This window comes from Sorangium sp. So ce693 (genome assembly GCF_051521375.1).
Classification (GTDB): domain Bacteria; phylum Myxococcota_A; class Polyangia; order Polyangiales; family Polyangiaceae; genus Sorangium; species Sorangium atrum.
The window spans coordinates 12,057,885-12,173,227 of the sequence record NZ_CP150347.1 but is presented as its reverse complement, the minus strand read 5'-3'; the positions used below and the strand labels follow the sequence as shown (position 1 = coordinate 12,173,227).

The 115,343-nt window shown below is 70.2% G+C and carries 87 protein-coding genes and 2 pseudogenes (2 of these 89 cut by a window edge); 41 read left to right on the top strand and 48 right to left on the bottom strand.

Annotation, left to right across the window (positions count from 1 at the left end; genetic code table 11):
- On the bottom strand, positions 1 to 1,001 hold the 5' portion of the coding sequence (locus WMF14_RS45430) for an ATP-binding protein (protein WP_437796809.1). Its footprint begins 547 nt before the window's first position; the window shows 1,001 of its 1,548 coding nt (coding positions 1-1,001); the start codon lies at positions 999 to 1,001; its stop codon lies beyond the left edge, outside the window.
- Between the two features lie 251 nt (positions 1,002 to 1,252).
- Between WMF14_RS45430 and WMF14_RS45425 the strand changes: the two genes are divergently transcribed.
- The 4 genes from WMF14_RS45425 (at position 1,253) to WMF14_RS45410 (ending at position 4,650) form a co-directional block, all read left to right on the top strand.
- On the top strand, positions 1,253 to 1,435 hold the full coding sequence (locus tag WMF14_RS45425; protein ID WP_437796807.1) for a hypothetical protein: 183 nt from the start codon (positions 1,253 to 1,255) through the stop codon (positions 1,433 to 1,435).
- 30 nt (positions 1,436 to 1,465) lie between these two features.
- On the top strand, positions 1,466 to 2,323 hold the full coding sequence (locus WMF14_RS45420; RefSeq protein WP_437796805.1) for a CPBP family intramembrane glutamic endopeptidase: 858 nt from the start codon (positions 1,466 to 1,468) through the stop codon (positions 2,321 to 2,323).
- A 564-nt stretch (positions 2,324 to 2,887) separates the two neighbouring features.
- On the top strand, positions 2,888 to 3,793 hold the full coding sequence (locus WMF14_RS45415) for an FG-GAP repeat domain-containing protein (RefSeq protein ID WP_437796803.1): 906 nt from the start codon (positions 2,888 to 2,890) through the stop codon (positions 3,791 to 3,793).
- Between the two features lie 425 nt (positions 3,794 to 4,218).
- Complete coding sequence (locus WMF14_RS45410) at positions 4,219 to 4,650, top strand: hypothetical protein (protein WP_437796802.1); 432 nt, start codon at positions 4,219 to 4,221, stop codon at positions 4,648 to 4,650.
- 224 nt (positions 4,651 to 4,874) lie between these two features.
- On the opposite strand, the gene WMF14_RS45405 is transcribed toward WMF14_RS45410, so the two are convergent.
- On the bottom strand, positions 4,875 to 5,111 hold the full coding sequence (locus WMF14_RS45405) for a CPCC family cysteine-rich protein (RefSeq protein ID WP_437796800.1): 237 nt from the start codon (positions 5,109 to 5,111) through the stop codon (positions 4,875 to 4,877).
- Positions 5,108 to 7,528: an RHS repeat-associated core domain-containing protein gene (locus WMF14_RS45400; protein ID WP_437796798.1), complete on the bottom strand. Its 2,421-nt coding sequence runs from the start codon at positions 7,526 to 7,528 to the stop codon at positions 5,108 to 5,110. Before WMF14_RS45400 ends, WMF14_RS45405 begins: the two co-directional genes overlap by 4 nt.
- Before the next feature lies 1 nt (position 7,529).
- Between WMF14_RS45400 and WMF14_RS45395 the strand changes: the two genes are divergently transcribed.
- Together WMF14_RS45395 and WMF14_RS45390 are read left to right on the top strand one after the other, a co-directional pair.
- Positions 7,530 to 7,955 carry a hypothetical protein gene (locus WMF14_RS45395; protein ID WP_437796797.1) on the top strand — a complete coding sequence of 142 codons (426 nt, stop codon included), beginning with the start codon at positions 7,530 to 7,532 and terminating at the stop codon, positions 7,953 to 7,955.
- 118 nt (positions 7,956 to 8,073) lie between these two features.
- On the top strand, positions 8,074 to 8,277 hold the full coding sequence (locus tag WMF14_RS45390) for a hypothetical protein (RefSeq protein WP_437796795.1): 204 nt from the start codon (positions 8,074 to 8,076) through the stop codon (positions 8,275 to 8,277).
- A gap of 425 nt (positions 8,278 to 8,702) precedes the next feature.
- Here WMF14_RS45390 and WMF14_RS45385 read toward each other — a convergent pair whose 3' ends face one another.
- The 3 genes from WMF14_RS45385 to WMF14_RS45375 form a co-directional block, all read right to left on the bottom strand.
- Entirely contained in the window at positions 8,703 to 9,002 is a 300-nt protein-coding gene (locus WMF14_RS45385; RefSeq protein WP_437796793.1) for a hypothetical protein, read from the bottom strand.
- Between the two features lie 78 nt (positions 9,003 to 9,080).
- A complete protein-coding gene (locus WMF14_RS45380) occupies positions 9,081 to 15,539 on the bottom strand; it encodes an RHS repeat-associated core domain-containing protein (protein ID WP_437796791.1) in 6,459 nt (2,152 codons plus the stop codon).
- Between the two features lie 346 nt (positions 15,540 to 15,885).
- The gene (locus tag WMF14_RS45375) at positions 15,886 to 17,520 is read right to left on the bottom strand and encodes a sigma 54-interacting transcriptional regulator (RefSeq protein WP_437796789.1); all 1,635 of its coding nucleotides are present in this window, start codon (positions 17,518 to 17,520) and stop codon (positions 15,886 to 15,888) included.
- Between the two features lie 531 nt (positions 17,521 to 18,051).
- Here WMF14_RS45375 and WMF14_RS45370 point away from each other — a divergent pair.
- The 5 genes from WMF14_RS45370 to WMF14_RS45350 all read left to right on the top strand — a co-directional run bounded on the left by WMF14_RS45370 (position 18,052) and on the right by WMF14_RS45350 (position 23,087).
- On the top strand, positions 18,052 to 20,634 hold the full coding sequence (locus tag WMF14_RS45370; RefSeq protein WP_437796787.1) for a sensor domain-containing diguanylate cyclase: 2,583 nt from the start codon (positions 18,052 to 18,054) through the stop codon (positions 20,632 to 20,634).
- A gap of 70 nt (positions 20,635 to 20,704) precedes the next feature.
- A complete protein-coding gene (locus WMF14_RS45365; protein WP_437796785.1) occupies positions 20,705 to 21,064 on the top strand; it encodes a hypothetical protein in 360 nt (119 codons plus the stop codon).
- A gap of 234 nt (positions 21,065 to 21,298) precedes the next feature.
- A complete protein-coding gene (locus tag WMF14_RS45360; protein WP_437796783.1) occupies positions 21,299 to 21,481 on the top strand; it encodes a VF530 family DNA-binding protein in 183 nt (60 codons plus the stop codon).
- A complete protein-coding gene (locus tag WMF14_RS45355; protein ID WP_437713226.1) occupies positions 21,478 to 21,678 on the top strand; it encodes a hypothetical protein in 201 nt (66 codons plus the stop codon). The genes WMF14_RS45360 and WMF14_RS45355 overlap by 4 nt, the downstream gene beginning before the upstream one ends.
- A 470-nt stretch (positions 21,679 to 22,148) precedes the next feature.
- Positions 22,149 to 23,087, top strand: coding sequence for a hypothetical protein (locus tag WMF14_RS45350; RefSeq protein ID WP_437796781.1), 939 nt, complete (start codon positions 22,149 to 22,151; stop codon positions 23,085 to 23,087).
- A gap of 5 nt (positions 23,088 to 23,092) precedes the next feature.
- On the opposite strand, the pseudogene WMF14_RS45345 reads toward WMF14_RS45350, so the two are convergent.
- A pseudogene (locus WMF14_RS45345) lies at positions 23,093 to 23,272 on the bottom strand (helix-turn-helix domain-containing protein); the annotation flags it as partial.
- 77 nt (positions 23,273 to 23,349) lie between these two features.
- On the opposite strand from WMF14_RS45345, the gene WMF14_RS45340 reads away from it, so the two are divergent.
- Both WMF14_RS45340 and WMF14_RS45335 read left to right on the top strand, forming a co-directional pair.
- Positions 23,350 to 23,778, top strand: a complete 429-nt coding sequence (locus tag WMF14_RS45340; protein ID WP_437796779.1) for a DoxX family protein — start codon at positions 23,350 to 23,352, stop codon at positions 23,776 to 23,778.
- A 58-nt stretch (positions 23,779 to 23,836) separates the two neighbouring features.
- Entirely contained in the window at positions 23,837 to 24,082 is a 246-nt protein-coding gene (locus WMF14_RS45335) for a hypothetical protein (protein WP_437796777.1), read from the top strand.
- A gap of 70 nt (positions 24,083 to 24,152) precedes the next feature.
- Here WMF14_RS45335 and WMF14_RS45330 read toward each other — a convergent pair whose 3' ends face one another.
- The 3 genes from WMF14_RS45330 to WMF14_RS45320 all read right to left on the bottom strand — a co-directional run bounded on the left by WMF14_RS45330 (position 24,153) and on the right by WMF14_RS45320 (position 28,412).
- Entirely contained in the window at positions 24,153 to 25,322 is a 1,170-nt protein-coding gene (locus WMF14_RS45330; protein ID WP_437796775.1) for a protein-glutamine glutaminase family protein, read from the bottom strand.
- Between the two features lie 456 nt (positions 25,323 to 25,778).
- Positions 25,779 to 26,903 carry a pectate lyase family protein gene (locus WMF14_RS45325; protein WP_437796773.1) on the bottom strand — a complete coding sequence of 375 codons (1,125 nt, stop codon included), beginning with the start codon at positions 26,901 to 26,903 and terminating at the stop codon, positions 25,779 to 25,781.
- A gap of 225 nt (positions 26,904 to 27,128) precedes the next feature.
- Positions 27,129 to 28,412 (bottom strand): outer membrane protein assembly factor BamB family protein, encoded by a 1,284-nt coding sequence (locus WMF14_RS45320; protein ID WP_437796771.1) that lies wholly within the window; start codon positions 28,410 to 28,412, stop codon positions 27,129 to 27,131.
- A gap of 188 nt (positions 28,413 to 28,600) precedes the next feature.
- Between WMF14_RS45320 and WMF14_RS45315 the strand changes: the two genes are divergently transcribed.
- A complete protein-coding gene (locus WMF14_RS45315) occupies positions 28,601 to 29,479 on the top strand; it encodes a hypothetical protein (protein ID WP_437796770.1) in 879 nt (292 codons plus the stop codon).
- Between the two features lie 78 nt (positions 29,480 to 29,557).
- Here WMF14_RS45315 and WMF14_RS45310 read toward each other — a convergent pair whose 3' ends face one another.
- From WMF14_RS45310 to WMF14_RS45295, 4 genes are all read right to left on the bottom strand, one after another.
- Entirely contained in the window at positions 29,558 to 30,310 is a 753-nt protein-coding gene (locus tag WMF14_RS45310) for an SDR family oxidoreductase (RefSeq protein ID WP_437796768.1), read from the bottom strand.
- A 103-nt stretch (positions 30,311 to 30,413) separates the two neighbouring features.
- Positions 30,414 to 30,998 (bottom strand): TetR/AcrR family transcriptional regulator, encoded by a 585-nt coding sequence (locus WMF14_RS45305; RefSeq protein WP_437326078.1) that lies wholly within the window; start codon positions 30,996 to 30,998, stop codon positions 30,414 to 30,416.
- A gap of 260 nt (positions 30,999 to 31,258) precedes the next feature.
- Positions 31,259 to 32,764, bottom strand: a complete 1,506-nt coding sequence (locus WMF14_RS45300) for a carboxypeptidase regulatory-like domain-containing protein (protein ID WP_437796767.1) — start codon at positions 32,762 to 32,764, stop codon at positions 31,259 to 31,261.
- Positions 32,765 to 33,164: 400 nt separating this feature from the next.
- Positions 33,165 to 33,878: a TetR/AcrR family transcriptional regulator gene (locus tag WMF14_RS45295; RefSeq protein WP_437796765.1), complete on the bottom strand. Its 714-nt coding sequence runs from the start codon at positions 33,876 to 33,878 to the stop codon at positions 33,165 to 33,167.
- 83 nt (positions 33,879 to 33,961) lie between these two features.
- On the opposite strand from WMF14_RS45295, the gene WMF14_RS45290 reads away from it, so the two are divergent.
- Entirely contained in the window at positions 33,962 to 35,098 is a 1,137-nt protein-coding gene (locus tag WMF14_RS45290; RefSeq protein WP_437796763.1) for an FAD-dependent oxidoreductase, read from the top strand.
- 99 nt (positions 35,099 to 35,197) lie between these two features.
- Here the strand turns inward: WMF14_RS45290 and WMF14_RS45285 are convergent, their stop codons facing one another.
- Positions 35,198 to 35,878 (bottom strand): hypothetical protein, encoded by a 681-nt coding sequence (locus tag WMF14_RS45285; protein WP_437796761.1) that lies wholly within the window; start codon positions 35,876 to 35,878, stop codon positions 35,198 to 35,200.
- Between the two features lie 484 nt (positions 35,879 to 36,362).
- On the opposite strand from WMF14_RS45285, the gene WMF14_RS45280 reads away from it, so the two are divergent.
- The 3 genes from WMF14_RS45280 to WMF14_RS45270 all read left to right on the top strand — a co-directional run bounded on the left by WMF14_RS45280 (position 36,363) and on the right by WMF14_RS45270 (position 39,983).
- Positions 36,363 to 37,925, top strand: a complete 1,563-nt coding sequence (locus tag WMF14_RS45280; protein ID WP_437796759.1) for an MYXO-CTERM sorting domain-containing protein — start codon at positions 36,363 to 36,365, stop codon at positions 37,923 to 37,925.
- 87 nt (positions 37,926 to 38,012) lie between these two features.
- Positions 38,013 to 38,702: a helix-turn-helix transcriptional regulator gene (locus tag WMF14_RS45275; protein ID WP_437796757.1), complete on the top strand. Its 690-nt coding sequence runs from the start codon at positions 38,013 to 38,015 to the stop codon at positions 38,700 to 38,702.
- A 120-nt stretch (positions 38,703 to 38,822) separates the two neighbouring features.
- Positions 38,823 to 39,983, top strand: coding sequence for an epoxide hydrolase family protein (locus tag WMF14_RS45270; protein WP_437796755.1), 1,161 nt, complete (start codon positions 38,823 to 38,825; stop codon positions 39,981 to 39,983).
- A 116-nt stretch (positions 39,984 to 40,099) separates the two neighbouring features.
- Here the strand turns inward: WMF14_RS45270 and WMF14_RS45265 are convergent, their stop codons facing one another.
- The 4 genes from WMF14_RS45265 to WMF14_RS45250 all read right to left on the bottom strand — a co-directional run bounded on the left by WMF14_RS45265 (position 40,100) and on the right by WMF14_RS45250 (position 46,576).
- Entirely contained in the window at positions 40,100 to 40,627 is a 528-nt protein-coding gene (locus tag WMF14_RS45265; protein WP_437326073.1) for an RDD family protein, read from the bottom strand.
- A gap of 212 nt (positions 40,628 to 40,839) precedes the next feature.
- The gene (locus tag WMF14_RS45260; protein WP_437796753.1) at positions 40,840 to 44,010 is read right to left on the bottom strand and encodes a hypothetical protein; all 3,171 of its coding nucleotides are present in this window, start codon (positions 44,008 to 44,010) and stop codon (positions 40,840 to 40,842) included.
- A 255-nt stretch (positions 44,011 to 44,265) separates the two neighbouring features.
- The gene (locus WMF14_RS45255) at positions 44,266 to 46,203 is read right to left on the bottom strand and encodes an RICIN domain-containing protein (protein WP_437796751.1); all 1,938 of its coding nucleotides are present in this window, start codon (positions 46,201 to 46,203) and stop codon (positions 44,266 to 44,268) included.
- Positions 46,103 to 46,576, bottom strand: a complete 474-nt coding sequence (locus tag WMF14_RS45250; RefSeq protein ID WP_437796749.1) for a transglutaminase N-terminal domain-containing protein — start codon at positions 46,574 to 46,576, stop codon at positions 46,103 to 46,105. Before WMF14_RS45250 ends, WMF14_RS45255 begins: the two co-directional genes overlap by 101 nt.
- Between WMF14_RS45250 and WMF14_RS45245 the strand changes: the two genes are divergently transcribed.
- The 5 genes from WMF14_RS45245 (at position 46,556) to WMF14_RS45225 (ending at position 51,220) form a co-directional block, all read left to right on the top strand.
- On the top strand, positions 46,556 to 47,329 hold the full coding sequence (locus tag WMF14_RS45245) for a hypothetical protein (RefSeq protein ID WP_437796747.1): 774 nt from the start codon (positions 46,556 to 46,558) through the stop codon (positions 47,327 to 47,329). The two genes, WMF14_RS45250 and WMF14_RS45245, sit on opposite strands and share 21 nt — an antisense overlap.
- A 622-nt stretch (positions 47,330 to 47,951) precedes the next feature.
- A complete protein-coding gene (locus WMF14_RS45240; RefSeq protein ID WP_437804414.1) occupies positions 47,952 to 48,347 on the top strand; it encodes a GFA family protein in 396 nt (131 codons plus the stop codon).
- Positions 48,241 to 49,761: a hypothetical protein gene (locus WMF14_RS45235; protein ID WP_437796745.1), complete on the top strand. Its 1,521-nt coding sequence runs from the start codon at positions 48,241 to 48,243 to the stop codon at positions 49,759 to 49,761. The genes WMF14_RS45240 and WMF14_RS45235 overlap by 107 nt, the downstream gene beginning before the upstream one ends.
- Before the next feature lie 66 nt (positions 49,762 to 49,827).
- The gene (locus tag WMF14_RS45230; RefSeq protein ID WP_437796743.1) at positions 49,828 to 50,478 is read left to right on the top strand and encodes an NAD-dependent epimerase/dehydratase family protein; all 651 of its coding nucleotides are present in this window, start codon (positions 49,828 to 49,830) and stop codon (positions 50,476 to 50,478) included.
- A 154-nt stretch (positions 50,479 to 50,632) separates the two neighbouring features.
- On the top strand, positions 50,633 to 51,220 hold the full coding sequence (locus WMF14_RS45225; RefSeq protein ID WP_437796741.1) for a hypothetical protein: 588 nt from the start codon (positions 50,633 to 50,635) through the stop codon (positions 51,218 to 51,220).
- A gap of 32 nt (positions 51,221 to 51,252) precedes the next feature.
- Here WMF14_RS45225 and WMF14_RS45220 read toward each other — a convergent pair whose 3' ends face one another.
- Positions 51,253 to 51,702, bottom strand: a complete 450-nt coding sequence (locus WMF14_RS45220; protein ID WP_437796740.1) for a DUF6640 family protein — start codon at positions 51,700 to 51,702, stop codon at positions 51,253 to 51,255.
- Positions 51,703 to 52,191: 489 nt separating this feature from the next.
- On the opposite strand from WMF14_RS45220, the gene WMF14_RS45215 reads away from it, so the two are divergent.
- The 6 genes from WMF14_RS45215 (at position 52,192) to WMF14_RS45190 (ending at position 58,750) form a co-directional block, all read left to right on the top strand.
- Complete coding sequence (locus WMF14_RS45215) at positions 52,192 to 53,265, top strand: lipase family protein (protein ID WP_437796738.1); 1,074 nt, start codon at positions 52,192 to 52,194, stop codon at positions 53,263 to 53,265.
- 24 nt (positions 53,266 to 53,289) lie between these two features.
- Positions 53,290 to 54,516, top strand: a complete 1,227-nt coding sequence (locus WMF14_RS45210) for a lipase family protein (protein ID WP_437796736.1) — start codon at positions 53,290 to 53,292, stop codon at positions 54,514 to 54,516.
- 160 nt (positions 54,517 to 54,676) lie between these two features.
- On the top strand, positions 54,677 to 55,306 hold the full coding sequence (locus WMF14_RS45205) for a hypothetical protein (RefSeq protein WP_437796734.1): 630 nt from the start codon (positions 54,677 to 54,679) through the stop codon (positions 55,304 to 55,306).
- 406 nt (positions 55,307 to 55,712) lie between these two features.
- Positions 55,713 to 57,269: a CotH kinase family protein gene (locus tag WMF14_RS45200; RefSeq protein ID WP_437804412.1), complete on the top strand. Its 1,557-nt coding sequence runs from the start codon at positions 55,713 to 55,715 to the stop codon at positions 57,267 to 57,269.
- A 75-nt stretch (positions 57,270 to 57,344) separates the two neighbouring features.
- A complete protein-coding gene (locus tag WMF14_RS45195; RefSeq protein ID WP_437796732.1) occupies positions 57,345 to 57,908 on the top strand; it encodes a deaminase in 564 nt (187 codons plus the stop codon).
- Between the two features lie 20 nt (positions 57,909 to 57,928).
- Positions 57,929 to 58,750 carry a phosphodiester glycosidase family protein gene (locus WMF14_RS45190; RefSeq protein ID WP_437796731.1) on the top strand — a complete coding sequence of 274 codons (822 nt, stop codon included), beginning with the start codon at positions 57,929 to 57,931 and terminating at the stop codon, positions 58,748 to 58,750.
- 94 nt (positions 58,751 to 58,844) lie between these two features.
- Here the strand turns inward: WMF14_RS45190 and WMF14_RS45185 are convergent, their stop codons facing one another.
- The 3 genes from WMF14_RS45185 to WMF14_RS45175 form a co-directional block, all read right to left on the bottom strand.
- Positions 58,845 to 59,411, bottom strand: coding sequence for a YaeQ family protein (locus WMF14_RS45185; RefSeq protein ID WP_437796729.1), 567 nt, complete (start codon positions 59,409 to 59,411; stop codon positions 58,845 to 58,847).
- Positions 59,412 to 59,422: 11 nt separating this feature from the next.
- Positions 59,423 to 59,776, bottom strand: coding sequence for a DUF3817 domain-containing protein (locus WMF14_RS45180; protein WP_437796727.1), 354 nt, complete (start codon positions 59,774 to 59,776; stop codon positions 59,423 to 59,425).
- A 233-nt stretch (positions 59,777 to 60,009) separates the two neighbouring features.
- Complete coding sequence (locus WMF14_RS45175; protein WP_437796725.1) at positions 60,010 to 63,789, bottom strand: FG-GAP-like repeat-containing protein; 3,780 nt, start codon at positions 63,787 to 63,789, stop codon at positions 60,010 to 60,012.
- Positions 63,790 to 64,115: 326 nt separating this feature from the next.
- On the opposite strand from WMF14_RS45175, the pseudogene WMF14_RS45170 reads away from it, so the two are divergent.
- A pseudogene (locus WMF14_RS45170) lies at positions 64,116 to 64,260 on the top strand (fuconate dehydratase); the annotation flags it as partial.
- Positions 64,261 to 64,269: 9 nt separating this feature from the next.
- Here WMF14_RS45170 and WMF14_RS45165 read toward each other — a convergent pair.
- Both WMF14_RS45165 and WMF14_RS45160 read right to left on the bottom strand, forming a co-directional pair.
- Positions 64,270 to 64,833, bottom strand: coding sequence for a hypothetical protein (locus tag WMF14_RS45165; RefSeq protein WP_272096021.1), 564 nt, complete (start codon positions 64,831 to 64,833; stop codon positions 64,270 to 64,272).
- Positions 64,830 to 65,438: a hypothetical protein gene (locus WMF14_RS45160; RefSeq protein WP_272096020.1), complete on the bottom strand. Its 609-nt coding sequence runs from the start codon at positions 65,436 to 65,438 to the stop codon at positions 64,830 to 64,832. The genes WMF14_RS45165 and WMF14_RS45160 overlap by 4 nt, the downstream gene beginning before the upstream one ends.
- Before the next feature lie 1,262 nt (positions 65,439 to 66,700).
- Between WMF14_RS45160 and WMF14_RS45155 the strand changes: the two genes are divergently transcribed.
- Positions 66,701 to 69,013: a LysM peptidoglycan-binding domain-containing protein gene (locus tag WMF14_RS45155; protein WP_437804410.1), complete on the top strand. Its 2,313-nt coding sequence runs from the start codon at positions 66,701 to 66,703 to the stop codon at positions 69,011 to 69,013.
- A gap of 36 nt (positions 69,014 to 69,049) precedes the next feature.
- On the opposite strand, the gene WMF14_RS45150 is transcribed toward WMF14_RS45155, so the two are convergent.
- The 4 genes from WMF14_RS45150 to WMF14_RS45135 form a co-directional block, all read right to left on the bottom strand.
- The gene (locus WMF14_RS45150; RefSeq protein WP_437796723.1) at positions 69,050 to 69,895 is read right to left on the bottom strand and encodes a hypothetical protein; all 846 of its coding nucleotides are present in this window, start codon (positions 69,893 to 69,895) and stop codon (positions 69,050 to 69,052) included.
- Positions 69,896 to 70,265: 370 nt separating this feature from the next.
- Positions 70,266 to 71,630, bottom strand: a complete 1,365-nt coding sequence (locus tag WMF14_RS45145; protein WP_437796721.1) for a prolipoprotein diacylglyceryl transferase family protein — start codon at positions 71,628 to 71,630, stop codon at positions 70,266 to 70,268.
- A 16-nt stretch (positions 71,631 to 71,646) separates the two neighbouring features.
- Entirely contained in the window at positions 71,647 to 72,132 is a 486-nt protein-coding gene (locus tag WMF14_RS45140; protein ID WP_437796719.1) for a hypothetical protein, read from the bottom strand.
- Positions 72,133 to 72,134: 2 nt separating this feature from the next.
- Positions 72,135 to 75,767: an eCIS core domain-containing protein gene (locus WMF14_RS45135; protein ID WP_437796718.1), complete on the bottom strand. Its 3,633-nt coding sequence runs from the start codon at positions 75,765 to 75,767 to the stop codon at positions 72,135 to 72,137.
- Positions 75,768 to 76,183: 416 nt separating this feature from the next.
- Between WMF14_RS45135 and WMF14_RS45130 the strand changes: the two genes are divergently transcribed.
- The 3 genes from WMF14_RS45130 (at position 76,184) to WMF14_RS45120 (ending at position 81,263) form a co-directional block, all read left to right on the top strand.
- On the top strand, positions 76,184 to 76,888 hold the full coding sequence (locus WMF14_RS45130) for a hypothetical protein (RefSeq protein ID WP_437796716.1): 705 nt from the start codon (positions 76,184 to 76,186) through the stop codon (positions 76,886 to 76,888).
- A 375-nt stretch (positions 76,889 to 77,263) separates the two neighbouring features.
- A complete protein-coding gene (locus WMF14_RS45125) occupies positions 77,264 to 79,087 on the top strand; it encodes an eCIS core domain-containing protein (RefSeq protein ID WP_437796714.1) in 1,824 nt (607 codons plus the stop codon).
- A gap of 25 nt (positions 79,088 to 79,112) precedes the next feature.
- Positions 79,113 to 81,263 (top strand): ATP-binding protein, encoded by a 2,151-nt coding sequence (locus WMF14_RS45120; RefSeq protein WP_437796712.1) that lies wholly within the window; start codon positions 79,113 to 79,115, stop codon positions 81,261 to 81,263.
- Positions 81,264 to 81,460: 197 nt separating this feature from the next.
- Here WMF14_RS45120 and WMF14_RS45115 read toward each other — a convergent pair whose 3' ends face one another.
- The 11 genes from WMF14_RS45115 to WMF14_RS45065 all read right to left on the bottom strand — a co-directional run bounded on the left by WMF14_RS45115 (position 81,461) and on the right by WMF14_RS45065 (position 94,946).
- Positions 81,461 to 81,967, bottom strand: a complete 507-nt coding sequence (locus tag WMF14_RS45115) for a hypothetical protein (RefSeq protein WP_437796710.1) — start codon at positions 81,965 to 81,967, stop codon at positions 81,461 to 81,463.
- Complete coding sequence (locus tag WMF14_RS45110; RefSeq protein WP_437796708.1) at positions 81,957 to 84,320, bottom strand: glycosyltransferase; 2,364 nt, start codon at positions 84,318 to 84,320, stop codon at positions 81,957 to 81,959. Before WMF14_RS45110 ends, WMF14_RS45115 begins: the two co-directional genes overlap by 11 nt.
- Positions 84,317 to 84,733, bottom strand: a complete 417-nt coding sequence (locus WMF14_RS45105) for a hypothetical protein (protein WP_437796706.1) — start codon at positions 84,731 to 84,733, stop codon at positions 84,317 to 84,319. The genes WMF14_RS45110 and WMF14_RS45105 overlap by 4 nt, the downstream gene beginning before the upstream one ends.
- A gap of 14 nt (positions 84,734 to 84,747) precedes the next feature.
- Entirely contained in the window at positions 84,748 to 85,257 is a 510-nt protein-coding gene (locus WMF14_RS45100) for a hypothetical protein (protein ID WP_437796704.1), read from the bottom strand.
- A 71-nt stretch (positions 85,258 to 85,328) separates the two neighbouring features.
- Positions 85,329 to 86,738: a hypothetical protein gene (locus WMF14_RS45095; protein WP_437796702.1), complete on the bottom strand. Its 1,410-nt coding sequence runs from the start codon at positions 86,736 to 86,738 to the stop codon at positions 85,329 to 85,331.
- Between the two features lie 80 nt (positions 86,739 to 86,818).
- A complete protein-coding gene (locus WMF14_RS45090; RefSeq protein ID WP_272096004.1) occupies positions 86,819 to 87,304 on the bottom strand; it encodes a DUF4150 domain-containing protein in 486 nt (161 codons plus the stop codon).
- A 12-nt stretch (positions 87,305 to 87,316) separates the two neighbouring features.
- On the bottom strand, positions 87,317 to 88,378 hold the full coding sequence (locus WMF14_RS45085; RefSeq protein ID WP_437796700.1) for a hypothetical protein: 1,062 nt from the start codon (positions 88,376 to 88,378) through the stop codon (positions 87,317 to 87,319).
- A complete protein-coding gene (locus WMF14_RS45080) occupies positions 88,375 to 89,394 on the bottom strand; it encodes a DUF2169 family type VI secretion system accessory protein (RefSeq protein WP_437796698.1) in 1,020 nt (339 codons plus the stop codon). Before WMF14_RS45080 ends, WMF14_RS45085 begins: the two co-directional genes overlap by 4 nt.
- Before the next feature lie 2 nt (positions 89,395 to 89,396).
- Complete coding sequence (locus WMF14_RS45075; protein WP_437796696.1) at positions 89,397 to 91,499, bottom strand: DUF2169 family type VI secretion system accessory protein; 2,103 nt, start codon at positions 91,497 to 91,499, stop codon at positions 89,397 to 89,399.
- Positions 91,496 to 92,737, bottom strand: coding sequence for a TIGR02270 family protein (locus WMF14_RS45070; RefSeq protein ID WP_437796694.1), 1,242 nt, complete (start codon positions 92,735 to 92,737; stop codon positions 91,496 to 91,498). The genes WMF14_RS45075 and WMF14_RS45070 overlap by 4 nt, the downstream gene beginning before the upstream one ends.
- 31 nt (positions 92,738 to 92,768) lie before the next feature.
- Positions 92,769 to 94,946, bottom strand: a complete 2,178-nt coding sequence (locus WMF14_RS45065; protein WP_437796692.1) for a type VI secretion system Vgr family protein — start codon at positions 94,944 to 94,946, stop codon at positions 92,769 to 92,771.
- 218 nt (positions 94,947 to 95,164) lie between these two features.
- On the opposite strand from WMF14_RS45065, the gene WMF14_RS45060 reads away from it, so the two are divergent.
- The 7 genes from WMF14_RS45060 (at position 95,165) to ycaC (ending at position 104,213) form a co-directional block, all read left to right on the top strand.
- Entirely contained in the window at positions 95,165 to 96,637 is a 1,473-nt protein-coding gene (locus WMF14_RS45060) for a hypothetical protein (RefSeq protein WP_437796690.1), read from the top strand.
- A gap of 157 nt (positions 96,638 to 96,794) precedes the next feature.
- Positions 96,795 to 97,763: a hypothetical protein gene (locus WMF14_RS45055; RefSeq protein ID WP_437796688.1), complete on the top strand. Its 969-nt coding sequence runs from the start codon at positions 96,795 to 96,797 to the stop codon at positions 97,761 to 97,763.
- A 29-nt stretch (positions 97,764 to 97,792) separates the two neighbouring features.
- Positions 97,793 to 98,740 (top strand): glycosyltransferase family protein, encoded by a 948-nt coding sequence (locus tag WMF14_RS45050; protein WP_437796686.1) that lies wholly within the window; start codon positions 97,793 to 97,795, stop codon positions 98,738 to 98,740.
- Between the two features lie 202 nt (positions 98,741 to 98,942).
- The gene (locus tag WMF14_RS45045; RefSeq protein WP_437796684.1) at positions 98,943 to 101,363 is read left to right on the top strand and encodes a glycosyltransferase; all 2,421 of its coding nucleotides are present in this window, start codon (positions 98,943 to 98,945) and stop codon (positions 101,361 to 101,363) included.
- Between the two features lie 211 nt (positions 101,364 to 101,574).
- The gene (locus tag WMF14_RS45040; protein ID WP_272095992.1) at positions 101,575 to 102,495 is read left to right on the top strand and encodes a LysR family transcriptional regulator; all 921 of its coding nucleotides are present in this window, start codon (positions 101,575 to 101,577) and stop codon (positions 102,493 to 102,495) included.
- Positions 102,496 to 102,593: 98 nt separating this feature from the next.
- Positions 102,594 to 103,520, top strand: coding sequence for a pirin family protein (locus tag WMF14_RS45035; RefSeq protein ID WP_437804409.1), 927 nt, complete (start codon positions 102,594 to 102,596; stop codon positions 103,518 to 103,520).
- A 69-nt stretch (positions 103,521 to 103,589) separates the two neighbouring features.
- Positions 103,590 to 104,213 carry an isochorismate family cysteine hydrolase YcaC gene (gene ycaC, locus WMF14_RS45030; RefSeq protein ID WP_437296142.1) on the top strand — a complete coding sequence of 208 codons (624 nt, stop codon included), beginning with the start codon at positions 103,590 to 103,592 and terminating at the stop codon, positions 104,211 to 104,213.
- A 176-nt stretch (positions 104,214 to 104,389) separates the two neighbouring features.
- Here the strand turns inward: ycaC and WMF14_RS45025 are convergent, their stop codons facing one another.
- The 8 genes from WMF14_RS45025 to WMF14_RS44990 all read right to left on the bottom strand — a co-directional run.
- Positions 104,390 to 107,458, bottom strand: a complete 3,069-nt coding sequence (locus WMF14_RS45025; RefSeq protein WP_437796681.1) for a vWA domain-containing protein — start codon at positions 107,456 to 107,458, stop codon at positions 104,390 to 104,392.
- A gap of 64 nt (positions 107,459 to 107,522) precedes the next feature.
- A complete protein-coding gene (locus tag WMF14_RS45020; RefSeq protein ID WP_437796679.1) occupies positions 107,523 to 109,118 on the bottom strand; it encodes an IPT/TIG domain-containing protein in 1,596 nt (531 codons plus the stop codon).
- A 33-nt stretch (positions 109,119 to 109,151) separates the two neighbouring features.
- Positions 109,152 to 111,695, bottom strand: coding sequence for a hypothetical protein (locus WMF14_RS45015; protein WP_437796678.1), 2,544 nt, complete (start codon positions 111,693 to 111,695; stop codon positions 109,152 to 109,154).
- Positions 111,688 to 113,253, bottom strand: coding sequence for a baseplate J/gp47 family protein (locus tag WMF14_RS45010; RefSeq protein WP_437796676.1), 1,566 nt, complete (start codon positions 113,251 to 113,253; stop codon positions 111,688 to 111,690). The genes WMF14_RS45015 and WMF14_RS45010 overlap by 8 nt, the downstream gene beginning before the upstream one ends.
- Before the next feature lie 18 nt (positions 113,254 to 113,271).
- The gene (locus WMF14_RS45005) at positions 113,272 to 113,661 is read right to left on the bottom strand and encodes a GPW/gp25 family protein (protein WP_272095983.1); all 390 of its coding nucleotides are present in this window, start codon (positions 113,659 to 113,661) and stop codon (positions 113,272 to 113,274) included.
- Complete coding sequence (locus tag WMF14_RS45000; protein WP_437796674.1) at positions 113,658 to 114,086, bottom strand: hypothetical protein; 429 nt, start codon at positions 114,084 to 114,086, stop codon at positions 113,658 to 113,660. The genes WMF14_RS45005 and WMF14_RS45000 overlap by 4 nt, the downstream gene beginning before the upstream one ends.
- 16 nt (positions 114,087 to 114,102) lie before the next feature.
- Positions 114,103 to 114,966 carry a phage baseplate assembly protein V gene (locus tag WMF14_RS44995; protein WP_437796672.1) on the bottom strand — a complete coding sequence of 288 codons (864 nt, stop codon included), beginning with the start codon at positions 114,964 to 114,966 and terminating at the stop codon, positions 114,103 to 114,105.
- Between the two features lie 5 nt (positions 114,967 to 114,971).
- Positions 114,972 to 115,343: the 3' end of a phage late control D family protein gene (locus tag WMF14_RS44990; protein WP_437796670.1), read on the bottom strand. The gene runs 765 nt beyond the window's last position; 372 of the gene's 1,137 nt are visible here — the last part of the coding sequence; the start codon falls outside the window, past its right edge — the gene reads right to left on this strand; its stop codon occupies positions 114,972 to 114,974.

The window sequence follows — 115,343 nt, the reverse complement described above, 5'->3', positions numbered from 1 at the left end:
AGGTCGCGCAGGATCTTGTGGATCCGCTCCGTCTCCCGCTTCATCCGCTCGACGAAATCGCGCTCTTCGGCCGGCGTGAGGCCCCCGGCGAGCAGCAGATCCTGCAGGCCGAGGATCGCCGCGAGCGGGTTGCCGATCTCGTGCGCGAGCCCCGCCGCCAGGCGCCCCACGGACGCGAGCCGCTCCGAGCGGACCAGCCGCTCCTGCGCGCTCTTCAGGTCCGCCGCGTAGCGCTCGACCTCGGCGATCTTCGCCCGCAGCGACTCCTCGTCGGCGCGGAGGCGGCCCGTCATGAGCGCGAGGCTCGCGCCCAGCTCCGCGAGCTCCCGCGCGCCGGCCCGCGGCACCTCCAGGTCGCGCGCCCCGCCGGCCACGCGGCGCGCGGCCTGCGACACCGCGTCGATCGGCCGCACCACGAGGTGCGTCATGGAGATGTACGCGAACACGAGCAGCGCCAGCGCCACGATGCCCGTGTAGAGCGCCACGATCCGCACGAGCGGCGCGGCGGCCACCGTCGACGGGTCGGTCGGCACCAGCACGGCCACGGAGCCCGTCGACGCCGCGGGCGCCGGCTCCGCGAGAGGCGCCGCCTCGCGCGCAGGCTCCGGGACGACCACCAGGAGCGCATCGCCGCGCGCCGTCCGCACCGTCTTCAGCACCTCCGTGCCGGCCTCCACCGAGGCCGGCAGCGCCGCCGCGATCTCTGGCTCCCCGGCGCGGCCCGAGAGCGCCCCCGCCGCGTCGTAGACGCCGATCGCCGACGCCCCGTCCGGGCCGACCTGCGCCTCGAGCAGGAGCGAGAGCTCCGGGGCGGACCGCGTCGTCCGCGCCGCGGCCACGTGCCCGGCGATGGCGCGGCCGATCGCGCGGGCGCTCGACGCGCGCGCGCCGCTCATCGTGGCCCGCGTGAGGCTCGCCACGGCGAAGAAGAGCGGCACGAACGCCAGGAGGAGCAGCGCGCCGATCGCGAACAAGAGCTGAAGCCGGATCCCGAGCCGCACGGTGTTGTCTGCCCCCTGTCGTACCGCCCTCGCCCAGCTCGGCGCCCGCTCGTCCGTGGCAGCGCGCCGGGTTCGGAGGAACGACCTCTCTGATAGCGGCATGCGCGCCCATGGCAAAGCTCGCAGCTCGCGGAACGCGCAGAGCGCGCAGAGCGCGCGAAGCGTCGACCGACGGCTGGGCCTGCTGCTCCGCGCCTGCCGGGTGCCCGCCGCTGGGACCAGACGTAAGCGGCGTGAACGATCGGAACGGCGTGAACAACGTAAGCGACGTGAGCGGCGTGAGCGCCGTGAGCGGCGTGAGCGCCGTGAGCGGCGTGAGCGCCGTGAGCGGCGTGAGCGGCGTAAGCGGCGTAAACAGCGTGAACAACGCGAACCGCGCTGGCTGCTACAACGGCGGACCTCTTCCGCGCTTGATCGCTCGCCGAGAGACGTGACATCATGGCTGGTTCAATGGGGATACTCTTATGAGCTTGCTCGAATCCTCCTCCGACGTGATCGACCCCCACCATGTTCCTTTCCTCGCCGGCTCCGCCGCCCGCGACGCGCGCCCGTCGACCGGTCGGCGCGACCGCTCGACCGAGCGCGCTGGGCTGGCCGTGGCGAGCGGCGCCGATCACGACCTGCTCCGCCTCGAGATCGAGCTCCTCCGCCGCGGCGGCCGGGACGCCCTGGAGCTGCGCCGGGAGCTCGCGGCGTTCTTCTTCGTCGTCATCGCCCTCTTCGGCGTCGCGCAGCTCGTCCGGGATCTCATCCACCCCGATCTGCCGCCGCTGCTCCAGATGGGCTATTCGTGGGGTTTCTTGCTGCTGCTCCTCGTGCCGATCGGGTGGTTCGTCCGGCGGCAGCCGCTGCCGCTCGCGCGGCTCGGCGTGACGCTCTCGGGCGCGCGGCATAGCCTCCGCGAAGCGCTCGTCATCGCCGCCATGGCCTTCGCGGCGTGCCTCGCGCTCCGCGCGGGCCCCGCCCTGCGCGGCGAGCCGTTGCTCGACTGGGGCTCGGTCGCGGGGTACTCACACCTCGAGTTCGCGATCTTCCTCGCGAGCTACGGGCCGCACTGCCTGCTCCAGGAGTTCATCGCGCGCGGCGTGATCCAGACCTCGCTCGAGCGGCTCCTGCCCGACGCCGGACGCCTCGCGCCCATCGTGGTCACCTCGGTGCTCTTCGGCGTGTTCCACCTCTACGTCTCGCTGGCCTTCGCGGTCATCACCTTCGCCGCGAGCGTCCTCTTCGGCCTCTTCTACGCGCGCCACCGCACCCTCATCGGCGTCACCGCCGTCCATCTCACGGTCGGTCTCGCCAGCGTCGCCGCTGGCCTCAACTGACGCTCTCCGCGACAGCCATCCTTCCGCGAAGCGGCCCGAACGGATTGTCTCCCTCGACGTCACGGTGTCCCGAAAGGCCTCTTCTTCCGGAGGCGGCGACGAGCGGCCGGAAGCGAGATCGACCGACGTGGTATGCGCCCAGCGCCCTGGAGGGCGCCCTGCTCGATGAGCAGAGGAGACCTGTGACCCCCTCGATGCAAAAAGCGGGGAATGGCCCGATGAGGTAACATGTGGTGACTGCGCCGAGATCGGGCGCACGACATCGCCTCGGTGGCCTTGCGCTTGCTATCGGCCCGCGTACGTGCTCGGCGTGCTCAGGGCCACGGGCTGGATCGGATCTCCCGCGCCGGCGCCTGCGCCCGCGCCCGAGGCGCAAGCGAGGCGAGTATGAGAGGGTCTGCGGCTACAGGGGCTGCGCTGTGCGCTATCGCTGCGATTCCCCTCATGGCGACCTGCACGCCGGGCATCGATCCGGACCACGATCGCTGGTCCGACGAGCCCGCGGCGTCGTCCCTGGGACGCGCGACGCAGAGGGCGAGCGGGGGTGGGTGGAAGGCCGTTCGTATGAATGACTTCAATCGCGACGAGATGGTGGATGTGCTCTGGGAGCACCCCGAGAAGAGCCTGGCGGCGATCTGGCTGATGGAGGGGACCCAGCTGGTCGCACCGGGGCCGATCATCCCGGGGCCGCTCGGCCAGGGCTGGGAGGCGGCCAACGCGGGTGACTTCAACTCCGACGGCATGGCGGATGTGCTCTGGCGCAACATCGACCAGAACCTGGTGGCCATATGGCTGATGGAAGGGAGCCAGCTGCTCTCGCCGGGGCCGGTCATCCCCGGGCCGCTCGGACGGGGCTGGAAGGTGGTCGCGGTGGCCGATCTGAACCGCGACGGGATGGCGGACGTGATCTGGAACGACAAGGACCAGAACGTGATGACGACATGGATGATGGAGGGACCGCAGCTGCTCTCGCCGGGGCCGATCATCCCGGGGCCGCTCGGCCAGGGCTGGGTGGCGCGCGGCGCGAGGGACTTCAACCGCGACGGCATGGCAGACGTGCTCTGGGAGAACAAGGAGCAGAGCCTGATAGCCGTCTGGCTGATGGACGGCGTTCAGGTGCTCGCGCCGGGGCCGGTCATCCCCGGGCTCGGCCGCGGCTTTCACGTCGTCACCGCGCGGGACTACAACGCCGACGGCATGGCGGACGTGCTCTGGAACAACACGGCGCAGAACCTCATGGCCGTCTGGCTGATGGAGGGCGGCACCCTGGTGATCTCGGCAGGACCGGAGATCCCGGGGCCGCTCGGCCGCGGCTGGGTGGCGTGCCCCGCCGCCGACAGCAATTTCGACGGCATGGCGGACGTGCTCTGGTCCGCCACAGGAACGAACCAGGCGGCGGTCTGGTTGATGAACGGCACTCAGCTGCTCGCGCCGGGACCGGTGTTTCCGGGGCCCCACGACGGCGGGTGACAGGGCGCCGCCTCACGTCCGCGGCTCTGGCTCCGCGTCGGCGGCGCCAGCGTCGCCGCCGGTGCCACCGACGTGGAGGCAGAGAGGAGACGGAGGAGCGCCGAGCACAGCCGAGATTGGGCAATAATTCCGGGCACTTGCGTCCGCGTTCCGGCCATCGCGCGCGACGGCCCCTCCGGCGCGCAGAAATGATGGATACAGCGTAGCTGTCCAGAGAAGCGCGAGGCGTGCAGGAGATGTTCGTCACCTCGGGTCAGCGCCGTGATTTGTCGTTGACAGCCGCGGATCGCTTTGCTCTTCATTGGAATGCCGCCCTTCTGGGCCGACCGGGACGTACATGACCGCAGCATGCTCCGCGACCGCCCTCTCGTACGAACCCATCCGCGTTTCGGGCCAGCGTGGCGTTCGTCGGGACGGAGGCTGCGTTGGCTCGCGGAATTGAGCTGGATCGTTCGCGCTATCCGCTGGTCGTGATGCGGGCCGGCGAGCACTACACCCAGGACGATTGGGACGTGCTGATGCGCGGCATGATCCAGCTCATCGTCTCGGGGCCGTTCGGCCTGATCAACGACACGCGCGGCAGCAGCATGCCGAACGCCGTGCAGCGGCGAGCCGTCGCGCAGATGTACGTCGACTACGAGAAGCAGGCGCGCGCGCACCTGCTCGCGTCCGGCATCGTGGGCGATTCCAGCCTGGTGAACGGCATCCTGACCGCGCTCAACTGGCTGAAGCCGCCTCCGCATCCCGTCAGGGTCTTCTCGTCCATGACCGACGCGGAGCGCTGGGTGCTCCAGCATTTCACCTTCGAGCTCCGCCGGCAGGTCCAGGCGCCGAGCGTCGAGCACAGGGTCGGCTGACCCGCGCGCCGGATCGCCGGCGCGCCGGTCGGGATGAACGCAAACGGAATTACACCCCGGACGTCATCGTGCGGCGGGGCTCCGGTGGATAGATAGGCCGGCGAAAAGGTCGACCGCGTCCTGTAACGCCGGGCTTAGAGCCGAGACTACTCCCTCTCAACAACTCGAGCCCCGGAGGTAGAGGGCGGCCTTCACGGAGAGGAAGACGAGTGATGTGAGGGGCTTCAACGAGAGCGGGACTGACCCGAGCCGTCCTGCTCAGGATCGCTCGTCCCATGCAGCGCAAAGTTGCGGCGTGCCGTGTTGAGGCTAACCCGATTTGCTCCGCCTTCGTAATCGGGCTTCTCCTCCTGGAGCGGATCGTCCTCCCAATTGCACGTTGCGCAGATGTCGTAATGCCCTCGTCCGTCGAGAGTGCGTTGGCCGCAGCAAGGGCACTCGTAAAGCTCAGATTGCGTCATGGTCCATACCTCTCAACCTGGTCGGCCCAATAGCTCGCCCCATCGCGAGGGCGGAAAGGGGTCTCAATCGTCCCGTCCGGCTTCATCGTGGCGAATTCGTTCGTCTGGGAGTTGTATCTGGATGTCCAGCCCTGCTTCGAGGTAAAGCCTTGGACGTCACCTCCGACTGGTGAACGAAGCAGAGCCTCTGCCCGCTTCGCGTAGCCCATCTTCGTGATGTTGCCCGCCCCCCACTCCGAGGCATGCTTCGCAAAATGGCGCTCCAGATGCGCCTCAGATGCGAATCCGCGGACTCCTGACATCAGCTGAGGTGCCCCCCTTGCGGCCTGAGTTGCTCCCGCTATCCTGCCAGCCTTCCCAAGCTGTCCCGCACGCTTCACGCTGGAATAAAGCTTGCTGGCATCGCCGACTCCAGGCACGGCGGCGCCGAGGCTCAGTGTCGCGTTCACCGCGTCACCCTCCCCGGCGTAGATGCAGGCATTGGCGACGTCGCACACCGGGCCGACCGGCGGCGGCGCGAAGCCACAAGCATCGAGGCAGACGTGCGTGAGCTGGCGCATGTCCCCCGCCGTCATCGGACCGACGCTGAACCCAGATTCCCCTCTGTCCCACTCCGACGAGGGGCCGCCCTCCCCGCCTTCTCCGCCAGGACCCGCTCCGCCGTCGCCGCCGGAGCCCTCGATGGCGCCATCGTCTTCGGGAAGGAGCTCCTCACCGTCCTCGAAGACATCCACCTCCTTCGTGCCAGTGCCGTCGCCATCGATGATGACGCCCGGCGGCGGCGCGATCGTCTCGGGCGTGCAGTTCGTCCCGTCGCACGGCTGGAAGCCCGTCGGATCCCTCAGGTTGAGAGGATCATTCAAGACGTAGGCATAGGGATTGTACCCTTGTACCGTCAGCGGCGACGGGATGACGGGATCGGACGTGAGGAACCGGCGCAGGCTCGGATCGTAGACGCGCCCCTGCATGTCGATCCAGCCGAGCTCGTCATCATGCTCGTGCCCCGTGAACCCGGTCCGCACGTCGCCGATCCCGAGGGGCAGACCGGCGATCGGCCCTCCGTTCTCGTCGATGCGCCCACCGAAGGGCTCATGGAAGTTCCGGGAGAGCACGCTGCCATCCGGGCGCAGCACCACGCCCACGCTTCCGAGCGCGTCCTTCTGCACGAAGCGGTCCTGAGAGCTTCCGTCCGGTTGAACGAGGTGCTGCGCCACCTCCTCGCCGTCCGCGAAGACATGGAAGACGTGGGTTGTCTGCGCTCCCGCCGTCCGCCGCTCGTACAGCCGACCGAGCGTCAATACCGTCTCCGAAGGGCCCTCCTTCATCACACGGTTGCCGTCGGCGTCGTACTGGAACGAGGTCGTTCCGCCCCCGCGCACTACCAGCCTGGGCAGGTCGAACTCCGTGAACGTCACGCCCATCGGGGCGCGTGGCCCACCTCGGCTGAACAGGCGCCCGCGAACGTCGTACGAGAGCGTGTCCGCCACCGCGCCGCCGATCCGGACCTCGCTCGGCCTGTAAGGCGGCCCGAAGACGTATTCCTCCCGAAGCGCGCCGCCGACGAACACCTGCTTGGCGTTTCCCAGGGCGTCATACGAGTAATCCGTCCTCTTCGACGTCGTGCTGGTCTGCAGCTCCCACCACCTGAGCTGCTCGCGCGCGTCATACCCGAACGTCTCGTCCCGATTCGACTGCCTGTCGTAGCGTCGCTTGACGCGGCCATCCAGATAGTAGTCGTAGTCGAGATCGTACGCCCCAGGAGTCTGAACCCGATCCAGCCGCCCTGTGAGCGGCTCGTAGCTGTACGTCGTCTCGACCGTCTCGCCCAGCTGAACGGAGAGCGGCTGATCGTCGCTGTTGCGGCTGTTCATGCGCCAGATCGGAAGAAAGACCGCGCTGCTGATCGTCCCATTTCCGGCCACGAGGCGGCGGACGACCTCGTGAAGGTAGCCATGGGCGTTGTAGCGGTGCTTCACCTGAAACCCGGCCGCTCCCTCCACGGACGGGTACTCTAGCAGATCCACCCGCCCCAGCGCGTGGTGCGTCTGCCGAATGACGTACGCGTGACCGTCGATCGTCCACGTCGTCGCCTCAGGCCGCCCGTGCTCGTCGTAGGCGAAGCTCTTCTGGACCTCGTCCGGGCTGGTAGAGCTGGCCAGCCGGCCGACGCCGTGCGGGGCCGTATCCCAGACGAACTCGGTCTCGCCATCGTCGTCCACGATCCTCTCGACACGTCCCAGCGCGTCGCGCTCGAACGTGCGCGTGGACATCCAATCGGCGAGCGCGACCACCTCACCGAACGCGTTGTACGTGACGGTCGTCGCCGCCGACGCGGGCTCCTTGTACCACCTGCGCCGGCCGCGCTGATCATAACGTTGCTCCAGGAGCACCAGATTCCCGCTGGACTCGTTGATCACCTTGCCGATTGAGCTGGACCGCTCGCGCTATCCGCTGGTCGTGATGCGGGCCGGCGAGCACTACACCCAGGACGATTGGGACGTGCTGATGAGGGGCATGATCGAGCTCATCGTCTCGGGGCCGTTCAGCCTGATCAACGACACGCGCGGCAGCAGCATGCCGAACGCCGTGCAGCGGCGAGCCGTCGCGCAGATGTACGTCGACCACGTGAAGCAGGCGCGCGCGCACCTGCTCGCGTCCGGCATCGTGGGCGATTCCAGCCTGGTGAACGGCATCCTGACCGCGCTCAACTGGCTGAAGCCGCCTCCGCATCCCGTCAGGGTCTTCTCGTCCATGACCGACGCGGAGCGCTGGGTGCTCCAGCATTTCAACTTCGAGCTTCGCCAGAAGGCCCTGGCGCCGAGCGTCGAGCACAGGGTCGGCTGACCGGCGCACGAACGCACGCGAGTTGCCGGCGCGGGCGGCTCGACGCGGCCGACACGCTGGACGGCGCCGCGCCCGCGCGCGCCGCGGTCCGCCCGACGAGGAGCTCGCCGCGCGCCGGATGGCGGCCGCGGTCGAGCAGGTGCGCGAGGGGCTCCCGGCGCGCCAGGTCGAGGCGTGCCGGCGGGTGCACGAGGAGGGGTGCAGCCTCGACAAGGTCGCGGCGCGGCTCGGGTGTACCGAGATGGCGGCCCGCCTCTGCGCCCCCCCGGCGCGAGCGAGCATCCGCCGCCAACTCGGCGAGGCGTGGGGGGTCGCGGGGTAAATGAGGGGAGACGGGAAAACGGTGACGATCTCGCGAGGTGGGAGATCAGGAGAGCTGGACCGGCTCGAGGGCGAGATGGCCAGCGTGGGCGAAAAGGCCGCATGGCCAGGCGAGAGGTACCCGGTAGCCTGTCGGGCCAGTGAAGGTAGCCGGGCTTTTATGGCCGCATAGGGGCGTAGCTGGACCGGTGCCTCGCCTCCAGGATGCCGAGTGGTGCCCACGCGGGCGGCGGGCCGGCACCGCCCCGCATCCAGCGTCGTCAACCCGGGCGAAAACCGCAAGTGACCACGGCCAGGGCGATGCGTGGGCGGTGCCCCTTGTGACGCTCAGACCACACGCTTGACGCTACGTGTCCCTACCAAACGAACGAGGGAAGCGTCGATTATTGCTCCTCCCCTTGCGGCAGAGAATCAGCGCGGCCGGCGCTACGGCGGCCACGGGACCTCGGCAGAGCGTGACAAGCTATCGCCACGTTCCCGCAAAAACTCCTCAAACAGCAAGAAGAACGTCCGAACATTCCGCTCACCGGGATCCTGCGTGGCAACCAGCGTGGGCCACGCAACATCTCGCGCATCGTCAAGCTTGGCGGCTAGCCATTTCTCAAATTCATCCAATAGCGACGACTCTCTGGCGCCAAATTCCGGCATTCCGAGATCGATGCGGGCTTGGCGGTAGCCATGAATAAATGTCGCGAGCGTCTTCACATTCTCGTCGCCGAGAAACATGCCCGGACGCACGCTTACACGCTTCAAGAACGCGAGCAGCCAAGGGTCATTGGGGGAAAATGGCACAGTAGCCTCCTGTTAGAACGCGGTCTCGATAACCCTTACGTACGGGGTGCCGAAGAAGTCCGAACCGCCAAGATCCTTGACGAACTCCGAGTATGACACGCCACCGGGCCTGAAGTTGTCGAACACGGTGTCGTCGACTCGAATAACAGTGTGACCATGACCACGCTCGGCAAGCGCGCCGAGCTTGTCTGAATACGGTGTGATGCCATGGCCGACCTGGATCTCGATGCGCGTGCCGGACACGCCGTTCTTCTGTAGCCCCTTCTGAAGTACATTCGCGAAGTCGGCGCACCGTCCAAAACACTTGAGACTGCCAGAAATTTTTTCAGCGAGCCGCTGGGCGGTAGCCACTCTTCTTGCGGCGTGAGTTGCCCCCGTCATCCTGCCAGCCTTCCCAAGCTGTCCCGCACGCTTCACGCTGGAATAAAGCTTGCTGGCATCGCCGACTCCAGGCACGGCGGCGCCGAGGCTCAGTGTCGCGTTCACCGCGTCACCCTCCCCGGCGTAGATGCAGGCATTGGCGACGTCGCACACCGGGCCGACCGGCGGCGGCGCGAAGCCACAACCATCAAGGCAGACGTGCGTGAGCTCGCGCATGTCCCCCGCCGTCATCGGACCGACGCTGAACCCAGATTCCCCTCTGTCCCACTCCGACGAGGGGCCGCCCTCCCCGCCTTCTCCGCCAGGACCCGCTCCGCCGTCGCCGCCGGAGCCCTCGATGGCGCCATCGTCTTCGGGAAGGAGCTCCTCACCGTCCTCGAAGACATCCACCTCCTTCGTGCCAGTGCCGTCGCCATCGATGATGACGCCCGGCGGCGGCGCGATCGTCTCGGGCGTGCAGTTCGTCCCGTCGCACGGCTGGAAGCCCGTCGGATCCCTCAGGTTGAGAGGATCATTCAAGACGTAGGCATAGGGATTGTACCCTTGTACCGTCAGCGGCGACGGGATGACGGGATCGGACGTGAGGAACCGGCGCAGGCTCGGATCGTAGACGCGCCCCTGCATGTCGATCCAGCCGAGCTCGTCATCATGCTCGTGCCCCGTGAACCCGGTCCGCACGTCGCCGATCCCGAGGGGCAGACCGGCGATCGGCCCCCCGTTCTCGTCGATGCGCCCACCGAAGGGCTCATGGAAGCTCCGGGACAGCACGCTGCCATCCAGGCGCAGCACCACACCCACGCTTCCGAGCGCGTCCTTCTGCACGAAGCGATCCTGAGAGCTTCCGTCCGGTTGAACGAGGTGCTGCGCCACCTCCTCGCCGTCCGCGAAGACATGGAAGACGTGGGTTGTCTGCGCTCCCGCCGTCCGCCGCTCGTACAGCCGACCGAGCGTCAATACCGCCTCCGAAGGGCCCTCCTTCATCACACGGTTGCCGTCGGCGTCGTACCGGAACGAGGTCGTCCCGCCCGGGTGCGCTACCACCCGGGGCAGGTCGAACTCCGTGAACGTCACGCCCATCGGGGCGCGCGGCCCACCTCGGCTGAACAGGCGGCCGCGAACGTCGTACGAGAGCGTGTCCGCCACCGCGCCGCCGATCCGGACCTCGCTCGGCCTGTAAGGCGGCCCGAAGACGTATTCCTCCCGAAGCGCGCCGCCGACGAACACCTGCTTGACGTTTCCCAGGGCGTCATACGAGTAATCCGTCCTCTTCGACGTCGTGCTGGTCTGCAGCTCCCACCACCTGAGCTGCTCGCGCGCGTCATACCCGAACGTCTCGTCCCGATTCGACTGCCTGTCGTAGCGTCGCTTGACGCGGCCATCCAGATAGTAGTCGTAGTCGAGATCGTACGCCCCAGGAGTCTGAACCCGATCCAGCCGCCCTGTGAGCGGCTCGTAGCTGTACGTCGTCTCGACCGTCTCGCCCAGCTGAACGGAGAGCGGCTGATCGTCGCTGTTGCGGCTGTTCATGCGCCAGATCGGAAGAAAGACCGCGCTGCTGATCGTCCCATTTCCGGCCACGAGGCGGCGGACGACCTCGTGAAGGTAGCCATGGGCGTTGTAGCGGTGCTTCACCTGAAACCCGGCCGCTCCCTCCACGGACGGGTACTCTAGCAGATCCACCCGCCCCAGCGCATCGTACGTCTGCCGAATGACGTACGCGTGGCCGTCGATCGTCCACGTCGTCGCCTCAGGCCGCCCGTGCTGGTCGTAGGCAAAGCTCTTCTGGACCCCGTCCGGGCTGGTAGAGCTGGCCAGCCGGCCGACGCCGTGCGGGGCCGTATCCCAGACGAGCTCGGTCTCGCCATCGTCGTCCACGATCGTCTCGACACGTCCCAGCGCGTCGCGCCCGAACGTGCGCGTGGACAGCGAATCGGCGAGCGTGACCACCTCACCGAACGCGTTGTACGTGACGGTCGTCGCCGCCGACACAGGCTCCTTGTACCACCTGCGCCGGCCGCGCTGATCATAACGTTGCTCCAGGAGCACCAGATTCCCGCTGGACTCGTTGATCACCTTGCCGAGCAGGCCGAACGGCTCGTAGAAGTAGCGCAGCGTCTGGGTCCCCTCCGTCGCGACCCGGGTGCTGGACACCAGGCGCCCGTCCCAATCGATCTTGGTGCGGTGCTCGCGCCTCTCGGCGTCGAAGGAGGTGGTCTCAAGGAGCGAATGCTCGTAGTGATCGCGGCTCCCATCCGGGCGCCGCTCCTCGAGGAGCCTGTCGAGCGAGTCGTAGCTATAACGAGTGACCTGCACCGTCTCTCCGGACGTGGCCGGCCGCGTCGTCCGAACGACGCGCCCCAGCACGTCATAGCTCTGGCGGCTGCTCGCGAGCGCTCCGTCGAAGCGCTCGTGGGCCATCTCGATCGGGCGCGAGAGCTCATCCAGGGAGAGGATTTCCCGACCCGCCGCCACGGCGCCGCCGCGCGCAACCGTCGCTCTCGTCCCCGTCACCAGCGGACCCTCGCGAAGCGGTTCATAGGTCACGTTGGTGGGAGTGCCGCCCTCCCGAGTCTCCGCTCGCAAGCGGTGGAACTCGTCGTACTGCCGCGTCACGGTGACGCCGTCGCTGTCCATCTCAGCGACGAGATCTCCGGTCGCGGGATGGTAGACAGTCCAGCGCGAATGATCGATACCATTCACCTCCGTCCAGCTCTGCTTGGGGAAAACGCGCTCATCGCCGAGCGACGCGTCGCCCCAGTCGATGTACTGCCGCCGGTCCTCACCGCTGACCGGCGAGCGCACGATCATCCACGGGAGGCCGTCCGGGTTGCGGCTGTACGTGATCGAGATCGGAATCGACGCATTCGCGTCCCCTTTTTCGATATCCACGACGCGCACCAGGCCGCGATCGTCGTACGTCCACTCGACCTTGCGGGGCGCCGGGGGCGTGCTCCCGGTCTTGTACTCCGTCTCGAGCCGCTGCCGCGGGAGTCCGATGAGCCAGTCCTCCGTCAGGTTGTCGTACGTCGTCGAAACGATATGACGCTGCCCACCCGTCGTGAAGGTGGCCACCTCGGTGACGTTCGCGAACTCATCGAGGGCCTGCGACCCCACCTGCTGGCGCCGCGTGCTCGGCATGCTCGATCCTGCGTAGGTCACATGGGTCCACGCGAAGTCTTCCCGGTCGATGGTCGCCGCCTGCTCCCACTCGTTCTCGGTCCATGCGTACGGGTAGGCGAAGTACGTGAGGCCGGAATGCAGCAGCCTGACCGCATATTGCTTCACCGTCTCGACGATGCGCGTGGTGGGCGCGCTCGTCTCCGGAGGTACGCCTACGACCGATGGCCCGAGGACGGGGGTGATCACCACCGTCTTGGACGGCAACCCGGCGAGAGCATAGCGGGAGTCGATCCGGGTCGTGTGGTCGTAGGTGATCCGCGTCTCTCGAGGGCGCTCGGGCTCCCACATGCGAATCTCACCGAACCCCAGCGACTTCCGAGAGGACCAGTCGTACCGCAGATCACGGTAGCCGTAGATCGTCCGGCGGAAGGCGGCGACTTGACTTCCCTGGTTTTCCCAGAGCTGCTGCACGACCGGCACCCCGTGCTTCTGGCATACTTGCGGATAGGTGCATGTGTCGGGGGAGTCGGGCCGCACACGCGCGTAGAAGAAGCGGACCTGCGGCTGCTCCGCGGACTCGTCTCTCACGGCGACCACGCGATCGGTGTCAACACCGCGGTTCAGCAGCACCTCCCAGTCAGACGTCGTGGAGTTGACGTGGACCAGGTCCGTCTGCCCATCCCCGTTGAAGTCGCCGACGCGCGACGCGCCCCAAGGCATATCTCCGTTGTTGAAGAGCATCCCCGAGTCGAACGGCAACTTTATGATCGGTCGGTAGCCGCCCCTGCTCGTCGACAGCGACACCTCGATCTCTCTGGTCGGGTAGTTGCGGAAGACGACGAAATCAGTGCGGCCGTCACCGTTAAGTTCGGCCGTCCGCAAGCCCTCGTCGGTGTTCTGCAATGTATCAGGAATCGGTCCGTTCGGAACCGTTTCGACGGGTCCAAACCCTCTACCGGTATTCCAGCGCACACCGGTCGCGTCGTCTTCGAATATCGGATAGACCAGATCGTCGAGCCCGTCCGCGTTCATGTCGACGACGAGGTCGTCCCCGTCGCCGTAGAGGTCGTCGGCGTCCTCGATGATGATGGCTCCAGCGTCGGCGGCCGTCAGGAGCTGCTTTGATCCGCAGCCGAACAGAACGTCCCCACGCCCGTCGCCGGTCTTGTCCAGAACCCGCTGCGAGGTGGGGCATACCTCAACGGGTCCTTGGACGATCTGAGGTAGTGAGCTAAATGACGGCGCTCGGTTCCAGTGGATATTGAACTCCCCTGACTCATCCATAGCGTGATAAACGATATCTGCGCGACCATCGCCGTCGATGTCTGCCGCGACTGCGGGCAACGGTTTGTAGCCGCCGTCGCCATTGAGTCCTGGGAACGTCAGCCCCGCGGAGTCCAGTCGCTTGGTAGACGGGTTGAATCGGAGAAGCGGATAGCTCGGATGGTCTCCCCACCCCTGCGCTGTAAATGCCATCTTCCCGCTGGCATTCACATCCACCTTGATGGAAGCCCCCACGAAGAACATGAGCGTATCATCAACGCCAGCGCCGGCTAGCAGTCGAATGGGCGCTCCCAGGCCGTCGGCGGTCCCCAGGCGCAGCCAAAGCGAGTTTTCCGTAGGATCGTCGTAGCTGGGGGTGCCGAAGTCTCTGTTCGTGCCGAAGATACGGTAGATGAGGTCATCGCGCCCGTCCCCATCCGCGTCGATCACGAGCGGCTTCGGCTCATTGTCCAGCCAGTGCGGCTTCGGCGCGTCGTGCGCGGCGACGGGCTTCGCCTCGAACGCGAGGGGCGTATCGTCGTACTCCATCACCTTGGCGCGCAGGCACGACCCCTCGGCTCCGCACCGCTCAACCCGGCGGAGCCGCGAGCGTCCCGTCGTCGGGCTCTCCTCATACGATAGCCGGTACTCCCACGCCAGGGTTGTGTCAGGCGATCGCCAGCCCAGCGCGTACATCTCCAGCCTCTGCAGCCGCCAGGGCTGGCTCAGGCGCACGCCGCTGATATATCGAAACTGATCGTCCGGGTTCGACTCGTACACGAAGCGGACCTTCCTGCGCGGAGCCTCTCCCTGTCGGGACGTGTACTCGATGTTTCGTGGCGCATAGGCAAAATCGAACGGCGCCGAGCTATTCTGCCGCGTGTCGTACGAGACCGTCATCGCGTTGCCGGCGCGGTCCTCCACCCGCGCCAGGACCCACGCGACGCCGATCTCGTTCTCCTCCACGTAACCGGACGTCACCGTGGTCGGCTTGATACGCTTGGCTGCGAGGCGCTCGTAGGTAGAAATTCGCCCATCCTTGCCCCACACCTCGAAGCGCGTTGGGTCTGCCAGACCGCCATACAGGAGGACGCGCGCCATGGAGTCTCGCTCTGTCCGCATCTCGATCGCGTCCGGCAGGGCGGGGTTCGGAACAGAAAGCAATCTCTGTCCGTCCAGACAATACGCGTCCTTGTCGTCAAAATTGACTCCGCGCGGCCTTCCGTCGGTCGCTATTGTCCTCGCGCACCGCTTGATGGAGGACAACCCCGTCACGCTCCACCCCACGCCTTCCGGCCCGTTCCCATCGCCGCTTTCGTAGGAGAGCGCAAGGTCTGGCTGCATTCCTGCACGACCTTTCGGAATTTCAATGGGGATTCGATAGGTTGCGCGTCCTTGCTCTACGACCCAGGTCGCCGGAATCGCACCGACCCGGTCGCTCGTCGGCACGATCGGGTCGTCGGGCACCACGAGCGCCTCCGGCGGCGCCGGCGGATCCGGGGGCGGAGGGTTGAGCGGATCGAGCGGGTCATCGGCAGGATCGATCTCACTCTCCGGCGACGCGAGGTCGTCAAGATCTGCCTCAAGCGCCTCTTGCACGTTGGACAAGGGCACCAGGGCGTCCCCGCGCTCCGCCCCGTCTTGGTGGGTTCCGCACCCGGCGAGCAGCCAGGCGACCCCCCACGCTATATATCGAACCTTGTACATGGATCGCTCCTCAAGATGTTCCCGACGAAGGCGCACGGCGGCGTCGGGCTCGCAGCCTCGAGCTTTCGAGATCCGCGATCTTTGCCCTCGGCGAGCCCCGCGCGGCGCCCGTCGAGCGGCGGCGCAGCGCGCCCTCGTCGGCCGCCGTAAAGCAGCTCCAGTGCCGTGGGGCGAGGCGGCGCCAACCCCGGCCATTTCAGCCCGTCATTGCCCCCGGCGCGGTCCGCTCAACCGTCCGTGGAGCGTCCACGAACCGTCCGTGAACGCTGGCGGACGGTTTTTGGACGCTTGAGTCGCTCGACCGCCCATGAGCCGGACGGTCCGCGGACCGTCCGGCCCCCCGCGGTCAGTCCGGCGGCGCTTCGCGCAGCCGCCCGGAGCGACCGAGCTCCCGCAGGCGCAGCGTCAGCCCCCGCTTCGACACCTCGAGACGCGCCGACATGGCGTCGAGATCTCCGCCGCACGCGTGGTGGCAGCGCATCAGCTCGTCCTCCGGGATGTCCGCCGCCTTGCGGACGTGAGGGCTTCGCTCGATGAGACGGTAGAGGGCGGTGCGCGAGACGCCGAGCGCCGCCGCCGCGGGTCCGATCGACCAGTGGCTCTGCCGAAGCGCCCTGAGCAAGGCGTCCTCGTCGACCTCCCGGTCCATGGGGGGGTCCGCTGGATTGGCCGTGGAGGCGTCCGCATCTCGCCTCTCGGACAGGCGCGGCGCATCCGACGGGGGCCGCGCTGTATGACGCGCTTGCTCCAGCATCCGCTCCAGGCTCTCATCGATGACGATGGCGTCCGCGCCGCGGCTGGAGATCACGAGCTGCCGCGCGACGTTCCGGAGCTCACGCACATTGCCGGGCCAGCTGTGCTGGAGCAGCCGCACCATGAGGGATCGAGGAAACCACGGCAGTGCGCCGTCCGCGGGCGACTCCAGCCGGCCCAGGTCTCCGACGCGCGCGAGCTCCTCGCGCAGAAAATGGAGCAGCAGGCGGGGAATGTCCTCGCGGCTCTGGCGGAGCGGAGGAATGGTGATGGTATAGCCCTGTAGCCGATGGAGCAGCGGCGCGCGAAACCTGCCTTGCGCGACGGCCTGCTCCAGGTCGACGTCGGTCGCCGCGATGACCCTGACATCCACCGCGCGCTGCTCGGTGTCGCCGAGCGGCAGGATCGAGCCGGTCTCGAGCGCCCGGAGCAGCATCGCCTGGACATCCATCGACATGTCGCCGATCTCATCAAGGAAGAGCGTCCCACCGTGCGCGCGCTCGAAGAGGCCGGCATGGCGCTGGTGAGCGCCCGTGAAGGCCCCTTTCGCGTGCCCGAACAGCTCCGCGACCGCGGTGGTCGGGGCCAGCGCGGCCATGTTCACCGCGAGCCAGGGGCGACCTGCCCGCGGGCTCGCCTGATGGATGGCCTGCGCGACGCGCTCCTTGCCAGCGCCGGTCTCCCCCCGAAGAAGGACCGGGACTTGAAGGTCGGCGACACGCGCGATCGATCGGAGGACCACCTCGAGGGCGTCGCTGTCGCCGACGAGCCCGTATCTCGGCGCTGGGGGCGCGGTGGTCACCGCATGGACGAGGATCACGATCCTCCTGGAGAGCTGCAACAGCAGCCCTGCGCGCAGGGCCTCCGGAGAAAACCGGTGGGTTTCGTCGATGGGCTGTCCATCGACGGACAGCTGTCCCCGCCCCGCGGGCGTGATGGTCACCGACTCGTCTGCGCCCCACGTCACAAGGTGAGGTTTCCGGCTCACATGAGGGTCGCAGAGCGGCGCGCACTCGTGGCTGCGCGGCTGCGCGAACTCGGGCTCGAGGCGAGAAAGGGGTACCGCGTACCCAGGGATGGCCACCGTGGTTGCCCGCGCGCCGATCCGGCGCAGGTCCGGGTGGTAGAGCAACGTGAAGCGCAGGCCATGGGCCACCCCGGATGCGCGACGCTCCGGCCCCGTGTCGACGCCATTCAGCGTCTCCGTCTGGTGCCATGAGTCCCGCAAGGAGCATTCTGCCGAGCTCGGCGGCTCGCCTCGCGTTCCCTCGGTCGTCCTTGTCGTGAGAGCGGACGCCTGAGCGACAGCCTCGAAGCTGTCACCGCCCCCGATCTCGGTGCTGCACTGACGCTGAGACACGATCCGTTACTCTATCGCCGCTCTCCCGATGTTCGTCCAGCAGTTAGTTAGCTGCCACACAATTGCCACACTCCTGCGCTGTGCCTCCCCGAGGCCGACCAGCCCCAGTCGATCTCGCGCTCCGCTCGTTCCAACCGTCCACGGTCCCGTGGGGCAGCTCAGTCGCCCCTTCAAGGTCGTTCACGGTGCCCGCTGGCGATCGTCGAGCCGCGCACGTGGCGACAAGGATCGCTGCCCCGCCTCCGCGTATCCGAGCCAGGCCCCTCAACCTCTCCTCCGTCCACGACTCCAGGTCACACCCTCACCCCCTCTCTCGCCCCTTTCCCCCATCGCGCAGCCGCCTCTGCCGGCAGAGAACTGGGCCCGGGGGATCGACCTCTGGTACCGGCATCCGAGCCGATGGCCAACCTGGTGCTCGCCGTGCTCACCGCCCGCCGTATCGCGCGCAACGCGGCGCCGCTCGCCTGCGCGCTGGCCCTCGGGGGGCTCGTCGTCCTCGACGCGGGCGCGCCGCTCCCGCCGCTCGCGGCCGCGACCGCGCTGCTCGTGCTGCTCGCGGCGCTCGTCCAGCGGGCGCGGCGGCGCGCCGCCGCCATCGAGGCGAGCGCCCTGCTCGACCTCGAGGTCGGCGCCCTGCTCCTCGTCGCCACGTTCGCCGCGGTCCTCCGCCTCGACGGCTCGCTCGACGGCGACGCCCACGCCGCCCTCTACGTCGTCATCGCCCTCGTGAGCGCGTTCGCCCGCCCGGGCGCGTCGCTCCTCGTCGCGATCGCCGCCGCCGCCCTCGAGATCGCCGTCCGCTCGGCCGCGGCGCCGCGCGGCGCGCCGAGCCTCCTCGACGTCACGCGCGCGGCCGCGCCGCACATCGGCTTCATGGCCGTCTTCTCGCTGCTGAACGCCACCATCCTCCGCGCAGAGCTCGGCCGCGTCAGGAAGGCCTCGCACACCCGCCTCCAGGCCGAGATCGAGCGGCTCCGCGACGACGCGCGCAGCTACCGCCTGCTCTCGGCCCCGGCCCAGGCGCGCGGCGCGGGCGCGGGCCAGAAAGGCGACGACGAGCGGCTCGCCCGCTCCGGCGTCGAGGAGATCCACCAGTCGGTGCTCTTCGCCCTTCGCCTCCTGCGCGAGTCGCTGGAGCTCTACACCGCCGTGCTCCTCTGGCAGAACGACGCGGGCACCCACCTGCGCATCAGCGAGCTCGCGAGCGACGCCCCGAACCTCTCCGAGGGCCCGTTCCTCTCCGGCGACGGCGTCTTCGGCGCGGCGATCACCCAGCGCGCGCCGGTCGTCCTCGGGGGCCTCAAGCCGGGCTACAAGCTCCCCTACTACGTCGGCCCCTCCCCTGTGCGCGCCGTGTGCGCGCTGCCGGTGTTCGAGCACGGCCAGCTCCGCGGCGTGCTCGTCGTCGATCGCGTCGAGGACCGGCCGTTCTCGCCGCGCGAGCTCGAGCTCATCGACGAGGCCTGCCGCTACGCGGTGCGGGCCATCCAGAACGAGCGCGTCTTCGTCCAGCTCGAGCGCGCCAAGGTCGAGCAGGGCAAGCTCTACCGCGCCGCCGAGGGGCTCGGCGCCGCCACGACCGAGGCCGGCGTCATCGAGGCCGGCGTCACGAGCGCCCGCGAGATCACGTCCGTCGATTTCGCGGCCGTCACGCTGTACGACGAGGCGCAGAAGGTCCACGAGATCCGCGCCGTCAGCGGCGACGGCGTCGCCGAGCTCACCGGGCAGCGCTTCCGCCACAACGCGGGGCTCGTCTCGATGGTGCTGCAGAACCGGCACCCGCTGCCGTACCGCGGCGAGTACGACGAGAAGCGGCAGATCGTCTTCACCCGCCGCGTCACGCCGCCGTCGATGCCGTCGATCATCGTGCTCCCGCTCGTCGTGCACGACCGGCCGCTCGGCACGCTGGTCCTCGGCTCGCGGCGGCGCGCGGCCTTCACCGACTCGGTGCGCAGCACGCTGGAGGTCCTCGCCAGCCACATGGCCGTGTCGCTCTCGAACGCGCGCATGGTGCGGCGCCTCGAGGAGCTCGCGACGATGGACGGGCTCACCGGGCTGCTCAACAAGCGCGCGATGCTCGAGGTGGCGGACCAGAAGATCACCGCGGCGCGGCGGTTCTCGCGGCGGCTCTCGGTGCTCGTCACGGACATCGACCACTTCAAGAAGGTGAACGACACGTACGGCCACGACGTGGGCGACGTGATCATCAAGGGGCTCGGCGACGTCCTCCGGCGCGCGAAGCGGACGACCGACGCGGTCGCGCGCTTCGGCGGGGAGGAGTTCGTCGTGATCTGCGAGGAGACGGACGCGCGCGGCGCGATGCTGCTCGCGGAGCGCGTGCGCGAGGAGCTCGGCCGGACGACGTTCCACGCGGCCGGGAGCAACGGGCCTGTGCAGTGCCAGGTGACCTGCTCGATCGGGATCGCCACTTACCCCGAGGCGGGCAGCACGTGGGAGGAGCTCTTCAAGGCGGCGGACGAGTCGCTCTACGTGTCGAAGCGGTCGGGCCGGAACCGCTCCACGGCGTGGTCGCCGGCGGTGCGGTCGAACAGCGCGCACCCGCCCGCCGCCGAGGCGGGCGCTCCGGCGAAGCACGCGGCGGAGGCGGCCGGCGCGGCGAAGCAGGCGGCGGAGGCGGGCGCCACGGCCACGGCGAGGCACGCGGCAGAGGCGGCCGCCACGGCGAGGCACGCGGCGGCGCCCGCGACGGCGCGGCCCGCGGCGACGGCCGCGGCGGCCAGGGCTGCGGCGGCGAAGCCCGCGGCAGGGGCGCCCGCGCCGCAGCGCAGGCCGGCTGTGACGGGCGGCGCGGGCGGCGCCCCGGCGGCCCCCCCGGGACAGGACGGCGCGCCGTCCGCCGGGAGGCGCGCCGCGGCGGCCGCGCAGGCGCCGGGGAAGGCGCCCGGCGAGGCCGAGCCTCGGAGCAAGCCGAGGCGCCCGCCGGACGTCGATCCCACGAGCAAGCCGAAGACGGCCGCCTGAGGCCTGCGCGCCGCTTGCGGCGCAGGCGCGGCGGGAACATAAGCCTCTTCGGCGAAGCCAAGGAGGCGCGATGAGCTCGGACCCCGATCGAGACGACCCCAGGGAGGATCTCAAGCAGGGGCTGAGCCTGCTCTGGCGCGCGGCGCGCAAGACGGCCGTGGACCTGCGCAAGGACCTCGACAGCACGAACGTCGGCAAGGCGATCGACGACGCCGGGCGCGAGCTCGTCCGGGCCGCGACGAACGTGGTCGGCCGGATCGGCGCCGAGCTGAGCAAGGGGCCGGCGCAGGCGCCCCCGCAGGACGAGCGCTCCGAGGGCCGCGCGGAAGAGGTTGAGGGGCCCGAGACGCGGCCCGCCGGGCCCACCCCGGAGGACCCGGGGTTCCGCATCGCGGTCGACCCGGAGGACAAGGACACGAAGCCTCGCTAGCTGCGTCGGTCAGGAATCCCGCCAGGGTTGCTGCGATGACGGGGCGGGGACGGATGAGACCGAGCGCTCCTCAGCGTGCACGGGCGGCGTGGGCGCGCGAGCGGCGTGGGTGCGGCGGCCGCCGCGCGACGTGCTACACGGCGGGCTCATGTTGGCCCTCCGTGGCGATCGCCCCGCGAGCATCGATAGGACTCAGCCCAGCCCGACAATCCTCTTCACGGTGTCACGCTCCGATTGATCCTCGATCACGTGGTCGCGCAGCATGGCTGGGAGCAGCTCGGACCCATGATCAACATTCGCTGCTTCAGGTACGATCCCAGCATCAAATCGAGCCTGCAGTTCCTGCGACGGACCCCGTGGGCCCGGCCGCAGGTGGAGGCTCTCTACCTGCGAGACAAAGCCAAGCCCACCCCGTGACCGGCCCGCTCGATCGCACGCCGAGCACCGGGAGCCGGCGCGCGATCGATGTCGTGGGCGCGAGCTGCTTCATCACCGGCATCCAGCCCGCGGTCGCGCGGTTGCTCGCCGGCAGCGATCTCGGCCGGACACGGCATTTCAACACGCTCGCCGACGGCCTCGCGCGCGCCCTGCGGGACCTCGGCGAGAGCGCCTGACGCCCCCGCGGCGCAGCGCCCGCTGCGCCGCGCGAGGCGCCTCCGCGGGCGAGCCCCCCGGGCAACTCACGGCGTCATCGTGGCATGTCCCCGTGACATGTCACGGCCCCGTCGTGACATGTCACGGGACATGCCACGGCCTCACGGGGACGAGCTCCGCTGGCTCGGCCCACGTACCGGCAGAGATCTGACCGCACGTCGCGCGCCGAGGCGCTCTCTCCGCTGGATTGCGGTTCTTGAGCTGTACGAATCCAAGCTCGGTGCGCCGGCGCAACAAGAGCCCAGCGCGGCCCGAGCCGGCACACGCGTTGCAAAGGCTGCGGAGACAAGCTGTGCAAGGGGCAACATCACAGAGGCTGCCCGGCACACGCCGTCGTACCAGGCCGCTGGCAGGTCGGATGAGGTCCTGCCGCGAGCGGAGGACCCATCGCTCGACGCGGCACGGAGTGCGGACAATGAAGGAGAGAAGGATGAAGAACCGGACGATGCTTGGCTTTTGCTTGCTCTCGCTCCCGCTGCTCGCATGCTCCGGCGGGACCGAGCTCGAATCTCCGCTCCCCGACGACACCGGGGCTTCGACCGAGCCCGCGGCGCTCCCGCCTTCTTCCAGCGCGGACGACACATCGGTCGAGGGCGTTCCCACCGTGGCCAATGCGGATGAAGATCACCCCTGCGGCGACAACACGGTGGCGGTGGTGAGCCACCAGAGCGGCGTCAAGGTGGTCTTCTGCGTCCTCGACGACAGAGGCGTCGTCGCCGTGGGAGAGCATCGCCAGGACGGCACGCCCTCGCTGCTCAAGAGGGCTGGCTACGACGCTGAGACCATGTGCCCGGCTGATCTCTTGCGGGCGATCGCGCCCGAGCAGCGCGTGCCCGCGCGCCTCGAGGCTTCATGCGATCCGGCCCGGCGCCAGGCTCGGCTCCCTTCCGCTCCCGAGCGGCTCCGTGCCCCCGATCCGGCGAGCTTTGCCCTGGCTGCCGAGGCCGTCTATTGCGAAGGTGAAAACCCGAGATGGGAGTTCACCGATCGATGCCGCTACTACTCTCGCTGGGCAGACGATGTCAGGGCCGAGGATGGTAGCGCCCTTGTTAAATCCTGGTGCAAATTCACCGAAGAGAAATCCCACTCCAACATCATGTCTGGCAGCGGGAATGGCCTCGGGGATGAGGGAAACATAGGAGAGGAGACCGTCGCGTCGTGCATCGACTACACCATCTTCCAGGCCTTCTGGCGGTGGGACGCCGGCGATCCCTGGACGAGCAGCATATTTGTCCCCCTTGGCCCCGGGGGCGTGTACACGTGGAACATCTCGTATACCGGCGGGCTCGAGGACATCGACGTGCGATTCACGGCACAGTCGCAGAACGCCGGCATCCACCGCTACGCCGGCATCTTCATCGATGAATGATCCGGCGCCAGGCGCTTTTTGCCGAACCTGAGCAAGCGCACGCCGAGCCGCTCCTCCAGCCGCGCGAGGCGGCGGCTGATGGTGGCGCGAGGGACGCCGAGCTCGGCGGCGGCGCGGGACAGGGATCCGGCCTTCACGGTCTTCGAGAAGGCGAGGAGCTCGAAGGTCTCGAGGGGTTCGTCCATTTGGATCAAATCCTGGCAGGTGCTTCCAACTGTTGATGCATTGTTACAGGCGTGTCCAGGCCTCAGAATCCCCGCTCATGAACGACAAGGCACGCACCATCGGCTACTGGATCGCGACGAGCCTCCTCGGCTTCGCCTTCGTCGCAGGCGGGCTCGCCGATCTCTCTGGCTCCCCCCAGGTCCTCGAGGGCATGGCGCACCTCGGCTACCCGGCCTACTTCGCCACCCTCCTCGGCGCATGGAAGGTGCTCGGCGCCGCCGCCCTCTTCGCCCCGCGCTTCCCGCGCCTCAAGGAGTGGGCGTACGCCGGCGTCTTCTTCGATCTCACCGGCGCCGCCGCCTCCCACGCCGCCGTGGGCGACGGCGCCGGCAAGGTGATCACGCCCCTGTTCCTCGTCGCCATCGCCGCCGCCTCCTGGGCGCTGCGCCCCGAGAGCCGCAGGCTCGCGAGCGCCCCGAAGCCCGAGGCCGAGGCCCGCGTCGGCGAGCACGCGCTCGCGACCTGAGGCGGGATCTCACGGAACGACTCGCCCCACCTCACCCACGTACCACCGAGCAAGCATCATGAGCGACCAACTCCTCCAGCAAGTCCTCCTCGAAGCCCGCACCCACAACGGCTGGCTCGCCGAGCCCATCGACGACGCGACCCTGCACCGCCTCTACGAAGCCCTGCGCCTCGGCCACGCCGCGTTCTTCGCCGACGTGCCCTGGAAATCGATCCTTTTCATCAACCTGGGCCACGGCGATCCGGCGAAGCTCTACCCGCGCAACCCGCGCCTCGGCTTCGAAGAGGCCTGCCGTATCGCGTAGTCGACCGGCGCCCCGCCCGGCGTCGCGTCCACCGCCCCCGGCCCGAGCAGCACGCGCCTGGCCAACCGGGTCACTGAATACGAAGGTCCATCGGCTGACTCGAGAGCTCTCCGTTTGCCACCGTCACCTGATAGTCGCCGGGCGGATACTCCTGGGTGATCAGGATCCTGCGGATGTTGCAGGCGTCGATGGGCGCGAGCTCGTCAATGTCGTTTCCGGTGATGCGCACGGTCGTCCAGCCTTCGACGAAGTTGTCCCCGATGACGTAGAGGGGATACCAGACGAAGCTGTCGAACTGGTCCGACGCAAAGCGCCGGATGGTCGGCGGGAGGCCCGGATCGGGCGTGGGCTCCGGCTCGGCGCAGGGGCCCCACGGCGGACATTCGCCGAGGACCCGGTACGGATCGCGCCCGAGGATCTCCTGAACTCGCCATTCGGTCAGGAGCCGGTTGTACATGCTGCCATAGGGGTTCAGGTTGGGCGGCGGCGGCTCCAGGGGCACAGCGTCGAAGCACCCCTCCCCCAGGGCGTGGTCGCGGCACAACGCGACGTCGATGTCGTCGACGACGCTGAATTGAGAGAGCCACTCCGCGATCGGGAGGGGCCGCGACGGATCGATGGCGGCGTCCAGGATCATGAGCTGCCCACCGACCCGGACCACGGGCGCGACGTGGCCGGACCACGTCACGGTTCCGGACGGCTCGTTGGCTGTCTGGAAGACCAGCTGCTTGCGCGGCTTTGCCTTGACCCTGGCAAAATAGGGCGTCGGATAGTCCCATTGGTGGAAGAAGTAGACCGCTGTCTCGGCCCGCTCCTCGCAGCCGTTGTCGGCCGCGAGCCAGGGAATACGCCGCAGAAACTCGGGTTGCTCCGGCATGATGAGCAGCCGGCTGTCGCGGATCGCGGCGAACCCGGAGCTCAGCTGCTCCTCGGTCCACGTGGGAACGCAATCGGCTGCCAGGCTCCCGGGCGGGCCCTTGAGCTCATCGAACGATCGCGGACCGTCGGGCAGCTGGCAGGTCCCGCTCGCGCTGCCTCCGGGGGATCCTTCGTCACCCGGCGAGCCCGCGCCGGACGGCGGGGAGTCGACGGCGTCCTCCTGCAGCGCTCCCGTGTCGGAGCGCTCGATGTCAGGAGCCGGATCGGAATAAGCGCCCTCGTCGCCTCCACAGGCCGAGGCGGCCAGGGCCACCCCCGCGACGCACAACACACTTGCAAGAATAAAATAGGACTGTCGCATGAATCTGAGCTCCCTGCGTAAGATATGAAGCACCCCGAGAGGAGCCTTCACGCTCGGGGCATGTCGGGGACCGCGGGGTGCGGCGCACCATAGCACCGCTCGCGGTCCCCGCACGGAGGACATCGGCGATTCTCGAGGCTCGGCGGGATCGCGCCGCCGCCGCTGCTCAGAGGCAGTCCCGCAAACGCCTATTCGTTGGGCCCAGGTTGGGTCCATGCCGTCCGAAGGGCTGCGATCCGTGGTCACGCCGTCCCCAAATCCCCGGGACGCGACGGTTCGCCCCACGGAACACATTGCGCGTGGGCGATCTACACCGGCGGGTCGAGCGCAGCAGGTGCCGTCGTGCGCCTCGGGGTAGAAAAAGCAAACGCCGGGTGGGTATCAGCAAGATTCAGATCCTCCAGGCGGAGCCGGGCCACGGCTCCGTCCTCCGCGCTGGGTGACGTGTCTTGCCGCTCAGAGCTTTCCCACGCCGGCCGACGCGGGCGCGAGCGTCTTCACGTCGTTCGTGTCGCTCGTCAGCGCAGAGGCGTACGCGTACGGGATGTCCGCCGTGCAATTGGCGAGATAGGCGCGCGACGTGCGGCTCACCTCGACGTTCGAGATGCGCTCCGCCTTCCCGGGTGAATCGGACGGCGTGTAGATCGAGTAGTGGAGGGCTTCGTAGTAGTTCCGCTCGACGCGCACGCACGTGTTGGCGCGGATCTCCGTCGCGTCCTTCGCGCCGACGATGTAGTTGTTGAAGAAGTGCCCCACGGCGCCGCGGTACATCGGAACGCGGAGCAACACGTTCTTGTAGTGGTTGTGGTGCATCGTCACCTTGCGTTCGTCGTGGAGATCGTCGTCCGCGGCGCCCACCAGGCCGCCCTTGTGGTGATCGTGCAGGTACGTCCACGAGATGGTGATGAAGCCCGTCTGGCCCTTGATGTCGATCAGGCCATCGTACTTGTCCTTGTCGGTCTGGACGCTCGGGTCCTCGGAGTACACCTCGCAGTGGTCGATCCAGATGTTCTTGCTGGTCCCCGAGATCGAGATCACGTCGCCCCCGTTCACGTTCGCGGGTGTGCTCGTCCCCACCAGGGTCGCGCGCAGGTTCTGCAGGATGACGTTGTTCTGGCTCGAGACGTCGATGCCCACGCCGTCGAGGAAGGCATCCTTGCCGATCCCGACGATCGACTTGTTCGACTTGACGCGGATCTGACCGCCGCCCGATCCGTTCGTGATGTGGCCCTGGACGAGGATGACGTAGGGTTGGCTGGCCTCCGCGTAGCTCTTCAGCTCGGCGTAGCTGTCGACCGTGACCGTCTCGCCGGCCTGACCACCGGTGGTTCCGCCGTTCAGCGTGGCGAAGCCGATCGGCTCCCCCACGACACCGCCGGCGCTGCCCGAAGAGCCCCCCGTGCCCGCGCCGCCGGTCGCTCCGCCGCTGCCGTCAGCGCCGCCGGTCGCTCCGCCGCCGCCGCTCGACGTGCCGCTCGTGGAGGGCTCACCGCTGCTGGCCGTTCCCCCCGTCGAATCACCGCCGCTCCCAGCACCGCCGGCAGCGGAGCCTCCCGTCGTGGCGCCCTGCGAGCTGCTCACGCCGCCAGAGCTGGTCGCACCGCCCGCAGCCCGCTCTCCGCCCATAGCGGCGCCGCCGCCTGAGCCCACCGGGTGGCCATCGTCCCCGCCCTCGCCGTCGGAACAAGCGACCAGAATGCCCAAAGCGACCGGGATGGTTCGAGAGATCCGAAGTGCGCGGCGAGCAAAGCGGGAAGAAAGGATCATGATGGACCCTCGGTTGCCCGAGCGACCGGAAACCCCTCATCAGAATCCATTCCCCTCTGGCAACACCCGGCCAGGCCACGCAGCCTCCACGGGCCTCGGGCCGACGGCCGCCGCGGTGAGCCCGTCGGCCTGCACCACGCACGCCTGGACCGGCCGGCCGAGCGACGCGCGCCCCGCCAGGGCCCCTCGCTGCGCGTCGAGGAACGAGATCCCGCCGTGCGCGTCGCACAGCGCGAAGCCCCCCACGTAGGCGGCGCCGCCGAGGAAGTCGGCCTCGCCGGCGTGGGCCCAGGCGAGCGCGCCGGAGCGCGCGTCGAGGCCCACCGCGGCCCGATAGTACGTCGCCACGTAGCGCTCCGCTTCGATGCCCGGCGGGCCGTCGGCCCGGGGGCGGGCGTAGAGCCTCGCCCTGTCCTCGGCCGAGGCGGTCGGCGCGAGCACCTCGGTCCCGGCGGTCATCCAGACCGGCGCCCCGGGCAGCTCGCGCTCCGGCAGCCGCGCGGTCGACGCGCGCCCGGCCGCGCCGAGCCCGATCGAGGCGTCGAACCGCGTCGCCGCCTCGCCGCCGAAGAAGACCGCTCCGCCGAGCAGGAAGGCGCGGCTCACCTCGGTGCGGAGCAGCGCCCGCGCCACCTCGCCGCCGGTCTGCAGGTCGAACACCGTGACGTAGCGCCCCTGCCAGGGCAGGAACGCGTAGCGCCCCACGACCGCGGGCACGCCGATGGCGGCGGAGTCCTCGATCTGGCGCAGCACGAGGCCCTCGCGGCTCACCGCGAGCACGACGCTCGTGGCGCCGGTGGTCGACACGAGCGAGACCACGGTGGTCTCGCCGTCATCGCCCGCGCCGCGGAGCCTGCCGCCGGCGCGCCGCATCCAGAGCAGCTCCCCCGTGCGCGCGTCGAGGGCGAACAGCTCACCCCGGCCGAGCCCGACGACGACGCTCCCCGCGATGGCCGGGCGCGCGTCGAGCGGGTGCGCGAAGGTCCACGCCGGGCCGCCGTCGAGCGGCACCCCGACGAGCTCGAGCGCCCCCGCGCCCGCGATGACGCCGACCGCCACGTCGGCGCCGAGGGGGATGCGCCTGCCCGCGAACCGCTGCTGGAAGGCCGCGATGCCCGCGCCGCCGTCGTCCTTCCAGCGCGCGTCGAACGCCTCGCCCTGCGTCTGGCCGCCGCCGCAGGCCACGGAAAGGGCCGCGAGGGCAGCGCACACAGGGACGAGCAGCGCGCGGGCGCGGGCAGCGGCGCCGAGCGAGCGCGGGCGCGGGGTTCGACGGCGGGCCGTGGCCGGAATAGCCCTGTTCGAATCAATGATTTCGGGCATTTGCATCCACGTTCCGGCGATCCCCCGCATGCGTGTGTTCCTGCGCCGGTCGTAGCGTGGCTTCGGCTCGCCGAGCAAGCGAGGTGGCTCCTGCACACGGGTCTCGGTACGGTGCTCGTCGACGACGACGACGCGGTGCCGCTGCTCGACGATCAGGTCCTGCGCTTACCCGTGATAGCCATGCCGGCATGACGGTCCGTTCCGCCGAGCGCTTCTCCGTCCGCGGCTGCGAGGGGCACGCGCCCTTTCCTCTTGGAGCGTGGGTGTTTCCTGCAGAGCTCGAGGTCGTCCAGGAGCTCCACGCCGCGCTGCAGGCGACGTTCCGTGAGCGGCACGTGGTCACGCCGGCCGAGATCGAAGGCCAGGTACCCCGCGCGTTCGCCTTCGACGACCTGCTCGGGTTCCTCGCGCGGCGGCGGCCGGCGTTCGACCGCGCGCTCGCCGGCATGCGCTCGCCCATCGAGGCGTCACGGCTCGCGACGCTCGCAGCGGTCCTCCGGCTCTCGCGCGACGAGGTGACGGCGGCGCTGCGCGCCCGCGCGACGGGCGCCGGCCTCGTGGAGGGATCGACCGTCGTTTACAACTCGCTCTCGCGCGCGGCGGAGCGCGTGGAGGCGCTGCGCGAGCTCGCCGCCGCCGACGCCATCCTCGATTTCGAGCTCGAGCTGGCGCGCCTGGTCGCGCAGCCCTCGTGGACGCCGCAGGTCGACTGGAGCGAGCTCGTGCCCGACGCGGTCGAGGCGGCCTCCTGCGTCGATCCTGCGTCCGGAGGCGCCGAGGTCGACGTCGACATCGCGCGCCTGGTGCTGCCCGCGGCCCAGTGCTGCGTCGGCCCGGCAGCCCACGCGGTGAGCGGCGACCACGACGGGCTCGTGTGGATATCGCTCGCCGCGCTCGACGGCGATGCGCCGGCCCCGGAGCGCGCGCCGGGCGCGATCCTGGTGCGACCCTCGGTGGCTGCCGAGCAGGTCGAGCGCCTCGCGTTTGCCGCCGTCCCCGCGGCGCTGCGGGCGATCGCCCCCGGCGGCGCCCTGCTCGCCGTCACGCTGGTGGAGGATGAGGCGTAGGCGCGCGCCGTCGCGGCCTTCAACGAGGTGATCACGCAGGGCTGTGACGAAGCTCCCCGCGATGGCGGCGTCGGCAGCTCACGCCAGGAAGGCGCCGTCGATCGTCAGGCTCACGCCGTTGATGTAGGTCGACTCGGGCCGGGCCAGGTACGTGATGAACCGCGCGATCTCGTCGGGGTCGGCGATGCGCTTCTCGGGGCTCTGGTTGCGCACCCAGTCGACGTGCGGGCCGTCGAGCGGCATCATGTCGGTCGTCGTCGGACCAGGCTGGATGTTGATGATCGAGATGCCGCGCGGGGCGAAATCCAACGCCAGCCCGCGCACCAGCCGCGCGACAGCAGCCTTCGTCGTCCCGTACACGGTCAAGCCGGCGAGCATGGCGCGCTCGGCCGTGTTGCTGCCGATGACGAAGATCTTTCCGCCGCGCGAGAGGTGATTCGCCGCGGCCTTGGCGGCGACGAACACGCCGCGCACGTTGACGGCGAACATCCTGTCGAAGTCCTCGAGGCTGTATTCGTCCACACTGCCGAAGATCAGGATGCCGGCGTTGTTCACAAGGACGTCGAGCCCGCCGAGCGCCCTCGCGGCCTCGGCGATCGCGCCCTCGAGCGCGCTCGCGTCGGCGCTGTCGGCCTGAAGGGCGATGGCGCGCCCGCCCTCGGATTCGACGGCCGCGACGAGCTCTCGCGCCCGGTCCGGACTGCTGACGTAGGTGAAGGCGACCGCCGCGCCCTCACGCGCGAAGCGCTTCACGAGGGCCGCGCCGATGCCGCGCGATCCGCCGATGACGATCGCCTTCTTCCCTGCGAGCGGCCTGATGTCGTTGTTCATGTCGAGCTCCTTTGCGTCGTTGGCTGTTGTGTGCTGGTCTACTTGAACGATCAGTCAAAAATAGCGCGTGGCGAGGGCGCGGTCCGGAGCGGCCGCCGCGCGCTCAGCGCGGGCGCAGGCTCTGGACCGCGAAGGCCGCGACGTCGCGGAGGGCTTCGGTCGACGCGCCCGCCTTGGCCTGCACCTTCATCCCGCTGAGCGTGGCCGCGAGGAAGCGAGCGGCCTCGAGGCTGTCGATCGCGCTGCCGATGTCGCCCTCCGCCTTGCCGTCGTCGATGACGTCCTTCAGCACGGTCTCGAGCAGCGCGGCGCTGGTCGCGGTGAGCGCGCGCACCTCGTCGTCGTCGCGGGCGAGCTCGCAGACGGCGTTCACGCCCATGCAGCCGAGGGAGCGCGCCGCGCCGTGCTCCTCGGCGAGGTCGACGAGGACACGCTCGAGCGCCGCGAGCGCTGTCGGTCCGGCCCGGAGCGCCTTGATCACCGAGGCGATGCTGTCGGCGTTGTAGGCGCGGAGCGCCTCCAGGAACAGCCGTCGCTTGTCGCCGAACGTGTCGTAGAGGCTCTGTCGGCCGATCCCCATGGCACGGACGAGATCCTCGGTCGAGGTGCCGGCGAAGCCCTTCTCCCAGAAGACCGGGATGGCGCGCCGGAGCACCTCGTCGCGATCGAACTCCTTGGGACGGGCCACGGAGAGAGCATGAACGTTCTGGACTGACAAGTCCAGAAAAAAAGGGCTGCGCGACGTGGAGCCTGGGCGCCACGCGGCCGAAATGGAGCTCCTCGGCGAGCACGACGAGGGTGTGAAGGTGTCGCAGATCCAACTCCGAGGAGGATGGTAGACGCGGGCGTCGCGCTCCGGGCCGGCAGACGAGCGCAGGCGACGACACCATCGCCGCTCGCATCGCCTGGGAGATGCGCGGCCGCTGGCGACGATCGCGCTGAGGACGGTCAGGGGGCGACCGACTCGGATCCTGGCGAGCAGTCCCCCGCGAGGGTGCTGCAGCTGAGCCGGTTCTGCATGAAGCTCACCCGCCGCGGGATCTCGACCTGCTTGACGAAATTCGAGAGGACGCCGGTGCCGTCGGGGCCGGGGGTCGCGAACGGCGCCACATGATAGAAGGTGGCGAGCTGCTGGGTCTCGGCGTTATGGCACCCGTTGCAGGTCTGCCCGGCGAACGCGTGGCGCAGCGGCTCGTCCGCGCCGGGGAAGACCCATTTCGTGGCGGAAGGCACGATGTTGCCCTCCGCCTCGCCGCCGAGGAACGAGGGGTCGAGCGGCGTCGCGCCGGCGATGATCCCGGTGCGGTTCGCGAGCAGGAAGGCCTCGAGGCCGGCGTCGCCGTTGAGCTGCTGGTCCGGCGTCTGGGCGGCCTCCACGAGCCGAAGGAAGGCCTGGTAGCCGGTCGGCTCGGGGACGAGGTGGAACTCCCGCCACGACCAGGGAGCGCCCATGAGGTCTTCGCTCGTGCGGAGCTGGGCGAGCGCGCTCGCGTTGGGGTTGCCCATCGTGCTGCGCTCGGCGCCGCGCTGCGTGAAGAGATCCGTGATCTCCTGGAGCTCCTGGTTGTACTGGACGCCGAAGGCGTGCTGCCCGAGCGCGTGGAAGCGGGCAATCCAGCTGTGCCGATCCGGCGCGATCGAGTTGGTCGGCAGGCGGTACTCGAAGATCACCGTCATTCCACCGATGAAGTGATTCGGCGGAACGATGCCGAACACGAAGCGCGCCTCGCCGCTGCCGCTCGCGTGCAGGTCGGTCCGGTTGAAGATGCCGAGGAGCCGGAACGGCGCCTGCGCGACATCGAGCTTGCCGTCCGGCCGCGTCGGCCAGAGGTTCAGCAGCGAGAGCGTCCCCCGGTTCGTCGTGGGATAGCCGTTGATCGTCAGCGGCTGGAAGCCCTCCAGCCACTCCGCCACGAAATCCGCAGGATCGACGCCGCTCGGGGTCATCTGCTCGATCAGGTACCGGAAGCTCCAGGGCCCGCCCGTCGCGTTCGAGGTGCGCGCGTCCTGCGTGACCGACGGATCGACGATCGCGATCTCCTTGTAAGGATCGACGGCCGGGCCCGCGCCGCAGGCGCCGGCGCAGGTGAAGCTCTGGATCCGATCGGCCGTGACGCTGCCGAGGTTGACCGTGCTCGGCGTGATCGTCGCGCCCGGCTTGGACGGGGTGAGCGTGTACGTGCCCGCGGGCAAGCCGGTGAAGAGGAAGTTGCCGTGGCTGTCGGTGACGGCCTGCGCGCTCGCAGCGCCGCTGAGCTGGACGATGACGCCGCTCATCCCTGCATTCGAGGTGTCGTTGCCGACGTGCCCCGCGATCGCGACGGCGCCGTTCAACGCAGCCTCGGCGATGTCCAAGGATGGCTGCTCCTCGAGCGGCTCGACGCCGCAGGACGAAAGGACAAGGGCAGAGAGCGCGAGCAGGCGAGACGGCAAGGGGCGTAACCTGGTTTTCATCGACAAGGATCCTTTCACGACAGGTAGAACGAGCGCGCGGACGTGCTCGCCCGATCTTGGGCCTCTAAGAAGCTCGGACCCCCGGTCCGTCAAGAGGTTTTACATTACTTCACAGGCTTTCCACGAGGCGGAGCGCCTGCGCGGCATCTTCTCGGCGCCGGAGCACGTGATTTCCGGCATCGAGTGCCCCCCACTGGCAACCCGTCGGTCCTCGCCGCGTTCGCCCTCCGACGACGACAGGCCTCCTCGTCGCTGAGCGACGCTAGTTAGGTGGCGAGGGATCGCGGCCGCAGATCTCGTCGAGTCGATCGGTGTCGTTCAGCCTGCCGGTGTCGCACGTAGAGCAGCCTCTGTTGATGGCCTTGCCGATCCGCAGATTTCTGACCCTCCTCGGGCATCATCACGTCGCTGAGGACGGGATCGGGCGGCCCGCGATTCCGGCGAGGATCAGGTCGATCCCGGCGAGGAGCTCCTTGCGGTCGTCGTGGCCGGGGAGGTGGGCGGCGACGCTCCGCGTGAACGGGTACTCACGGGGGTCGAGCTCGCGCCAGCGCGCCGCTGCCGCCTCGAGGAAGTCGACGCGGTTCGTCGACGGCGCGAGCTCGCGGCGCGCGAACTGGCTCGCCGCGGCGTTCTGGATGCTCACGCCGATGACGTAGCTGAGCAGCGTCGACGCCGCGGTGAACTGGGCGCGCCCGCGCACGCCCAGCGCCTCGACCTGGCGGCCGAGGCGCTCGTAGATCCGCAGCATCGCCGTCTCCCACGGGGCGCGCGAGAGCTGCGCGCCCACCCACGGATGCGCCTCGATCGCGTCGAACACGCCGAGCGCGATGCGATGGATCGCCTCGTGCGGCTCGGTCGAGCCGCGCACCTCGCCCATCGTGCGCGCGACCACGGCGTCAGTCGCGGCGGCGAGGAGCTCGCTCTTGTTCGTGACGTGCCAGTAGATTGCGCCCGGGCCCGTCGCCAGGCGCGTCGCGAGCGCGCGGAACGTCAGCCCCTCCTCACCGTCCGCGTCCAGCAGCGCGATCGCCGCCTCGACGATCACCTCGCGCGAGAGCGCCTCCTCGCGGCGTCTCTCGCGTTCCGGCCCTCGCGTCGACCTCTTCGTCAAGGCTCCATCTTGACAGTTCTGGAGCGGCGTTCCAGGTAATTGTTTGGAACGATGTTCCAGGCTGAAGGCCGAGAGGAATCACCATGACTTCTATCTCCATCATCGGCGCCGGACCGGGCGGGCTCACCCTCGCGCGCGTCCTCCACGTCCACGGGATCCGGGCGACCGTGTACGAGGCGGACGCCTCCGCCGAGGCGCGCCCCCAGGGCGGGATGCTCGACATCCACGACTACAACGGCCAGCTCGCGCTCAAGGCCGCCGGCCTCTTCGACGAGCTCCGCCGCATCGTCCACGAAGGCGGTGAGGCGATGCGCATGGTCGATCCGCAGGGCACGGTCCTCCTCGACCAGCCGGACGACGGCGCCGGCGTTCGCCCCGAGGTGCTCCGCGGCGACCTCCGGCGCATCCTCCTCGACTCGCTCCCGCCCGACACCGTGCAATGGGGCAAGAAGCTCACGGGCGCGCGCCCGCTCGGCGACGGAAGGCACGAGCTCACCTTCGCGGACGGGTCGACCGTGACCACCGGCCTCGTCGTCGGCGCCGACGGCGCGTGGTCGAAGATCCGGCCGCTCCTCTCCGACGTGAAGCCCGAATACGTCGGCACTGCCTACGTCGAGACGTACCTGCTCGACGCCGACGCGCGGCATCCCGCGAGCGCCAGGCTCGTCGGCGGGGGCGCGCTCTACGCGCTCACGCCCGGCAAAGGCATCATCACGCACCGCGAGACGAACGGCGTCCTCCACACCTACGTCGCGCTCACGAAGCCAAAGGCGTGGTTCGAGAGCATCGACTTCACCGATCCGAAGGCGGCGCGGGCGCGCGTCGCCGCGGAGTTCGAAGGCTGGGCCCCGGCCCTGACCGCGCTCATCACCGACGGCGAGACCGATCCGGTCCTGCGCGTGATCCACAAGCTCCCCGCCGGGCATCGCTGGGATCGCGTGCCCGGCGTGACGCTCCTCGGCGACGCCGCGCACCTGAGCCCGCCCGACGGGGAAGGCGCAAACCTCGCGATGTACGACGGCGCGGAGCTCGGCAAGGCCATCGCGGCGCACCCGGATGACCTCGAAGCCGCGCTCGTCGGATACGAAGCAGAGATGTTCGTTCGTGGAGCGAAGGCCGCTCCCGAGGCCGCGGCGACCTTCGAGCTCTGCTTCGGCGAGACCGCCCCGCACGGCCTCATCGCGTTTCTGTCGGGCGGGGAAGCGCGGTCGAGCGGCTAGCTTGCCCCGTCGCGGGGCCGGCGCGCCGTGCTGAGGGCGTGAGCCTCGCGACGAAGGTGCTGCGCGCGGCCGGCTCGGAGGGCGGGTTACCGAGGTGCTCTAGTCCAACAACACCGGCTCGACGGTGAGGTTGTACGTCACATTGAGCTCGAATCCGCTCGAATTCTCGGCATGGATAAAGATCGTGTGCCTGCCTGGCGAAAGCGGCGGGAGCAGCACGTAGATCCCCTCGTCGACGCTGGGCGAATAGATCCCTGCCGGCACGTCCTCGCCGCATGGCGCGTCGAACAGGTTGTCTTCGGGCACCGTGATCGCGAAGGCATCGGACCGGACGTGGCGCGGATGCCTGACCGTCGCGCCGTCGACCGTGGCATACGCGTCGGTTATGCCTTCGATGAACGGATGTATCCCCTCGAACAGCTCTGTGGCGCTCAGGTTCGCCGCGCCCTGCCCGCACACGTTCGGGCTGTTCCAGCCCAGGATGTTCACGATCGGAAAGAAGATCTTTCTGTCCTCGGGCACGGTGCAGCTTCGGGTCACCGTTCCTCCGAAGACCGTGCCCGCCAGAAACCAGACGTCGCCCCGCTGCCCGACCATGCAATCTTTCCCGGTCGTGTCTTCCACAGGGTTTACGGGGCTCGGTATCGACGTTGCCCATTGCCACCACTCGATGCTCAGATCGCGGTAAGGCCTGGGGCCGGCGGGCCCCGTTCCGGTCGGAGCCATGACCCCGAAGCCGAGCACGATCATCGCGGCGAGGTTCCTCGCGCTGTTCCTCATGGCGCTCTCCTTCTCACGAGGGACGGAGCCATGCTCTGCCCTCGACGTGGACACGCTTGAAACATCAAAATAAAGAAATGTCTCCCGGCGACAACGATACCCACAGCGTGACCATGTGCAATCGAGCAAGCCTGTCACGCGAAGACGAAGACAGGGAGACAGAACGGACACCGAGTTCCCCCCTGTGTCCCCGTCATCGAGCAAGGCCTCTCCGGACGGAGGACGTCATTGCTCTCCTACGGATGAACGTGAATGTCCAGGTCAGCAGCCCGCGCCGCCCCGAGGCGCACGCGCTCCGCGCTCGGTCACGACAGGCGTGCTCGCGCCCGGCTCACCCGGCCGCGACGCACAGCACGTCAGACCGGTAATCCACCGCGCTTCATCGTGGCCTGGATGAGCCCGTACGGGGAGAAGGTCGCGCACGGCCGCCACACGTTGCACGCGCCGTCTTGACGGGCGAGCGCGCCCGCGCATTCTGGCAGCCATGTCCCTACGCCGCGCGCCCGTCGCTCCGCTCGCCCTGCTCACCTCCCTCCTCCTCCCCGCCCCCGCCGCGGCGGCCGTCGTGCCGGTCGGCACAACCGAGGAGCTCGTCGCCGCGATCGGCGCGGCCAAGGCCGGCGACGAGATCGTCCTCGCCCCGGGCACCTACGCCTTCGACGGCGTCTCCTGCGCGGCCGCGGGCAGCGAGGCCGCGCCGATCGTCGTGCGCGCCGCCGAGCCGCTCGGCGCGATCCTCGAGCTGTCGGGCGTCGAAGGCTTCAAGGTCAGCGGCCCGAACTGGCACTTCGAAGACCTCGATATCCGCGGCGTCTGCGCCGACGACTCGGACTGCGAGCATGCCTTCCACGTGTTCGGGGCAGCGAGCCGCTTCACCCTCCGCCGCTCGAAGGTGCGGGACTTCAACGCCCAGCTCAAGATCAACGCTGCGCAGGTGGGCGGCGTCTGGACGGCCCCCGACGACGGGCTGATCGAGCGATCGGAGCTGTTCGACACCCACCCGCGCAGGACCGGCAATCCCGTCACCAAGATCAACATCGACGGCGGCAAGCGCTGGACCGTGCGCGACAGCTACCTGCACGACTTCCAGAAAGACGGCGGCGACACTGTCAGCTACGGCGCGTTCATGAAGAGCGGCGGCTCGGACGGGCTCTTCGAGCGCAACCTCGTCGTCTGCACCACCGCCGGCTCGCCGGACGGGGCGCGCATCGGGCTGTCGTTCGGCGGCGGCGGCACGGGGGCGCAGTACTGCGCCCCGGCCTACGACCCCGACGTGCCCTGCGAGGTCGAGCACACAGGCGGGACGATGCGGAACAACATCATCGCGAGCTGCTCGGACGTCGGGGTCTATTTGAACCGCGCTACGGACACGCAGCTGCATTTCAATACGCTGATCGCGACGAGCGGGATCGACTTCCGCTTCGCGACGACGAGCGGCGTCGCGCGCGGCAACGTCCTCACGGGCAAGATCCGCGACCGCGACGGGGGCACGCATCAGGAGAGTGACAATCTGGTCGAGGTAGGACTCGCGACGTTCCAGACGTGGTACGAAGATCCAGGTCTCGGCGACCTGCACCTCAAAGGGGATGTTGCGTCGCTCGTCGGCAAAGCGCCCGCCGAGGCCGCGGTGACCGACGACTACTGCGCGCGCGGGCGGCCGGGCAGCGGGAGCTTCACGCTCGGCGCGCTCGAACATTCGCTTGGCGACTGCGCGACGGTGCCGCCGCCGGGGCCCTCCGGCGAAGGGGGCGCGGGCGGCACCACCGGCTCGGGCGGGATGGGCGGCGGCACCGGATCTGCGGATGGGACGGGCAGCGGCGCCGGATCCGCGGGCGGGGGTGAGGCGGGCGGCGCAGGCGGCACGGGCGCAGGCAGCGGCGCCGGCGCGGCCGGCGGGGGTGGCGACGCCTCCAGTGACGGCGAGGGCTGCAGCTGCCGAGCCGCGGGCGTCGGCGGGAATCACGCCCTTGGCCTCCTGGCGGCGGTCCTCGCCGCGTTCGCCCTCCGGCGACGACAGGCCTCCTCACCGCTGAGCGACGCCAGGTAGGTGGCGAGGGGCGACTGCGATCCACCCGGGCTCGCGGTGGACCGCAGGGTCGGCCATACTGGGCAGCATGACGAAGGGAAGCTGCCCATGAGGACCACGCGCTCCATCCGCGGCAGCGACCATGCGCTGGTGCAGCGGATCACGCACGTCGCCTATGGCGACGACACGCAGGACCAGTCCCTGCCCGACGGCTGCTGGGACCTTGTGTTCATGAAGCGCCGCGGCCGGCTGCAGGTGCTGCATACCGGTCTCATCACGCACCCGGTGGCGCTCGGCTACGAGACCGGCGACGAGTACCTGAGCATCGCCTTCCGGCCAGGCGTGTTCATGCCGGGGGTGCCGGCGATGGGCATGCTGGACCAGGGCGTGCTGCGCCCGCTGGCGAACTCGCGCTCGTTCCTGCTGGGGCCGCGAGCCTTCGAGGTGCCCGACTTCGAGAACGCCGACGATCTGGTGGCGCGCCTCATCGGGGCCGACCTGCTGGTGGCGGACCCGGTGGTGTTCCGCGTGCTGCAAGGCGATCGAGCCGGCACCAGCCTGCGCTCGGTGCAGCGCCGTTTCCTGAGCGCCACCGGTCTCACGGCCAAGCAGCTGTCGCAGATCCACCGTGCGCAGGCGGCGCTGCAGCAGCTGATGCATGGCAATGCGCCGGCCGACGTGGCTGCCGCCTGCGGCTACGCCGACCAGGCGCACCTGGGCAATTCGCTGAAGCGGATCATGGGCAGGACGCCCGGCGAAGTGGTGCGGGCTGCGGCCCGGCCCAGAGCTGGGCGCTGAGGGCCCAGACGGTCCGGCGAGTCCCGAGTCTGTCGTTTTCTTCCAATACGGGGCCCACCCCGGTGGATACGGTGGCATCGCCGGCTCGCACCGGCGAGCTCGACCACCCCGAGGACTCCCATGCACCGCGACTCCGAGATCCACCCCTTCCGCATCGACATTCCGCAAGCCGACATCGACGACCTGCGCGAACGCCTGGCGCGCACGCGCTGGCCGGCGCAGCTGCCGGGCGGAGACTGGGTGAGGGGCGTGCCGGTGGCCTACCTGCAGCGGCTGGCCGCGCACTGGCTGCACCAGTACGACTGGCGACGCTGCGAGGCCCACCTGAACAGCCGCCCGCAGTTCACCACCCGGATCGATGGCCAGACGATCCACTTCGTGCACCTGCGCTCGCCCGAGCCGGACGCGCAGCCCCTGTTGTTGCTGCACGGCTGGCCCGGCAGCTTTGCCGAGTTCGACCGCGTGGCGGACGCGCTGTCCGACCCGCGCCGCCACGGCGGCGACCCGTCGCAGGCTTTCCACCTGGTGATCCCATCGATCCCGGGTCACGGGTTCTCGATGCCGCTGGCCGACGCCGGCTGGAACCACGGCCGCTGTGCCCGTGCGCTGGCGGCGCTGATGCAGCGCCTGGGCTACACACGCTACGGCGTGCAAGGCGGCGACGTGGGCGCGTTCATCGCGGTGGAGCTGGGCCGCGTCGACAGCGAGCATGTCAGCGGCGTGCACTGCAATGCGCTGGTGACGTTTCCATCCGGCGACCCCGCCGAGCTGGAGGGCCTGACGGCCTCGGAGCAGCAGCGCCTGGAGCGGCTGCAGAACTTCCGCGACCGGATGATGGGCTTCGCGCACATCCAGGGCACGCGGCCGCAGACGCTCAGCTACGGGCTGCATGACTCGCCGGTGGGCCAGCTGGCCTGGATCGTCGAGAAGTTCAAGGAGTGGACCGATCCTGCTGCCGCGCTGCCGGAGGATGCGGTGGGCCTGGACGCGCTGCTGGACAACGTGAGCCTGTACTGGTTCACCGGCACCAGCGGCCCCTCGGCCAACCTGTACTATGAAGCCTTCAATGACCCATCCGCCTGGGCGCCCAAGCCGCGCGGCACCGTGCCCATGGCCGTGGCCGTGTCGCTGACGCAGGACGTGGCGGTGCGCCGGCTGGCCGAGCGCGACCACCACGTCGTGCGCTGGACCGAGCTGGCGCGCGGCGGGCATTTCCTGGCGACGGAGGCGCCCATGGCGCTGGCCGGCGATCTGCGGGAGTTCTTCGGTTCGCTGTCCTAGGGCCTTCCCGTCCACGCTCCTTGCGCGCCCACGCCGGCGGCGGGAGCCGGGCCGCGGGCCACGGCCTTTGGGTCCGTGATCGTGCAAAGCGCGCGGATGTTCGTTGTGCAACGGGCCTACTTGCTTCGGTCCAGCTTCACGACGCGTGTGCCCGCGATGTGATCATGCACGCAGCGCCGATCCTTGCGAAAGATGAACAACGGGTTGACGATGCTGAGGACGCCGCCCACGTACGGGATCAGAGCCACCAACGACATCGGCAGGAGCCGTCGCAAGGCGATCGTTCCGAAGGCCGCGGGCTTGCCGTCGCTGGCGTTGACGATCTGTATGCCCAGCGCCTTCTTGCCGATGGTCTGCGCGCTGCGGGCGAGGAACGTGCCGTGCAGCACCAGGGTGATCGCTAACCCCGCCAGCGCCCACAACAACGACTGCCAAAACGGCGGCTCGGAGATCTTCGGAAAGTCGCGATAGACACCGGCGAAATACTGCAGCGGGACGAAGATGATGATCGCCAGAACCCCGTCGATCATCGCTGCCCAGAAGCGCGACATGCGCGACGCGCTGCCATCGCGGGCTCGCTCCGAGTCAGCCATCGGCTCGATCGATGTCGGCGGTTGATACGGGTTGGGAGCGAATTGGGCCATGGCTCATGCAACGCCGACCGCAGCCCCGCGTCAATTGGCGACCACGGTTCCGACGATGGTGCCCTGCCGCCGCTGCTGGTCGACCATCGAGGGCGACGGCCACCTCTCTGCGTCGAAGTTGCGGGCGCCGCCTCGTCCGCCATGGTCCCCCGCGCCCCGCCGCGAGGGCTGTCCGGTTGGCGCAGGGGCAGAGCGCGACACCGGCGACGAAGCTAGGTGTCCGCCAGCAGCAAGCGCTCGGCGGCGTCGGCGTGCATTGCGCGGATGGCGTCCAGCCGAGCGCGCCACGCGGGGCTGTCTCGGAGTTGCTTCTCGACCTGCAGCGACAGCTCGGCAGCCGACAGCGCGGCGGCCAGTCCGCCATGCTGGATGAGCCAATCGATCAGGGAGGCGGCGAGCCCGGGATCCTTCAGCTTGCCGGTGGAGGGGATCCGACGCGCAGGCTGTTCGTCTACCAGGGCCAGATACTCCGACCATAGCTCCGTGGCGAACCTGACCTCGACGAGATCGACGTCGAGGATCTCCTTCAGCGAGGCGGCGGCCGTGAGGCGCAGGCCTGCAGCCTTCTGAGCCAGGCCGAGCGCGATCCGGAACGCCCGTGGCCTGGGCGCGAGCCGCGCCAGTCGAGCCAGTGCCCAGGTTTGACCGCCGCTCGCTGCTGCGACGAGCCGGGCCAGCGCCGCCTGCCAGTGGGGTAATCCGGCGTCGTCAGGGAGGCGGCTCAATGAGTCGACGGTCTGGACCAGGACGCGGCCGGAGGTGCGCGCCTCGGCGAGGAGCCTGGTAGCCAGACCAAGCCCTTCCGAGCACAGGTCATGCTGGGCGATGCAGACGCCCGCTGCCGTGGAAGCGATACGCTCGTCGCCGCATTCGACCAGCACCTCGGCCAAGGCCACGAAGCCACGGGCCACCGCGGGTCGCGCCTGCGACTCGTTCGGGAACAGGAGCATCGACCCGGGGTTGAGCAGCCGCCACGTATCCGGCGCCGTCGTGATGCCGTCGATCAGCACCTGTCGGACGTCGGCCTGGTCGACGAAGCGCAGCAACCCCGCCAGGATGTCCGGCCGGATGCTGGGGTGCAGGTCCTCGGACCGCCACGCCTCCATCAGGAGGTCGCGAGCCTCCACGGTCGCAGAGGCTGAGACCCTGTTGGCGGCGTTCTTGCGGTTGACCACCGCGCAGTCCTTCGACAGCAGCAGCGCACGGTACGGCGCCAGATCGAACGGACCGGGCATGCGCTCGGACAGCACGTTGAGGGCGCTCATCGCCGCGCGTCCCACAACGCCGGATCTTCGCGCGCGCTCCAGGAACAGCCGCCGGAGCTCGGTGGTCGGCGGAGCGATCCGGGCGCACCGCGCCAGGATCGCGGCGGCGACCGGCCCGGCCGCTCCCGGCAGCAGCTCGAGCAGCAGCGGCGCGTCCTCGACGCGGCCGATGGCCTTGACGCGCCTCGAGAGATCGAGGCTGGCGTCCCGTGCCACCCGCAGGAGATGCTGCGTGAAGCGCCTGCGCTGGGAGGGCGTCCACCGCCCGGGGGCCGATCGTGAGATCGCCGCCACCAGATCGGTCTTGTGGGGATCGGTGGTGTCGTCCCGATCCAGCAGCTCGTCGACCAGGGCAGTCTCCTTCAAGCTGATCTCCGGGACGTACCCCATCACCTCGTCCAGCGGCCCGCCGCAGGTGACCGGCTTGCGCGGAGGCCGCGGCGTCTTCGGTGTTCTTCCGAGGAGCAGGTCCAGGATGAGCCGCTCCGCCTCGGGCTCGTAGCGGCCGACCGCCACCGGTCCCAGCATGGGTGTGGTGCCGTCGAGGCGCACGCCCTCGTAGGCCGCATGGAGCTGGGCGGCGAGACCTTCGGCGATGCGCAGCGGGCTGGGCAGGTACTCCATGGCCGGCGGCTTGTGACCAGGCGCCGGCGCCTTGTCGACGCGCCAGCGCACCCGGGGATCCAGGCGAATTTGAACCAGGAGCCCGAGCAGCTGCGCCGCGCGCGGGATGTCGTCCCGGAGGATCGCGGCGCCGATGGCCTTGTGCACGGCCCGCTCGGCCTGGGCCAGGGTGGTTGCGTTCGACTCGCGCGACTGCACTGTCGTGAGCAGGGCGTCCCGATAGGTCTGCACCGGGATCTCCGAGACCTGACGATCGGACAGCTGGGCCAGCTCGGCCATGACCAGATGGCGGCTCGGGCCATGCCATGCCGGCTCCACCTCGGCGAGAACGGACGCGCAGGTCGCCGGGTCGGCGCCGCGGCGGAGCGAACGCACCAGCGCAACCATCCGCGCCGCGCGCTCACCCCGGTCCCTGGCCGCGCCCAGCGCCTCGTGCTCGGATCGCAGCTGGGCGAGGTCGAGGTGCTTCTCGATGGCCTGAAGCCGCTTGCGCCGGGTGTCCGGATCGACGGGAGGACTCAGGGCCGCCGCCGTGAGCCGCGCGACGCTCGCCGGTGGCATCGTGGCCAGCCGCGCCTCCATGCCACGACGGGGCGACCAGGCCGCCGTCGCGGCCTGTTCCAGCTCGGCGCCAAGAAGACGCTCGCGCTCGGTCAGGGGCAGGAAGCGGAAGAGCGGATCGGCGGAGGCGTCGAGGGGCTTGCACCGGTTCCGGAGCTCCAGCACATCGTCGGCCGGCAGCGTCGAGAGCGGCAGCGATCCGGAGGGAAGCGGAAAGTTGGCGAGAGAGACGGTCCAATCATTCCGGCGCAAGACCTCGAGCAGCTCGGCCGGGCAAGCCATCGCCAGGGCGTGGATCGCCCTCCCATCCAAGGCATCCCGCCGCACGAGCAGCGCCAGGGCCTCCCTCGGATATCGGGTGCAGAACAGCGTGGCCTCGTCCGCCGTGATCTTACGCCTCGTCGCCAGGGCCACGCGAAGGCCCCGCTCCGGCGCGCGCGCCACCAGCTCGCGCCACGCGGCCTCGTGCTCGGCCGCGTGATGTTCCAGCGTGTCGAGATCGCATGTCGCGAAGAGGCGTGTCGCGAGCCCCACGCCGTGCCTGGCGATGACCAGGGGAATGACCGCCGTTGCCTGGGCGACGAGACGGTGCCTCTGCATGATCATGACCACCCCGCGTGCCTCGCGGCGATTCCCCTCGCGCAGCACCTGGAGCAACGCTTCGTCCGACACCGGTACTCGGCGCGCCGAGGAGAGCGCAGCCCGGCGCATCATGGGGTCGCGTAGCGCCTCCTCGATGCGCGCCACGTCCCGACGATAGGTCGCCAGGTCCAGCGCCAGCCGCCGCTCGTCGCCGTCGCCCCCATCCAGCGCGGCCATGACTGAATCGGCCGTGGCCTGATCCCAGCCGCGGGCGAGCAGGGCAAGCGCCCGCCCCCGCTTCGCGAAGCTCAGGCTTCCGAGTCGACGGACCTCCGACAGCGGCTCCACCATGATCCGAGTCTAGACGAACGCGACGCGGACGAGGACCATCCGCTTGCCCGGTCGCAGGGCCGGGGCGGCGTGCTCCGGGCGCAGCCGTGCCTCGACGACGGCGGCGAGCGCTCGCCATGACGGGGGCGGGTCGTGTGCTCAGCTACGTGGCGTCGAACCGGAACGCCATCGGCTCCCACGTCGGGTCGCTGGCCGAGGCGCTCGACATCCGTCAGCAGCGCCGCGCCGGCCAATGTGGCAAGGGGCGCGCGCTCCTCAGCGCGGGAGGAAGAGCTGCTCGGGGAGCGCGGTGTTGCAGGGCTCCTGAACGATATGGGCATACCCCGCGGTGCTGGCATCCTCGACGCTCAGGCACTTCTGACTGTTCACGTTCATGATCGACCGATAAGCGCCCACCGGCCGCAGGACGAACTTCTGGTTGGGGTTGCCCGTGCAGGTGTATTGAATGAGCTCGGCACCGTCCTCGAGGCTCGAGTAATAGATGTCGAAGCAGAGCCCGCTGTGCTTCGGCTTGATGAACACGCTCCCGTCGGGGTCTCCCGTCGGGATGAGCTCGAAGCTCTGGTTGGGGTTGCCGGTCGCAGGCCATTGAATGATCGGCGAGAGCGGCGTCGTCTGCGAGTAGTAGACATCCATGTTGAGACCGCTGTTCTGGTTGGTGAAGGTCACCGCCGGGTTGGTGCTGCTCACGCTGCCGAAGTCCACGGTCGTGTCGAGCTTGGGGGAGACAGAGTATCCTTGAGGATGCGCCTGGACGTAAAAGAAATTCCAGTCGACATAGATCCCCTGGAGCACCTGGGTGTGCATGACGGAGAGCGGCACCTTGCCGTTGAACGAGCTCGGCGCGGAATAGACGGTCTGATACGTCGGCTGGAGGGTCGAGACCGCCAGGAACGGCAGCGTGTGGAGCGTCCCGGTCCACTGGTCGACGAGGTCGACGGGGTTCCAGTACGGATGGCCCTGCGCCGAGGTCATCCGGTAGCTCCAGGCCGACGTCAGCCCGGTGCTCTGATCGATCGCGGTGAAATCGGACAAGGACACTGTGGCGCTGTCCTGGAAGCTGCACGAGAAGCTGGCGCTGGCCGCGTCGGTGCCCCCCTGCGCGCCGACGCTGCAGCCGACAGAGCGCGTGAACGAGCTTTGCCCGTTCGGGGAGTTGGGCACGTGGGCGTACGGGCTCAGCGCCGTGCTGCCAGGCACGACGCTGACGTTCAGCTGCTGCTGGTAATAGCCCCGGTTGAAGTTGCTGTTCGTGTTCAGCGGTCCCGGGTTTGCTCCCGCGCCCACGCCGGTGATGACGATGAATTTGTTGTTGGGCGTGGTGGAAGCGACGAGCTCGACCTCGTAGCTCAGATCCAACGTCGCGACTTGCGAGGTGCCGGGGACGGTCCACCACGAGGAGCCGTTCACGATGAACTGGCGGTAGGTGCCTGGAGGGGCCGCGCTCGCGACGGAGAGGGCGAACGGCTGCACGACGGGCGCAGTCGCGAGCGTGCGGATGCGCGCCGCCACCTGGGCCGCGACCTCCTCGCGCGACGGACCTGCCGCGGGCGTGGCGCCCTCCACGGCCTGCTCGGCGTGCTCACGGCCCGACGCGCGCGCCGCCAGCTCCTCGGCGGGCAAGGTAGCGGCCTCGTGGCTCACCTTGAGCGTGGCGGAGGGGGACTTCACCACCGTCGTCTCGATGTTCCCGTAGAGCTTGATAGCGAACTTCGTTCCCCCGCGCGATGGCTCCACGATCGCCACGTCGCCCGCGACGCCGTAGCCGAACACCGCGGCCATGCGCGCCGAGTCGCGGACATTCTCGAAGACGAACGGGACCCCGGCCTCGCTCGCGGCCTCGACCAGCGACCGGTATGTCGCGAGGTCTGCCTCACCGAGCTGCTCCATGTCGGCGATCACCGCCCCCGTTCGGAGGAGGAGGTCGCTGCGCTCGGCGTCGTCGGAGCGGAGCGAGTCCAGAGCGCGCCGCGCCGAAGTCGCCTGGAGCTCGCCGGCGAGGTGGTGCAGGACCGGCGTCCTGTCCGCGGAGATCGGGGTCAGGGCGATGAACGCGGTGCGCGCGGCGGGCGCCACGGACGTCGTCGAGGCTTCATCGAACGGCTCGACGTCGGCGCTTCCGCAACCTTGTTGCAAGACTCCGAGGGCGAGCGTCGAGAGCGAGAACACCAGGCCGACTCTGGAACGGATCATGGACTCCTCCCTTGCGGCTCTCTTCGCCCAGGCGAGCGATCGAGCCGTCAGGTCCAGGAACGGCGGCCATCGGCATCGGTTTCGCGAAAGCGCAAAAAAGCCGGCAGCCCCGGCGGGCGAGCCCCGACGGCAGCGGGGGCACGCGCGCGCCGGGGGTCGTCCTGCGGCGCGCGCAGGAGGACAGGGGCGGCCTACCGCTGGCGCGCCCGCGGGATCGCGGCGCTAACCCGGGCGCTTCGTCCGCGGCGAGGATGAGGAGCGGCGCTGCGTCGTGGTGGCTCATGGATCGCGGCGTGAGCCGCACCTCGTTGTGGCCGATGGGAACGGGCTCCGCGTACGCGTAGCTGGTGACGTGCGTGGCGCGATACACCATGGTGAAGCGGCCCGGGCGCGCCCGAGCTTCGAGCATGACCCGGAGCGCCTCGGGCCTCGTGCTATTCTCGAGCGCGTGGGGCAGCCTACCCGCGTCGCGCCCGCTCTGATCCTGGTCGGGGTCTCCGCGTTTCTCGTCCTCACCGCGCTCGCCGCGGCGGCGTATCCGGGCGGCACCTTCTGCGACGCGAACGCGCCCGGCTACGAATTCTGGGGCAACTTCTTCTGCGACCTCACGCAGCCCGTGACCCAGCGCGGGGTGGAGAACACGCGCGCGCGCTCGCTCGCGCAGGCCTCGTTCGTCTGCTTTTCCCTCGCGCTCGTCCCGTTCTGGTGGGTTCACGGCGCCCTGCTCGGCGGCCGGCTCGGCGGCACGGTTCGGGTGTTCGGGCTGCTGTCCGCCGCCGGCACGAACCTGATCGCGTGGCTGCCGTCCGTGGTCTCGCCGCTGCTCCACGAAGTGTCGGTATTCGCCGCGACGATCCCCGGGCTGCTGGCGACGCTCCTGGGCGTGACCGGCGCGCTTGCACGGGGCAATGCGGGCGAAGGCCGCTCGTCACCATTGCGCTTCTCGGCGTGGCTCGGTGCGCTTTCGCTAGCGCTCGGCAGCGCAGACGCCGCGTACTACGCGTATGCGATCGCGGTGCCGGGCTGCTACGTCTTTTTGCCAGCGCTTCAGAAGCTCGCGGCGCTTTCGGTGATCGGGTGGATGGGCACGGTTGCGCGCGTGGGTGCCGCGCGTGGGGCGCGCTAGACGGGTCTACCCTATGGTACGGGACAGCATTTGAGCCTTGCGGCGCAGAGCCGATCCGTGAGACTTTCCGAGGGGGGGAGGTTACAAAGGGCGACGAGCTAGACGGACCTGGTCCGGCGGTTTTGGTTGGTCAATCGACTGATAGGTGGGCGGGCCGGGTATGGTGCATCAATGACTTTGCTTCTCCTCGGAGCGCTCACCGCCGGCGCAGGGCTGGGATGGTGGCTCTTGATGGAGTGGTTACGACATAGACCCGCCAACCTCACGCGTGGCACCCAGCACCTGGTGCTCCTGGGCCTTCCAGGCTGCTGGGTTTTTCTCGCAGGAGCTGCGGTGATCGTGATCGGCTTGATGAAGCTATGGGGCAAGAGATGATTTCTCCCTCAAGCTCTCGCGCGAGTTGCTCCTCATCTACCCGCGTGCAAGCCTCGCCGCCACGCTTTCCATGGCTCACGAGATTCTCGTCGATCTCTTCAAGAGCCACCCCGCGCTCGCCGCCGAAGTCCGAGGCGGCCCGCCGGCTCGAGCTTGACGCGCTCTCGGCCACGGCGCACGGCGAGGGCGAGGGCGAGGGCGAGCAGGGAACGACCATCGCGGCGCAATGGAAACCACTTCACTGCCCATGACACCTCGAATCGCATCCTGCAGCTGCGGCCAACTACAAGCGAGAACTGCTCGCGAGCCTGTTCGCGTTTCCGTGTGCCACTGTCTAGCGTGCCAGCGCCGTACCGGCAGCGTCTTCGGTGCTCAGGCTCGCTTCTCAAGCGAAGCAGTCACCATCGTCGGCGAGAGCGTCGAGTACGTCCGCGTCGGGGACGAAGGCACAAGAAGCACCTTCAGATTCTGTCCTCGCTGCGGTGCCACCGTCTACTACACCCTCGAAGGTCATCCAGAGTTCGTGGCGATACCCGTTGGCGCATTCGCCGATCCTGAGTTTCCAGCCCCAACGCTCTCGGTCTACGAGGAGCGCATGCACTCTTGGGTCAACATGCCCGCTGGCATCGAGCACATGGCATGATCCACGGAGCAGCTGGCTTCTGAAAGAACGAAGTTCTCCTGATCGCGGAGCAGCTGGCCGCTCCAGAGCGACCTCGGCGGCGCTCGTCGGGGTGTTCTGGTCGCTGGCGTTGCTCGCGCATGCTGCCGCCGCGATCGCAGCTTGGGCGCTGCTTCCCGGCGGCTTTCCCCTCCTTCACGCGCGTTTCCTCGCGAACCGCGCTCTGCCGGCGGTCGCGGTCGGGAGCGTGATCGCCGTCGGTGTTCTGGCCGCGCGACGGTCGACGGGCGCGCGTGTGTTGCTGTTGCTCTTTCCGGCGGCGTGGCTCGGGATTGCTCTGGCCGCGGGGACCATGTTCTCGGAGAGCGGCGGGACGGTCGCGTTCGGTGCCGGTTGTCTGGCGGTGGTCTTGTCGCTGGGCCTCGCGATGGCGTGGTGGCGGTTCGGGGTGCCGCCGCGGCTGACCTGGCTCGCTGCGCTGCCCGGTGTCGCTTTCGGTGCGGGGTTCGTGGCCGCGCAGCGGGCGCCGGAGCCTTCGACAGCTCCGTTTGCTGCGCCCGAAGTCGAGCCCGGCGGCGATCGCTGGACGCGATCGCTCGCTGGGCCCGCTTCGCTCGACGTGGCCCCGTGGCTTCGCGTGGTACCGGACTCGGGTGAGGTTTCGCTGCAGGCGGGTGCGGTGGGCATCGTCGTCGAGCCGCGGCTCGAGTTCATCTCGCGCTCGCCGGATCGCTTCTGGACGGTGTTCGCGCCCCTGCAATGGCGCGGCAACTCGCCCGCTCGTCGTTTCGAGCGCGCCGATCGCGAGCTCGCTGTGGACTACTCGGACGAAGGGAGCCTGCGCGTGAGGCTCACTTCGGATCAATCGGCCGCCATCGATGCACGAACCGCGCTTCAGGTGCCCGTGTTCTCGCACCTGAACTCCTTCACGCGCGTCTCAATCACCGGCCATCGCCGGCTCGGCTTGCGGTTCTCGCCTTGCCCCGAGGTCGTGGTCGAGGTGATCCACTTCGACTATCCGTTCGGCGCGCCCGCGCGCCTCGCGTACCTCGACGCCGGCGGCACGTTTCGCGTCGTTCAGGCGCGCGATGCCGAGAAGGGGCCGTTCACGACGCTCGGCGAAGGCCGGCTCGCCCGCGGCGAACCCCTGAGCGTCGCGCTCGTCGAGCAGGGAGAATCGCCACCCCGCGAGCTCGCGACGATCGTCTTCCGCGACTGGTCACGGCAGCTCTCGACGGAGCTCTCGCCCACCGCCGGCTGGGGCCTGCCGCAGAATGCGTTCGAGTTCGGGCTCGCCTCGAAGGCCCCTTCGTCCGCGGCCTACCTCACGCTCACTCTGGCCGGGACGAGCGTGGGGCGCGGCTGGGACAGCGTGGGTCACGCCGCCGGCAGCTACACGAATCGGATCGAGATCCGGCTGCCGCCGTCCAGGTGAAGGAAAGGGCACGCTCGCTCGTTCTAGGGTTTGCGCCGTCGGCACTTCGGGTCGAACATGGCGGCCATGAAGGTCATCGTTACCGGAACGACCGGCATGGTCGGCGAAGGCGTGATGCTCGCTTGTCTCGAGGATCCCACGGTCGAGCGGGTCCTGTCGGTGGCACGCCGGCCGTCGGGGCACGCGCACCCGAAGCTCGAGGAGTGCTTGATCCCCGACTTTCGCGAGCTCGGCGCCTTCGAAGCGCGGCTCTCGGGCTACGACGCGTGCTTCTACTGCGCCGGCGTGAGCTCGGTTGGCATGAGCGAAGCGGACTACACGGCGATCACGCACGATACGGTGCTCGCCTTCGCAACGGCGCTCGCGCGCCTCAATCCCGGCATGGTGCTCACGCACGTTTCGGGTGCGCACACCGACTCGAGCGAGCAGGGCCGGGTGATGTGGGCGCGCGTGAAGGGCAAGGCCGAGAACGCGCTGATGCGCCTACCCTTTCGCGGCGTTTACAACTTCCGGCCGGGCTTGATGACGCCGGTGCCGGGACAGAAGAACCTGAAGCGAGTCTACCGCTTCATGCTTCCGCTCGTCCCGCTCATGAAGCTCGTGCTCCCGGCCCTGAAGCTCGAAGAAGTGGAGCGCGCGATGGTGCGTTCCGTGACGAGCGGGGCGCCGAAGCAGGTGCTCGAGGTCGCCGACATCAAGGCGCTCGCTTCGGCGTAGCGCGCGCGCCCCACACCGGGATCAGCCGACCACGGCGCAGAGCGATCGTACGAAAAGCTCGGATTTTTCGAGCTTTCGGCGCGGAGCTGACGGCGAACGGTCGAGCTGGCGCTTTGGACGACGCGCTCCGGCGCCCGGTGATAGAACGACCGCCGTGAATCCGCACACGGACGCTGGCCCGGCGAGCAGCGACTACCTGGATCGGCTGATGCGTCGCGGGTCTTTCGAAGCCCTGTGGCCGCTCTTCGCCAAAGCCACGCGCCCCGCCAAAGAAATGACCGAGAGCTATTCGGCGCTCGAGCACCTGCGGCCCTTCCTGGCCAGCGCGCCGTGCCGGGTCATCCACGTCGGCGACGGCGCCCACGCCCGCACCGGGGCGTTGTTCGCGCTGAAGACGGAGGCTGAAAACGTCAGCGTCGATCCGGTGCTCAACGAGCCGCTGGTCGAGGCCTGGCGCACCAGATTCGGCATCCGCCGCTTCGCCTGGCAACGCGCCGACGTCTTCGCGGCCATCGAACGGCTCAACGCGCTGCCCGACATGCCCGTGCTCGTCACGTTCGTGCACGCCCACGTCCCCATCGACGATGTCCTCGCCCGGCTGCGCTGGAACGTCGCATACACGCTCGCCTGCTGCCAGCCAGGTCATCAGCTGAGCCAGCAGCACGACGTGCTCGCAGCCGGCGAGGACCCGTACGTGTTATCCAGCGGACGGCGCTTCCAGGTGCTCGCGCCGCGCGCGTGAGCGGAGTCGCCGTCTTTCTGCGATACGGCTCGTCAACTCTGCCGCACCGGGCCGCCCCGCGCCAGCGCGAGCGCCGCTCCGAGGAGGCCGAGAAGCACCACCGAGATCAGGATCTGTGCGGGCAGGCCCGCGATCGTGCCCTGTCCGGCGCGCTCCGGGTCGACGAAGGCGGTGCCGGGGAACAGGATGCTGCCCATCTGCGTGAGCCAGTAGAGCGCCCCGAACACCACCGCGACGCGCAGGCTGGCGCGGGCGTCCGCGGCTCTTCGCCAGGTGAAGGCGATGGCGCAGGCGCCGAGGGCCGTGCCGAGGAGCATGGTCTGGGCGTTGTGGAACTTGGCGTGCGGCGGCCACCTCGGATTGTAGATGTGCGTCTCGTTCCAGTCGGCGAGGTACGGCCCGGCGAGCGTCGCGAGGGCGACCACCGTGACGAGGATCCTGGACGCGAGGGGCGCCGGCGAGCGGGCGTCTTCCGTGGGCATGGCGGCAGCGTAGGCAGGCGCTGCCGCCGCGTCTGCACGGAAGGTGACGCACGGCCCGCTCGACGTGGCGCGACGTTGCGAACAACCCCCCATCGAGCGGCCGTCCCCAGGGCAAGACCGAGATCAGGGTCGGCTCGGCGCACGAGCGATGGGCGGCGCCTCGATCGTCCGGTTGAGGTGGGCGAGAATGGCGACGATCCCCTTGCGCTCCGAGATGTCGGCGACGATCGCGCAAAGGCCGCCACACGGGCGGGCAAAACCGTCCGCCCGTTCGACTCGACACAGCAGATCTGCCCACGACGAGCGAGGAGCGCGCCGCCCCGCACGGGTCACGCGGCGATCACCCCGTGTCCTCACCAGCTCGCGTTTGCCGCGGAGGAGGCCGGCTGTCATGGTGGATCCCGGGTTCGAAGGTGACGTCGAGCGAACCAGGCGTCGAGATGCGATATGGACTTCCAAAGCGCGCGGGCACCTGACTACCAGGCTTTCGTGGAAAACCTCGCAGGGGCGAGCCTTGAAGACGACATCAAGGAGATCTTCCGACGCAATATCCCGAGCGACGACGCCCTTGCCGGCGGTCTGCTCGAGGCAATCCCCGGGAGGTACGATCCCAAGATCGCGGCGCTCCTCGCCTCGGCGGCCGCGTGGGCGTACTCGGACGCCGACTCCATGGCCAGGATGCTGCGCGTCCGCGGTCTCCCCAACAACAGGACCGTGACCATCCACTGGAACAACGAAGGCGTCTTGCTGGATACCACCGCGCACGTCGTCCAGAGCGGGACCGGGAAGGTCGTAATCCTCTGCTTCAGCGGGACGCGCTTGACCAACCTCGTGCAGGTACTGGCGTCGGCGGACATGAGGTGGGACCCCTTCTTCTCCGCGGGATTGGTGCACGGCGGCTTCTTCCGCGCGTTCCTGGCGCTCTGGCCTTCTCTCAAGATCCTCCTCGAGGGCGCCATGCGGGGACACTCCATCTGCGACATGATACAGATGGACGCCGCCGGGCATCGCTGCCATACGCGCTTCGAGGAGGATGGCGCCCCGCGCCCCGCGCCGTGCGCCTCTCGGCCGGAGGGCGGTGGGGCGCTGGAGACGCTCTACATCACCGGGCATAGCTTCGGCGCAGCGCTCGCGGTCCTGGCCGCCGCGGCGATCCATACGGAGTCCGCCCTCGTCGCGCTCAAGGAGAAGCTTGGCGGCGTCTACACGTTCGGGCAGCCGATGGTCGGCGACGAGGTGTTCGCCGCCAATTTCTCCAAGATCTTCGGGGACCGCCTGTTCCGGCACGTCCAGAGGAACGACGTGATCCCCCGCCTGCCAGGGCGGATGAATGGACGGTTCGCCCATTTCGGATACGAGTATCGCTCGTCGGCCACGGGCTGGAAGCTGGCGGGCAAGGGCGCGACGCCACGCCAGACCATGTTCGGGGGGATCGCCACGCTGATCGGGATGCTGGGCTGGCTCTCAAATCTGCCAGTGCCTTATTCGATGGAGGATCACTTGCCGCTCCAGTACCTGCGCACCTCGATGCGCTCCGCCCCTGGCTCCGAGTTCCTCCCCTGAACGGTTGCCGCCGAGAGAGGCCACATGGATTACGAGAGCGCCAAGGCACCCGACTACACGTTCTTCACGGAGCACTTCAAGCGGCTGGGCTTGAGGGTGCAGAGGGATCTCGAGGACGTTCTCAAGGCGGAGCTCCCCAACGACGAGAGGCTCGTCCACTACCTGGTGGAGGTGCTGCCGGGGAAGTACGATCAGAAGGCCGCCGCCGTGCTCTCGGCCGCGTCCACCTGGGCCTACTCGGACGCGGACGTCATGGCCCGGATGCTGCGCCTCCGCGGCTTCACCAACAACGAGACCATCTCCATGCGTCTCAGGAACAACGCCCTCCTCCTGGACACCACCGTTCACATCAGTCAAAGCCGCGATCGCGAGCTGGTGTTCGTGTGCTTCGGGGGGACGGACCCGAAGAATATTATCCAACTTCTCCTCGACGCGAGCGCGAAGACCGACTCGTACTTCTCCACTGGAGACGTGCACGGCGGCTTCTTCCGCGCGTTCCTGGCCCTCTGGCCCCTTGTGAGGATCCTGCTACGGGGAGCGCTGCTCGGGTATCCTATCGGCCTCTTGGCGGAGCTCAACAGGGTCGGCCACGGCGTCGCCCTGGCGCAGCCCGGGACGGAGTCGGGTACGGTCCCCGGCCTGGCGCCGTTGGACTCCGTGACGCGCGCACCCCAGGTGCGGCCAGCGTCCCCGATAGGCGAGATCCCGGAAGCGTCCGAGGAGAAGCTGAAGGCGCTGTACATCGGCGGGCACAGCCTGGGCGGCGCACTCGCGGTCCTGGCCGCCGCGGAGATTCACCGGGATCCCCTCCTCGCTCCCCTCCAGAGGAAGGTCCGCGGTATCTACACCTTCGGCCAGCCCATGGTTGGCGATGCGGTGTTCGCCCAGACGTGCGACGATCGGTTCGGAGAGAAGCTCTTCCGGCACGTCTACCGGCGCGACGTCGTACCCCAGTTCCCGCCGATCACGATGGGGAAGTTCGCGCACTCCGGGCAGCTCTACACCGCGCCGCCTCTCGACACCGGCTGGGCTTTGCAGCGCGCGCAGGCGAGCGCGAACGGGCTGCTTACCGGCAGCGAGCAAGCCCTCGCAGGGACAGCGGCGCTGGCGCTGGGGGCCATCGCCTGGCTCAAGGACCAGCTCCCCCTCTTCTCGTGGCTGCCCCTGCCGTACTCGCTGGGAGATCACTCCCCGCTCAACTACCTCCGCACATCCCTCCAGGTCGTCCCTGGCTCCGAGTTCCGCCCCTGACCAGCGCGGTGCCAGTGGCGTAGACGCCGTTGCACGAGGCAGGCGCGGGAACCAGCAGGATTGACCTTGCGGACGCCATGTTTCTATGATGCCTTCTCCCCGGCGGCGGCTCGCCGGCGCTTTCGCGATCGTCGGCCGGCGATGGTATAGGGCCTCATCCATGATCTCCCGCCGCGCCGTGATCGCCGCAGCTGGCCTGTTCTCCGCCGGCGCGCTCGCCCCGTGCCTGGCTCGCGCGGCGGGGCGCGTGCCCGCGCCCCTCCCGGCGTTTCCCCTCTCGATCGCGGTGGCGGAGGAGGAGGCGGGGAAGCCGGTGCGCGACAACGCCTGGATCGACGCGCAGATCGCCGAGGCGGTCCGGCTGTTCGAGCCCGCCGGCGTGGCCCTGCGCAAGGTCGGCCCGCGCGCGCTCGCCCCGCGGTTTTCGCGGATCGAGACGCGCGAGGATCGGGACGCGCTCGCCTCGGCGATCGAGGCGCGCCGGATCAACGTGATGGTGGTCGCGTCGCTGCGGGACGTCGACGATCCGCGGCGCTTCCGGATGGGCGTGCACTGGAGGCACCGGGCTACGCCGGAGCGGCGCTTCGTCATCCTCGCGGCGAACGCGCGGCCCACCGTGCTCGCGCACGAGCTCGGGCACTTCTTCGGGCTCGGGCACAGCGGCGTCGACGACAACGTGATGAGCTACGCGCGCACCGGAGCGCCCGTCTCCTTCGACGCGGCGCAGATCGCGAAGATCCGGTCCGCCGCGCGCGGGTACGCGTCGAGCAAGGCGTTCGAGCCCGCCTAGACGGGACCTCCGGGGCTCCTCCGTGCCCCACCGCTCAGCCCCCGCCGACGCGCGACGCCGAGACGTGGCGCGGGGTCGGGCGTCGATTCGCGTCGATTGGCGTCGATGTCGCGAGCATGCCTACTCATCGCGAACCCTCCGACACGCGCAGGACTGGCCCGGATTTCGGCTCGATTCGAAGAGGACGCGAGACCCATCACGCGCTCGTTCGAATTCACGAGCGACCCGAGTAAACTGTGCGGGAATGTTTGACCTATCGAAGCTCGTGGCGCTGCGCATCGCGGGGGTGTTCGTGCTGGCCTCGCTCGGAGGCTGCTCCAGCGAGGCGCGCGATGACACGAAAGCGCCTGCGCCTACGCCTACGCTTACGCCTACGCCTACGCCTGCAACGAAGTCGTTGGCCGTCGTGTTCACGCCGAAGGGAGGCACCTTCCAGGCGTCCGAGCCCGTGAAGCTCACGGTCGAGGACGAGCGCGCTGTGGTGCATTTCACGACCGACGGCTCGCTGCCCACTTCGAGCTCGCCTGTCTACGCCGAGCCGCTCGTGCTCACCGCGTCCACGCGGGTGCGCGCCCTCGCCGTCGTCCCTCACGCCGCGCCTTCCGGGGAGGGGGGCAACGGGGGCAACGGGGGCGAGGACAGCGACGGAGCCGACCGCCTCGGGCCGATCGCGACGGAGGCGTATTTCAAAATCGACGCCGATAGCGCGGAGTTCAGCTCGGAGCTGCCGATCGTCGTGATCCACACCTTCGAGTCGAAGGAGCTCGACCCGCTCGGAACCGAGTTCGTCCCGGCCACGTTCATGCTGCTCGAGCCCAACGCCGGGCAAACCAAGCTCCTCGGCCGCGCGAGCTTCGATAGCCGCATCGGCATCCACGTCCGCGGCGCGACGTCTCGCGAGTTTCCGAAGAAGCAATACTCCGTCGAATTTCGCGACGACGCTCTGGACACGGATCTCGACCAGGCGCTCCTGGGGATGCCGGCGGACTCCGACTGGGTGCTGAGCGATCCGGTGAGCCTCGACCGCTCGCTGATCCGCAACGCGCTCGCCTTCGAGATGAGCAACCGCATCGGCCGGTACGCGCCGCGTACGAGCTTCGTCGAGGTGTTTCTCGTCGACTCGGGGGCTGACGTGGGGAAGGAGAGCTTCCTCGGGTTCTACACGGCGATCGAGAAGATCAAGCGCGGTAAGGATCGCGTCCCGGTGGCCAAGCTCTCGGCCGGCGACCTCACGGAGCCGGACGTGACCGGCGGCTTCATCTTGCGCGTCGACAAGGGCGACGATCAATTCAAGGCCGGCGGCCTGGACCTCCAGTTCGTGTACCCCGATCCGGAGGAGATCCTGGAGCGCGCGCGAAAGCCGCAGCTCGACTACATTCGCCGTTACATCGACGACTTCGGCGAGGCCGTCAACGCGGATGACTTCAAGCAGCCCAGCAGCGGCAAACACTATTCGAGCTTCATCGATCAAGACGCCTTCATCGACCACAACATCCTCGGCGCCCTGACGAAGAACGTCGATGCCCTGCGGATCAGCACGTACTTCTTCAAAGATCGACAGGGCCTGCTCTCGGCCGGTCCCGTGTGGGACTTCGACCGGAGCCTCGGAACGCCCTACGACGAACGCGCGTTCGAGCCGGAAGAGTGGAAGCTCGAGGGCTCCGACGGGACCGACTACTTCACGGAGGGCTGGTGGGGGCCCCTGTTCCGCGATCCGGCGTTCAAGGCGCGGTACAAGGCGCGATTCTTGGCGCTGCTCGAGCGCGAGCTCGCGCCCGACGAGCTCGACGCCATGGTGGACGGCCTGGTGCGCAAGGCGGGAGCTCCGGCCGTGGAGAGAAACTTCGCGCGCTGGCCGGATTCGCCGCCTCTCGATGGGTCCTACGACGCCGAGATCAGCCTGCTCAAGGACTTTCTCCGCAGGCGGGCGAGCTGGATTCGCGACGAGCTCATGACGTGGTGAACGTGCGTTTCATGAGCACGGCCGAGCTTTCATCGCGTACACGGCCGGCATGAGGTAGGGTCATGCCTGCGTTCGATGAGCAACGACCACGAGAAATGGATGCGCCTCGCGATCGAGGAGGCCGAACGGGCGCGCGGAGGAACGGGCGACAACCCTTGGGTCGGCTGCGCGATCGTGAGCGCCGCCGGGGAGCTCCTCGGCAGCGGGCATACCCTGGGGCCGGGTGAAGATCACGCGGAGATCGCCGCGGCACGCGCGGCGCACGCGCGCGGGTTCAGCGTGGTCGGAGCGACGCTGCTTTCGACCCTCGAGCCCTGCTCGTTCCACGGCCGCACGCCGGCGTGCTCGCGATCGATCATCGAGCGCGGTGTGGCCCGCGTCGTGATCGGGATGAACGACCCGAACCCGCGCGTCGACGGCGAAGGCGTTCGCATCCTGCGCGAAGGGGGCGTCGAGGTCGTCGAGGGCGTATGCGAAGCGGAAATCCGCCGGCAGCTCGGGGGTTGGGTGCTCGATCACCATCCTCACGAGCCGCTGCGGCGCGCGCTGACCTTTCCGGCATCGGACCGCGTCCCGCGGCTCGCGGAGATCTACGGCGTCGATCAGTCCCGAATCGTGGCGCTGCTCGCAAAGCGTTAGGGATCGCACAGAGCAGGCTCGTGACGCTCCGCGCTTCCCCGAAGGCGCTTCTGTCGATGGCGGCGCTCGCGCTCCTCGGCGCCGCTGCGCTCGCGTCGCGGCGCATAGCGCCGAGCGCGCCCGCTCCTCCGGAGCCCCCGCCGCCCGCTCCGGCGACGCTTTCCCCCCCGCAGGGCCCGGCCGCCGGCGCCCCCGTCCAGCCCGAGGTGATGACCGTCGAGGGAGAGGACTACCGCGTCCATGTCTTCGCGTTCCGCCTTGCGAACGCCCATTTCGAGGTCGTCGACGTCGAGATGTCGCGCGACATCGCGGGGGTGCTCGAACGCACCCGCGCGTCGTTCGTCATCAACGGTGGCTTTTTCGATCGACAGAGGAGACCCGAGGGGCTCGTCGTCGTCGATGGCCGGGAGCTCGCGCCGCTCGCGCCCTCGCTCGGGGGCGGCGTGCTGGTGGTCTCCGGCGGTCGCGCCGCCCTGCACGACGCCGCCGGGTTCGTCCTTTCGCCCGGCGCTCACCTCGCGGTCCAGGGGCTGCCCCGGCTGGTGCTCTCCGGCCGCCGGAACGTGCGCAGCGACGGCGGCCCGCGGGCGGAGCGGACGGCGCTGTGCGTGCTCGACAGGGGGCGGCGCATGGAGGCCATCGTCGCGCGCGGGGACCGGGCGCAGAGCGGGCCTACGCTGGGGCTGCTCGCCGACATGCTGGTCGCGCGCGGATGCGAGCAGGCCCTCAACCTGGACGGCGGACCCTCGACCGGCGTGGCGTGGCGCGAGGACGGCGGCGCGCGCGAGATGGCGCCGCGGGGGCCGATCCGGCACGCGATCGCGGTGCGGCTGGATCCCTGACAGGGGAATGCGGTTCTGAGCCCGGAGTGGGCCGCTCGCGTCCTCTGCAGCGCGACGGCCGGAGGTTAGAACCTGCCCTCTTGTCGCGACGCGATCACGGCTCTTCGAGCCGCGAGCGGACGACCTCGCCGTCGAGCGTGCTGCCGTCGGCCTCGATATAGAGGTGATCGCCCACGATCGTGACCGCCCATTGGCGCCGCAACCCCGTGTTCTCCGCGAGCGCGGCGACGAGGCGGTGGTCGACGGTGGAGAGCGAGATCGCGCCGGTGACCTTGCTCGCGCGCGAGGCGGCCTCACGTGCGCCGGACACGAGCTCGTCGCGCCGGCGCGTGTCCGAGAAGAGCGCGTGAACGGCCACGCCCGCGTTGTGCTGCACGACTCTCTTGAGCTTCTCGAACGGCGCCGCGCCGCACTCGATCCAGGTGAGGACGCGGCCCGCGGGATCGCGCGTCCAGAGGTCTGCCCCCTCGGCGTCGGCGAGCCCTGGGCCGAAGGCGAGGCCCTCTTCGTGAAAGAGGCAATACGCGAGCACCCGCAGCATGACGTGCTCGGCGCTCTCCGACGGGTGGCGGGCGACGATCACCCGCTCGCTCGCCTCCCGGCCGCGATCGACGTGCGAGAGGTCGATGCGGAAGTCCATTCGCGTCGAGGGGAGTGCCATCGATGCTCCCGCTAGCCTCGATGCGCCGCGCCGCTGTCGGCGGACGCGGCTTCGGGCAGCGCCGCTGCCTCTTCTTGTTGCTCCCGCCGCAGGCGGGCGTCGAGCACGAACGGGCCGAAGGGGATCAGCGACGCGAGGAGCGCTCGGAGCCCCTGCCCCACCGACCAGCGCCCGGCGGCCACCGCCTCTATCACGCCGAACACGTAGAGCACGAACAAGAGGCCGTGCACCATACCGACGACGCGGACCGCGGCCGGAAAGCCTGCGAAGTACTTGAGCGGCATCGCGACCCCGAGGAGGAGGAGAAACGACGCTCCCTCGCCCAAGGCGACGAGACGGAACCTTCCGACCGCTGTGTTCAACATCGATGACCTCCGGAGGGCGCCGCTGTTCGCATCGCGCACGACCCGCGCTCCAGCCGGATACCACGCGAGCGAAGGAGAGGCCATCTGGAACGTGTTTCACCCCTCGCCGGGCGACGGCAAAGCGCCTCCGACGCGCCCGGCTGCGCGACCTCGATCGGCAGGCGCGGGAACCAGCAGGATCGACCTTGCGGACGCCACGTTCCGCTGATGCCTTCTCCCTGACAGCCTCTCGCTCAGGGCACCGTCGTGTTGAGCAGGAGCTGATTCGCCTGGCTGTAATTCCCCAGCATGAGATCCAGGTCCCCGTCGCCATCCATGTCGCCGACGTCCCCGTCCGCCGTCAAGAGGAGGGTCTGGGTGAGCCAGGGGGCGTCGATCTGGGCGAAGTAGCCTCCGGAGTTCCTGTACAGCGAGTGCTTGCGCGATGACATCGAGGGGATGTCGCCCCGCAGCATGATGATGTCCACGTCGCCATCCATGTCGAAGTCGCCGACCTCGACCTCGCGAGCGTCGGCGTCGTAGGCGTGCATGCTGATCCGGCTCGCCGTCACGTTGACGAAGTACCCGGTCCCGTTGTTGTAGAGCAGGACAGTCTGATCTCCGCCTGCGGGGGCGAACACCAGATCCAGGTCCCCATCGGTGTCGAGGTCCGCAGCCTCGACGTCGACCGACCCGAACGTCGTCACCGGCGCACTGGCGCTCAGACGACCGTTGGCGTTGACGAACGCGCCTCCCTGGGTGTTGCGCAAGAACATGCTCGTGGGGCCGGCCAGGATGAGATCGGGGTAGATGGCGTGACGGATCGCGAGGCAATCCGCCTGCTGGGCCGGCGTCACCGCGCCGCTCGCCACGAGCCCGGCGACCGATCGCCTGGGATCGGAGCAGATCCCACACAGGGCAGCAGGGCGGCCAGCGCACGCGGAAGCGTTGACGTCCGCGATCTCCGCGCACAGCGCCTTCTCCACCGTGATGCCCTGCGTCGCGGCGCCGAGCCAGAAGCTGCTCTGGTCGGTGAACACGCCGTTGCCCCCGTTGATGAGCAGCGTCGAGTTGCCCGGCGCGACGTTCCCGAAGAACGCGTCGAGATCGCCGTCGGCGTCCACGTCGCAGAGCTCGACCGCGCGATCCGACATCGTGGTCGATGGCAGGCGCCCGGTCGTGGCCACCGTGAAGGTGCCGCCGGAGTTGAGGTACAGGGCGGCCTGCTTCGACGCCGTCGTGCCCGTGGCGGAGTAAGCTGCCGCGATGAGGTCCATGTCGCCGTCACCGTCCACATCGCCGGAATCCACATCGGTGTGCTTGACCAGCACGCTGGGGAATTGCAGCGCCGTGACGTCCACGAGGTGGCCGCCGTCGTTCCTGAGCAGGCGCGGCTGCATGAGAGCGGCCGAGTAGGGCGCGATGAACACGTCGAGATCACCGTCGTTGTCAATGTCGATCAGGTCGATGTCGCTGGTCGCGGTCGTCGTGCCCAGCGGGACGCGCCCCACCGTGCCGTCGGTGAACAGCGGCTGCGCAGGCAGCGGCGCGGTGAGCGCGGCGTGCGCGTCGACGATGCCGCCGGTGCGGGTGAGGCCGGCGAACGCGGGCAGCGGCGCGGCGGTCTGCTCGATCATCTTCACCACGCGCACGGGGTCGCCGCGCAGCTCGCTGTGCTGGGACAGGAGCAGCCCGGCAACGCCGCTGACCATCGGGGCGGCGAGGGACGTGCCGTTGGCGCCGAGGAAGGTGTTCGTGCCAGGCGCCGCGACCGAGACCGTCTTCGCGCCATAGTCGGACGACTGGCCGCCCGGCCAGACGGAGCGATTGCCGGACTGGTCGCTCGCCGCGACCACGATCTTGTTGGGCAGCCCGAGATGAGCGGGAAAGTTGGCGAGGAGCGGATTTCCAAACGAATCGACCGTGTCGAGGTTGGTCCCCCCGTTTCCCGCGCCGGTCACGAACAAGAGGTGAGACACGCCGAGGTCCCAGACGGCCTCCGTCATTTCTCGAAGGGCGTCCTCGGGAGTGTACGAGATGCCCGTCCAGCTGTTGAAGCTGCCGCCGAACGAGCTGTTGACGATGTGCGCGCCGTTGCGCGCGGCGTACTGGTACGCCTCGAGGATGGCATCGTACGTCGGGGCGGCGACGGTCGTCGGTGTGCCGTTCACGATGCGCGTCACCAGGCGCCCGTTGCCCAGGGGCATGATCTTGACCCGCTGCATCACGCCGGTGTAACCGGTGCAGTCGTCTCCGATCTCGCCGAGGGCCCCCGCCACGATGTCTCCGTGCGTGTTTCCGGTGTCCACGGGCGACGGGTCGTTCGGCCTGAGCGGGCTGCCGCCGAGGTCGTGTCCCGGGCGCGCGAACTGGAAGCCGCGGCAGTCGTCTGGATAGCCGTTCTCGTCATCGTCTCGCGCGGCCCCGTCGCAGTCCTGTCCTTCGGGCGCGCCCAGCAGCGCGCCCGGGGGCAGGGCGTTGCAGGCGACGCCGCCGGGGCCGATCTCGTCGGCGATCGAGCCGTCGCCGTCGTCGTCCAGGTGGTTCGTGTAGATGCGCGCGACGTCGGGATCGAGCAGATCCGCCGCGCCGTCGCCGTCGTCGTCCACTCCGCAGGCGCCGGGGCAGCCGTCGCCGTTCAGGTCCGACCGCGGGCAGGTCCCGCCCGTCGTGAGCGGCATGCAGTCGCTGCTGCACGGGGGCGCGGCGCAGCACTCGTCCGCGTTGAGGTAGATGTTGTCGACCAGCGGATGAGGGCCCGGACCGCTGCAATTGTCCGTGCCGTAGTACGCCGCCTGATAGTAAATCACGCCGCTGTCGACCACCGCGACGACGACATCGTGGGATCCTCGCTGGATATCCCAGGCGGCGTCCACGTTCATCGCCTCGATGTACCAGTTTTGGGTATGATAGTATGGATCGTTCGGCGCGTAGGTCGGCACGGCGATCAGGTTGGGCAGGACGAGCCGCACCGGCTCGCCGCCCGCGAGGAGCGCCGAGAGCGCCTCTTTCTCCGTCCCCTTCGGCACGGTGACCACGCCCATGTCCGGCGTGATCTGCCGCGCGAGCGCGCCCTGTACACCGGAGAGGACGCTCCCGCGCTCCTCCGCCGACGTGCCGGAGCTGAACTTCACGATGAGCTCGCCCGGCACCATGGGCGCCAGGGACACGACCACGATGTCAGAAGCGCTCTCGTTGCCGTCGATGTCGGTCGCGACGACGTGGACCCGGTTGGGCGTCAGAAACTCACCCGGGTCGTTCCGGAGCGGCAGGTCGATGGAGAACTCTCCTGCCGGCGTGAGCGCCGACGCCTGCGCTGGCGCATCGCCGACGCTGACGCTGACCGATCGCGCCAGCGTGTTGTCCTCGACGCGGCCTCGGAGGGTGAATGTCCCCTGAGCCACGATGTCCCCCTTCGCCGAGGACCTCGCGTAGTCCTCGGCGACGCGGAGCCTCGGGGCCTCGTCCGTCGCGCCGAGGCGGATGGCGTCGAGCCGGCAAGGGCCGTCGGCGCCCTGCGGGAGATCGAGCGCGATCTTGAGCCGCAGGTCGTCGTACTCTGTCTGGAGCGCCGCCACCAGCTCGGCAGGCAGCTCGAAATCGACGCGTGTGAACCGACCTGCCGCTCCCCGGGGGAGCGCGACCTCCTGGATGAACCGGCGCTCGATCCCCTGGGAGGGCAGCTCCACGAACAGGTGGACGTGCCCCAGCGGCTCCGCGCCGGGCGGCGCCTCCGGGAGCGACAGGCTGATGGAGAAGGTGGAGTGGACCGCCGCGAGGGTGCTGAGCGGCGCGCTCACCAGCTCGTGGTACCCGCTGCCGGGCACCTCGAGGCTCTTCTCGCCGTGCGCGCGCTGGTCGCTCGCCTGCGCGGCGCCGCCATCGAGCGTCCACGCGCTCGCGTCCTCGAACCCGAGGATGCTCTCGTTCGACGGTCGCGCCGCGCCGGCGCTCGGCGCGCCGCCCGGAGCGACGCTCGTGCCATCGCAGCTGCATATCAATGCTGCGACGGCGACCCATCGTCCACGTTTCATATCATTCTCTCGCTGATGCCCGAAGATTGAACCAAGATGGAAGTCGGCAGGTCCACGATGGAGGGCATTCAGCGGGCGTGCTGCATGACGTGCCTGTCGCTGTCCTGTTGGACGCCGGCCCGCGTGACGGGCGTGCACCGGGCGCCAGGCAGGCATGGCAATGCTCATGCCCGCCGGTTCCGCACGCGCGGCCATGTGTTTCGGCCGGCTTCTCTCGCGAGGGCGGGCGTGAGGTGGCGCGATGTCACGGTGCGACGGCCCGCTGTCACGCGACAGTGTCACGTGACAGTGTCACGGGACAGGAGCCGGCCCGCCGCTCCGGCCCCCTCCACCTGGCGACGGCCGCTGTCGTCAACGCCGCCTGGGATCTGTGGGCGAAGATCGCGGGCAAACCGCTCTGGAAGCTCCTCGTGGACATGACCCCGGAGGAGCTCGTCCGCTGCGTCAGCTTCCGCTACATCACGGATGTGTTGAGAGCTCTCACAGCGGCTCGATGCTCAGAAGATCGCCCGCCAGGTGATAAACGCGGTAGTGGGCGCCGTGCGTCGTGAGCTCCCACGCTTTCTGCGAGACGACGAAGGCGACTCCGCCGATCGTGTAGCGCCATTGGCTCGGCATGCCGCCGCGGCCGTCGACGTGCACCTTTTGGAGCGGCCCCTGGGCGACCAGCGCGGGGCTCTGGGCGTACGCCTTGCGCCTCGCGCTGACCTTCCAGAACGTCAACAGCGCGCCGATACCGAGCAACCCGCCCAGCACGACGCCGCCCCCGCCGAGCGCGTAGAGCCCGTTCATGTCGGTGTCGGAGATCGGCTTCGAGTAATCGTCGTGGAGGTAGAGCGCACCTCCGACGCCCCCGGCGGCGACGAGTAACCCGAGCAGGAGCAAGAACACCCCGCAGCCGATGCCGGAGCTCTTGCCGCGCTTGGCCTGCGCCGGATGAAGGCGCCCTTGCCGGTTCATCTCGAGCTCTTCGAGCGTGAAGCCGTGGGCCGCTCCGAGGTCTCGGAGGTACGCCTGCCGCGGGTCGGAGGGCGAGGCCATCATGCGAACCTCGAGTGACCCAGGGCGACCAGGGCGTCAATGGGGGCTTCGAGCTCGGCGGGCTTCAGCGGCTGACCGCCGTAGGAGAGACAGAGCTCGCCGTTGTCATATGAGAGCCCGATCTGATTCATGGGCAGCTTGAGCAGCGCTGCCTTCACCGCCGAGTTCATGAGCGCACGAGAGAGGGCGGGCGAGTCGCTCCTGAGCGAAATCATGCGATCGAAGTTCGGGTCGCCCGTCGGCACCAGGTGGTACTGCGGGCCACCCGCGCCGCGCGTGATCTGGAGCGAGAAGCGATGCGGCGCCGGATACAACGAGCGCGCATAGAAGGCCGTGGAGGTGGTTCTGGTGTTGCCCACCATGCTCCAGGTGGAGATGACGCGGAGCGGCACGTTCTGCACGGCGCCGGTGAGCGACTTGGCGCGGCGCTGTGACGTGAGCGCGTTGCCCTCGTTCTGTTGATCGAAGGTCAGCCCGTACCTCGTCGCACAGTTCGGCCAGACCGCGTCCGTCGCGCGCGAGAGCTTGATCGCGCTCGCCACGATCGCGACCAGGACGAGGGCGCCCGCCCCGAGCCCCAACCATTGGAGAAGTTCATACGTGCTCATGTCGTGTTCGCTATCTCGGAAAGAGATTACTCGCCTTTGGAGAGGCGCGACAACGGGCCGCTCTCGCGCCGCGAATTCCCTGCAGTGAGGATACTCACCACCGTTCACAAGAAACGACGAAACACGGTCCACCCACCCTTCGGCGTTCCGAATGAACGTGTTGCGATGATCAAGATTCAAGCGAGGCGGGACGGGTGGGTCGTGGTCGGGAGGAGCGTGCTTTCGAGAGGATAGCCCACGCGAAGCCATTCCGACCTGTCAAGAATTTCCCACCAACGAACGGCAGTTGACATAACGTGAAAAGTACAGATCCACTGATCCGCCTACAAAAACCGAGAGATCCAACGAGCTCACTCGGCCATGTAATATTTCTTACACCACGCTGAAAAAGACCCGAGCCGGGGTGTGCGATGGTCGGCCTGCGCGCCGGAACAGCGGCGTTCCGGTGCCCGATGGATCTGGAGTTCCACCAGCTCGACCCCGAGAGCTGTGGCGTGAGCGTGGTCCCTTCGATGCATGGCCAAACTGTTGATATGGCGTTACTTTTTCAGGGGGTGTCGAATCGCATAGAAGGAATGTTCGGTCAACACGGGGGCAGGTCCCGCAATTGGGGCTTGATGTTTCCGATACGCTTGGAGTTCCTTCTCCCCGCGTTGCTCGTTCGTCCTGGTCTTCGACCGGATCCTTGCGCGACCACGCATTCGCGCATGACTCGGGCTTGTCGTGCAGCGCTCGGGCGGACCGCTGCACCGGCGGCGGACAGCGCTCTCGACAGGAACATCGCCGTGGGCATGCCCGTCAAGAGCTGGTAGGGTCCGAACAACCACGACGAGGAGAGCTCCTCCATGTTCTCGTTCGACCGGAAGCCGCGTCCATCTTTGGCGCCTTCTCCTGCCGCGAAGCCTGCGTCGCGGCGCCAGGTCAATGCGCCGCCGATGAGCCCGCCCTGGTTTCGGCTGGCCACGTCGAGCAACGCCGGAGCGGCGACTTCGTCCGAGCTGACCGAAGCGGGACGGCGCGACTTCGAGCCGCGCTTACCCGCTCCCGCGAGCGCTCCCTGGTCGCGCGTCGCGCGCGCTGGTTCGGAGACAGAGGCGGAGGCCGAGGCGTCTCAATCTGTCGCACCGGGACCTGTCGCGCCGGCTCCCCGGTTCGATTGGGCCCGCTTCGCCGTCAGGCCGCCGCCGATCCAGCGGAAGGCGACCGTCAGCTCCCCGGGAGACCCGTACGAGCGCGAGGCGGACGAGGTAGCCGACAACGTGATGCGGACGGCGGAGCCGGGGTCCAGCGACTCGGCACCTGTCTCGATCCAACGTAAGTGCGCGGCGTGCAAAGACGAGGAGAGCACGACGATCCAGACCAAGCGCGCGCCGTCGGCGGGCGCCGGAGCCGGTCTGGACACCGGGGCCGCGGTGCGCGCGGCGGAGCGCGGCGGACAGCCGCTGCCGGCCTCGCTCCGCGCTTGGTTCGAGCCGCGCTTCGGGCGCTATCTCGGCGGGGTGCGGGTGCACACGGACAGCGAGGCCGCGGACGGGGCGCGGGCGGTGCGGGCGCGCGCGTACACCATCGGGAGCGACATCGTGTTCGGCTCCGGCGAATATGCGCCCTCCACGGTGGAGGGCCGCCGGCTGCTCGCGCACGAGCTGACGCACACGATCCAGCAGCGCGCCCTGCCGAGCGGCGGTGGCCCTGGCTCAATCCACAGGCTCATCCAGCGCTCGTGTCACACGGTGGCAGCCAAGGAGACGATCTACGGGATCGCGTCGAAGTACGGTGTCACGGAGGAGGCGCTGCTCGACGCCAATGGCCTGAAGGCCACGGACACCTTGTCGGTCGGGAAGACGCTGGTCGTGCCCGACGGCAAGCCGTGTTCGCACACGGTGGCGTCGGACGAGACGCTCTACAGCATCGGGCGCATCTACGGCGCCACGGTAGACGACATCAAGGCAGCCAACAAGCTGACCAGCAACACCATCGCCCCGGGGCAGGTGCTGACCATCCCGGTCGCGGGCGGCCCCAGCTCGGTGAGCTACACGGTGAAGGCGAAAGACACGCTCTACTCGATCGCCAAGGCGCACGGGGTATCGGTGGCCGATATCCAGAAGGCCAATGGAATGACCGGGACCGACGTCGCGATCGGGCAGACGCTCACGATCCCCGTGGCGGGCGGCGCGCCGGCGCCTGCCAAGCCGCCCGCGACACCGGCGGCGACGCCGGCCAAGCCGCCGGCGACACCGGCCAGTCCGCCCGCGACGCCGGCCCCGACCAAGCCTGCTGCGACGCCGGCCCCGGCGAGCACCTCGACCGATTCCGGCCACGACCCCGGCAAGGACTATGCGAGCGGGGTGATGCGCGAGGACAGCTTCCTGCGCAAGTCGGACAAGGCGACCTATCAGGTCTCGGGTGGCGTCAGGCTGTTCTTCCAGACGGGTGCCACCGTGACGCTCAAGGCGAGCTCGGCCGACTGGGTCGAGGTCGAAGGGCCGGTGTTCAAGGCGGGCAAGCCGGCGGTCGCGGCGGGAACGGGCAAGGGCTGGATCATGCGCGCCTGGACCTCGATGACGATGGGCGACTACAAGGACGTGCCCGTTGACGATCGCACGGAGACATACGGAAAGCTCGCGTCGGGCTCATTGCCCAAGAAGGATGTGAACAGCGTGATTCTGCACCAGACCGGCAGCAGTTCGGGCAGCGGCACGCTGGCCGGCTACAGCAGCCGGATCGCGGCGAATCAGACCATCGGCGCGCACTACCTGATCGACGAGAACGGGAAGATCACCCTGACCGTGCCGGTCGACAAGAAGGTGTCACACGTCGGCAAGACCAAGCCGGGATATGAGACGTCCAGTAACTCTCACGCCATCGGCATCGAGCACAGCGGCGCCGAGGACGCGCTCGATCTGCCGTCGAGCTCCAAGGACACCGCCACGATCACCGCGAACCGCACCGCCATCAAGGCGATGGAGCTGTCGCCGAACCTGAAGGCGCGGCTGATCGCCATGAAGGACGCGGAGCTCTACCAGGTGGCGCGCGACAACAGGGACCCGGATACCAAGGTGAAGAAGTGGTACCTCCACGGCGACATCAACGCGGCCCAGAAGCGCTCGTCGTTCGTGCTCGCCTCGAAGCTCATGGCAGACTTCGGGCTGGCAGAGAAGGACCTGCTCCCGCACGAGACGGTGTCGTGGAAGACCATCGGCGAGGGCGAGAACATCAAGGAGTACCTGGCCGCGCGCATCGCTTATCCGGGCCTCGTGATCAGCCTCAGGAAGCTGGTGAGCGGAGACGCCAAGCTGGCCGCGGACGCCGCGCTCACCAAGATCGTGGCCGACGAGGAGACCACGGTGGTGGCGCTGGCGGTGGACGCGACAGCGGCCGAGAACACAGCGCTCGCGACAGAGAAATCGGGCGGCAAGGGGGGCGTCGCCACCGCGCGGGAGGCGCTGCGGACGGCCTTCTACAAGAAGTTCTGGGCCCGGCACACGCAGATCGTCGACCTGGTGAAGTTCCTGGGGGCGTCGGGCTCGAGCAAGCCGGCCGAGCTGGCCAAGAAGCTCTCCGCGTGGGTGACGTGAGCGGGCGCGAAGCTCACGGCGCCGGTGCAGGCGCTGTCAGTGTGTGGCGCCGTTGAGGTCGGCGCCCGCGAACAGGAGCTTCGCGACGTATGGGCGGCCTTCCCAGCCGCGCCACGTCTCCTGGATCAACACCGCCACACGGGTGTCATGGGGGCTCCGAAGGTAGCCGGGAGCGGTCACCTCCAAGGGGCCGATGCTCGGCGTCCCGGTCTCGTCCGGCGTCTCCGGCGACCCGCTGCGGTGAATCGTCGTGGTGCCTCGTGGGGTCGTGATATCGACTCGATAGCTCGTGATGTGGGCAAACCCGACAGGGGAGTCATCGCCGACCGCGGTGGTGTGGATCTGGACGCGCGGCCCACCACCGTCAGAGGTCGAGAACGGCCGCAGCGCGGGCTCGTTGCTCCGGACGATACCGAGCTCGTGCAGGCGGGCGGAGAGCATGCCGCCGCGGGCCCGCCACACAGCCTGCAAGCTCGTGAGCTGATCGGGATCCCCCTCGCGGATCTCTCCGGATTCGTAGCGGTGCTCCCACGTGATCCGATGGGTGGCCAGATCCTGGACGATCAGGTGGAAGAAGTAACATCCACAGGCTTCGTCGGGTGGCTCGTAGACATAGGCGAACAGGCCGCTGCGCGACCAACCCAGAGGAAAGACGCGGCCCGGGAGGAGCACCGCGTTGGGGCGCTCGAACTCGGCGAGATCGGGGACGATGAGCTGGACGGGTGGCTGGGCGTCTTCGGGGATGCCGACCCGGGCGGGGATGCTGGCCTGGACGGAGGACGCCGCGGGCGGCGCAGGCTGGCTGCCGTGGCCGGACGCGCACCCCACCAGCGCCAGGGCCATCACGAGGGCCGGGCGGGCACACGCCGCGAGGGACTTCATTCCTTCAGGGTATCCGATCCGCGGCGCGCCTGCACGCGCGCGCTGAAGACACCCTATCTCTTCGGCCTGCTCGGCGGCTGTTCGCGGGTGTTCTGCCACGCGCAGTGGTACCTCGACCGCGAGGGCATCGAGAGCCTCGTGCACGGCTTCCGCCACGGGATCCAGGAGCGGGGGCTGCCGCGCGGCGCCTACAGCGATCGTGGAGGTGCCATGAAGGCCGCCGAGATGCGGGAGGGGCTCGAGCGGCTCGGCATCGTGCACTATCTCATGCTGCCGAACAGACCTCATCAGAACGGCAAGCAAGAGCGCGCAGAGCTCGTTGACCCGCGCTCAGGCGGCCAAGGAGAGGCCGGCCAGACGACGCGCCCGATCACCGCTGCGCGTCACCCCCGGCTTCGGCATCGAAACCGGGCGACGCGCTCGAGAAGCGCCCTCGCCGGAAATCGATCTCCGAGCGCGACGACGGCCCCTGACGCCCCTGCTCCGGCGTCGCCCGAGGGAGATCAGCTTCAGCGCGCGGCGCGGCTTCGACGAGGGCACCCTCAGGGGCGCGCTGCGCGTCGCGGGCGACGCGGAAGTAGAGCGCCCGCTCACGCGGCCTGTCGTCCGCCAGAAGCCGCGACGTCACCCTGGTCACGAGCAGCCCACCCTCGATCCAGCGCGTATGGTCGGGCGAGAGCCCCGGGAAGGCGCGCGCCGCGAGCGCGCACACCGCCTGGAGATCGCGCCGCCCTTTCGGGACATGGAGCGACACGAGCCGATCGCTCGGCGCGTCGCGCGGCGTCGAGACGACGACCGACACCCCCGCCGACGTACGATGAAGGCGCGGCGCGTCCGAGCGCTCCGCCGACGCCACGAAGTCGCGCACCTCGGCGACGTGCGCCGGCGCGAGGAGCACCCGCGTCGGGTCGGCGACGATCCGGTACGCGAGCACGAGGGCGAGCAGCGCGACAAGGCACGCGGCCGCGGCGAGCATGCGAGCATCGCGGATGCCGGCGGCGCCATCGACGAGCACGACGGCGAACGCGAGCTCTGCAATCGCCATCCAGCGGCTCGCCGAGAATGTGAGGAACGTCGGGCGCTCGTCGCCGCGCAGCCCTTCGAGGCCGAACCGGAAGACGGCGTACGATGCGAGGAACCAAGCGAACACCCGCCCTTCGGCGGCGAAGGGGAGCCCGACGAGCCCGACGAGCCCGATCGCGACGAGGCCGGTCGCCTCGATGAGCTGCACAGGGAAGAGGCGCACACCGACGAGGTGCTCCGGCAGGCCGCCTTCAGCGATCGATGCGTCGTAGACGATGCCGACGGAGCTCGGGCGGCCGTGGCAACAGCCGACAACCAGGCAGCCGAGCCGCCCTGACGCGAGGAAGAAGGCGAGGCCGAGGCTGACCGCGTCGAGGTAAGGCAAGATGGGCGCGCCCATCGCGTGGAGCGTCGCCGCCGCGCACGCTTCGGCGATCCAGACGTGCTCGAGGAGCACGAGCGTCTCGCGTCCCGTGACCGCGCGACGGATCAGCGCCCATCCGAAGAACGACAGCGCGCACGCCGCCGAGACCGCGAGCGCGACGAGGAGCGAGCCGGCGCGAAGCACCGAGACGCCGACCATGACGACGAGCGCGAGGTAATAGCCGGCGATTCCCAGGCTCCGGAACGCGGGCACCTCGCGCGCATGGCGGCCGAAGACGACGCGCGGAAGTCGATCGAGTTTCGCGTTCAGGAAGGGCACGGAGGACACGGCAGCAGCGTGAGCGTCACGGGAGGTCGAAGTCGCACGCGACGGCCCATCCGTGCGACTCGGCCCAGGAGAGCGCCCGGCGGACGTCATCCAGATCGTCGATCACGCGGAGCAGGCCGTGGCCACTCCGCACGAGGACCAGGCGACCTGCGCTCTCGACGCAGACGCCGGCGTCGAGGAGCGGCTCGGCGGCAGGGCGGAGGGGGCGATCGGCGTCGTCCACGCACACGCGCAGGCGAGCGCCGACGTCGTCGACCAAGGCGCAGAGCGGCGAGAGCTCCGACGCGGCGAAGCGTCGCTCCTCGGGCTCCGCAGCGTCGTTCCGCTCGATGAGCGCGCGCGCGACCGGGTGCAAGCGGCCGAGCGCGTCGGAGAGGTCGAGCGCGTCGTGGACGCGCGCGCCGCCCCCGTCGACCACCCTGGGGATGCCGTCTTCTTCCGGCAGGCGGGGCGGCGCCGCCCCGCCCGGCGGCAGGAGGAAAAGAGAGAGCTCGATCGCCATGGCTAGTACCGTCCCGAGGTGATGAGCTGACGCTCGACGAGGAGCTGCGCCAGATCGCGTATCTGGGTTCGTCCGAATGGCACCGCGGCCGTGTAGCCCCTCCCCCCCTGGGGCCCGATCGTCTGCTCCGCCGCGCCGCCGGGCGCCTCGGTCAGCTGTCCCGTGAGATCCACCTCGGTCGCGCCGTCCAGCGCGGTGACGCGGGTTACCCGAGCGAATGCCGGTCGACCGTCGATGGTGACCTGCGGCAGCCCGGCCGCGGTCGGGCCGCGAATGACGGCGAGGGCGCTTCGATTCTGAGCCGCTGCGGCGGCAGCCTGCGTACTGCCCGCCTTCACGTTGGCCACGGTGTGCACTTCGATCGAGGTGCCACTGGAAATGACAGCGGCGTAGTCGAGCTCGGTGACGTCGGTGTTCACGAGCGCGCGCCCGTTCCTCCGGACGAACGGCGTCGTGCCCGCGGGGTCGGTGAACGCGTCCCCGATGAACCGGATCCGGCGCAAGATCCGGCCTCCCGGCGGCACCGTCACGCGGACGCGCGCCAGCCATTCGGTCACGACCCCGTCGAACTGCGGCGCGCTCCTGGCGTCGAGCCACTCGGGCGCGTTGAGGATGCCGGCGGTCTCGAGCTGCGTCGATTCGGTGACGAGCGCGGGGTCGGCGGCCGCGCGCAGGCGCCCCGTCCTGCTCAGGTCGAGGAGGAGCTCCTGGGCGGACGCCCGCGCCCCGGGGCGCGCGAGGAGGTCTCGCACCTGGCGTCGCACCTGCGTGAGCGCCCACGCGAAGTCCCGCGTCGGTTCGCGCGCCAGGTGCTCGGTCATCATGCGGAGCAGCATCCGCTGCGCTTCCGCGCGAGTGACCGAGAGCTCAGTGAACAGCAGCTGGACGTCGGCGCCCGTCGGGTCGATGCGGATCTCGCCGGCCGGGCGCTCCCGGAAGAGGATGGGGCGCTCGCTCCCGAAGCGTGCCTCCACCGTACGCAAGCCCGTCGCCGGATCTTGCGTCCTCGTGACGATCGCGCCGGCGGCCCTCAGCGCATCGTAGAGCAACCCCGTCGTCCCCGACGCGTACGTGTGGCTGCGCGACCCCGCGCGCTCGAGCGCGACCGCCTCCGGGATCCCGAGCGCGCTCGCGAGCAGCTCGGAGCCCGTCGCGTCGGCCATGTCGCGGATCGTGTCGAGCTCGTTCCGCAGGTCGTCGAGGTTGACGCGCCGATCGGCCTGCACCTCGCGCATGAGCGCCTGGAACTCGCGCTCGAGCGCCTCCAGGCGGCCGCGCGCCGCCTCGATCTCGGCGTCCGGCGCCCCGCGCTGCTCGAGCGCCGCGATCTCGGACTGCAGGCTCGCGCGCACCGCCTCGAGCCCGGAGAAACGGAGCCCGTATGCGTCACGGAAGCGGCGGAGCGCGGAGTCGGGCCGAGAGGCCGTCCAGCGCTGCACGACGCGCAGGCCGACGGAGAGCGCCACCATCGTGAGCACGTTCTCCGCCGTCATCTGGCCAAGCTCGGCGCGCGACGGCCACCGGCCGCGCTCCGCGCGGAAGCGGAGGATGCCGTACCCCTGGAGGATCGGGAACGGCGTGACGAGGTGAACCGGTCCGGAGAGCACCTCGAGCTCCGCGGCGCGCAGGCCGCGCGTCGTCGCGGCGCCGGTCGCGCGGAGAACGGTGAACAAGCCTGCGTTCCACGCCAGATCGCGGAGCACGCTGCCGAACGTGGGTCGGTCTCCGAAGAGGAAGGTGTTGAGCGTCGTGTTCACCCCCGTGAACACGAGCGTCTCCAGCGCGACGGTGCCGGCAAAGCTGAGCGCGCCGCGGACCGTGATCCCCGTCGCCGCGGCCCGCGCTCCGCCGGCGAAGAGGCCTCCGACGCCGCCGGTCGCGAGCGCCGCGATGTACGCGACCCCGATCCGCGCGATGAGCTGCGTCGTGCCCATCATCCCCGGGAGCGCGCGGTAGAACGTGTCGAGGTGCTGGTCCTCCCGGACGCTCGTCACGCGTGCGCGCAGGTCAGCGACGTTCCCGGCGTAGAACGCGAGCCGGATCGCCTCCATACGATCACGGATGCGGTTCATCGCGCTGACGGTCGGGGTGTCCAGCACCCCCGGGCGGTTCCGGAGCATGAACTCGAACGCGCGGAGATAGCGGTCGTACTGCTCCATGCCCTCGAGTCCGAGCTGCACGAGCTCGGCTTCGCTCGCGAGGGTGGACGCGGACGTCGACGCCGTCCTGCGCGCCTCCAGCGCGTCGAGGCGCGTGCGCATCTCCTGCACCCAATCGCCGAGCCGCTGCGACGGGAGCAGGTGTTCCCGGTTGCGCGCCGCGTGCCGCTCGATCGCGTCGAGATCCACGTTCACGAGCGCGCGCGGCAGGCGCTGCGCCGCGGCTTCCGCGGCGTCGAAGGTGGCGCGCGCGTCGGCCGCGAAGAGGTGGCCGAGCGTCTGCATGTAGCTGGCCCGCACCGCGGACACGGCGCTGAGGTGCTCCGAGCGGCCCGCGAGCGCGCGCTCCTGCTCGTCGAGCAAGGGGAAGATGCTCTCGAGGCGCTCGAGGATCTCGAGGGCGGTGCGGACGCGCTCGGCGTCGACCGTGCCGCCGACGAGCTGCGCGCGCGTGCTCGCGAGCTCGGTTCGCGCTCCGGTGATCGCCGTCGCGAGCGCGGCGTCGGACGAGCGCTCGCTCGCGAGGCTGTCGAGGCGCTCCGCGACGAGATCGAGCTCCGACTGGAGCGCGGTGAGCCCCTGGGGGGGCGTGGGCGCCGCGCTGGACCCCGGCAGCGAGACCGCCGGCTGCGCTGTCCCCGTCGCGACGGTCCCCTGGCTCGACCCGACGGGCCCCTGGCTCGACCCGACGGGCCCCTGGCTCGCCGCCGCATCGGGGGCGCGCGCGGGCGGAGCGCTGGTGGCGGTCGCCTGGCTCGCCTCCTCGTCGGCGTCGCCCCCGCAGCGGTGCAATCCGAGCGGGCTCACGAGGCGCGGGCGCGGGCTGGCGCGCGCGTCGTCCAGCGCGGCGGCCGCGACGCCGTGCTGCTCGGCGTGCGCGTGGAGCTCCGCAAGGCTCGCGTCGCCCGCGCTCAGCGCGCGTCGGCCAAAGAGGCCCATCGCTGTGCGATCCGCGTCGCGCTCGAGCGCCGCGGCCCCCGCCGGGGCGCCCCGGGGCGACGGCCGCTGCTGCGCGGCGTGCGCGAGCTCATGCAGGAGGAGGAGGTCGCGCGGGATCGCCCGCGGCGACCCGAGCACGATGTCCGACCCGAAGGACAGCGCATGCGCGCCGTGCCGGGCGGCGACCGCGGCGGCCGCTGGACCTTCGTGCACGCGGATATCGGCGAGCGGCAAGCCGAGATCGCGCTCCACGTCGCCCTGGAGCGCCGACGCGACCGGCCGCCCCGGTCCGAGCGTCGCGAGATCGCGCGGGACGGCCGGCCCCGGGCCGGGCGGCGTATCGAGCGCCCCGCTCGCGCGCCACCTGCGCACGGAGAGGCGGATTCGCTCATCGACGGCGGAGAGATACCCGTCCAACGTGGGCTCGCGGGGTCGCGCGTAGACGCGAATGGCGCGCTCGAGATGCTCGTCGGACGCGTTCACGTAATACGCGAGCCACGCTTCGATGAATGGACACCCCTCCGCGGTTCGCCCCACGTCGCGCAGCTCGGCATCTGCGGCGGCGCGGACACGGGACTCCAGGCGACTTCGAAAGCCGCGCATGTGCACTGGCGAGACGACGGCGTGGGCCTGTGGCGACGCTTCGGGCGTCTCGGCGCCTACACGCGCGCTCCTGACCTGCGTATCCCGCGCGTCGGAGCGCGCCGCATTGGCCGCTGTTATCGTCTCGCGCACGCGGATGCAGCATAGATCACCGCGTCGGCCCTCGCGAGGACAAAGGCCGGCTCCCGGCGCGGGATCGCGCCATAGCCACATCCGTAGGAGATCCGTACAGGCAAGGCGTCGGCGTCGACGAGCACGCGCGCCTTTCCTTGATGGATCGGGCGTTTGCGCGCCGGCGCCTGGAGCCGCGTGTCCTCGATGCGCGCAGCGCCGCTGGTGTATGTTCCACCGTGATGGTACAAAGCGCGTCGATGGGGAGGGCGGCGTGGGGGACGCACTGCGCGTGGACGCTCGTTATCGCGGGCAGCGCGCTGTCGTTCGCGTGCGGACAAGCGCGCGAACGCACGCCACCTGGGGCGCGGCCGCCGGAGCCGTGCACGCTCGAGCGCGTGATCCCGGAGATGCTCTCCGGATCGGAGCCTGAGGCGCGCGGCGCAGCGCAGGAGCTCCGCGACGACGCGCGCCGCGGCGTCTGCGGCCATGCCTGCGCCGAGCAGACCCGCGCACGCATCCTCGACGCATCGAGGGCGCGGAGCCCGTTCGTCGCTGTCTGGACGGGCAACTTCACCGATGGATCCGGGCGGCGCTTCGCGGTGATCGGACGAGGCGCGGGGGACTCGTACCGCATTGCATGGCTCGAATATCGGCTCGCGAGCGGGTCCGACGCGCACTCCGACGCGCACTCCGACGCGCACTCCGACGCGCACAGCGCGCAGCGGGGCCTGAGCCACGAGCGGATCGTGGCGCGGGACTGCTCGACCCTCGTCGATCTCCGCGACGAATGCGGTCCGAGCGGCATGCACCGCCTTTGTCAGAGCGCGACCTCGAGCCGCGCCGAGGTCCTCGACCTCGGCTGCGTCACCGATACCGAGCGCGCGATCTGCGACCAGCCCATCGCCGGCCCGGAACCGGAACCGGAACCGGAGAAGGACTAGCGCATATCGCGCGTCGACATCGGTCTGATACGCTGTTACCGTATCTCCATGTTCGATGTCCGAGAGCTGGCTCGAGGAATGCAGCCCGCGATCGCGAATCGCGCGGTGCGCGCGCAGCCCCCCCTCTGGCGGGCGCCGTCTCCGGGAGCGACCCGAGGCGTGAGCGCGGCAGGGGTGGAGCCCGGGGCCATCTCCGCGGCCCCCGTATGCGGCGAATGCTCTCGACAGCGCTCCTCCTCGGCGGCGCCGCGCGGCGACACGCCCTCTCCGCGTGCGCCCGGGGGCGTCACGCTCGCGCGACGCTTCTCGGCTCCGCCGTCTCCCGCCAGCGAAGGCGCCGCGCGCGCGGTTCAACCGAAGCTGAGGGTGGGCTCCGTGGACGACCCGCTCGAGCACGAGGCGGATCGGCTCGCGGACGCGGTCATGCGGATGCCGGCGCCTGCCCGGGATCCGGCCGCGCCGCCCGCGCGCGGCGAGGGCGCCACGGCGGCGCCAGCGCCCGTCATCCGCCGCAAGTGCGGCGCATGCGCCGCGCACGAGGAGGAGCAGGACGGGGTCGTCCTGACCAAGCCGGACGCGCGCGGGCTGGCGGCCGCGGGCGCTGGCGCGGCAGCGGCGGCGGTCGCGGAGGGCGGAGCGCCGATGTCGCCCGGCGTCCGGAGCTTCTTCGAGCCACGCTTCCAGCACGATTTCTCGCGCGTGCGCATCCACGACCACGCGCGCGCGGCCGACGCGGCGGACGCGATCCACGCGCGCGCCTTCTCGCTCGGCGACGACATCGCCTTTGCGCGCGGTGAGTTCGCGCCGGCCACACACGAAGGAGCGAAGCTCCTCGCGCACGAGCTCGCGCACGTCGTCCAGCGACAAGGCGGCGCGGGCCGCGGCGTCATCACCCGCCAGGCGGCCCCGTTCCGACAGCGGAGGTTCCAGGATCGCTCGGGCGGTGGCACCACGGACTTCGTGGAGACCGTCCAGAGCGCGCCCACCCGGTCCGGGGACACCATCTCGGGCACTGTCCATCGGGAAGAGTTCGCGCCCGCGGTGGGGAGCACTCCGCAGCAGAGCATCAGCCAGGGCGATGTCGCCGTGCGATTCGACACGCAGACCTGCCAGATGACGCTCCCGTACAAGTTCAACTTCGTCCAGCAGGCGACATCGGGGACCCCGGGCATCTGCGAGGAGCCGGCCAGCACGACCGCGGTGCCCCCGCTCTCCGCCGCGCGGGTCCAGGAGATCGGGCGCGAGTACGTCGCCGCGGTCAACGCGGGACTGCGCGACCAGTTCACCGCGCGGATCACGGGGTGCGAGAACAACTGCGCCAACCGAGACATCGAGATCGTCCCCGCTGCGACGCTCGATGCCTCGAGCCCGAACACGACCGTGAACGTCGTCAATCGCGGCGGGCGCGGCGACGCCGGCACGATCTGCGCGCGGGCCATGAACACCGGGTTCGTTGTCCACGAGTCGGGCCACCAGATCCTCGGGATGGGGGACGAGTACCGCGAGGACGATCCCGCGGTGCGGCGGCGCGTCCCTCAGTGGGCGCGCGACGAGCGCGTGCGGACCGACCTGACGCAGCTGGGCGACCACCATAGTTACGGTCGCTTCGCGCAGTACAACGAGCGGCACTTCCGTTTTGCTGAGCTCTTTCTGGAGGCCGCGTTCCCCGGGTGCTCCGTCGCGCTCAACGGGATCACGCGGCGGTCGCCGGACTACCGGATCGAGCTCCTCGGCGGCGGTATGCTTTTTCCCGGGGGCAGCGCGATTGCGCTCGGTGGCGCCTTCACCGTCGGGCTTCCCCTTACGCGCCAACGCCAGCTCGAGCTGCGCCTCGGCGCGCAGGGCATTTATCTCTCGACCCTGGCCCCGCTCCATCGGGAAGCGCTCCTGCTCGGCGCGACGGCAGCGCTCGAGTGGCGCACATCGCCGGCGAACTTCGCCGCCACCTTCGGCCTCTTCGGGACCGGCGGTGTCTACCATCAGCTGCGCGACGAGATGACCGATCCGCGAGCGCCCGTGCCGGCGCGAACGTCCCCGTATGCCGAAGGCGGGCTCTCCATTGGCCTCACCTCGGGCATGGTCCCGAGCCTGCCCAACATCGACCTTCGGGTCGAGGGCGCGCTCGGCCACGAGATTCGGGACGACCCGGCGGCGATGCGCTGGTTCCGCTTCGGCGCAGCCCTGAACTTCACCTTCTGAGGCACGGATCCTCTCGAGCGCTTCGATGATCGCTTATTCCTCTTCGCGCGAGCACCTGCTCGCTGAGATCGATCGGATCGACGCCATCATCCGTCTGTGCGTCTGGCGCGCGCGCCAGGCGACCGGCTCCGCGGAGCTGCTCCAGACCACCGGGGGCGCGCTCGATGACCTCCTCTCCGGTCCCGGCGGGCTTCCGTCGTGGAGCTCGTCCCGCGCGGAGCCGACAGAGAAGTGGTCGAGCGGCTGGGACGCAATCTGCGCGGAGCTCCGCGAGCGACGCGAGGAATCGCTTCGATCCGGGGTCCCTCTCCGCTTCGTCGAGCTTTGCAGGCGCTTCGGCCTGACGCCGCTCGACGCCGACATCGTCCTCTTGTGCCTCGCCTCGGAGGTCGATCTTCGCTACGAGGAGGTCTTCGCGCTCCTCCAGGGCGATTCGACGCGTCGCCGCCTGAGCGTCGATCTGGCGTTGAACCTGCTTTCGAGCTCGCTGGAAGAGAAGCTCGACGCCGCCTCGCGCTTCTTCTCCGACGCGCCGCTCGTCCGCCACGCGATCGTGCGGCTGCTCGGGGACGACGGGCGCCTACACGCGCCGTGGTTGGCCTCCACCCTCAAGCTCGACGAGCGCATCGTGCGCCACCTCTTCGACTCCGACGAGGTCGACCCGTCGCTCGCGCCCTTTGTCCGTCGCGTCCGGCGCGCTCCCCGGCACGAGCCCGCGTTCGCGGCCGCGCGCGTCGACGAGCTCGCGCGTGAGCTCGCGCGCTGCGGCGGCGTCGCGCGGTCGCTCCTCGTGCACCTCCGCGAGCCATGCCACGGCGACGGCCTCGACGTCGCGAGCGCCGCGTGCGCGCGCGTCGGCCGCGAGGTGCTGGCCGTCGACGGCGAGCACCTCGCGGCGCTCCCGGATCCTCCGGCGGGGCCGCTGTCGCTGCTCCTGCGCGAGGCCGTCCTGCGCGGCGCGGCGCTCTTCCTCGGCGACGCTGGGGCCAGGATGCCGCGCATCCTCGAGGCGCTCGCCCGCGAGCTGCCGCAGCTGCCAGGGGGGCTCGCGGTCTTCGTGTCCCGCGACGCGCCGTGGGAGCCGGAGCCGTCGGAGCGCGTCGACTTCGTCGAGATCGACGTACCCATGCCGAACGGCGTGGAGCGCGCGGCGCTGTGGCGAGAGGCGCTGCCCGGCTTCGGCGCCGAGATCGACGCCGTCGCGGCCAAGTTTCGCTTCAGCGCCGCGCAGATCCGCGGCGCAGCCGCTGGCGCGAGGCGCCGCGCGCGCCTCCGAGGGGACGAGGACGCGCCCGCGGTGGACGACGTCTACGACGCGTGCCGCGGCCGCTCGAGCCACGCGGTCGACCAGCTCGCGCGGAGGATCCGCCCGCGTTATCGCTGGGATGATCTCGTGCTCGCGGAGGACGCGGTACGGCAGCTCCGCGAGATCTGCGATCGCGTGACCCACCGCGGCCGCGTGCTCGACGAGTGGGGCTTCGCGGGCAAGCTCTCGCTCGGTCGCGGGCTGAACGTCCTGTTCGCGGGCCCCTCCGGCACGGGCAAGACGATGGCCGCGGAGATCATCGCGGGCGCGCTGCGGCTCGATCTCTATCGCATCGATCTCTCCTCGGTGGTGAGCAAGTACATCGGCGAGACCGAGAAGAACCTGTCGCAGATCTTCGCGGCCGCCGAGACGAGCAACGCCATCCTCTTCTTCGACGAGGCGGACGCGCTCTTCGGGAAGCGCTCCGAGGTCAAGGACGCGCACGATCGGTATGCCAACATCGAGACGAGCTACCTGCTCCAGCGGATGGAGGAGTACGAAGGGATCACGATCCTCGCGACGAACCTGCGGAGGAACCTGGACGACGCATTCGCGCGCCGCATGGCGTTCGCGATCACGTTCCCGCTCCCGGAGGAGGAGGAGCGCCTCCGCATCTGGCGACAGGTCTGGCCCATCGATGCCCCGCGCGACGCGGAGCTCGATCTGGCGTTCATGGCGCGTCAGTTCAAGTTCTCGGGCGGCAACATCAAGAACATCGCGGTCGCCGCGGCCTTCCTCGCCGCGAGCGACGGCGGGATCGTCACCATGCGGCACCTGGTCCGCGCCACGAAGCGCGAGCTCCAGAAGCTAGGCCGCACGCCGGTGTCGAACGAGTTCGGGTCCTACTCCAACGACGACGCGGAATCATGACGGCGTGCAGCTCCGGGTCACGTCTCCTCCGAAGGAACCCCCGATGTCTTGTATCTCCGTCATCGAGCAAGGCCTCTCCGGACGGAGGACATCCTCGCTGTCCTACGGATGAACGCGAATGCCCAGGTCAGCAGCCCGCGCGGCCCCGAGGCGCACGCGCCGCGCGCTCGGTCACGACAGGCGTGCTCGCGCTCGGCTCACCCGGCCGCGACGCGCAGCACGTCGGACCGGAGGTGGAGAAACGACGCGTGCACATAGCGCACGAACGGCGCCTTCAGGCCGAAGAAGGCCGCCAGATCGACCTCGGCCGACGCGCGGAACATCCCCTGATCCAGCACGGGGGCCTCGGTGCGGAGCGCGCCTGTCGCGAGGCTCCGACAGGCGGGGGACGCCGACGCGGGGTGAATGGCGACCACGAGCGTGGCGGCCCACGGGGCGGCGGCGAGGCGCTCGCCCATGGAGCTCGGGTATCGGTAGCGAAGCGCGAGCACGGCGCCCCGCAGCGCGGCCTCGAGGACAGGCGCCCCGCCCGCCACGGCCGGTGCCGCCGGTGCCAGAGGAGCGGCCTTCCCCGCCGCAGGCGCGCCCCTCGCCCCCGCGATCGCGCCCGCCGCCCCGGGCGCGCCGCCGCACCCACCGAGCGCCACGAGGCCGGCCCCCGCGGTGACCTGCGCGATGAACGCGCGCCGCCCCTCACTCGCCATGCGACGGCCCCTGGAGCCTGCGCCTGCGCGCCTGCCCCACCAGCATCCGCGCCGGCGTGATGCGGCCCAGCGCCGCCGCGCTCTCCTCCGCCGTCGGCCGCACGGGGTGACCCGGCGGGAGCTCGGCGACCATGCTCTGCCACAGCGCGAGCGCCCGGTGCTGGTAGATCTGCGCCAGGCTCGATCGCGGCGAGAGGAAGCGCTGGCCGAGCACCATGGCCCTCTCCAGAAAGGCGATCGCCTCGTCGTCGCGGCCGTCGTTCAGGAGGTGGAGACCCTCGTTGTACCAGGGCATCGGATCCGCCGGATCCTCCTCGCGCATGCGCTGGTTCGCCTCCAGGTAGCGCGACAGCTTCTCTTCCATGACGCCGTCGTCCTTCAGGAAGCCGTAGTGCTGGATCTCCACGCCGGACGGGCGGACGACGAGCTCCGGGTGCCGGTCGAGGCTCGGCTGCACCGTCTCGTGGACGGCGCGCCCGTACCGGATCCTCGCGTCGTTGCGGAACAGCCGCACGGCGATCGTCATGACGGGCGGGCCGTCCTTCTGATGATTGGCGATCTCGAACGAATAGGCGTGGACGTCGAGGTCATCCATGAGCCGCACGACGCGCGGCAGATCCCAGTGCGCGAGCTCCTCGTCCGGGTCGAGGCTCAGGATCCAGGGCTGCGTGGCCATCTCCAGGCCTACGTTGCGCACCTCGGCCAGGTCCAGCCGGTCCGTCCGGTGGACGCGAATCCGATCGGTGAACCTCCGCGCGATCTCGACCGTCGCGTCGTCGCTGCCGTTGTCGACGATGCATATCTCGTCGACGAACGGCTCGAGGAACGCGAGGAACCGCTCCAGCCGCTCCGCCTCGTTCCTCGCGATGATGCAGAGCGATACGCCGGACGCGGGCGCATACCTGCGCAGCGTCACCGTGTTGCTCGCGAGATCGGCCAGCTCGGGGGGCGCGCCGGCGCGCGGCGGCGTGGACGGGTCCGGCCGCCCGTGGAGCGCGAGCCGCGCCTGCCGCGACGCCTCGGTGTCGTAGCCGAGCCGCCGCACGCGGACGTCGGTGAAGCGCCCGCACCCGTCCGGCATCTCGGGAATGCCGCCGCCGGGCAGGCCGCCCTCGACCCCCCGGGCGACCCGCAGGCCCGGCTCATTCCGGTACATGCGGTAGCCCGACATGGCCCCGAGCGCGCCGTCCGCCCGGAAGTACGTGCGCGTCGGCTCCCAGAACGTGTACCAGTGGAAGCCGAGCGCCTTGATGTGCGGATCGGCGAGCTGCATGAGGCGCTCGGCGCGCGCGCGGTCCATCTCGAACACCTCGTCGGCGTCGACCGCGATGATCCAGTCCGGGGAGAGCTCCGCCGCCATCTGCAGGGCGCGGTCGCGATCGCGCCGATCGTCCATGACCGACCGCAGCTCCGTCCGCTCGTACCTGGTCACGGCGGGGTGCGACCGCGCGATCGCCCCCGTCCCGTCCGTCGATCCGTCGTCGAGCACGACGATCGCGTCGGCGAACCGCGCTGTCGCGTCGAGGCTCTCGCGCAGCGTCGCCTCCGCGTCCCTGACGCGGTACGCGGCCACGAGCCGCGTCTTCCCGGCGCGGCGGGCGCGCCACTTCTCGAAGAAGAGGTCCGCGCCCCCGAGGCCGCCCTGCGCGCCCGGGAACGCCTTGCTCAGCGTTGCGCTCCCCTCGTGGTGCACGTACACGTCGCTCGCGATCATGCACTCGAAGCCGCGCTCCTGCGCCCGCAAGGCGAGGTCGGGGCCCTCGTGGCCCACCGGGAAGAAGCGCTCGTCGAGGCCGCCGATCTCGGCGTAGACCTCGCGGCGCATCATCAGGCAGAAGGTCGAGAGGGCGAACGACGGCGCCCACCGCCGGCGGAACGCCTCGCGGTGCTCGGCCGCGAGCTCGTTCAGCGCCTCCGGCTGGAACGGCGGCGGGTTCTGCACCTTCTGCGGGCCGCGCGCGCTGTTCGTCACGGGCCCGACAAGCCCGACGCGCCGCGCCCCGGGCACGGCCCGCGGCGCCTCCTCCATGCACTCTCGCAGCCCCTCCAGCCACCTCGGGGTCACCACGACATCGTTGTCGAGGAACACCAGGTACTCCCCGGCAGCGACCTCGAGTCCCCGGTTCGCGCCGCCGGCCAGGCCGAGGTTCTCGTCCAGGAAGATTGTCTTGGCGGCGTCCCCGAGCCGGCGCGCGACGTCGGTGAGGTAAGCGGGGGTGCCGTCCTCCGAGCCGTTGTCGACGAAGACCACCTCCGCGTCCGAGGGGAGCGTGCGCAGGAGGGCGTCCACACATCGCGCCGTGTACTGGAGGTTGTTCCACGTGACGACGATAACGGAATAAACAGGCGTCATCGGGCACCGGGCGGGGCCATGAGGCGAACCACGTTGGAGACGTACTGGCGATACGCCGCGTGCAGATAGAACGCCCCGACCCGGGGTGCCAGGACGATCTCGCACCGGAAGCTGCCCACGAGGTCCGCGCCCACATCGTCGATGTCGTCGGGGAAGACGAGCCTCGGCCCGAGCAGAGGCACCGTGACGCCGCCCTGCGCGGGGGCATAGATCAGCGTGAGAAAGACGCCGCGGAGCACCTCGGCGCGCTCGACCTCGATATCGACGGCGGGCACGCGCGAGCTGCCGTGGACGACGTGGACGAGGGCGCCGCCCTCGACGAGGGGCGGGCCCGGCTGGGCGAGGACGACGCCGGCGCCGGAGGTCGCGGGCGTCTCCGCGGTCAGGCCGAAAGAGACGGATCGGACGAGCATGGGTTCACCGCCGGTCAGAATTCGATGGCCTTCTTGTCGACGAGATCGATGCCTATCACGTTCGACACGTAGTTCTCGAGGACGAGGTACACATAGACGCTCGGCCGGTAACGGGGCACCGCCGCGGCGCAGGGGAAAGCGACGGTGACGTTGAGCCAGGCGCCCTGATACCCCTCGGACGCGAGGCTCCCGCGGCCCGGCATCGGCAGCGCGGGCTCGGCGAGCTGGTTCGGGCCGTCGCGCTCGCCTGCCGGGAACTCGATGAACGTGTTGCGCGCGAGCAGGGCGCCGCCGTCCGCCTGCTCGATGTCGTGGACGACGAGGACCATCGACTCCTCGACGTCACGGTAGCGGCTCGCGACGGCGTCCGGGAACAGGAACGACGCCGAGACGTCGAGCTCCACCGTGCCCGCCGCGAAGGACACCCGCGAGATCGCGAGTCGGATGGCCTCCTTGCCGGCCGCGATCTCGGGCGAGCCCGCGTGAGGGGCGAAGCCAAAGGGTGTCCGGGGTTCGATGTCCATGGGGTCCTCTCGACGTGGGTGCGGCGCGGGGCGCGGGGTCGAGGGAGCAGCGCGCCCCCCGCCCGCGAGGTTCAGCCAAAGTGGTTCCAGTTGCGGGAGGTCTGCGCCGGCGTATCGAGGCGCACGCGGCGGATGCGCGGGGCGCACACGGGGCAGAAGACGCCATCGTCGCGGTTGCTGTGGCCGGCGTGGTAGATGGTGCAGAGCCGCCCACCGAGCGCGGGCCACCAGTCGTACCGCTGGCCCGACGTGGTGGACGGGTCCGGCGTGAGGCCTGCGTTCGTGTTGCAGTGCGGGCCCTGCCCGCCGAACTGGTCGGTGTACCAGCGGGGGTTGGCGAGCTGCGTGGCGAGCGCCACGCCGGTCGCGCTGTACTGCGGCTCCTGCCGGACGGTCTGCCCGATGCCGTGCCCCATCTCGTGGACGAAGGTGCCGAGGACCGCCGTCTCGCTCCGGCCAGGGCCCGTGCACCCGACGACGCAGAAATTGCCCCAGCTATAGCCGTTGATCGAGCTCTTCCAGATGAACGAGAAGGTGAGGTTGTACGTGTTGCCCGGCGTGGCGAGGTGGGCCGTGAGGCCCGGCAGCGTGGTGAGGTTCCAGCTGACGCGATTCGGCGACCCGAGCGTGAAGTTGAAGTACGCCCGCACGTCGGTGGCGCCGGCCGCCGGCCACGACGCCTGCGCCGTCCACATGAAGTTGTTGCCGTTCGTGGGGTCGCGCCACACGGTGCGGAACGTGGTGATGCTCCCGACCGCGTTGTTCGCCGTGGGGAACGCGCGCCGCTCCAGCTGCGTGTAATAGCAGTTCGGCACCAGCAGGAAGGCCATGTGAAGCGGCTTGTCGGTCAGCGTGCCTCCCCCGGGGGGAGCGCCGCCGACGCGCAGGTTGAGCAGCGCGTTCGGGCCGCCGTTCATGAACGGCCAGTCGAAGGTCGGCGAGCTGACCGCCTGCTGCGACAGGCTCTGGAAGTCGACGCGGGCCGAGTCCACGGTCGCGAGCGCCGGGAAGACCGCCCTGCGCTCCAGCTCGATGAAGTGCCGCGCGAACTCGCCCACGAACCGCGGATCGATGTTGTTGTACGTGGCGAGCGTCTGCGCTCCGGAGTACCAGACCGTATAATAGAGCTTTCGCCACGTCTGGAACTCATCGGTGGCGAGGAACTGCGCCCGCTGCCCGTCGCGCGACGCCTTGATCGTGTACTTGTCGCCGCCGATGTGCGTGAACGTGAGCGTGTTGTCGAAGTGGTGCCCAGCGCCGACCGTCACCCCCGGGGCCGCGCCGTGCGCGAGCCTCGTGCGCTCGGTCAGCGACTGGAAGGCGAGGCTCTCGTTGCCCGGGTCGGGCTCGATCCACCAGTCCACGCGATCGCCGGGCGCGACGTTGGGCACCTGGTTGGGCGTGACGCGCAGCTGCCGCACAGGACCGTTCACGCCGGTCGCGGCGACAGGGAGGTTCACGTATTGCTTGATCGTCGGCATGCGAGAGCTCCAGGACGAATCAGCGGGGAGTCCGGTCCATCAGCGCGGCGCGGGTCGAGGCTCGCTCCGCGGCCGCCCCCTCAGAACACCTCGATCTTGTCGACGCCCCAGTCCTTGGGGTTCTCGGGCGCGGGCGGGGGCTCCTCCATGACGATGACGATGAGCGGCGGCTGGATGACCGGCGTGGGCGGGGTGTTCTTGCTGTTGTGGAGCATGAGATCGAGCGCGCGGGCGCAGCCTTTCCCCTCGACCTTGACGTCGAACGAGTAGCTGATGAACTCGGCCTTGTTCATGTTCACGCCGGAGGCGACGCCCCCGTTCGTGCCCGCCTCGTCGCCGCTGCTGCGCGAGAAGTTGCTGTCCTGATGGCAGAGCGGGTTGCCGTCGGCCTTGACGTTCTTCGCGGTGCTCGCGGCGTCGGACGACATGGCGATGTTGGGATAGGGGACGGGGACCGGCGGGGCGGGCGGCGCGGGGGTGAGGCACACGTCCGGGAAGGCGATGGTCATTCCATTGCTCGCCGCGTGGACGACCGTGCGTGAGTTGACTCCTACGGTGACAGGCATATCGCTCCTCCTTCACGCCCTCTTCGCTGCAGCCGAGACGAGGCACACGGCGGCGCGCGTCCCGTCGCCGGAGCCCGCGAAGAGCGCGGCGCGCCCCGCGGGGGACGCGCCTCGCTCGAACGATCGCACGCACGCGGCCGCGAGGCATCCGCCGGTCGCGGCGCCGACGTCGCCGTAGCCGTCGGCGGGGTGCCACAGCGCCCGCACGCCCCCGAGGAGCGCCGGCGCGCGGACGCGCGCGAGCCCCCACTCCTTGGCCCGGTAGCTCTCGCCGTTGAGATCGCAGAGGACCCACGCGGGCGGGCCGCCCGCGGCGCACGCGGCGGCGAGCGCCGCGGCGAGCGCCGCGCCCGAGGGGGGATCGCCGCTCTCGACGGTCTGGGGCTCCTGGCCGACGCCCGAGCCCTCGATCTCGGCCAGGATGGGGGCGCCGCGGGCCTCGGCGCGGCGGCGGTGCTCGACGAGCAGCGCGGCCGCGGCCTCGCCCGGGATGAACCCGTCGAGGTTGCGGCGGCTCTTGAGGCGCCGCGCGTGGTCGAGCGCCTCGAGCAGCCCCACGTCGACCAGGGCGTCGGCGCCGGCCACGATCCAGGGCGTGCCGGGGTCGGCCTCGACGGCGCGCGCCGCGTGGGCCAGGCCGAGGAGCATGGCGGCGTGCCCGTCGGGGGCGAGGAGGCCGCGGGTCACGGCGTCGACCCCGGCGGCGTCCGCGAGCCTCTCCCGGAAGGCGTCGCGCAGCTCGTGGTGGTGCGCGGAGGGGCCGGGCGAGGGGCGCGCGAGGAAGAACGAGGCGTCCTCCAGGTCGGCGCGCGCGAGATCGGCGGAGGTCGCGAGGTCCTGGAGCGCCAGCGCGAGCAAGCGGACCGGGAGGTCGAGCGCGCGGGGGAGATCGGTGTACGCCGCGACCACGGAGAAGGGCTCCTCCGGGCGGGGCGGGTCGGCGGGGAGGCAGGGGTAGCTCGGCCACTCGCGGAAGCGCGTGAGGCGGGCGCGGACCGCAGCCGTTGTGGACGCGGTGGTGTCGCCGAGCGCGGTGACCATGCCGGCGGCGGTGATGACGGCTCCGGTGCTCATGCGGGCGCGGGCTCCACCTCGATGCGGCGCACGCGGAAGACATCGCGACCGATGGGCATGGCGCCCCGGTACACGAGCACGGCGCGGAGGTCGTCGGGCTCGAGGACCACGGTGTCGAGGACCAGCGGGAGCGGGCGGCGCTCGGAGTCGATCACGACCACGGCGCGAGGCGCCGCGGGGGGCAGCGAGAAGCGCTGCGGGCCGAGGGGGCTCAGATGCACGAGCTCGACCGGCTCGCCGCCGCGGAGGTGCGGCGTGGCCACGAGGCGCGGGTGCGCGCCCTGGTGGTAGCGAGGGTCGAAGGCGGCAGGCAGGAACGGCGACGGCGCAGGGGGCGGCGACCCGGCGGGGGGCGGCGACGAAGGGTCGGGCGCCGTGGCGGCGTAGCGCAGGCGCGGCTGCCAGCTGCGCCCGATGAAGCCGAGGCCGACGGGCTCGGGGCGATCGTCCGGCGAGCGGAGCGGCTTCCTGGGATCTTCGAGGTTCGGCATGGCGAGCGGCGCGGGGTCGACGAGCGAGCGGCGCGCCCGGAACCCGCGTCCGACGGGGTTGCGCGGCTCGACCTCGTGGTCGGCGGGGGACTCGGCGGACTCGTCGCGCCCGCCGAACGCGCGCTCGTACACGAGCGGCATCCGCTCGAAGGGCGCGGGGGACGCGGGGCGGGCCCAGGTGCGGTCGCCGAAGACGGCGATGGTCGTGCGGACCGGGCCGACGCGCACGGAGACCTGGACCTCGGCGTCGCGGCGGCCGGGCGGGTACGCGTGGCCGAGGACGACGACGTCCGTGCCGACCTTGTGCGGCGCGAGATCGCTCTCGTAGCGGACGCTCGAGAGGCCCGGCTCGCCGTGGAAGGCGTCGGCGTGCTGGAGCGGCACCTGCTCGGCCGCGGGCGCGAGGCGGCCGCCGGCGTGGATGGCGAGCGTCGCCTTGACGAGGACGACGAGCACCTCGGCGCCGGCGGCATCGACGTGGACGATGCGCTCGGCGACGAAGGGGGTTCGGTTGCGGAGGTCCATGTTCAGGTGGGCGTGGGCGCGGCGTCGGGCACCGAGCGGAGGAACGAGGCGCCGAGGCCGTCGGCCGCGACCTTCGCGGGGCGGCGCTTGCGCGGCGGGATGAGCGGCTCCGACGAGGGGCGCGCGTCCGGGGTGAGGCGCGGACGGCGCGGGCGCGCGGGGCGCCGGGCAGGGGCGGCGGCGGCCACGGCGGCGGGCCACGGCGAGGCGGCGGGCGACGATCCCAGGGCGTACGACGGCGCGATGCGCGGCTGGGAGAGGGCGTACGACGGCGCGGCGGGCGGCGGCGCGGCGACGTGCGCCGAGACCGCGGCTGCGCCCGACACCCACGGCGATTGCGGCTCCGAGGCAGCGTGGGGCGCCGCGCCCGACGCCCACGGCGAGGAGCGCTCCGGCGCGGACGGCGCGGGAGGAGGCGCGGACGGCGCCGGGGGAGCGGCGGGAACGGGCGCGGACGGCGCCGGCGCGAACGGCAGCACGCCGGACGCTGCCGCCGGCGATACGAACGGCAGCACGCCGGACGCCGCCGGCGCCGGCGCGAACGGCAGCACGCCGGACGCCGCTGCCGGCGATCGGACCGGCGCCGCAGGCGACGCCGCGGCGGGGGCGGCGAACGGCAGCGCCCACGCCGCCGCGCCATCGCGGGCGCCCGGGGAAGACGGGGCAGCGGGCGCGAACGGCAGCGCCCCTGAAGCTGCCCCCGCCGCCGCCGGCGCCACGAAGGGCAGGCCGCCGCGCCGCGGCTCCGCGGGCGGCGTCCCCGCTGCGGCGGGCATCTCCGCCGTGCCAGATCTCTCGAGGCGCGGTCCTCCCACGGAGGCCGCGGGCGACCGGAACGGCAAGGCGGGGTTCGGCTGCCCTTCGTCCGGATCGACCGCCACCGTCCCGGCCAGCGGATGCTCCGCCGCCCCGCGCCCCGCCCGCTGCGGGCTCGCCGCAGCCGACGCCTCCTCCGGATCGAGCGCCACCGTCCCGGCCAGCGGATGCTCCGCCGCGCGCCCTGCCCGCTGTGGGCTCGCCGCAGCCGGCGCCTGCGCCGCTCGCGCCTGCTGCGGCGCCGCCTGCGCCGCTCGCGCCTGCTGCGGCGCCGCCTGCGCCCTCTCCGCACGGGCCGGCGGCGCTGCCGCGGGGTCCCACGGCACGTCCTCGCCCGGGAGCGCGACCCTGGCCGTGACCCGGACGCCGGCGAGGGCCTCCTCGCCCGGCAGCACCGCGCTGGCGCGCCACACGAGCGAGCAAAGCCAGCGATCGGCGTCGATCACGAGCATGTCGGCGACCAGCGGCAACGCCTGCGGCTGCGCCGCCCCCCCGAACGCGACCCGCGCCTCGGCGACGGGGCCCGGCAACCAGGCCTCGATGCGGTCGAGATCCGGGTGCATCCCCTCGATCAGGATCCACTCGTTCCCCCGGAGATACGGCGTCTGTTGATCGGCCGGCGCCGCCTGGAAATACGCCCAGTCGAAGCCGTCCGGGATCACGGGCCACGGGGCCTGCACGCCGCGCGGATCGGCGTTGCCCAGCCGGCGCTGCCGCGCGGGCCAGTGCGCCGCGATCGGCCCGAAGCCGGCGGCGCGCGTCGGCTGCCGGGGATCGATGATGTTGGGCGCGCGGCCGGCGCGCGGATCGACGCCGGCCGGGTTGTCCGGGTCGGCCGGCCCGCCGGGGGCGCGCTCGTAGCCGAGCGGCATGGCGAGGAACGGCTGCGGGGCGCCGCGGCCGTTGCCGCCGCGATCGCCGTAGACGTGCAGGGCCTTGTCGAGGAGGACGGCCGCGTCGAGGCCGACGCGCAGGCGGACGGGGACGAGCGGCGCCGGGCTCCGGCCGCGGGCCCAGGCGTGGCCGCCGAGGAGGATGTCCGCGCGCGGAAGGAACGGGGCCATCTCCGCGGCCGCCGAGACGGCGGCGCGCGGGTCGGCCGCGGCGCGCGCCGCGCGCACGTCCGCCGCGACGATCGGCGCGGGCGGGAGCGGCGACATGGCGCGCTTGTGCTCGAGCTGGAAGGTCGCCTTGACGACCACCGCGAGCATCACCCGCCCCCGGGAGCGGAAGGGGCGCACCGCGACCGCGGCGTGCCCGAGGGCGCGCGGCGCGGGCGGCGCCGTCACGGCGAGGCCCCGAGCGCGGCCCTCTGCCGCTCGACCCGCGCGGTCACGTCGAACAGCGGGCGGCCCGGCGCGCGCGCCGCCCGCTCGAACGCAGCGCCCGCGCGGCGCCGCTGGCCGCCGAGCCGGAGCACGCGATCGAGCGCCCCCTCGTCCAGCGGGCGGCCCTCCACGTGGCGCACCCCCGACGCGAAGCGCCCGCGGTGCGCCGCCCAGAGCGCCCGCGCGTTCGCCCCGTGCGGCCACGGGAGCTGCGTGTCCGGGTCCATCTTCACGCTGGCGTCGCGCGGATCGTCGCTCGGCCCGGCGTCGAAGCCGGGCGCCGGGGCCCCGCGCAGCGCCCCCTCGATCGGCGCGCCGGTGATGCGCGAGAGCGCCTCGCCGGCGAGCCGCGCGAGCGGCGCGACGGTAAGCCGGTCGAGCACCCACGGCAGCAGCGCCGGATCGCCCAGCGCCCCCGCCGCGACGAGGCAGACCCGCCCGAGGCCGGGCGACCGCATCAGCGCCTCGATCCGGCGGCGGGCCTCGCCCGGCGGGCTCACGCGGGCGGCGCAGTCGGCCGCCTCCTCGGCGAACGCACCGCTCCGCCCGGCGACGCTCCACAGCGCCTCGTCCGCGCCGCGCGCCCCGAGCAGCGCGCCGGCCCACGCCGACCAGAAGCGCTCGGCCTCGTCGTCCGAGCCCCACGCGCCGCGGAGCTCGCCCGCCAGATCGGCGCGGCCCAGCGCGCCGGCCGCGCGGAAGGCCAGCGCGCGGACCGCCGCGTCGCCGTCGCAGATCGCGTAGCCGAGGAGCTGCCCGGGATCGCGGCGGTGCGCGACGCACGCGCCGAGCGCGAGGCGGCGCAGGGCCGGCGGCTGCGCCCCCGACAGCATCGGCGCCACGATCGCGAACGCGTCGGCCGGCGACGCCCACGCGAGGGCGCCCGCGATGCCGGCGGCGGGCTCGTCCGCCTCCTCCGTCGCGTCGAGCACGGCCGCGAAGCCCGGGTAGTCGCGCGCCTCGACCGCGGCGACGGCCGCCGCGAAGAACGCGCCGGGATCCTTCGTGGAGAGGGCGGCCAGCGTGAGCTCCCAGCCGGGTTCCCCCGCGATGCGGAGCCCGTCGAGGTGGGCCTCGACGCGCTCCTCGAGCTCTGCGAGGTCGGCCAGCGTGTAGTGGTGCGACCTCACGGCTATCTCGCGGAGCTCCCAGAGGAACGACGCCATCTCCGCGTGATCAGCCACCACTTCGTGAACCATCCGCCTCGGCTCCGATCCTGCGCGACGCCGCTCAGTTGATGTCGACCCCGCTCCCCGCGAGCTTGATGTTCGAGCCTGCCTTGACGCTCACGTCGCCGTCGCTCTTCACCTCGACCTTGGCGCCCTCCACCTTGACGGTGCCCGAGCCCTTCACGGTGATGTCCGACCCCTCGACGGTGATCTTGCCGGAGCTGTCGACGATGATCTTGCCGCTCCCGCACTCCAGCGTGAACTTCTCGCCGACCTTGACGGTCTTCTTCCCGCCGACGGACTCGGTCGCGTCCACGTCGATGTTCCGGGTCTCGGTGCCGCCGACCGACAGCGAGTCGTCGCTGCCGACGGTGGTGTTGCGCTTCGAGCCGACCTCCAGCGTCGCGCGATCACCCACCTTGACGGTCTCCTCGCCGCCCACCGAGAGCTCGCGCTTGCCGCCCACCGACTCGATGTCGTCCTTCCCGACATCGGTCTTCCGGCCCTGCCCGATCTTCAGGCTCGCGTCCTTGCCGATGTCCACGCTCTCGCTCTGGACGACGCCGAGCGTGCGGTTCGCGCCGATCTTCTCGTTGTGATCCTCGCCGACCTCCGTGGTCTTGAAGGCGCCGATCGACTCCCACTGGCTGTTGTCGATGCGCTTCTTCCGGTCGTGGCCGACGGTCAGGCGCTCGTCGTGGCCGACGGACTGGGTCTTGTCGTTCTCGACCTCGATGTTCCAGTCCTTCTGCGCGTGCAGGTAGATCTCCTCCGCGCCTTTCCTGTCCTCGAACCTGAGCTCGTTCGAGCCGCCGCCGCCCGGCGAGGTGTCCGACTTGATGGTGCTCTTCGTCTTCTCGGCCGGCAGCGCGTAGGGCGGCACGTTCGCGCCGTGGTAGACGCGCCCGACGATCAGCGGGCGATCCGGGTCGCCCTCGAGGAAGTCGATGACGACCTCGTGGCCGATGCGCGGGATGTACATCGAGCCCCACGCGGCGCCCGCCCAGATCTGGCTCACGCGCATCCAGCACGAGCTGTGCTCGTTGCGGCGCCCCTGCCGGTCCCAGTGGAACTGCACCTTCACCCGGCCATAGATGTCCGTGTGGATCTCCTCGCCCGCCGGGCCCACGACGATCGCCGTCTGGATGCCGCGGGGCGTCGGCTTGGGCGTCTGCACGGGCGTGCGGTAGGGCACGTCGTCCGGGATGCACTGGAATCGATTGGAGTACCCAACGACTGTATCCTGCGACTCCCCCCCGACGGCCCGCGAGCCGAAATGGTCGACGCGCGTGATCAGGTATCCGCGGTTGAAGCTCTCGCGGCCGTGGTCCTCGAGCGTGAAGGTGGCCCCGGGCATGAACCGGAGCACGCTCCCCTGCCCCTCCGCGGTGCGGCGCACGAGCTGGAGCTGCTCGAGCCGGAGCTTCGCGAGCTGGGTGCCCTCCTCGGGCAGATCGTGCTCGGTCGCATACACGTACACCTCGAGATCGGTGTCGCGGTCGGCCTCCGCCTCCCCTTCGAGGCTCAGGCTGGGCTTCTGGAAGTTGTAGTCGCGGACGGTGACCTTGCCGGGCCGGACCTCCTCGGCCATCGAGAAGCGGGAGACGGCCTCCTGCGAGGTGAGCGCCCCGCCGGCGGCCCGGTACGGCACGACGCTCGATCCGTCGATGGGCTCGTGGACGAACGGCGCGTCGCCGAAGACGAGCACGTGGTTGTCGGCCTTGTGCTCGAAGAAGCAGAACATGCCTGTCTCTTCCATCAGCCGGCTGATGAACGCCCAGTCCGTCTCGGCGTACTGCACGCTGTACTCCCGCCGATCGTGGGTCATCGTCGTCGAGATGCGGAAATCGTCGGAGGACAGGCCCGCCGCGCGGAGCACCTTGTCGATGATCTCCGGCGCCGTCGCCTCCTGGAAGATCCGGTAGTCGTGCCGGTGCTGCAGGCGCCACGCCCGCGGGGCGACCGTCGCCAGGTACGTGGTGACCGAGCGCCCCTCCTCGTGCTGCTCGAAGCGCGCGACGATGCCGTGGATGTACCGAGTCGACGCGTCGTTCCGGATGGTGAGCAGGCACGTTTGCCCGACCAGCCCGTCGAACGCGAGCGCGGCGTCCGTCGACGCGAGCGTCACGCGGAAGTGGAACAGCCGCGATATGCCCTCATGCCCCTCGATCCGCGCGACGCGCCACGGATCGGTCGCGCCTTCCACAGCGAAATCAAACTCGATCGCACCGTCCGCCATCGATCGCCTCGCCCTCGCCGTCCCGGAGCCAGAGCCGTCGAGCCTACCATCGCTCGCCGACCGGGTGGGCACATTCACGCGCGTCGACGCTGTCGACCTGCCGTCGACATGCCGTCGACATGCCGGCGCGCTGCTTGACGAACGGTTGACGCACGGCGAGGGCGGGCCTAGTCAGATCGGGCGCCGGGGGAACAGCGGACAGCGGATCGCGCGGATTCATGGGCAACGTCTGGCAGGTCGTCGATGCGTACGGAGACGTCGGCTTCGTCCGCGCAGCCGGCGCGGTCCTGCCCCAGGGCGCGGAGCCGATCGAGCCTCACCTGGCCGCCCTCGAGGTGCCCGCGTGGTTCCCTTCGGAGGAGCCGGACCGCGACCGCGTCGATCTCCTGAGCGAGCTGTGCGCCGCGGGCGCCGGCATCGTGTCGCTCGACGCGGCGCGCGAGCTCGACCTGCTGCGCGAGCGCGTCGCCGAGCTGCTCCGGACGGGGTGCATCCTCGCCTTCCGCGGCCCGCCGCCGCGCGCCCCGGAGGCGCGCAGGCCGCTCGAGGTGCCGCCGCCGGTGCAGCCGTCGCCGAAGGCGCCCGACATCGTCCATGCGCTGGTCGGCGTGATCCAGGTCGACTTCGCGGCGAACCACGCCGTGGAGCGGGACTCTCTCGGGAACTTCGCCTCCCCCGAGTGGCTGAGCACCCGGCAGGCGGCGGATCAGTCCCCGGTCTGCTACGTCCGCGGCGCGCGTGTCCCGCTCGCCGTGGTGCTGCGCGTGCTCCGGCCGCCCACCGGGACCGAGTCCGTGCAGCTGCGCGGCCGCGCCATGGCCGGCGGCGCCACGCTCGAATGGACGTGCACGGTCAGCGTCTCGCCCGGGTCGGTCGACGTCTCCACGCCCACGATGACGAGCAGCGCGCCGCTGCCGGACGTCGTCGCCTGCTACGATCCGCTGACGATCGCGTGGGAGGCGAACGCCGCCGGCACCGGCTGGGTCGGCGCGGGCACGACGACGCACCTCGTGTACGCGGTGCTCGGCGCGCCGGCCGGCACGGTTTACTGGACGCTCGTGGACATCTCCTGCCGCGCGGCCCAGGGCGAGACGACCGAGGGGCGCGTCGTGTCGCAGAGCTTCGCGCCCTTCGCCACGCGGGCGCTCACGCGCAAGCGCGACGGCGTGGGCCTCACGTACTGGAACCCGAACACGACCACCTGCACGAGCACCCGCCTGCTCCTCGCGAGCGCCGACGGCAGCGGGCAGTGCGGCTCGTGGGCCGAGCTCTTCATCGACATGCTCAAGGTCCACGGCATCACCAGCGCCGACAAGGTGGTGGTCGTCGTCACGGTGGCGGCGTGGACCTCGGGATCTCAAGGGTTCCTCGTGAAGAACTGGCAGTGGAACGCGGCCACGCGGCCCGCCCCGTGGACCCACCGCATGTGGACCGACGTGGTCAACCTGCCGGGGATCCCCGGCCAGCGGAACCCCGAGCCCCCGCCCGCGTTCTTCAACCATTTCATCGTCGTGCACGGCGGGCAGCTCTACGACCCCTCGTATGGCGGCGGGCCGTTCGCCGACGCGGCCACGTGGGAGACCGGCGCGATCGACGGGCTGTTCGCGGCCGCGCTCGCCGGCTACCCGAAATCGTCGAACCCGCAGGCCCTCGTGCAGCTGTGGAACATGCGCACGAACGCCCGTATCTAGCGCAGCGCGGAGGTCGACCGGCATGCCCTCGCCCCTCTCGACCGCCGCGCCCCGCTCGACCAATGCCCCCTGGCGGCCGCGGCGCGGGCCTCCCGCGCCCGCGCTCCTCGTCTGTCTCGCCGCCGCCGCGTGCCGCCCCGCCCCCGGATCTGCGCCCATGAACGAAACGCCCCCTCCGCCCCTCGCGCTCTCTCCCTCCGCGCTGCCCGACGCCCCGCTCGCGGACGCCTTGCGCCTCGTCGCGCTCGACGGGGCGCCCGTGCTGCTCGCGTCGTCGACGCACAGCGCGGCCCCGCCGCACCGCACGGACATCTGGGCCTTGCCGCTCGCGGGCCGCGGTCCGTCGGGCGCCGTCGCCACCATCCCGCAGCTCTTGCCCGCGCTGCCCCGCTGGGACGCCGCGGCGGAGGGCGGCGCGCTGTCGTTCGTCGTGGAGGTCGCGGGCGGCGCGGTGAACGCGCTGGTCCGGCTCGACGGCGCCTCCGGTCTCCGCACCTCGCTCACGGCGCACCGGCCGTTCGCGAGCTTCAGCGGGCCTCGGTTCGTGCGCGGTGCGGCCGCCGGCTCGCTCCCCGCGCCCTCCCCCGGCGCCCCGGGCGCCGTGTCCGCCGTCGTCGACAACGCGACGGCGGTCGTGCTGGAGCCCGCGGCGGCCGGCGGTGCCTCGACGGAGCGCCCGCTCGGCGAGTGCATCGACGTCGTGGTCCTCGCCGGGTCGCCGGGCCCCACCGCGGTGTGCAAGCGCGTCGCCCCCGGCGCCTCGCGCGGCGGCGCGCTGCCCGGCACCGTGCGCGTCTCGGCCCGCGATGCCGCGTACGGCCCAGCCGGCGCCGAGGACGCGCCGTTCGGCGACCGCCGCGTCTTCGAGCTCGACGCCGACCGCGCGGGCGGCGGGCTCGTGATCGTCGCGACCTCCGCCGCCCACCTCCTCGTCGCGCACCGGCCGGCCCCGGGCGCCGCGTTCCGCGTGCTCCCCGTGGACGCCGGCGGCGCCGATCCAGCGACGTTCTCTTCGCCGTGCGTGCTGGTCACCGATCGCACCGTGACGCTCGCGGTGCTCTCGAAGGCGCGCACGCCCGACGCGCGCGCGCTCGTGGCCACGTGGCCGCTGGACCCGCCGCCCTGACGGGCGCTGCCGTCGTGGCCCCCTCGCCCATGCGCCGTCGCATCCTGTACATCGGCAATTTCGGCCCGTCGTTCTCGACCGAGAACCACGTCGGCGAGAGCCTGCGAGAGCTCGGCGTCGAGGTCGTAGAGGCCCAGGAGAACGCCTTCACCCTGCAGGAGCTCGACGGCATGGCGCGCGACGTCGATCTGCTGCTCTACACGCGCACCTGGGGCCTGCGCGGCGACGCGCTGCGCTGGATCACGCAGCTGCCCATCCCGACGGCCTCGTACCACCTCGACCTGTACGCCGGCCTCTCGCGCGGCCGCGATCTCCGGCTCGACCCGTTCTGGCGCACGCAGCACGTGTTCACGCCCGACGGCGGGAGCGAGGCGTTCTTCCGGGCGCAGGGGATACGCCACCATTACCTGAAGCCCGGCGTGTACGGCGCCGAGTGTTATCTCGCGGACGTCGACCCCGGCGTCGCGGCCGACGTCTGCTTCGTGGGCTCGTACGATTATCACCCGGAGTGGCCTTATCGGAGGCGCCTCGTGGATTTCCTGTCGGAGACGTACGGCCGCCGCTTCGTGAAGCACGGCTCGCCGGAGAGCTGCGTGCGCGGCGACGCCCTCAACCGCCTGTACGCCTCGGCGAAGGTCGTCGTGGGCGACAGCCTGTGTGTCGGGTTCGATCACCCGCATTACTGGTCCGATCGCATCTACGAGACGCTCGGCCGGGGAGGTTTCATGATCCACCCCTACATCTTCGGCCTGGAGGAGGAGTTCCGGGATCGCGAGCACGTTGTCTTCTATCCGTTCGGCGATTTCGCGGCCTTGCGGCGCCTCATCGACTATTACGTGAAGCACGACGACGAGCGCGAGGCGATCCGGCGCGCCGGTCACGCGCGCGTCAAGGCGAGCTTCACGTACGTGCACCGCATGCGCCAGATGCTGGGCATCCTCGGCGAGCACCACGCGGGGCTGAGGGGCTGGGTGTGACCGTGGCCTGGTGGAGGGCCCTCGCGGCGCCGCGGCTGGATCGGGCCGAGGTGCGAATCATGACAAATCCCCTCATTTAAAAGAGAATTAACAGGGAGGCGGGGAGACGGGGAGATTCATGGGATTTTATTCCCCTTCTCTCTTTCTCTCCCTCTCCCCGCCTCCCCGCCTCCCTGTGAATCTTCCCGAAAAATTCGACGGGATGCTTCCGATGCAGATCCACATCGTCACCAACATCGACAACGGCAAGGGGCTCGAGCGCGACTACCGTCTTCTCGGCAGCCTTCTGGAGAGCTGGGGTCACCGGGTCACCGGCGTTCACTTCCAGCGTTCCGAACGCGTGGGGGGCGCCGATCTCGTCATCTTCCTCGAGGTCTACGAGCCGCGCCTCGCCGAGGGCGCGCCGCGCCGCTGGCTGATCCCGAACGCCGAGTGGTGGCGGCCGGAGGCCCGGTCCGCGCTCGACGATTTCGAGCTCGTCCTGTGCAAGACCCGGGACGCGCTGTCGCATTTCGCCCCGCTCACGCCGCGGGCCCGCCACCTCGGCTTCTTCTCGGAGGACCGCTGGGACCCGGCCGTCCCTCGGACGCGGCGCTTCCTGCACGTCCCTGGCGGCTCCGACGCGAAGGGCACGGACTCCGTGCTTCTGGCCTGGGAGCGCCACCGCATCCCGTATCCGCTGACGGTCGTGTCCTCGCTCGGCTGGCCGCTCAGGCCGCGAAACGTCGAGTTCGCGGGGCGCGTCGACGAGCGGCGGCTTCGCTTCTACCAGAACGCGTCTCGATTCCACCTCTGTCCGTCTCGTTACGAGGGCTGGGGCCACGCGCTCCACGAGGGCCTGTCGGCCGGCGCCGCGGTCCTCGTGCCCGACACCGAGGCGATGAGCGAGATCGACGGCTGCGCGCTGCGCATGCCGGCCGCGCCGCACGGCGCGCAGGGCCTTGTGCGCACGCACGCGGTGGCTCCGGAGGACGTGCGCGATGCGGTCGAGCGCTGCATGGCGTTCACGGACGCGGATCTCCGGCGCATCCAGGAAGCGGCGCGGGACGCGTACCTGAGCGAGCGCGAGCGGTGCCTCACGAGCTTGTGGGAGGTGCTCGGCGAGCGGCCGGCGCTGAGGGGCGGCCCTGCGGCGGGAGCGGGCGATAGAGGCGCGTCCGCGGGCGATGCGGCCGTCGGATGCGGCGCCGCGCGCGACGCGGCCGGCTCTGCGGCCGGCGCGCCCGGCTCCGCTGCAGAGGCTCACGCGAGGAGCGCCGCTCCCCCGCGCATCGCCCTCGTGATCCCGTGCCAACCCTCGACCGCGCCCCTCCTGCGGCGCGCCGTGGCCGCGCTGCGCGCGCAGACCGCCGCCCCGTCGTCCTTCGAGGTCGTGGTGGTGTGCGACGGCGGCGATCCAGGCGGCGCGATCCGCGCCGCTGCGGAGCCGGGCTCTCACCCCTTCCGGGTCGAGATCGTCGACAGCCCGCGCCCGCGGGGGCAGTTCCCGCACTGCAGCCATGCCAGGAACGCGGGCGTTCGCGCCGCCCGGGCGCCCTTGATCTGGTTCCTGGACGCCGATGTCCTGCTCTCGCCCGAGGCGGTCGAGCACGCGCTCTCGGAGCACGACGCGGCGCTCGCGCGCGGCGTGCCGGCCGTGCTCACGCCGGCGCTGGCCCGCGTCGCATTGCCGCCGGCCGCGTGGATCGAGCGCTCGGCCGCGTGGGCGGCCTCGGGCGCGGTCGAGGGGCTCGCTCCGCTCCTCTCGGCCACGCCGCTCGACGGCGGCGCGCCCGGCGCCCAGGGGGATCGGTCCCGCCCCGGCGCCCCGGGCTCCGAGCCGCTCTCCGATGTGCGCGACGGGCTGCCCATCGTCTGGCGAGGCCTCGTCGATGCGCTCGGCGGCTTCGACGAGTGGTTCATCGGCGGTGGCGCCGAGAAGGGAGCCTTCGTCGATCTGCTGGAGGGCCTGCGGCGCGCGGAGCTCATCGACATACGCCTGCTCACGAGCGTTCGCGCCCTGCGCCAGCCGCAAAAGCCCGTATCCGAGGCGTTCCACGTCCACGTCCATCGAGGGCGAGACGAGCGCGACCGCCGCGCCCGGGAGATCGCCCATGGCGCGCGGTGGTGGCGGGCGCGGCTCGCCGCGATCCGGGCGGCGCTGCCCCCGGCCGTCATGGCTGCTGCCCCGGACGCGCCGGCGGCGGAGCGCCTGCCGGACTGCTCGCCCGACGCGGTCGAGGCGCGCGCGCGGCTCGTCCGCTGCGTGAGGGCGGTCGCCGCCCCCGCCTTGCGCGGGCTCTACGGCGGCGTCGTCGTGGTCGGCGAGGCGGCCGAGCTCCTCGCGCGCGACGTGGCGCAGGTGTGCGGCCTCGCGGCCCGCGTGGCGACCGTCGCCGGGCTCTCCGCGCTGCCGGCGAACCGCGCCTGCGGGGTCATCCTCAGCGGTGTCCTCGCCGGCGCGACGGAGGACGAGAGGGCGCGCGTGCTGGACCAGGCCCGCCGCATCGTGAAGGCGACGGGGCCGCTCCTCATCGCGGAGATCGCGGGCGGCTCGGTGGAGCTCGGCGCGGGGGCGGCGGGCCGCGATGCGGCGCTGCCGGCCGCCGAGGTGCGGGTGCGCGTCGAGCGCGTCGGTGTGTGAGCCTCCTGGCGCTGCTCTTCCTCGGTTGCAGCTCGGGCGTTGCAGCTCGGGACTCGATCTGACACCGCTGCGTCGCTGGCCGGAGCCCCGGCGCGCTCGAGCGCGTGCGTGGTTGCGCCCGAACCAGCGGGGCGCGACTTTGCGCAGGCGGATCGAAAGAGGTCGCGATCGCTTGGAACAATCCGCGCATTTTGCGTAGATTGTACCATCCATGGACCCTCGCCTACCCAACGTCGCTCTCGACGAAATCGTCCTCTTCACGAGGGTTGTTCAGGGAGGCAGCTTCACGGCGGCGGCGACCGCCGTCGGGATGCCGAAGTCGACCGTGAGCCGGAAGATCTCGGATCTCGAGTCGCGCGTCGGCGCGCGGCTGCTCCAGCGGACCACGCGAACCTTGAGCCTCACGGACGTCGGTCGCGTCTACTACGAGCACTGCGTTCGCATCGTCGCCGCGCTCGAGGAGGCAGAGCTCGCGGTCTCGCAGCTCCAGTCGACGCCCCGGGGGCTCTTGCGGGTGACGGCCCCGCTCGCGTTCTCCGTTCTCGGACCGATCTTCGCCGAATACCTGCGTCTTTTCCCCGATGTCCAGGTCGACCTGGTTTGCACCGATCGCAGGGTCGACGTCGTCGAGGAGCGCTTCGACCTCGCGCTGCGGGCCGGCACCACGCCGGACACGAGCCTCGTCGCCCGGCGTCTCGGAGCCGTGCGGCGCCGTCTGGTCGCTGCACCCGAGGTCAAAAGGGCGCTTGGCGAGCCGAACGACATTGCCGAGCTCGCGGACCACCCGTGCATCGTGTTCGCACCGGAGGGAAGCTCCTGGGAGCTCAGGTCGGGGCCCAGGATCGCCGAGATCACGGTTCACCCGCGGCTCGTCGTCAACGACTACGAGATGCTTCGCTCGGTCGCTCGCGCGGGTTTCGGCGTAGCGCTCTTGCCGGAGTACCTGTGCGCGGAAGACCTCGCCGCGGGGCGGCTCATGCCGGTGCTCGCGTCCTGGTCGGCGCCCGAAGTGCCCGTGTTCGCGCTCTATCCGAGCACACGGCACCTCTCGCCGAAGGTGGTAGCGTTCCTCGACCTGCTCCGCCAGCGCCTCGTGTTATCCGCCACGCCGAGCGTGGCCGCCAGCATGTGACAGGACTGTTCCAAAATCCGGAACAGTTCTTCCCACTGTTGCGTATTGTTCTACCAATTCGGCATGTCTATTCCTCCTCGTGTCAGGAGAACGCAGCCATGACCACCACGAATACGATGCAGACGCGGACGAGCGCCACCCGAGCAGCGCGGACCGAGCTCCGAAAGATCGAGGGGATCTACCGGGCTCCAGGCCTGCACTGGGTGGGCAACGGCTTCCGGGTCGCGGGGTTCTTTTCGGCGATTCCGGAGGCTGCGCGAAAGCTGAACCCGTTTCTGTTGCTGGATTATCACCCGACGTACGAGTACTCGCCGACGGCGAGGCCGCGAGGCGTCGGCGTGCATCCCCACCGAGGCTTCGAGACGGTCACGCTCGCCTGGCAAGGGAGCGTCGCGCACCACGACAGCGCGGGCGGCGGCGGCGTGATCGGTCCGGGCGACGTGCAATGGATGACGGCGGCGTCCGGAATCCTTCACAAGGAGGTTCACGAAGAGAGCTACGCGCGCCGCGGCGGCCCGTTCCAGATGGCGCAGCTATGGGTGAATCTGCCGAAGGCGCACAAGATGTCGCCGCCTCGGTATCAAAGCATCACCAGCGATCGGATGGGCATCGTGACGCTCCCCGAGAATGCGGGCTCCGTCCGCGTCGTCGCAGGCGAATACCAGGGCGTGAAGGGCCCCGCGCAGACCTTCACGAAGATCGACGTCCTCGACGTCCGCCTGAACGCGCGCGGCAGGGTCGATTTCGCCTTCCCGGCGCGCCATAACCTGGGCCTGCTCGTCATGAAAGGCGACATCGCGATCAACGGAGCGCATGCCGCGGCGCACGACCTCGCGGTGTTCGAGAACGCCGGCGAGCGCTTGTTCATCGAAGCCGAATCGGAGGCCCACCTGCTCGTCCTGAGCGGCGAGCCGATCGACGAACCCATCGTCCAGTACGGCCCGTTCGTCATGAACAGCGCGCAGGAAATCCAGCAGGCGTTCGCCGACTTCGCGAGCGGCAAGTTCGGCCATCTGGACGATTGAACGACTTGCATGCTCGGGCGTCGAGCCACACAGACGCATCACCCACGACGATAGAAGAGGAGACAGCCCATGACCAAGCCGTACGTTCGACTCGACAAGAACAACGCCGCCGTGTTGCTGGTCGATCATCAGGCGGGACTTTTGTCGCTCGTGCGCGACATCCAGCCGGACACGTTCAAGAACAACGTGCTCGCGCTCTCCGATCTCGCGAAGTACTTCAAGCTGCCGACGATCCTCACGACCAGCTTCGAGTCCGGCCCCAACGGCCCGCTCATGCCGGAGCTGAAAGAGCAGTTCCCGGACGCGCCGTACATCGCGCGCCCCGGCAACATCAACGCGTGGGACAACGAGGACTTCGTCAAAGCCGTCAAGGCCACGGGCAAACAGCAGCTCATCATCGCGGGCGTCGTGACCGAGGTCTGCGTGGCCTTTCCCGCGCTGTCGGCGATCGAGGAGGGTTTTCAGGTCTTCGTCGTCACGGACGCGTCCGGGACCTTCAACGAGATCACCCGGCACTCCGCCTGGGATCGCATGTCCCAAGCCGGCGCGCAGCTCATGACGTGGTTCGGCGTCGCCTGCGAGCTGCACCGCGATTGGCGCAACGACATCGAGGGATTGGCGACGCTGTTCTCGAACCACATCCCCGACTATCGCAACCTCATCACCAGCTACAACGCGCTGACGAAGAAGTGACGGCGGCGGTGGCTCGCCGCCGTCTCGCCCGCCGGGAATGAATCGAGGGATCAGCCGAGCCGCTTCGGCGCCTTCAGGCTGTCCAGCCCGAGGCGCGGGCACCTGAGCTCCGCCTTCACCGCCTTCGGATCGACGGAAGTGCGACTCCTGGAAGGGGGAGGGTTGAAGAGTCGACGTCAGCGGAAGCCGATGCCGCGGAGGCTCACGCCCGGGCTCGCGCTGGGCAATCGATCGCGACCCCGCGTCTTGCCGCTCGTGTCGACGACGCGGACCGCGCTCACCCCGTTGGGCGCCACCCGCACGAGGCTGAAGGTGCGCGTGACGCCGGGCGAGGCGCCGAGCGGGATCCACTTCTGGCGAAGGGCCTTGAGCACACCGGCCTTGACCGCCGAGAACAGATCGGTCGGCGAGCGTGCCGCCGCGGGCAACACCTCGACGCGATAGGATTGCAGGACCTCCTCGGGCTGGACGAACACCGTCACCGCGCGGGCCGGGCCCGCCATCGCGGGCGCCGCGACCGCGATATCGCCGTACGCGCCGAGCGACACGAACACATCCCGCGGCTTCGGCGTGGGATCGCCGAGCACCGCGTCACCGTCGGTGTGGCGATTGGCGCCGGGGGCGGCCTCGGCGCCGAGGCGCAGCTTGCTCACCTGGTCGGCGAAGACAAGGTCCTTGAGGACAAGGAGCTGGAAGCCGTGAAGGAGCGAGACGCCGAGCACCTCGATGTCCACGTGCGGCGGGCTCTTGATCGGGTATTGGATCCGTACGACGTAGCTGCCGTCGATGTCGGGGTGCATCTGGACCTGGCCCACCTTGCCGCCCCACGCCCTGACGACGATCCGGTCGTCGAACGAGGGATCGATCAGGATCACGTTGCCGAAGCGGTCCTGAGGCCAGAACCGGATATTCACGTTCATATCACCATCGACGATCGAGTAGTCGAAGTCGATCGGCGACGACGCGCGATCGGGGACGGGGGAGACGCCCACCTCCAAACGCCGCTCGCGGCGGTACGGGTTGCCCGCGGGGTCGTCGCCCCTGGCGATCGCGTACGCGGCGTAGGTGCCTTGGATCTTGGTGTCCGGGATGGTCGCCCTGTACACCTGGTCGGTCGGGTCGTACACCATCGGCACCTTCTGCTTCACCGTGGCGTCGTTGAAGATGAGCCCCATTTCCCGGAGCGCCCAGAGCTTCACGAACATCGCCGTGAAGTCCTTCTCCCGCCGCTCCCGGATCTCCGACGCCGCCTTCTTCATCAGGTCGGCCGGAACGTGGTTGCGAGCGATCCAGTTGAGGATCGAGTCGACCGGCGACTCGAGCACCACCACCACCGCCGCGTCGTCGATGGGGAGCCCGTCGATCGCGAGCCTTCCTCGGACGTCGATGGAATCCCCCGTGGCATGCGCGCCGGGCGTCGTCGTGAGCGCGAAGCCGAGCCCCGAGTCGGTGAGGACTTGATACGCATACCGGAAGGGCACCTTGTCGTCGCTCATGCCGCGGTGGACCACGATCCGCCAGGTGCCATGACGGGGCTTGGCCGGATCTTTGACGTTGAGGAGGCCGTCCTCGTCGAGGAAATACGAGATGTAGAGCTCGCTCCGGACCCTGCGCACGCCGTCCGGCTGCGCCTGGACCGTGATCACCTCGCCGAGCGGGGAGATGAGCTCGACCTCGACGCGCTTGTCCGGGCGGAGCCAATGGACGGTGACGGACACCTTCCGGTCGTGCGCTGTCACCTCGAACGGGTGAACCGACTGCGGCTTGGCGTTCGTGAGCTCGCCCTCGGGGTCGATGATGGAGCCGAGCGCCAGGCCCTCTTTGAGCGCGACGTTGAACTGGCCGATGAGCCCGGTGCCGAGGTCGTTCGGCCCCGCGTCGAGGAAGACGGGAGCCGCCGCGGCGCCCTGGCCGGCCTGGGCGATGCGCTGGAGGCGGCCGTGATCGACCTCGCCCTCATCGCCGTACGCCACGGTGATCGCGCGGACCTTCTTCTCGTCCACGTAGTAACTCGCCTGCTCCGACGGGGCACTGCCCTGGTTGTGATACCCGTCGGACATGAGCACCAGCCAGCGGTGGTTGTGAGCGACATCGGCCTCGGCGCCGCTGAACAGCCCATGGCTGTTGGGCACGCCGGGAGAGCCGGCGGCCTGGTCGACGCCTTCGCCCATCGGCGTGCCGCCCGAGGGCGTCACCCCGTTGATGGCCGCGATCGCCGAGCCGGGGTTGGCAGGGATCTTGGTCCTGGGGACGAGCACCCCCGGAGGACCGCCGGTGATCTTGGGGAACAGCACGACCGCGAACTGGCCCTGGGTGCTCGCGAAGTGGGACAACGTATGAAGGAAGTTCCCGGACGCCTGCGCGAGCTGATACCAGCGAGACTGGTCGGGGTTCGTCGCCGTGGTGCCGTTCGGCCTCCAGCTCATGCTGCCCGAGGCGTCGAGCAGCAGGACCACCTCGATGGATCCGGTGCTCGCCGTGAAATCGACCACCGCGTCGTGGCCGGGCGTCGGGTCGTCGTGCCCGAGGGTGAAGGCGCCGGGGTGAGCCCCGGCCTCAGGCGGCGACTTGAACGTGAAGGTGAAGACGCCCGAGGCGCCGGGCGCGATGGGGCTCGTCTTGGTCTTGAGCGTGTAATCCCCCTGCGTCGTCATGACCAGCGTGCTGACCGTGAGCTCCTTCGTCCCCCAGTTGTCGACGGTGGCCGAGACGTCGTACGACTGCCCGGTGAGGAGGTCCTTCATGAGCGCCGTGCCCACGTCCACCGGAGCGTCCGGCGCATGGATCCACGGTTGCTGCGACTCGCTCGCGCTGTCGGCCACGACCCACGTGTACCTCTGCGTGGGCGGCCCCGCGGCCCCGGCCCGCGTGAAGGTGAGGTTCCAGGTGGTCCCAGGGAGGTCGTTGGTCGCGCCCGAAGGGTAGAAGTCGATCCGAAAGACGTTGGCGACGCCCGTGGACAGGTACTCGACGCTCGCGATCTCCGCCCCTCCCGCGGTGACCACGCTCTGGAGACCACCATCGAGGACGAGCGTCGTGGTCGCTCCCGTCCCCGCGCCGGTAACGACGCTGAGCCCGACCGTGGCCACCATGCCCCCGCCGATGACGACGAAGTGAACGAACATGGCAGAGAAGCCGCTGTTGGGCGCCACGCCGGCGTCCGCGACAGCGCTGAAGCTTTGCGTCGCCGTGGCGCCGGTCGCCACGGCGAGCGGCGTCGCGTTCGGATACACTTGATGAGCCATGAGTCCTCCCTTGGATAATCGGCGAGATGAGTATCGTGATCGACGAAGCCCCGACGCCAGGCCGTCAAACGGCCGGCAGGACGGTGAGCACCTCGGTGGAGGTGGCCGACCAGCCGGCGACCGTGACCGTGACCGTGACGCCCGCGCCGGTCGGGAGCCCCACAGGCACCCTGACCGAGATGGTCTGCTGACCGGCCCCGTCGGGCGCGGTGACGGTGATGTCCCCGGGTGCTGCCGAGACCGGCGTGGGTGACGCGTTGAACGTGACCGTGGGTTTGGGCGAGCCCGACCCGAAGTTTTGACCTTTGAGCGTCACGTTGTTGTTGATCCGCTGGCTGGTCGGCGAGATCTGGCTGCCCGCGCCCGTGAAGCCGTTGAAGAACGGCGCGCTCGCAGGCTGCACCTGCACCGTGTCCACCGTGGTGGCGAGCGGCACCGGCGATCCGTCGGCGAGGACGGCCCCCTCGATCGCGAGCGTGACGTTGATGGCCGTGAGGCTGGGCACGACCGCATCGGGGATCCTGACCTGGATCTGGCTGTTGTTCTGGCCAAGGATGTCGGTCGGCTGCGCGACCACCGGCGCCGCCGCGTTGAACGTGATCTTGTTGACGAGCGAGAGGTTGAGTCCGTTGATGGTGATGGCGTTCCCGACGCGCTGCTGCTTGGGCGTGATCTGGGTCCCGGCCGCCACGAAGGAGGGTGCGCTCAACGCGAGCACCGTGATGTTCTGCAGCGCGGTGACCTCGCCGACGTCGTTGCGCACCTTGAGGGGCCACGTGCCAGGGCGGGTGCCGAGCGGCGGCCTCACGACGAGGCTCGTGTCCGTCGAGGCCGCCAGATCGACGATGGCCTGGGTGTCTCCCAGCAGCACCTGGGGGGTGCCCACCTGGAAATTGCGCCCGGCGATGGTGATCGGGCTCGTCTGCGCGGGCCTCACGGTCTGCGGCGTGAAGCTGGTGATGACGGGTGCCAGGAGGCGCTCCAGCGTCTGGATGCGCTGCTCGAGCAGCGCGAACGACATGTTCTTTCGCCGGAGGTCCTTGAGCATGGCCGCCGTGATGGCGGCCCCGCCCGCGGGGCGCGCGAGGAGCGCGAGCGGTGTATAGGTGTGCCCGAACGGCGCCGCGGGCAGCGCGCCCGGCGGGCTGGTGGTCACGTCCACCCCCTCGGCCACGCGCACGACCCAGTTGGGCTTGCGCCGGACCGAGGTCCGCATCCCCACGTCGTCCGGGTTGTCGAGCTTGATCACCGGATCGGCCCCCACCTCGTCGGTGAACGTGTCCAGATAAATGGTGTCCGTCCTGGGCCCCGAGGTGCTCAGCGCGGGCACGCCGCCGGGCTGGGCCTTGTAGCGGATCGAGGCGCTGATGGACATCTCCATGCCGCCCGCCAGGAACACGCCCGCTCCCCCTGCGCTGATCATGAAGTCGTCCGCCGCCGCGGGGCTCACCGGGGCGATGTTGAACGTCGTCGCCGCGTCCGGCACGCCGTCGCCGATGTACCGGCCGACGACGCTCCGGAGGCGCGCCATGATGAGGTCGCCGAGGAGGTTCAGGTCGCGATCGAGGACGGGCACGCCCTGCTCGACGTGGAGGCCGACATACCCGTTGTCGATGTTGTCCTTGAGCACGTCGAGCGGCGATTTGGAGAAGTTACCCATGGCTTGATTCCTCGTTTTCGACGACAGTCCTGCTCAACCGTCCGATTGCACGGCCTCGATCGATCCGTCGGCGCGCTCCAGGATCCACACGAGCCTCATCTGGAGCGGTCGGAACGGCGCGACGAACGCCCCTGCGCGCGTGACGGCCTGGCGCTGCTCGACGTCGGGCACGCCCGGCGCGCGAAGGTAGATCCCGACCGCGTCGCGCGCATAAAAGCTCTCCTTGGCGCGCCGCGTGTCGTAGGTGTAGTGCATCCGGTCGGCGTGGCGGTGCATGGTCTTGAGGGCGAGCTTTCCCGCAGGAGACGCCGTATCGACGGTGCGCGACTGGAAGCGCTCCCCGCCCTCCCGCGACGAGAAGAAGAGCGACAGCGCCGCGCCGTCCAGGACCGGCGCGGGGTCCCTGTCGTTCGAGAGGCGACCGATCGCCAGGAACGACGTCCCCCACACCGTGCCGCCCGCCTGCACCCTGGCCCAGATACGGAATCTGCCACCCTGGTTCGAGCACCAGAGGAGCCACACGCTTCCGTTCCACACCACGGCGGCCGGCGCCTCGTTGCGGACGCCGGGCGCGGCCGAGACGACCTCCTCGGGCGCGCCGAAGCCCGCGCCGGTCCGCTTCGTCTGCAGGATCACGCTGCGATCGCCCCTGTCCGCGCTCCAGAAAAGGCGCAGGACCCCGGCCGGATCGATCACGGCCGCGGGCATCTGATCCCGCGCGTCACCGGACGTGACGCGGACCGGCTTGTCCCACGTCACCCCGTCCGCCGTGCTGATGGCCCAGATATCCGTGGGGCCTCGGCGGCGGGACTCCCAGAACACCCAGATACGACCGCTCGTGTCGCGCGCCGCGGCGGGCCTCGCGTCCGGCGCGGCGTGGCTCGTGAGGCGCACGGGGGCGCTGCGCGTCGCCAGATCGCCGGTGAACGTACGCACCCACAGATCGGTTGTCTTGCCGCGGTTCGAGGACCAGAAGAGCCACATCCTGGATCCGTCGAAGAGCGCGGCCGGGCCCTCGTCGACGAAGCCCGGGTCATCGGGCAGATCGCCGAGCACGTCGATCGGCGCGGGATCGAGGCCCTTGAGCCGCTGGGCCCAGACGCGGCGGCGCCCCGGCCGGCCTGCGGGGGCGCGGTGAGCGTGCCAGAAGAGCCACACCGAACCTCCCGGGCCGATCGCGGCCGAGGGCTCGCCGTCGAACGCGTCCGGCCGGGCCTGGGTGATCGCGGGCTCGTTCGATGGTGGGTAAAGGTTGGCCTGAGGGCCCGGCGCCCCGAACCCCGCTCCCGTGTTGACGGCTTGATACACCTGCACATGGCGCGAGGCCTCGGGCGCGTTGGTCATGAACACGTTGTTCACGAACTCTTTGACATCGCAGTCGTACCCCGTGACCCTGCTCACCAGCGACGTGAGGTTGGGGATCGTCCCGACGGTGCCGAAGATCTCGGGCGCGGCGAGGATGTCCGTGCGCTGCACCTCTTCGGCCAGCGTCCGATCGGGCTCCCAGCCGATCCACGCGGCCAGGCGAGGCAGGTGCGCCGCGTCCACCGTGATGACGTCGTGGAGCGAGAGGAGCCCCTCGGCCGTGCTCCGCGCGAGATCGACGCCGTCCCCGAAGATCCGGAGGAAGCGGCGGAGCTGCCCCGCGCCTGCCTGGGCGGCCTCACGCTCGTCGAAGAAGCGGTGCGCCTCGGGGAGCAGGCGATACAGGAGATCACCGCCTCCGTAGCTCGCCGTGGCCGTCGCCGCGGCCGTCGCAAACGGCTTCGCGGCGAAGGCCCCGGACGTCGCGGCGAACGCGGCGTAATAATAGGTCGTCCCCGGCTCCAGCCCGCGCGCGGCGCTCGAGGGGAAGCGCGTCGGGCCAGGGTCGAGCGCGCCGCGCGGGGCCTTGGACGAGCGCTCCTCGTCGGCGATGCGAAGGGTTCGCGTCCACTCGCCGGTGTCGGGGTTGAACGAAGCTCGGTAGTCGGTGACGCGGATGTCCTCGCCGTCCGCGCGGGTGGAGAAGCGGACGCGCGCCCCCCCCTCCTCCAGGACGGTGGAGACGATCTCTTGATCTTCCCGGCGGTCATAGTCCACGGCGAGCGTCACGGCGCCCGCCGACCAGACGACCTGACCGCTCGAGACCGTGAAGGTGCCCGCCGAGGTCTCGGGCGCGGCGCCGATGCGCTGAAAGATCTCCGTGGCGCCGCCGGTCGTGACCACCCGGCTCACCTGATCGATCCGGACGACACGAACTCCGTCGCTCGTGCGATCATAGGCGGTGATCACCACCTGCTCCACGGCGCCGCCCGCGCCCACGTAGGCGGCGAGCTCGGCCTGCACCATGCCGCCCTCCGCGAGCGTGTTGAGCACGAGGTAGCGCTGCCGCCGCACCTCCGGCCAAGGATCACCGGCCTGCGTGAACAGATCGGCGAGGTCGAGCACGACGAGCCCGTCGGTCGCCGACTTGGGGGTCGAGGAGCGGCGCCGCAGCACGCGCGCGTGCGGCACGGACTCGGCCGTTCCTACCAGCGTGAGGTCGAGGTCGATGCGCTCGCCGCGCGCGTCGGCTCGGGCGTCGAGCTCAGGCATCGAGGCGCCCTCCGGTGACGCTGTTCAACGAGATCCCCTTGACGTCGGGGATCTCGTTGAACGAGAAGCGCAGCGTGCCGTCGGGGGGGATGGCCGGGCTGCCCGCGGGGGCGTCGGCGCGGGCGAAGCGGGTGATGTTGATGGCCCCGACGCCCTCGACGCCCTCGATGGCCTCGTAGATCTTGCTGATGTAGAGGTGGTCCTCGAAGTCGACGTTGGCGAACGACCAGAGCTCGCGCATCACGGCCTCGACGCGCGCCTTGACGAGCGGCTGCGAGAAGCGCGGCTCCACCACCAGATCCCCCTCGATGAGGACGAGCGGGGTCTTCGGATCGACGATCTCGATCTGCGTGGTGATCATCCGTTTGCCATCGAAGTACGCCTCGAGATCGCGCCGGAGCGTCTCGCTCGGGGCGCCGCCGCCCTCGGGCGCCACCACCAGGTTGACCTTGTTCCACGACGGCGCGAACGCGCGCACCTTGGCGACTCCATAGCTCTTGGCGTGGAGCTCGTAGTCGGCCGCCGTGACGGCCCGCCCGGACGAGCGGAACTGCTGCGGCGCCCGCGCCGCGGCCGCTGTCGCCGCCTCGTGCTCTCCGCCCCCGCTCGCCGCCTTGACGTTCATCACCCGCTTGAGGCCCGGGACGTCGGGCGTGATCACGATCTTGGAGATCGCCCTCGGCGGCACGTTGCCCTTCTCGCCGCCGCCGACCAGGTAGCGCGCGGTGATGTTGTTCCGACCCCGGCGAGGCGCCTTCCCGTAGGTGTTGTTGCCGAACTCGATCCACGCGTAGTCGTCCTCGTCGCGCCGGACGACATAATGCTTGTCTCTGCCGCTGCTGTGGAGCAGGCTCGGCACGCGCGTCCAGGCCTCGCTCGCGCCCTCGTCGACCGTCACGACGAGCGTCTCGTCGATGAGCGGCTTGAGCGCGAGCCGGAACCTCTGTCCCGCGCTGCCGTCGGACGATCCGAGGATGTCCTTGGGAGGCGGCGGAGGATCATCGACCTGGACGACGGGCAAGGTCTCGTAGGCCCTGAACACGGTGTTGTCGATCGGCCGGGCGCCGCCCACCACGAAGGGGACGAGCTCGCCGCGCTCGTCCACGCGCATGAGCGGGAGGTCCTCGACCCTGGCGATCGTGACAGCGGGCTTGATGAGCTGGAACTTGACGGCGACGCCGGTGCTCTCTTTGGTCGTCGTGAACTGCGCGCCCGTCGGGATGGTGGCGGAGCCCGTCGCGTTGTTGGCAAAGAGCAGGGTGAGATCGGCCGACGCGGCGGTGGGCGGGCGGAGCTCGTAACCGATGAGGCGGAGCAGGTTGACGACGCTCCTCCGCTCGCGCGCGGTCGCGAGGAAGCTCTCGGCCGCGATGCGATCCTGGTTGTAGAAGAGGGAGTCGCCCATGTGCGCGAAGAGCTCGAGCAGCACGACGCCCATGTCGTTCGGCGAGTGATCGGTCCACTCGGGCAGCCGCTCCGCCGCGAGCTCGAGGAGGGCCGCGCGGAGGGACTCGTAATCTTTGTTGGTGTAGTCGATTCGCCCTTGCTCGTCGCTCATGGGACGCTCCTCCCTCGCTCAGATCCCGCCGAGGCCGATGGGGACGCTGAGCGATTGTGTCTGCCGCGTACGGCGGATGACGTATGAAATCGAGACCCAGAGCTGCTCGGCGCCGCCGTCGCGCCTCGCCTCGACCTCGATGCTCTGCACGAGGACGCGGGGCTCGAACCGGCTCACCGCCTTGGCGATCTGGTGCTGCACGATGGCCTTGAGCGCGACGTTGCTCGGGTCGTGGAGGAGCTTGCGGAGGCCGCCGCCGTAGTCGCGCCGCATCACGCGCTCCCCCGCGCCGGTGAGCAGGATCTGCACGATGTTCTCTTTGAGCTTGTCCGTCCCGCGTTGCTCGGCGACGCCGCCGCCCTCGGTGATGCGGAAGGGGAAGGAGAGCCCGCGGATGGCGTCGCTCACTGGAGGATCCCTCGGAGCTGCTCGGGCACGGGCTTGCCCGAGAGGTAGCCGTTGATCGCGTTCTTGAGGTTCACGCCGTCCGCCGTGGTGGGCGCCCAGCTCTGGAACACGCCGACGAAGCCTTTGAGCCAGTCCCAGAACACCGCGTCCTCGACCCTGGACGAGAACGCCTCTCCGAACACCGGGTCCGCGGGGGAAGGCGATGGATCCCTGCGCAGCGAGGAGACCAGCCCCGAGGCGATGACGAAGCTGAGCTGCCGCCAGTTGGCCTGCGCCTTGATGACCGCCTTCTGGATCTCGTCCTCGGGGGATCCGGTGTCGCGGAGCGACTGCTCCATCGGCGGGCGGAGCTCGGCGTCCATGGCGTCGAAGATCACCTTGGTCATGCCCCTGGTCGCGTCCCTGTCACCGATATTGAGCGCCATCTCGCCTCCTCCTCGATCAACCGCCCGGCCTCGACGCCACGCCCGACCCCGCCGACATCTGCGCCGTGAGCTGCGCGAGCTGTCCCGGGTTGAGCGGCGTCGGAGCGCCCATGTTGCCGATGTGCGTGTGAGCGAGCAGCCACGAGAGGATCTGCCCGAGCACCACCCCCTGCGCCGCGCCGGTCGCGTCCGTGACGGTCACCCCCGAGGGGCCCGCGGCCACCTTGCTCAGCGGTCCACCCTCGAGCGTTGCGCCGCTCGACGCGTCGAGCTTGAGGGACACCGTGGCGCCGGCCTTGAGCTCGATGGCGCTCTGGGAGAGCGTCAGCTTGGCCTGGCCGAACTCGATGGTGACCCCGTTCGAGTCCATGGTGATCGTGCCTGTCCCGCTGCTCTGCTCGCACTCCACCTTGACGCCGCTCGCGTCCATCGTGACGGTGTTCTTGTTCTTCTCGTCCTTGATCACGACCTTCTCGCTCCCGCTCGTGTCGTCGAGGTGGATCACCTGACCGGAGGGCGTGCGGATGATCTTCTTGTGCTCGTCCGGGGCGCTCCCGCCGCTGTCGTTGGGCGGAGCGTCGTTTGGATAAAAGACGCCGGTCCAGATCGGAAAGTTGATGTCTCCCGCCACGAACTCGACCCACACCGGCGCCTCGACCTCGGGGATGAAGAAGAAGCCGGGGAGGAAGCTCGGCGCGGCGACCACCTCGATGGGGCGGTCGGCGCCGCCGCCGGGCTCCTCTTCGAGTATCCCCGGCACGCGCACCTTGATCTGGCCGCGGTGCGCGCCCCCGCCCTGAGCGGCGTTGTCCATCACGATCCCGGCGTATTTGCCGTAATAGCGCTGCTCGCGCCGCCCGGCCGTACCCGTGTCGCCCATGTCGCTCATCGTCGGCACTCGAACTCGGTTTTGTACCCCTCTCGATCGAGCTTGTGCCGCACCTGGGAGAGGTACCAGGTGCCCGAGAAGCGCCCGCCGACGTCCTGGATGGATACGCTCGATCGGGCGAACATCTCCTTGATCCCGGGCGAGGAGCCGCTCCCTCGCATGCCGCGCAGGCTGGTCGAGAACTGGTTCTGCGCCAGGGTGTTGAGCTCGGCCTCGGTGGTGAAGGTGGGGACGCCTTGCCGCGTGGAGGTGCCGAGCTCCTCCCGGAGCACGGCTTGCGTGGCCGAGGCTGCCCCGATGAGGACCTCGAGCTGCGCGGCCTTCACAGGGTGGTCGGCCCGAAAGGCGGTGAGGTTCTCGTCGAAGAA

Excerpts from the sequence above, each read along its gene's own strand:
- WMF14_RS45420 (WP_437796805.1), top strand. The coding sequence starts at position 1,466 with ATGAGCTTGCTCGAATCCTCCTCCGACGTGATCGACCCCCACCATGTT.
- WMF14_RS45415 (WP_437796803.1), top strand. The coding sequence starts at position 2,888 with ATGAATGACTTCAATCGCGACGAGATGGTGGATGTGCTCTGGGAGCAC.
- WMF14_RS45405 (WP_437796800.1), bottom strand. The coding sequence starts at position 5,111 with ATGACGCAATCTGAGCTTTACGAGTGCCCTTGCTGCGGCCAACGCACT.
- WMF14_RS45390 (WP_437796795.1), top strand. The coding sequence starts at position 8,074 with ATGGCGGCCGCGGTCGAGCAGGTGCGCGAGGGGCTCCCGGCGCGCCAG.
- WMF14_RS45385 (WP_437796793.1), bottom strand. The coding sequence starts at position 9,002 with ATGTTTCTCGGCGACGAGAATGTGAAGACGCTCGCGACATTTATTCAT.
- WMF14_RS45380 (WP_437796791.1), bottom strand. The coding sequence starts at position 15,539 with ATGTACAAGGTTCGATATATAGCGTGGGGGGTCGCCTGGCTGCTCGCC.
- WMF14_RS45370 (WP_437796787.1), top strand. The coding sequence starts at position 18,052 with ATGGCCAACCTGGTGCTCGCCGTGCTCACCGCCCGCCGTATCGCGCGC.
- WMF14_RS45365 (WP_437796785.1), top strand. The coding sequence starts at position 20,705 with ATGAGCTCGGACCCCGATCGAGACGACCCCAGGGAGGATCTCAAGCAG.
- WMF14_RS45350 (WP_437796781.1), top strand. The coding sequence starts at position 22,149 with ATGAAGAACCGGACGATGCTTGGCTTTTGCTTGCTCTCGCTCCCGCTG.
- WMF14_RS45340 (WP_437796779.1), top strand. The coding sequence starts at position 23,350 with ATGAACGACAAGGCACGCACCATCGGCTACTGGATCGCGACGAGCCTC.
- WMF14_RS45335 (WP_437796777.1), top strand. The coding sequence starts at position 23,837 with ATGAGCGACCAACTCCTCCAGCAAGTCCTCCTCGAAGCCCGCACCCAC.
- WMF14_RS45330 (WP_437796775.1), bottom strand. The coding sequence starts at position 25,322 with ATGCGACAGTCCTATTTTATTCTTGCAAGTGTGTTGTGCGTCGCGGGG.
- WMF14_RS45320 (WP_437796771.1), bottom strand. The coding sequence starts at position 28,412 with ATGCCCGAAATCATTGATTCGAACAGGGCTATTCCGGCCACGGCCCGC.
- WMF14_RS45315 (WP_437796770.1), top strand. The coding sequence starts at position 28,601 with ATGACGGTCCGTTCCGCCGAGCGCTTCTCCGTCCGCGGCTGCGAGGGG.
- WMF14_RS45310 (WP_437796768.1), bottom strand. The coding sequence starts at position 30,310 with ATGAACAACGACATCAGGCCGCTCGCAGGGAAGAAGGCGATCGTCATC.
- WMF14_RS45300 (WP_437796767.1), bottom strand. The coding sequence starts at position 32,764 with ATGAAAACCAGGTTACGCCCCTTGCCGTCTCGCCTGCTCGCGCTCTCT.
- WMF14_RS45290 (WP_437796763.1), top strand. The coding sequence starts at position 33,962 with ATGACTTCTATCTCCATCATCGGCGCCGGACCGGGCGGGCTCACCCTC.
- WMF14_RS45285 (WP_437796761.1), bottom strand. The coding sequence starts at position 35,878 with ATGAGGAACAGCGCGAGGAACCTCGCCGCGATGATCGTGCTCGGCTTC.
- WMF14_RS45280 (WP_437796759.1), top strand. The coding sequence starts at position 36,363 with ATGTCCCTACGCCGCGCGCCCGTCGCTCCGCTCGCCCTGCTCACCTCC.
- WMF14_RS45275 (WP_437796757.1), top strand. The coding sequence starts at position 38,013 with ATGAGGACCACGCGCTCCATCCGCGGCAGCGACCATGCGCTGGTGCAG.
- WMF14_RS45270 (WP_437796755.1), top strand. The coding sequence starts at position 38,823 with ATGCACCGCGACTCCGAGATCCACCCCTTCCGCATCGACATTCCGCAA.
- WMF14_RS45265 (WP_437326073.1), bottom strand. The coding sequence starts at position 40,627 with ATGGCCCAATTCGCTCCCAACCCGTATCAACCGCCGACATCGATCGAG.
- WMF14_RS45260 (WP_437796753.1), bottom strand. The coding sequence starts at position 44,010 with ATGGTGGAGCCGCTGTCGGAGGTCCGTCGACTCGGAAGCCTGAGCTTC.
- WMF14_RS45255 (WP_437796751.1), bottom strand. The coding sequence starts at position 46,203 with ATGATCCGTTCCAGAGTCGGCCTGGTGTTCTCGCTCTCGACGCTCGCC.
- WMF14_RS45250 (WP_437796749.1), bottom strand. The coding sequence starts at position 46,576 with ATGGTGTATCGCGCCACGCACGTCACCAGCTACGCGTACGCGGAGCCC.
- WMF14_RS45240 (WP_437804414.1), top strand. The coding sequence starts at position 47,952 with ATGACACCTCGAATCGCATCCTGCAGCTGCGGCCAACTACAAGCGAGA.
- WMF14_RS45230 (WP_437796743.1), top strand. The coding sequence starts at position 49,828 with ATGAAGGTCATCGTTACCGGAACGACCGGCATGGTCGGCGAAGGCGTG.
- WMF14_RS45220 (WP_437796740.1), bottom strand. The coding sequence starts at position 51,702 with ATGCCCACGGAAGACGCCCGCTCGCCGGCGCCCCTCGCGTCCAGGATC.
- WMF14_RS45210 (WP_437796736.1), top strand. The coding sequence starts at position 53,290 with ATGGATTACGAGAGCGCCAAGGCACCCGACTACACGTTCTTCACGGAG.
- WMF14_RS45205 (WP_437796734.1), top strand. The coding sequence starts at position 54,677 with ATGATCTCCCGCCGCGCCGTGATCGCCGCAGCTGGCCTGTTCTCCGCC.
- WMF14_RS45195 (WP_437796732.1), top strand. The coding sequence starts at position 57,345 with ATGAGCAACGACCACGAGAAATGGATGCGCCTCGCGATCGAGGAGGCC.
- WMF14_RS45185 (WP_437796729.1), bottom strand. The coding sequence starts at position 59,411 with ATGGCACTCCCCTCGACGCGAATGGACTTCCGCATCGACCTCTCGCAC.
- WMF14_RS45180 (WP_437796727.1), bottom strand. The coding sequence starts at position 59,776 with ATGTTGAACACAGCGGTCGGAAGGTTCCGTCTCGTCGCCTTGGGCGAG.
- WMF14_RS45175 (WP_437796725.1), bottom strand. The coding sequence starts at position 63,789 with ATGAAACGTGGACGATGGGTCGCCGTCGCAGCATTGATATGCAGCTGC.
- WMF14_RS45165 (WP_272096021.1), bottom strand. The coding sequence starts at position 64,833 with ATGATGGCCTCGCCCTCCGACCCGCGGCAGGCGTACCTCCGAGACCTC.
- WMF14_RS45160 (WP_272096020.1), bottom strand. The coding sequence starts at position 65,438 with ATGAGCACGTATGAACTTCTCCAATGGTTGGGGCTCGGGGCGGGCGCC.
- WMF14_RS45155 (WP_437804410.1), top strand. The coding sequence starts at position 66,701 with ATGCGGACGGCGGAGCCGGGGTCCAGCGACTCGGCACCTGTCTCGATC.
- WMF14_RS45150 (WP_437796723.1), bottom strand. The coding sequence starts at position 69,895 with ATGAAGTCCCTCGCGGCGTGTGCCCGCCCGGCCCTCGTGATGGCCCTG.
- WMF14_RS45140 (WP_437796719.1), bottom strand. The coding sequence starts at position 72,132 with ATGGCGATCGAGCTCTCTCTTTTCCTCCTGCCGCCGGGCGGGGCGGCG.
- WMF14_RS45120 (WP_437796712.1), top strand. The coding sequence starts at position 79,113 with ATGATCGCTTATTCCTCTTCGCGCGAGCACCTGCTCGCTGAGATCGAT.
- WMF14_RS45115 (WP_437796710.1), bottom strand. The coding sequence starts at position 81,967 with ATGGCGAGTGAGGGGCGGCGCGCGTTCATCGCGCAGGTCACCGCGGGG.
- WMF14_RS45110 (WP_437796708.1), bottom strand. The coding sequence starts at position 84,320 with ATGACGCCTGTTTATTCCGTTATCGTCGTCACGTGGAACAACCTCCAG.
- WMF14_RS45105 (WP_437796706.1), bottom strand. The coding sequence starts at position 84,733 with ATGCTCGTCCGATCCGTCTCTTTCGGCCTGACCGCGGAGACGCCCGCG.
- WMF14_RS45100 (WP_437796704.1), bottom strand. The coding sequence starts at position 85,257 with ATGGACATCGAACCCCGGACACCCTTTGGCTTCGCCCCTCACGCGGGC.
- WMF14_RS45095 (WP_437796702.1), bottom strand. The coding sequence starts at position 86,738 with ATGCCGACGATCAAGCAATACGTGAACCTCCCTGTCGCCGCGACCGGC.
- WMF14_RS45090 (WP_272096004.1), bottom strand. The coding sequence starts at position 87,304 with ATGCCTGTCACCGTAGGAGTCAACTCACGCACGGTCGTCCACGCGGCG.
- WMF14_RS45085 (WP_437796700.1), bottom strand. The coding sequence starts at position 88,378 with ATGAGCACCGGAGCCGTCATCACCGCCGCCGGCATGGTCACCGCGCTC.
- WMF14_RS45080 (WP_437796698.1), bottom strand. The coding sequence starts at position 89,394 with ATGGACCTCCGCAACCGAACCCCCTTCGTCGCCGAGCGCATCGTCCAC.
- WMF14_RS45070 (WP_437796694.1), bottom strand. The coding sequence starts at position 92,737 with ATGGTTCACGAAGTGGTGGCTGATCACGCGGAGATGGCGTCGTTCCTC.
- WMF14_RS45065 (WP_437796692.1), bottom strand. The coding sequence starts at position 94,946 with ATGGCGGACGGTGCGATCGAGTTTGATTTCGCTGTGGAAGGCGCGACC.
- WMF14_RS45060 (WP_437796690.1), top strand. The coding sequence starts at position 95,165 with ATGGGCAACGTCTGGCAGGTCGTCGATGCGTACGGAGACGTCGGCTTC.
- WMF14_RS45055 (WP_437796688.1), top strand. The coding sequence starts at position 96,795 with ATGAACGAAACGCCCCCTCCGCCCCTCGCGCTCTCTCCCTCCGCGCTG.
- WMF14_RS45050 (WP_437796686.1), top strand. The coding sequence starts at position 97,793 with ATGCGCCGTCGCATCCTGTACATCGGCAATTTCGGCCCGTCGTTCTCG.
- WMF14_RS45045 (WP_437796684.1), top strand. The coding sequence starts at position 98,943 with ATGCTTCCGATGCAGATCCACATCGTCACCAACATCGACAACGGCAAG.
- WMF14_RS45040 (WP_272095992.1), top strand. The coding sequence starts at position 101,575 with ATGGACCCTCGCCTACCCAACGTCGCTCTCGACGAAATCGTCCTCTTC.
- WMF14_RS45035 (WP_437804409.1), top strand. The coding sequence starts at position 102,594 with ATGACCACCACGAATACGATGCAGACGCGGACGAGCGCCACCCGAGCA.
- ycaC (WP_437296142.1), top strand. The coding sequence starts at position 103,590 with ATGACCAAGCCGTACGTTCGACTCGACAAGAACAACGCCGCCGTGTTG.
- WMF14_RS45025 (WP_437796681.1), bottom strand. The coding sequence starts at position 107,458 with ATGGCTCATCAAGTGTATCCGAACGCGACGCCGCTCGCCGTGGCGACC.
- WMF14_RS45020 (WP_437796679.1), bottom strand. The coding sequence starts at position 109,118 with ATGGGTAACTTCTCCAAATCGCCGCTCGACGTGCTCAAGGACAACATC.
- WMF14_RS45015 (WP_437796678.1), bottom strand. The coding sequence starts at position 111,695 with ATGCCTGAGCTCGACGCCCGAGCCGACGCGCGCGGCGAGCGCATCGAC.
- WMF14_RS45010 (WP_437796676.1), bottom strand. The coding sequence starts at position 113,253 with ATGAGCGACGAGCAAGGGCGAATCGACTACACCAACAAAGATTACGAG.
- WMF14_RS45000 (WP_437796674.1), bottom strand. The coding sequence starts at position 114,086 with ATGGCGCTCAATATCGGTGACAGGGACGCGACCAGGGGCATGACCAAG.
- WMF14_RS44995 (WP_437796672.1), bottom strand. The coding sequence starts at position 114,966 with ATGGGCGACACGGGTACGGCCGGGCGGCGCGAGCAGCGCTATTACGGC.